Annotated in this window: 66 protein-coding genes (2 of these 66 only partly in view); 35 read left to right on the top strand and 31 right to left on the bottom strand. The window is 54.2% G+C overall.

Annotated elements, in window-relative coordinates:
* The 5 genes from SH573x_RS02890 to SH573x_RS02870 all read right to left on the bottom strand — a co-directional run.
* On the bottom strand, window positions 1–386 hold the 5' portion of the coding sequence (locus tag SH573x_RS02890; RefSeq protein WP_479352809.1) for a DUF2752 domain-containing protein. The gene continues 187 nt to the left of window position 1, outside the view; 386 of the gene's 573 nt are visible here — the first part of the coding sequence; its start codon is at window positions 384–386; its stop codon lies beyond the left edge, outside the window.
* Between the two features lie 30 nt (window positions 387–416).
* The gene (locus SH573x_RS02885; protein ID WP_479352808.1) at window positions 417–2,435 is read right to left on the bottom strand and encodes a tetratricopeptide repeat protein; all 2,019 of its coding nucleotides are present in this window, start codon (window positions 2,433–2,435) and stop codon (window positions 417–419) included.
* Between the two features lie 122 nt (window positions 2,436–2,557).
* The gene (locus SH573x_RS02880) at window positions 2,558–3,067 is read right to left on the bottom strand and encodes a glutathione peroxidase (RefSeq protein WP_479352807.1); all 510 of its coding nucleotides are present in this window, start codon (window positions 3,065–3,067) and stop codon (window positions 2,558–2,560) included.
* 1,355 nt (window positions 3,068–4,422) lie between these two features.
* Entirely contained in the window at window positions 4,423–8,289 is a 3,867-nt protein-coding gene (locus SH573x_RS02875; protein WP_479352806.1) for a HEAT repeat domain-containing protein, read from the bottom strand.
* Between the two features lie 344 nt (window positions 8,290–8,633).
* Window positions 8,634–10,709: a ferredoxin gene (locus SH573x_RS02870; protein WP_479352804.1), complete on the bottom strand. Its 2,076-nt coding sequence runs from the start codon at window positions 10,707–10,709 to the stop codon at window positions 8,634–8,636.
* A gap of 190 nt (window positions 10,710–10,899) precedes the next feature.
* Here SH573x_RS02870 and dusB point away from each other — a divergent pair, with 190 nt between their 5' ends.
* Window positions 10,900–11,919, top strand: a complete 1,020-nt coding sequence (dusB, locus tag SH573x_RS02865) for a tRNA dihydrouridine synthase DusB (protein WP_479352803.1) — start codon at window positions 10,900–10,902, stop codon at window positions 11,917–11,919.
* Window positions 11,920–12,055: 136 nt separating this feature from the next.
* Here the strand turns inward: dusB and SH573x_RS02860 are convergent, their stop codons facing one another.
* A complete protein-coding gene (locus tag SH573x_RS02860; protein WP_479352801.1) occupies window positions 12,056–12,973 on the bottom strand; it encodes a ThuA domain-containing protein in 918 nt (305 codons plus the stop codon).
* A 362-nt stretch (window positions 12,974–13,335) separates the two neighbouring features.
* On the opposite strand from SH573x_RS02860, the gene SH573x_RS02855 reads away from it, so the two are divergent.
* Window positions 13,336–13,959, top strand: a complete 624-nt coding sequence (locus SH573x_RS02855) for a DUF937 domain-containing protein (RefSeq protein ID WP_479352800.1) — start codon at window positions 13,336–13,338, stop codon at window positions 13,957–13,959.
* A gap of 181 nt (window positions 13,960–14,140) precedes the next feature.
* On the opposite strand, the gene fae is transcribed toward SH573x_RS02855, so the two are convergent.
* On the bottom strand, window positions 14,141–14,689 hold the full coding sequence (gene fae / locus SH573x_RS02850; protein ID WP_479352799.1) for a formaldehyde-activating enzyme: 549 nt from the start codon (window positions 14,687–14,689) through the stop codon (window positions 14,141–14,143).
* Window positions 14,690–14,917: 228 nt separating this feature from the next.
* On the opposite strand from fae, the gene SH573x_RS02845 reads away from it, so the two are divergent.
* The 11 genes from SH573x_RS02845 (at window position 14,918) to SH573x_RS02795 (ending at window position 34,299) form a co-directional block, all read left to right on the top strand.
* Window positions 14,918–15,679 (top strand): ABC transporter ATP-binding protein, encoded by a 762-nt coding sequence (locus SH573x_RS02845; RefSeq protein WP_479352797.1) that lies wholly within the window; start codon window positions 14,918–14,920, stop codon window positions 15,677–15,679.
* The gene (locus SH573x_RS02840) at window positions 15,676–18,042 is read left to right on the top strand and encodes a CPBP family glutamic-type intramembrane protease (RefSeq protein WP_479352796.1); all 2,367 of its coding nucleotides are present in this window, start codon (window positions 15,676–15,678) and stop codon (window positions 18,040–18,042) included. The genes SH573x_RS02845 and SH573x_RS02840 overlap by 4 nt, the downstream gene beginning before the upstream one ends.
* Before the next feature lie 150 nt (window positions 18,043–18,192).
* Window positions 18,193–20,337 carry an AI-2E family transporter gene (locus SH573x_RS02835; RefSeq protein WP_479352795.1) on the top strand — a complete coding sequence of 715 codons (2,145 nt, stop codon included), beginning with the start codon at window positions 18,193–18,195 and terminating at the stop codon, window positions 20,335–20,337.
* Between the two features lie 231 nt (window positions 20,338–20,568).
* The gene (locus SH573x_RS02830) at window positions 20,569–20,943 is read left to right on the top strand and encodes a response regulator (RefSeq protein WP_479352793.1); all 375 of its coding nucleotides are present in this window, start codon (window positions 20,569–20,571) and stop codon (window positions 20,941–20,943) included.
* Between the two features lie 372 nt (window positions 20,944–21,315).
* Window positions 21,316–22,986: a hypothetical protein gene (locus tag SH573x_RS02825; protein WP_479352792.1), complete on the top strand. Its 1,671-nt coding sequence runs from the start codon at window positions 21,316–21,318 to the stop codon at window positions 22,984–22,986.
* Window positions 22,987–23,085: 99 nt separating this feature from the next.
* A complete protein-coding gene (locus tag SH573x_RS02820) occupies window positions 23,086–24,348 on the top strand; it encodes a tetratricopeptide repeat protein (protein ID WP_479352790.1) in 1,263 nt (420 codons plus the stop codon).
* A 5-nt stretch (window positions 24,349–24,353) separates the two neighbouring features.
* Window positions 24,354–26,198, top strand: coding sequence for a CRTAC1 family protein (locus SH573x_RS02815; RefSeq protein ID WP_479352789.1), 1,845 nt, complete (start codon window positions 24,354–24,356; stop codon window positions 26,196–26,198).
* A 131-nt stretch (window positions 26,199–26,329) separates the two neighbouring features.
* Window positions 26,330–27,385 carry a DUF1559 family PulG-like putative transporter gene (locus tag SH573x_RS02810; protein WP_479352788.1) on the top strand — a complete coding sequence of 352 codons (1,056 nt, stop codon included), beginning with the start codon at window positions 26,330–26,332 and terminating at the stop codon, window positions 27,383–27,385.
* 118 nt (window positions 27,386–27,503) lie between these two features.
* On the top strand, window positions 27,504–27,992 hold the full coding sequence (locus SH573x_RS02805; protein WP_479352787.1) for a hypothetical protein: 489 nt from the start codon (window positions 27,504–27,506) through the stop codon (window positions 27,990–27,992).
* 110 nt (window positions 27,993–28,102) lie between these two features.
* Complete coding sequence (locus SH573x_RS02800) at window positions 28,103–31,198, top strand: CRTAC1 family protein (protein ID WP_479352786.1); 3,096 nt, start codon at window positions 28,103–28,105, stop codon at window positions 31,196–31,198.
* Window positions 31,195–34,299, top strand: coding sequence for a CRTAC1 family protein (locus SH573x_RS02795; RefSeq protein WP_479352785.1), 3,105 nt, complete (start codon window positions 31,195–31,197; stop codon window positions 34,297–34,299). Before SH573x_RS02800 ends, SH573x_RS02795 begins: the two co-directional genes overlap by 4 nt.
* 28 nt (window positions 34,300–34,327) lie before the next feature.
* Here SH573x_RS02795 and SH573x_RS02790 read toward each other — a convergent pair whose 3' ends face one another.
* From SH573x_RS02790 to SH573x_RS02765, 6 genes are read right to left on the bottom strand one after another with little or no spacing between them, the layout of a single operon-like run.
* A complete protein-coding gene (locus tag SH573x_RS02790; RefSeq protein WP_479352784.1) occupies window positions 34,328–35,410 on the bottom strand; it encodes a c-type cytochrome in 1,083 nt (360 codons plus the stop codon).
* A gap of 46 nt (window positions 35,411–35,456) precedes the next feature.
* Window positions 35,457–36,128 carry a cytochrome c oxidase assembly protein gene (locus tag SH573x_RS02785; RefSeq protein WP_479352783.1) on the bottom strand — a complete coding sequence of 224 codons (672 nt, stop codon included), beginning with the start codon at window positions 36,126–36,128 and terminating at the stop codon, window positions 35,457–35,459.
* The gene (locus SH573x_RS02780) at window positions 36,125–36,505 is read right to left on the bottom strand and encodes a transmembrane prediction (RefSeq protein WP_479352782.1); all 381 of its coding nucleotides are present in this window, start codon (window positions 36,503–36,505) and stop codon (window positions 36,125–36,127) included. Before SH573x_RS02780 ends, SH573x_RS02785 begins: the two co-directional genes overlap by 4 nt.
* A gap of 10 nt (window positions 36,506–36,515) precedes the next feature.
* The gene (gene ctaD / locus SH573x_RS02775; protein ID WP_479356860.1) at window positions 36,516–39,002 is read right to left on the bottom strand and encodes a cytochrome c oxidase subunit I; all 2,487 of its coding nucleotides are present in this window, start codon (window positions 39,000–39,002) and stop codon (window positions 36,516–36,518) included.
* Between the two features lie 38 nt (window positions 39,003–39,040).
* Window positions 39,041–39,916, bottom strand: a complete 876-nt coding sequence (gene coxB, locus SH573x_RS02770; protein ID WP_479356858.1) for a cytochrome c oxidase subunit II — start codon at window positions 39,914–39,916, stop codon at window positions 39,041–39,043.
* On the bottom strand, window positions 39,883–40,065 hold the full coding sequence (locus SH573x_RS02765; protein WP_479356881.1) for a hypothetical protein: 183 nt from the start codon (window positions 40,063–40,065) through the stop codon (window positions 39,883–39,885). The genes coxB and SH573x_RS02765 overlap by 34 nt, the downstream gene beginning before the upstream one ends.
* A 411-nt stretch (window positions 40,066–40,476) precedes the next feature.
* Between SH573x_RS02765 and SH573x_RS02760 the strand changes: the two genes are divergently transcribed.
* From SH573x_RS02760 to SH573x_RS02750, 3 genes are all read left to right on the top strand, one after another.
* The gene (locus tag SH573x_RS02760) at window positions 40,477–41,628 is read left to right on the top strand and encodes a fatty acid desaturase family protein (protein ID WP_479352780.1); all 1,152 of its coding nucleotides are present in this window, start codon (window positions 40,477–40,479) and stop codon (window positions 41,626–41,628) included.
* Between the two features lie 603 nt (window positions 41,629–42,231).
* On the top strand, window positions 42,232–43,377 hold the full coding sequence (locus SH573x_RS02755) for a hypothetical protein (RefSeq protein ID WP_479352779.1): 1,146 nt from the start codon (window positions 42,232–42,234) through the stop codon (window positions 43,375–43,377).
* A gap of 83 nt (window positions 43,378–43,460) precedes the next feature.
* Window positions 43,461–45,593 carry a CRTAC1 family protein gene (locus tag SH573x_RS02750; protein ID WP_479352778.1) on the top strand — a complete coding sequence of 711 codons (2,133 nt, stop codon included), beginning with the start codon at window positions 43,461–43,463 and terminating at the stop codon, window positions 45,591–45,593.
* A gap of 565 nt (window positions 45,594–46,158) precedes the next feature.
* Here the strand turns inward: SH573x_RS02750 and SH573x_RS02745 are convergent.
* The 4 genes from SH573x_RS02745 to SH573x_RS02730 all read right to left on the bottom strand — a co-directional run bounded on the left by SH573x_RS02745 (window position 46,159) and on the right by SH573x_RS02730 (window position 53,534).
* Window positions 46,159–47,370: a serine/threonine protein kinase gene (locus tag SH573x_RS02745; RefSeq protein WP_479352777.1), complete on the bottom strand. Its 1,212-nt coding sequence runs from the start codon at window positions 47,368–47,370 to the stop codon at window positions 46,159–46,161.
* 251 nt (window positions 47,371–47,621) lie between these two features.
* Window positions 47,622–49,274, bottom strand: a complete 1,653-nt coding sequence (locus SH573x_RS02740) for a CocE/NonD family hydrolase (protein ID WP_479352776.1) — start codon at window positions 49,272–49,274, stop codon at window positions 47,622–47,624.
* 46 nt (window positions 49,275–49,320) lie between these two features.
* The gene (locus tag SH573x_RS02735; RefSeq protein WP_479352775.1) at window positions 49,321–51,147 is read right to left on the bottom strand and encodes a M61 family metallopeptidase; all 1,827 of its coding nucleotides are present in this window, start codon (window positions 51,145–51,147) and stop codon (window positions 49,321–49,323) included.
* 1,154 nt (window positions 51,148–52,301) lie between these two features.
* Window positions 52,302–53,534, bottom strand: a complete 1,233-nt coding sequence (locus SH573x_RS02730; protein WP_479352774.1) for a DUF3472 domain-containing protein — start codon at window positions 53,532–53,534, stop codon at window positions 52,302–52,304.
* A gap of 180 nt (window positions 53,535–53,714) precedes the next feature.
* Between SH573x_RS02730 and SH573x_RS02725 the strand changes: the two genes are divergently transcribed.
* The gene (locus SH573x_RS02725) at window positions 53,715–55,115 is read left to right on the top strand and encodes a DUF1501 domain-containing protein (protein ID WP_479352773.1); all 1,401 of its coding nucleotides are present in this window, start codon (window positions 53,715–53,717) and stop codon (window positions 55,113–55,115) included.
* 154 nt (window positions 55,116–55,269) lie between these two features.
* Here SH573x_RS02725 and SH573x_RS02720 read toward each other — a convergent pair whose 3' ends face one another.
* The 7 genes from SH573x_RS02720 to SH573x_RS02690 all read right to left on the bottom strand — a co-directional run bounded on the left by SH573x_RS02720 (window position 55,270) and on the right by SH573x_RS02690 (window position 67,390).
* Entirely contained in the window at window positions 55,270–58,365 is a 3,096-nt protein-coding gene (locus SH573x_RS02720) for a multidrug efflux RND transporter permease subunit (protein ID WP_479352772.1), read from the bottom strand.
* Window positions 58,362–61,475, bottom strand: coding sequence for a multidrug efflux RND transporter permease subunit (locus SH573x_RS02715; protein WP_479352771.1), 3,114 nt, complete (start codon window positions 61,473–61,475; stop codon window positions 58,362–58,364). Before SH573x_RS02715 ends, SH573x_RS02720 begins: the two co-directional genes overlap by 4 nt.
* Window positions 61,472–62,701, bottom strand: coding sequence for an efflux RND transporter periplasmic adaptor subunit (locus SH573x_RS02710; RefSeq protein WP_479352769.1), 1,230 nt, complete (start codon window positions 62,699–62,701; stop codon window positions 61,472–61,474). Before SH573x_RS02710 ends, SH573x_RS02715 begins: the two co-directional genes overlap by 4 nt.
* Before the next feature lie 402 nt (window positions 62,702–63,103).
* Window positions 63,104–64,012 (bottom strand): alpha/beta hydrolase, encoded by a 909-nt coding sequence (locus tag SH573x_RS02705; RefSeq protein ID WP_479352768.1) that lies wholly within the window; start codon window positions 64,010–64,012, stop codon window positions 63,104–63,106.
* Between the two features lie 39 nt (window positions 64,013–64,051).
* The gene (locus SH573x_RS02700) at window positions 64,052–65,230 is read right to left on the bottom strand and encodes an MFS transporter (RefSeq protein WP_479352767.1); all 1,179 of its coding nucleotides are present in this window, start codon (window positions 65,228–65,230) and stop codon (window positions 64,052–64,054) included.
* Entirely contained in the window at window positions 65,227–66,444 is a 1,218-nt protein-coding gene (locus SH573x_RS02695; RefSeq protein WP_479352766.1) for a PQQ-binding-like beta-propeller repeat protein, read from the bottom strand. The genes SH573x_RS02700 and SH573x_RS02695 overlap by 4 nt, the downstream gene beginning before the upstream one ends.
* A 76-nt stretch (window positions 66,445–66,520) precedes the next feature.
* Entirely contained in the window at window positions 66,521–67,390 is an 870-nt protein-coding gene (locus SH573x_RS02690) for a sugar phosphate isomerase/epimerase family protein (RefSeq protein WP_479352765.1), read from the bottom strand.
* 222 nt (window positions 67,391–67,612) lie between these two features.
* Here SH573x_RS02690 and SH573x_RS02685 point away from each other — a divergent pair, with 222 nt between their 5' ends.
* Entirely contained in the window at window positions 67,613–68,143 is a 531-nt protein-coding gene (locus SH573x_RS02685; RefSeq protein ID WP_479352764.1) for a hypothetical protein, read from the top strand.
* An 82-nt stretch (window positions 68,144–68,225) separates the two neighbouring features.
* Here the strand turns inward: SH573x_RS02685 and SH573x_RS02680 are convergent, their stop codons facing one another.
* Together SH573x_RS02680 and SH573x_RS02675 are read right to left on the bottom strand one after the other, a co-directional pair.
* Window positions 68,226–69,719 (bottom strand): sigma-54-dependent transcriptional regulator, encoded by a 1,494-nt coding sequence (locus SH573x_RS02680; protein ID WP_479352762.1) that lies wholly within the window; start codon window positions 69,717–69,719, stop codon window positions 68,226–68,228.
* Window positions 69,720–69,724: 5 nt separating this feature from the next.
* Complete coding sequence (locus SH573x_RS02675) at window positions 69,725–72,163, bottom strand: CHASE3 domain-containing protein (RefSeq protein WP_479352761.1); 2,439 nt, start codon at window positions 72,161–72,163, stop codon at window positions 69,725–69,727.
* Between the two features lie 290 nt (window positions 72,164–72,453).
* Here SH573x_RS02675 and SH573x_RS02670 point away from each other — a divergent pair, with 290 nt between their 5' ends.
* From SH573x_RS02670 to SH573x_RS02645, 6 genes are all read left to right on the top strand, one after another.
* Window positions 72,454–72,963, top strand: a complete 510-nt coding sequence (locus SH573x_RS02670; RefSeq protein WP_479352760.1) for a HEAT repeat domain-containing protein — start codon at window positions 72,454–72,456, stop codon at window positions 72,961–72,963.
* A gap of 279 nt (window positions 72,964–73,242) precedes the next feature.
* On the top strand, window positions 73,243–74,430 hold the full coding sequence (locus SH573x_RS02665) for an efflux RND transporter periplasmic adaptor subunit (RefSeq protein ID WP_479352759.1): 1,188 nt from the start codon (window positions 73,243–73,245) through the stop codon (window positions 74,428–74,430).
* 10 nt (window positions 74,431–74,440) lie between these two features.
* Window positions 74,441–77,620, top strand: a complete 3,180-nt coding sequence (locus tag SH573x_RS02660; RefSeq protein WP_479352757.1) for an efflux RND transporter permease subunit — start codon at window positions 74,441–74,443, stop codon at window positions 77,618–77,620.
* Between the two features lie 307 nt (window positions 77,621–77,927).
* Entirely contained in the window at window positions 77,928–79,868 is a 1,941-nt protein-coding gene (locus tag SH573x_RS02655; protein WP_479352756.1) for a TolC family protein, read from the top strand.
* 154 nt (window positions 79,869–80,022) lie between these two features.
* Complete coding sequence (locus SH573x_RS02650; RefSeq protein ID WP_479352755.1) at window positions 80,023–80,688, top strand: CDP-alcohol phosphatidyltransferase family protein; 666 nt, start codon at window positions 80,023–80,025, stop codon at window positions 80,686–80,688.
* Window positions 80,685–81,689 carry a phosphatidate cytidylyltransferase gene (locus SH573x_RS02645; RefSeq protein ID WP_479352754.1) on the top strand — a complete coding sequence of 335 codons (1,005 nt, stop codon included), beginning with the start codon at window positions 80,685–80,687 and terminating at the stop codon, window positions 81,687–81,689. The genes SH573x_RS02650 and SH573x_RS02645 overlap by 4 nt, the downstream gene beginning before the upstream one ends.
* A gap of 50 nt (window positions 81,690–81,739) precedes the next feature.
* On the opposite strand, the gene SH573x_RS02640 is transcribed toward SH573x_RS02645, so the two are convergent.
* Complete coding sequence (locus SH573x_RS02640; RefSeq protein ID WP_479352752.1) at window positions 81,740–82,117, bottom strand: hypothetical protein; 378 nt, start codon at window positions 82,115–82,117, stop codon at window positions 81,740–81,742.
* Window positions 82,118–82,264: 147 nt separating this feature from the next.
* On the bottom strand, window positions 82,265–83,296 hold the full coding sequence (locus tag SH573x_RS02635; RefSeq protein ID WP_479352751.1) for a DUF1559 family PulG-like putative transporter: 1,032 nt from the start codon (window positions 83,294–83,296) through the stop codon (window positions 82,265–82,267).
* A gap of 328 nt (window positions 83,297–83,624) precedes the next feature.
* On the opposite strand from SH573x_RS02635, the gene SH573x_RS02630 reads away from it, so the two are divergent.
* Window positions 83,625–85,028 carry a GntP family permease gene (locus SH573x_RS02630; RefSeq protein ID WP_479352750.1) on the top strand — a complete coding sequence of 468 codons (1,404 nt, stop codon included), beginning with the start codon at window positions 83,625–83,627 and terminating at the stop codon, window positions 85,026–85,028.
* A gap of 18 nt (window positions 85,029–85,046) precedes the next feature.
* On the opposite strand, the gene SH573x_RS02625 is transcribed toward SH573x_RS02630, so the two are convergent.
* Window positions 85,047–85,670: an ECF-type sigma factor gene (locus SH573x_RS02625; protein WP_479352749.1), complete on the bottom strand. Its 624-nt coding sequence runs from the start codon at window positions 85,668–85,670 to the stop codon at window positions 85,047–85,049.
* 435 nt (window positions 85,671–86,105) lie between these two features.
* Here SH573x_RS02625 and SH573x_RS02620 point away from each other — a divergent pair, with 435 nt between their 5' ends.
* The 5 genes from SH573x_RS02620 (at window position 86,106) to SH573x_RS02600 (ending at window position 104,250) form a co-directional block, all read left to right on the top strand.
* Complete coding sequence (locus tag SH573x_RS02620) at window positions 86,106–90,374, top strand: dockerin type I domain-containing protein (protein WP_479352747.1); 4,269 nt, start codon at window positions 86,106–86,108, stop codon at window positions 90,372–90,374.
* 87 nt (window positions 90,375–90,461) lie between these two features.
* Window positions 90,462–91,154 carry a hypothetical protein gene (locus SH573x_RS02615; RefSeq protein ID WP_479352746.1) on the top strand — a complete coding sequence of 231 codons (693 nt, stop codon included), beginning with the start codon at window positions 90,462–90,464 and terminating at the stop codon, window positions 91,152–91,154.
* 167 nt (window positions 91,155–91,321) lie between these two features.
* Window positions 91,322–95,047 carry a WD40 repeat domain-containing serine/threonine protein kinase gene (locus SH573x_RS02610; protein WP_479352744.1) on the top strand — a complete coding sequence of 1,242 codons (3,726 nt, stop codon included), beginning with the start codon at window positions 91,322–91,324 and terminating at the stop codon, window positions 95,045–95,047.
* A 128-nt stretch (window positions 95,048–95,175) separates the two neighbouring features.
* On the top strand, window positions 95,176–96,456 hold the full coding sequence (locus tag SH573x_RS02605) for a DUF4832 domain-containing protein (protein ID WP_479352742.1): 1,281 nt from the start codon (window positions 95,176–95,178) through the stop codon (window positions 96,454–96,456).
* Between the two features lie 150 nt (window positions 96,457–96,606).
* Window positions 96,607–104,250, top strand: coding sequence for a Calx-beta domain-containing protein (locus tag SH573x_RS02600; RefSeq protein WP_479352741.1), 7,644 nt, complete (start codon window positions 96,607–96,609; stop codon window positions 104,248–104,250).
* Window positions 104,251–104,268: 18 nt separating this feature from the next.
* Here the strand turns inward: SH573x_RS02600 and SH573x_RS02595 are convergent, their stop codons facing one another.
* Together SH573x_RS02595 and SH573x_RS02590 are read right to left on the bottom strand one after the other, a co-directional pair.
* On the bottom strand, window positions 104,269–105,192 hold the full coding sequence (locus tag SH573x_RS02595) for a hypothetical protein (RefSeq protein ID WP_479352740.1): 924 nt from the start codon (window positions 105,190–105,192) through the stop codon (window positions 104,269–104,271).
* Window positions 105,193–105,541: 349 nt separating this feature from the next.
* A complete protein-coding gene (locus SH573x_RS02590) occupies window positions 105,542–106,537 on the bottom strand; it encodes a DUF1559 domain-containing protein (RefSeq protein ID WP_479352738.1) in 996 nt (331 codons plus the stop codon).
* A 329-nt stretch (window positions 106,538–106,866) separates the two neighbouring features.
* Between SH573x_RS02590 and SH573x_RS02585 the strand changes: the two genes are divergently transcribed.
* The 5 genes from SH573x_RS02585 to SH573x_RS02565 all read left to right on the top strand — a co-directional run.
* Window positions 106,867–110,538, top strand: coding sequence for a S8 family serine peptidase (locus SH573x_RS02585; protein ID WP_479352736.1), 3,672 nt, complete (start codon window positions 106,867–106,869; stop codon window positions 110,536–110,538).
* A gap of 440 nt (window positions 110,539–110,978) precedes the next feature.
* Window positions 110,979–111,470 (top strand): RNA polymerase sigma factor, encoded by a 492-nt coding sequence (locus tag SH573x_RS02580; protein ID WP_479352735.1) that lies wholly within the window; start codon window positions 110,979–110,981, stop codon window positions 111,468–111,470.
* Window positions 111,471–111,501: 31 nt separating this feature from the next.
* Window positions 111,502–112,212 carry a hypothetical protein gene (locus SH573x_RS02575; RefSeq protein ID WP_479352734.1) on the top strand — a complete coding sequence of 237 codons (711 nt, stop codon included), beginning with the start codon at window positions 111,502–111,504 and terminating at the stop codon, window positions 112,210–112,212.
* A 54-nt stretch (window positions 112,213–112,266) separates the two neighbouring features.
* A complete protein-coding gene (locus SH573x_RS02570; RefSeq protein WP_479352732.1) occupies window positions 112,267–113,820 on the top strand; it encodes a hypothetical protein in 1,554 nt (517 codons plus the stop codon).
* Window positions 113,821–113,852: 32 nt separating this feature from the next.
* A protein-coding gene (locus tag SH573x_RS02565) for a DUF1559 family PulG-like putative transporter (RefSeq protein ID WP_479352730.1) crosses the window boundary here: on the top strand, window positions 113,853–115,343 show its 5' portion. 90 nt of this gene lie beyond the right edge of the window; only the first 1,491 of its 1,581 coding nucleotides appear in the window; it begins with the start codon at window positions 113,853–113,855; the stop codon falls past the right edge of the window.

Here is a 115,343-nt window from a genome sequence, read left to right as displayed (position 1 = left end):
AGAGCTGCACCTGGGCGCCCATGCGCCATATGAATGAAAGTGCGTGTTAGCCCGCAACCTGGACAATCGACTCGCAAATTCTTGTACATCCAGCAGAGTTCCGGGAGCGGCTCTGCCAGGCCAGGCAAGTAAACACGCCGATCATCGCCGATACTCATCGTGCCAGCCAGTGCTAGACAAGCCAAGCTGCCGGCTAGCCAGATCGCAGCAATTAGATCAGAGTTACCCATCCACATGCGGCGTAGTACCGGCGGTTCAGCACTGGGGCATCCACGGCCGGCAAGCGTGCTATCGCTAACGGATTGCCCCGAGGCTGCGTTGGCGTCTATTGCTTGGGTGTCGGTTGCTCGGGTATCTGGCAGAACCTGCGCAGTGATTAGTTGCATGGGTGGGATGCGCAGAGAGGGTACGGAATACTATTGTGGCGATTGAAAGGCTTGAAATTCGCGCAACTGGCGTTGCATTGAACGTTCGTAGGGCATCATTTCAATGGCGCGTTGCTGCAACTGAATTGCTCGATCGAGTTGTTTATCGGAAAAATAGCAACGAGCCAGAGTGTCCAAGTATATGGGTTCGTCAGGCTGCAGCACTAATGAGCGCTGGCTCATCAGAATTGCTTCGCTCGACTTACGTTCTGTACCGGCCAACAGCCAAGCCAGTTGATTGAGCTGTTGGGCTAGCAGACGTTCATGATCCTGACGAATGTTACGCGAGACCGATTGAGCAACATCGCTTTCGCCTCTGGCAATTTCGTCGCGATAAACAGTCTCCAAGCGTTCGACAGCTTCGCTGACAACTTGCTTGAACTCCTCATCGCCCTGCACTGCTCGATGCATCGCAATGATGATATCTGGGTTGCTGCTATCCAACTGCAGAGCCTTCGTTAAATACTTGCGTGCATTGGGCAATTCTTTGGCGTGGATGGCGGCCAACCCGAGATAGTAATAGTATCGACTTGGCGCTTCAACGATGTACTGGGCGTCTCCACCTCCGCGCAGGTTCATTTCGCTCAGCAAGTCTTTATCGGGAGCGGCTGGTTTAGCTTCTTCCAGCAGTCCGGCGCGTTGAAGCAAGGGATACCAAATCTGAGCGGCCTTTCCAGGCTCTCCCCCATCCCAATAAAAGCGGCTGAGTTTGTCGCGTGTCCGTAATTCCGCCACCGCTGAGTATTCACCTTTGCGAACATCTTTTTCGAGCACTCGCAACAATTCGGCTTCTGCCCAATCGAACAAGCTGCGTTCGACTAGAAAATCGAAATTTTCGTCTCTGAATCGAGCTTCGGAATCGCCCGAACTGATGGCAGCCGCTCCGTTGTTACCTATGCGGACGACCGACAATTCACTCGCCTCTTGGGCCACTCGATCGGCTTCTTGCTTTTGGCCAACGCGCAAGTAACTCTCGGCTAATAGATAGCGATTGCGCGAACGGTCTTTCAGCAAATCGGGACGCTGCGCATCGAGCGACAGCACGGCTTCGGGTAGCCCGGCTTCGAGCATCCACTGAATATCATTGAAGGCGGACGACTTGTCTTTGGCAACTAACTCCAAGCAAGGTTCGAAGAAGGCGAGAGCTTCGCTGCGCTGCCCCTCGCTGACCAACAACTGCGCAATCAGACGATACAGTTGCTTGACAATTTGATCATCAGTTTGAGATTGGCTGTTTTTGGACTTCGCATTGCTCTCGAGCAACATGCGTTCGTGGATTACGTGTTGCTGCCATGCCTCCAGTTCGACCCCTGCCGACTGCAGTTCCGTGCTGAGCGTGAGCAACCACTTGGCACCACTGCGATTGCTATCGCCCAGGCCACTGGAGATTAACTGCGGCCAGTCAATATTTTTGGAAGTACGTTTACGAGTATCGCTCGAGTTGGCCTCTAATGTTTTGGAAGCATCCGAATTCTTGTTGGCATTGACGGCAGCATCCATAACGTACAGAGCCGCGTTTTTCGAGACCCGTTCGTCTTTTTCGTAGCGCACCAAACGCAACAGAGCCAAATAACCATCGGAGCGGCCCAACTTGGCCAAGCGTTGCAACGCATCGTTCTTGTTGCGGCCCGAGTAGTCGTTGTAGCCTTTCAACAAGCGTTGCACATCGAAGGAATCGGTCGGCAAGGTCCAGACGACTTTCATACTTTGCAGTAGATAAGTCGCAGTATGAGCGATCTCGACGTTGGGATGCATTTCAGCAGCGCTCAAGCTTTCGAAAGCTAGTAGCCCATAAGATTCAAGTTCCACCTTGGCTGCTTCGCGTTTAATGAAACTTCGGTCACCGAGTTGCTCGATTAGCTCATTGATCTGTGCTTGGGTGGATGCTGCAGGGGAATCGGAGTTGGCGGCTAAGTTGCCCGCCAGCTGGCTGGCTTGAACCGCAACGATAATCGCAGTCATCTGCCAGGCAAACGCCAAGCTGAACATGATGGGCCGAAGATAACTCATCGATCGATCCTTCCCAACGCATGGCGCGATGCAAACCAGACAGGCCCAGCCATTGGACCTGCCTGGTTTCTAAAGGGCGTGGTAGTTACCGGTGGGCAGTAACTTCAACGTACTGGTACTACCTATTGGGCAGCCAACGCTTTTTCAATCGCGGCGACTACGTCTTTGTCATCTGGCTCGGTGCGAGGAGAAAAACGTGCGAGGACTTTTCCATCGCGACCAATCAAGAATTTCTCGAAATTCCACGAGATCTTGCCCTTCTCGGCCGGTTTGGTTTCCAGGCTGGTCAGGTATTTGTAGAGGTCGCAAGCTTGGTCACCATTAACGTCCACTTTCTGGAACATATCAAAGGTCACACCGTAGTTCTTGGTGCAGAATTCGGAGATTTCTTGGCTGGAGCCTGGCTCTTGCTTGCCAAACTGATTGCACGGGAATCCGAGCACGACCAAGCCCTTTTCCTTGTACGTCTCGTAGATCTTCTGCAGATCGGTGTATTGCGGAGTCAGGCCGCATTCGCTCGCGACGTTGACGACCAGCACAACTTTGCCAGCATATTTCTTTAGCTCGACCGGCTTGCCATCGAGCGATTCCATTTTGAACGCTAATGCCGGAGGCACTTTATCTTCAGCCATTGCAGAACTCGCCCATGCAAACGCACAAACACCCAGGACCAACCCCAAGTTGAAAACGCCAACAGCCCATCTGGCTAAGTTACTTGCCATGGATTTGCTACCTCTAAAGTGAAAGAAAAAGTGGTTGAGACAATCACTTTATTATACAGCGGCCGGCAAGTGCCGTGGCCCGTAGAGCGGCTGTCCCCAGCCGCTCAGCACCCGGCAAGTCGCTGGCCTGTACCGCTTGTCGAATGGAACTTTGGTTAGAGGGTGCTATTTTTAAACGCAGAGAGACGGAGGATCGCAGAGAAGACAGCATTTACTCCGCGGGCTCTGCGAACTCAGCGTTTCAAAGGAAAGGGTTGTAGAGCGGCTGTCCCCAGCCGCTCAGCACCCGGCAAGTCGCTGGCCTGTACCGCTGGTCGGAAGTCACTCTGGCTAGAGGGTGCCTTTTTTTAAACGCAGAGAGACGGAGGATCGCAGAGAAGACAGCCTTTTCTCCGCGGGCTCTGCGAACTCTGCGTTTCAAAGGAACGGGTTGTAGAGCGGCTGTCCCCAGCCGCTCGGCACCCGGCAAGTCGCTGGCCTGTACCGCTTGTCGAATGGAACTTTGGTTAGAGGGTGCCTTTTTTTAAACGCAGAGAGACGGAGGATCGCAGAGAAGACAGCCTTTTCTCCGCGGGCTCTGCGAACTCTGCGTTTCAAAGGAACGGGTTGCAGAGCGGCTGTCCCCAGCCGCTCAGCACCCGGCAAGTCGCTTACCTGTACCGCTGGTCGGAAGTAACTCTGGTTAGAGGGTGCCATTTTTGAACGCAGAGAAACGGAGGATCGCAGAGAAGACAGCCTTTACTCCGCGGGCTCTGCGAACTCTGCGTTTCAAAGGAACGGGTTGTAGAGCGGCTGTCCCCAGCCGCTCAGCACCCGGCAAGTCGCTTACCTGTACCGCTGGTCGGAAGTAACTCTGGTTAGAGGGTGCCATTTTTGAACGCAGAGAAACGGAGGATCGCAGAGAAGACAGCCTTTACTCCGCGGGCTCTGCGAACTCTGCGTTTCAAAGGAACGGGTTGTAGAGCGGCTGTCCCCAGCCGCTCAGCACCCGGCAAGTCGCTTACCTGTACCGCTGGTCGGAAGTAACTCTGGTTAGAGGGTGCCATTTTTGAACGCAGAGAAACGGAGGATCGCAGAGAAGACAGCCTTTACTCCGCGGGCTCTGCGAACTCTGCGTTTCAAAGGAAAGGGTTGTAGAGCGGCTGTCCCCAGCCGCTCGGCACCCGGCAAGTCGCTGGCCTGTACCGCTGGTTATTGGTCGGAAGAGACTGCCATTAGAGGGTTCTGAGCAGCTGGGGCAGCTGCTCTACGGTCAGGCTCGTTGGCTAACGCACGGTGGCTTTGCCGGGTTTTTCGGCGACTTGATGGTTGGGTACGAAGCCCATATAGGCGAACATGTCGCGGATTTCTTCAGCCGACAATGTGTCAAACAATCCGGAAGGCATCATAGAAATCTTGCTGGGCACAATCTCTTCGATATCTTCTTCGGACACGACATGTTCGACCAGGTCGCTATCGCGGACAATCAGACTGCCATCACTCTTGCGCGTTACCAGGCCGTTGTACACGCTGCCGGAGGCGGTCAGCACGCGCCGCGCCGCGTATTGATCACTGATCACATGCGACGGGAACAGGACCGATTCGAGAACCTCTTTACGCGTGAAGCGTTTGGCCACAGCACTCAAATCCGGACCGACTTGTTTGCCGGTCGATCCGTATTTATGACAATTGACGCAGCGTGCCTTTTCGAAAGCTACGCGGCCGTTGTCGCTGTTACCAGCTTTTCCTTCATTGGAATTGAAGTACTCAACGAGCGTCTCTAAATTCCAACGGGCCCCGGAGGGGACGCTTGGTAAAACCGCTTCCAGTTTGTTGGGATAGGTTTGCGTGAACCACTTTTGCCAAGCTGCCATGGGACTGACGCTCTTGTCCTTAGGAGCGGGGAACTCGTTGCCTGTCCAGTGCTCCAACAACTTCAGCGCCGGCTGGGGACTGCCCCCCTCTTGTTCCATGCGCAGACCATGCAAAATGACTTCGCGAAAAGCTTCCGGATCATCAGCGGCCACATCCACCGAACGCAGAGCATTCATGACTTCGCTAGTCGCATAGGTCTCGAGCGTCGGTAGGCTGCGGATGAGATAATCCCAGTTTTCACCGGCCGGCTGTTGCGCCAGGCCCAGTGCAATAGCTTGGCGTCGATCTGGACTGCGCAGCCAGGCGGAACGCAAGTACTGCATCGACTGTTCATCGGCACTTTGCGAGAGCAAGGCCACGATGCCCGTTCGCAGGCGCTTGTATTGATCACCCTCGAACCCCTCGCCTTCTAGCTTTTGATCGAGTTGACGCAACAACTGCAGATCGCTTTCGGTCAACTTGTCTGGGAATCGATAAAGCGATACCAAGGCAGCATTCGGCCACTTGTCACCTTCCGAGACAAAGATACGAGCTTCGTCTAGCGGCAAATCCTGACATACATCGCGAGCAGCGTGCATGATGTACAGCGGATAGCTGCTGCCACCTTCAGCTAGCTGCGATTCTTCGTAGAACTTCACCAGCGCGAAGCGCTCGGCTGCATTCCATTGATGTTTGAAGAATTTCAAGTGCATGCCAACGTGAACGCGTTCGGCCAGGTCAGCATCACTTTGCAGAAACGCAATGGCCTCGTCAATCACTTGCTCAGCATTGAGGTAAGTCAGCAGTCGGAACAGTTCGCGATTGAGCAGTGGTTCACCGATGGGAAACTCGTGAATGAGTTGATCGGTAAATTCGGGCAGATCTTCAGCGGTTAGACCAGTTCGATGTAAGGCAACTTGTGAAACACGCATTAGATCATTCAGATTGCGATCACTAACAAAACCTTTCAAGACTTTGCTGACGGCCTCGATCACCAGTCGCCCGTTTTCAGGCGTAGGTTCGGCGATCATCAACGCCAACCCGCCTTGAGCAACTAAGCGTTGATTGTCGTCTTGGAGAAGACGTTCTTTCCAACTGGCCGCAGGAATACGTTCCAGCAAGCGTCTGGCAGCCCAAACCAGATAGCGATCATCGCTGCCCAGTAGTGGTACCAGCGCGTCTACTTCGGGCGGCGCATCTAACCGCAGCAGCGCTTCGCAGGCGGTGCGTTGAACTCGCGGGTCGCTGTCGCTGACCATCTCTTGGATACGTGGCACGACGCTTTGCGTATCTTTGTGCGCGGCCATCAGTTCGATGGCTCTGGCGCGCACCAGTTCGTTTTTCGACTTCGCCAATTCTAATAGCATGTCGGTGGTCAGTGACGGACCGAACAGCTGCATCAGGTCCATCGCTCGTAAGCGATACTTGGCTGGATTCTCGCTGCTATAAGCCACGCCAGCAATCAGCTGACTCCAACTACTACCCAGTTCTTCTTTAAGCGTGGCCAGTTCCTGGCGCGCCCAAGGTGCTGAGGGTTGAGGTTGACGCACGGCCCGAGCGATGCCTGTACCCAGATCTTTCATCGATGCTGGAATATTACCCTTCCACTGCACGCGATAGATACCGCCGGCGGTGCCACGACCACCCGTGCAGAAGTACAAGCTGCCATCTTTGGCCACAGCCATGTCAGTCACGTTCAAAGGCTGACCCTGCAGGAAGACCTCGGCTTGGGCTTGATGACCCGCGCCGTTGTTTTGCAGTTTGACTGAGAGAATGCGGCCTTCGGACCAATCAGCCAGAAACAAGCATCCGTGATAACGCTGCGGGAAGGCGAAGTGATCGTAACAAACCGCTCCGGTCGGTGATCCACGTCCCGTTTCCAACAACGTCGGTAAACGATCTGTGTAATAGCTGGGCCACTGTGCCCAACCACTGCGCCAACCGTATTCGCCACCTTCGACAATTTCAAACAAACTGGTGGGACGATACCAAGTGGTACCGATGTCGGCTTCCATGTCGCTGTCGTGCACCAGCAGCGAGCCGCTGGTGTGGAAAACGAGATCGTAGGCATTGCGCAGACCGCCCGCCACGATTTCAACTTTCTTGCCTTCCAGATCGGAACGGATAATCGCACCGCCCGGAGTCTTGATGCCAGCAGCATGTCCGCCTGGATCTTCCATGCGCGGACCGACCAGATCGCCTTCATACTGATACCGATACGGACTGGAGCTTGCATATTGACCAGCGTACTGTGTATGGTTACCCAGCACACAATAGATCATCCCTTCGGGTCCAAGCGCCAGGCCATGGGCTGCATGTTCGCCACTTTGGCCTTTGAAGGCCACCACGCGATCAGCTCGTTCGAGCGAACCATTGCGATCTTCATCGCGCAAGCGATAGATACCTGCTCCTTGTTCGCCTTCGCCGGTGACATACACATCACCGTTCAGTGGCAGGATACCTTGAACATTCTTCACCAGGTCGCAGTAATTGCGAACCTTATCAATCTTGTCGTCTTTGTCAGTGTCATAGATCAGCAGCAGTGGGCCACCTTCCTGAGCAGCGATGATGTGGCCGAATTCATTAAAGGCCATCGTTGTTAGCGAGCCGGTCTGTTCATTGCCTAGCACTTCTTGAACGGCAAACTCAGCACCGACGCGGAAGCGTTCGTTTTCGCTGGTTTCTTCGCGAGCCACTTCTTCACGACGATCCCAAGGAGCAGTTTCGCCCAGCGTGCCGAACTCTTGCGCCGTCTTCCAACGACTATCGTTGAAGTTAACCGTCTGCCACTGGGGCACGGCGTCTAAAGCCGTTTTCCAACTTTTGTCAGTGGAGTAGCTCAGCCAGCTACCGCCTTTGGGTTTGATCAGCACGCGGGCGGCCAGAGCAGCTGGTCCATCCGCCACATTGGTAACCTTGACGGCAATCACGTTGCGTCCCACAACCAACAAACGCGAAACGTCGTAATTTTCCATCTGCTTGATCGATTGACCATTGCCGATGCGACGACCATTGACCCACAGTTCATATCGATCATCGCTGGTGATCGTAATGGAAGCTTGTTCAATCTCGGGGGTCTGGATCAGCTTGCGAAAAAAGCAATCGCCGGCCGGAGCTGCACCACGGGGATGCTCCGGCGACCAGATCCATTGCGATTCGCGAGCCTGCAAGGTTGCAGCGGCCGAACCGCACAGGATGGCCAGCACGAACCAGGCAAGCAGATTAGCTGGTTGGATCAATCTGCCTGAGTGGCATCTGCCAAAGGGACAGAGGGCAGCGCGTTCCGCGTCAAAATCCATTTCAACAACCTCGGTAAGCATCCATCGGAGGGGACGAGCGATCTAGATCCTTCCACACCCCTGGCTACCTACCAAAATCATTTGACCCAGGTCAAGCCCTGTAGTCGGATTCTAAAAACGCAGAGACGCAGAGAGTCGCAGAGAAGACACCAGTCCTACTCCTACTCCTACTCCTACTCCTACTCGTACTCCTACTCGGATGTAAGCGTGATGCTCGAGTAGGAGTAGGAGTAGGAGTAGGAGTAGGAGTAGGATGGAGAGCGAGTATTTCGTTGACGCACGGACGCAGAGCGACTTGCCGGGTGCGGAGCGGCTGAGGACAGCCGCTCTGCACAGCGTTCAACTTAGCGACAGCTTGGGCAACCGACGCTGACGCCGCAATTGCTGCAGCCGCCGATGACGACGCCACCACTGCAATTGCTGCAGCCGGATGATCCGCCGTAACCCGAGCCGTAACCAGCTGGCATTGAGCCACCGCAGCTACCGCAACCGCTACCAACACTCGGAGCAGGGACGCTCAAGTTCACTTGGTAAGCAACCAGCTTGGGAACCATGCGGGTTACTTGCACTTGAACTTCTTTGCACACAGGAATCGCCACTCGCTCGGTGTACTGTTCGGTGACTACGTCGTCGACCGTTTCGTAACGCGTGGCAGTGAACGGCTCAACTTGCGTCTCGGGAACATTGACGGTGTAAGTCACATCCTTGGTACGCTTCTCTGTGGTATACGAAACTACAGGAATCGTCTCCGAGCGCGTGCGCTGTTCGTAGCTGGCTTGACGCAGGGTTCGGGTACGTGTTTCGTCTTGATAGCTGACAACCTTGCGAGTACGTGTACGTTTCTCAGCCACGTAGTCAACAACTTTGCGAGTTCCAGTGCGAGGTTCAGGCCGATAGGTCACAACCGTGGTCTCATAAGGAACTTGCTCGCTGCGTTGTTCGTACACGGTGTACGAAATCTCTTGAGGCTGCGAAACGTTTTCGACAACCGAGACTTCTTCGGTCACCACGTTGGGCACCCACACTTGCCGAGCAACCATTTGCGTGGTCGGTGCAGCTTGAATGACCTGAGCAGAGCTGATGCCGTAGCCCGCATCAACACCGCAACCGCCCATACCAACTTGGCCAGCATCGATATAACCACCACCGCCACATGAATTGCAGCCGCCGCCAGTCGATCCACAACCGGATCCACAACCGGATCCACAACCGGATCCACAAGACGAGCAACCAGCATGACGGCCATGATGCAACACGCGACCGATCACACCACAGTGATGGCGACCACCACCGATACCTGAGGAACAACCGCCAACCGCGTAGCTAACCGGAGCTGCAGAAACTCCACAACCTCCAACAGCGACGCCACCACCGTAGCCACCGCCCACATAGCTAACGCTCGACTGAACATTAACTTCTTCCATGCGTGTTTCCCAGTGGCCGTAGTCCTTCGTCACCATCTTGGTGCGCGACACAGGTACGCATACCGATACGGTTCGCGTCTTGGTCACTGGAATCGCATTGGTCACCGTCTGCACGCGAGTCTGCGTTTCAGCATGGGGGACGTAAGCGGTATAAGTGAACTCTTGATCAACCAACTTGGGTACGCGAACTTCATACTCTTCTTGCACATCGCTCAGTACGGGCACTTTAACCGTATAGCTTTGCTCAACTTCTTTCCACACGGGCACCGATTCAACGACTTCCACCGTTTTCTCGCTGGTGTTTGGGACTAGTACCGAATACTCGATCGTCTTGGTTTCAGTCTTGGGAACAATCACTGTGCGCGAACGGTAGTCTTCGAACTGCACAGCTTGAGTGCGTTGCACTACACGCGTTCGCGTGCGAGCTTCGTCTCGATACTCAGTCGAGCTGACCAGTCGCGTTTCCGTATAAGCTTGTGGCTCTAACACGACCTTGTACATCGTCTGTGGCCCCAAATCGATCGATGCCATTTGCGCAGGGGCTGCGTATGAAGGTGCTGCATACGAGGGTGTTGCATACGAGGGTGCTGCATATGAGGGTGCTGCAAAAGCGTAAGATGGAGCTGCACAAGCAGGTGCTCCGTAACCATACGCAGGTGCCGCATACCCTGGCGCTGCATAACCATAGCTGGCCGAAGCCGCCGGCGCGCAGACTGCTCCACCATAACTTGCCGCACCATAACCTGCGCCTGAACCGGCCATCGCTGATCCATAAGCCATCGACGTTGTGCCAGCACCATGGGGCGCGCCTGCATAGCAAGCTGAGCTATAGCTCACTCCACCCCAAGCACTAGCGGTCTGACATGGATCACTGCATCCACCCTGTCGCAACCTATGATGATGGTGATGATGACGGAACCCTGCATCCACTTGTCCACCAGCCCATACCAGGCCCCCAAGTGCAAGCAGAATTCGGCCTACAAATTGAAGTCGCATTAATACCCCCTGGGTGCTTACACCCGTCTACAAACTAACAGCTTTTCTAAATTGCCTAAACCGCCACGATTGTAATAGCCCCATGGGGGAGGGTCAAAGGCTATGATGGCATTTTGATAGATCGAATATCCCCCGGGGTCCGGACCGGCGACTTCTCGACGCCAATACGAAGCTTGCGTAGATTAGAGAGATGACTCAAACCCAACCCTTGATCAAGCCGCTGATGATCGGCAACCTGGTGATCGATCCGCCGATCCTGCAAGCCCCGATGGCCGGCTACACCAATTACGCTTTCCGCCAAATAGTCCGCGAATATGGCGGCGCGGGCCTCCAGGCGACCGAAATGGTCAACGCCAGCGGCTTTGTTTGGCTCGATGAACACGATTGCCAGCATCCCGACCGGCTGTGGGGAGTCCGCGACGAACCCCGTCCACTGGCGGTGCAGATATGGGACAACGATCCAGAAATCATGGCTAAAGTCGGGCGGCGGCTGGTCGAAGACTACCAAGTCAGTGTGGTCGACATCAATTTTGGATGTCCGGTCAAGCAAGTCACGGAGAAGGCTCACAGCGGTTCCTACTTGCTGGATCATCCACAACGGATGGCAGCGATCATCACCCGATTGGTGGAAGCCTGCGCGCCGACGCCGGTGACCGCCAAAATTCGTTTGGGATGCACGCGAAAAACTCAAAACGCTTGCGGCATCGCGCGCGTGGTTGAAGACTCGGGAGCGGCTGCCTTGACGGTGCATGGCCGAGTCGCGGCAGATTTTTTCCGCGGCCAGGCTGATTGGGAGCGCATTTCCGAGATCAAACAACACTTGCATCACATACCACTGATTGGCAACGGGGACCTCGATAGCCCCGAGAAGGTAGTGCATGCGTTAACTAATTACCAAGTCGATGGAGTGATGATCGCGCGGGCTTCGCTGGGTCGACCCTGGCTGTTCGCTCAAGCTGCCGCTGCGTTGCGCGGGCAGCCGGTACCATCCGATCCTAGTCTTGATGAGCAGCGTCAATGTGTGCTGCGACATTACGAGTTAGTCGTCCAACGTTTCGGACCACAAAAGGGCACCATGTTGATGCGCAAGTTCGCATGCTGCTACGCGCAAGCCAAATATGGCGCTCGCATCTTTCGTACGCACATGGCGCACGTCGAATCACCCGAAGAGTTTTATCGCGTGGTAGAAGAACATTTTCCACGAGATTGATATAGCTGGCGTGAACGTGGTTTAACCCGTAGCCGCAGAGGCAAGGCGCACGCAGAACTAGTCCCAGCCAGCAGGCGTGGGTTAGAGGGTTCGCCTCGCCTGCAGCTACGGGTTAAACGAGAGAGCCATGCACCGATTACACCTTAGGCAGTGTGGTGGCTTCAGGGGTGACTTGTTTCATGTTAGGAGTCAAGTCGGCTTCGGTCTGGCCGGTACTCCACTTCAATGCACCGACGATCAAGGCTTGAAAGTTGGCGTTGGTCCAAACATCTTCGCGGTGGCCCATCGAGGTGTAGAAGACGCGACCCTTTTGATGCATGCGTGCCCAAGTGGCCGGATACGGAGGACGATCATAGTCCTTGTCTTTCATGCCCATCGTCTCTTGAACCAGAATGACATGCATGTCGGTGGCGAAGTTTTTGAGCGAGTACCATTCTTCATTCAGATCGAAGCCCTCACCAATCTTTTCTGCGCCCGGGAACTTGGCATCCACCACGCGCATGCGCGCCGGTTGTTGGCGTCCATGGCGAATAAATTCACCGCCGACCATGGCAATATAGGGATCGATGTCGGTTTGATTTTCAAAGGCTTTGCCTTGCAGGTGACCGGCAGAATGGTAAGTGTCACTGGCGCAGTGATTGCCCACAAAACCTTTGCCAGCCGCGACCGCTTCCAGCAACCGTTGTTTGCCTTTGGCCGAAACCGGCGGTTGCTTGTCCAAACCGAGTTTGGATAGATCACCTTGCGTGAAGAAATAAAAGCCGTCGAACTGATCAAGGTCGCCTTCGAAAACGGTGCCATCTTTCGTGGCGACGAAATCAAATCCCGCTGGTCCGGCGAATTCGTTCAGCATCCGCTCGGCATACGTCGGCGCTCCAGCTTTACTTTCGACCACCGAATGCTGAAACCCTTCTGACTTGTTATAGAACAGAATCTTCTTGCGCTTGCCATCTTGCGCCTCGGCCGGCGCAGCCAACCAGCTGGTAACGAGTGGTGCTGAAACCAAAGCAGCCGCGCTGCTGCCAAGCCAGGTACGTCGCGAAATCTGATTCATGAGTAGTAGGATCCTTGAAGTGAGTAGATGCTTTGGGGGAGGCGGGAAGCGACTCGATTATAGCTGGGCTTGGCCGCTGGTGAATCGTCCCGCGAGACTGCAAGTTCTGTTACCTAATTGGACAGCACCACTTTTCATACTGAATAGCCACTGTCGCCTGACGGTGGACTCGGCTGGCGGCGAAACCCACCGCTTGGAAGTTTTGAAGCGGTGGCTACCTAAAATCGCCGACAAAACTGCCTATCCTAATGGCGCTGTCTAACTAAGTATTGCACGCCTGCACTGGCAGCCCCACAATGACGCTTGTTTGGAAAGCTAATCGTTCGTTCTTCTCATCTAAAACTAACGCGGAGTTTACGCCCATGTCCAGCCTTATGGAATTGCTTGCCCAGAGCGTCGGTCCTGAACAAGTTCAACAAATTGCTCAGCGCATCGGAGCCTCGCCCGAGCAAACCGAACAAGCCATCGGCCTGGCCCTGCCCACGCTGTTAGGAGCTATGGCTAAACATGCCGACGATGATGAAAATGCCCAGCAACTGCATGCCGCCGTAGGTCAGCATGATGACAGCGCACTTGATAATCTGGGCAGTATGTTTTCAGCTGCGGGAACGGGCAGCGGCGCGGGCAGCACTGCTCAGGGCTTTCTGCCCGGTGGCTTAGGAAACATCCTCGGATCGATCCTCGGCGGCAGACAAGGTCGCGTCGAATCAGGAATTGGGAAAGCATCTGGATTAAGCGCCGGACAGGTTACTTCGTTGCTGGCGATGCTGGCGCCCATCATTCTCAGCGTGCTCAGTCGTCGACAACGGCAAAACCCCGGCGGAGCCAAGGAACTGCAGGACACATTGCGCAAAGAGCGTACTCAAATGCAAAACCAGGCCGGCGGCGGACTCCTAGCCGGGCTGCTCGATCAGGACGGCGACGGCGATTTCGACATGCAAGATTTGCTCAAGTTTGGCATGAGCAAAATCTTCGGTCGCAAATAGTCCCCACTATCCGAAGTTCCTTCGTAGCCGAAGTCGCCAGACTTTGGTGCGTTTCTATTTTCCAATCTCTGGCGAGATCGGCTACGAATAGGTTTTCCAATCTCAGGCGAGATCGGCTACGAATAGGTTTTCCAATCTCTGGCGAGATCGGCGACGGCCAGATCGGCTACGGCCAGGTTGGCTAGAGTTGACCGTCGACGCCTAGTTTATGGAAAAAGTGTTCGATGCTGTCTTGATGTTCCAGCAACCAATCGATCGACGGTTCGTTGGCCAAGGCTTTGCGGATGACTTTGACAGTGGCTTCGCGGTTGACGTTGAAGAGGGCTTGGTAATCAACCTGCGCAACATCCAGGACGCTGGGATCGAGCCAGATGGAATAAATAATGCCCAGCTCGTTGGCTTTTTCCTTGGGAATAATTCCTTGGCGGACTGCGTCTAGGACGCCATTGGCGATACCTGCCTGAACCGAACCCATGAGGATATTCGTATACTTGGCATCGCTGACGGTTACTTTACTGACCATCAGCGTAGCTGGTTTAACTTGGTAATCGCTGTTCAGGATGGCAAAGACGCGGGTGTGGCCTTTGACTTGGTCGCCTAGCAGTGTGGCCATAGCCTGGCCGACTGGGCCGTCGAGTTCACCGATAACAATTTCTGGTTCCGCGCAAATGTAACCGATGTCGCCTTCGACCAATGCCTCACCTGTACGCATACCAATTCGACCAGCCATGTTGTCGGTATCCTTGACGGAATAAAGTTATTGCTTGGGAAAATTCGAGCCTGAGGCCGCGATTATGATCGACTTGGTCCAAACTGGACAAGTAGCCATTGCCGGTCGATTGGGTTACACTCCACAGCGGGCTTGGGCGACAGAGGACCGCATATTAATGTTGCCTCTGAAGGCTGGCGATTTGGCCAGGAACGTAGAAAAGCCCGCGACAAACCAAAGGCTCTCGTCTTGATCGTTGCTCATGAACTTCAGAAACAGTTTCGCTGGGCCGGCAAAGAACTGACCGCAGTCGATCACGTTTCTTTTCAAGTTGGTGCTGGTGAAGTCTTTGGATTGCTGGGCCCTAATGGTGCTGGCAAGACGACTAGCTTGCGGATGGTAATGGGCTTGCTGGCTCCTGACGGTGGTTATGCCGAGATCGATGGTGTGCGCACAGGTCCCAACTCCGCGGCGGTGAGGGCCAAGATCGGTATGGTCTCGACCAATGACGGCGTATATCCGTGGTTGACGGTCCGCGAGATGCTCATGTACTTCGCCGATCTCTACTCGATTGATCCAGCCATTGCTGGTCAACGTATCGAAGAGCTTTCGGCGGCGCTGACCCTGGATGGTTTTTTGCATCAGCGCTGCAGCACGCTCAGCACTGGCCAGCGCCAGCGAGTCATACTGGCTCGCGGACTGATGCATGATCCACCGGTCATGTTGTTGGACGAACCGACTCGCGGTTTGGATGTCGTGGGTAGTCAGACCGTCTTTGAATTTATTGCGCATTTGAAACGATCGGGCAAAGCCGTGCTCCTGTCGACCCATCGTCTTGACGAAGCGGAACGCGTTTGCGATCGCTTTGGCCTGCTCCATCAAGGCAGATTGCTACACGCGGGCACGCTGCTTGACTTGCGAGCGGCCATTGGTGAGGAGCACTTGACCGATATGTTCTTGAAGATCATGCGCGACAATCACCGCCCGCAACATGAGACGTCCGCGCTATGAGTAACTCAACCAGTGGACGTATCTATCGACTGTGCCAGAAGGAACTGCGTGAATCACTGCGAGATCGGCGCACCATTATTACCCTGGTCCTGATGCCGCTGCTGGTCTATCCGTTGCTGAGCATGATTCTGCAACGCTTGCTGGTGACGACCGCGGTGAGAAACGAAGTCGATGTCCTGCGAGTGGGAATCGAGCATACGAATCTAAAAGGACCGCTGGAAGAGACCATTGCCTTTGGCAAACATATCCTGGCGGTGCGCGGCAGTCAGACTCTCTCGATCGAACGTAGCGATGCTCCGCCTTCGCTGCTGACCGGTGAGAAAGCCAGTCAGCAGATCGCAGTCCAGCAGATCCTGTCGCAAAACATCGAGATGTTTTTGATCGAACGCGATGGGCGAGCTGCGCTGCAGTCGGGTGCCATCGATATTTTGATCCGAGGTGAAGCCACAGGGCAATTCGGTGCGCTTGACAAACCTTCCAACGGCGAGGCAGATAGCGCAGGCGAGCCCCGGTTAGAGGAGGCAGGGTCGACTGCGACCACGACGCCAAAGGCTGAAAGTGGCGATGTCGCCGAGCCGGGCCCACCTCGACGTCGTGCGGATGTCATTCGCGAAGTCTTGCGGAACATCACTGAGGATCGTTATGTGATGGAATACGTCCCGAACGATCGACATAGCGAATGGGCGATCCATTTGTTTCGCAACATCTTTGCAGCGGTCAACGAAGAGGTAGCCGCCAGTCTGATTCAGATCGCTGGTGCAGATTATCATCCTACGATCTCCATGTCGGCTGCGCCGATCAAGATCACTAACACGACACAGACGACGCTGGCCTCGCTGGTGCCGCTAGTACTAGTCTTGATGACTATTGCCGGCGCGGTGTACCCGGCTATCGATTTAACCGCAGGGGAACGTGAACGCGGTACGCTGGAAGCGATGATCGTATCGCCGACCCCTCGCTATATTCTGCTGCTGGCCAAGTATGTGGCGGTGGTGACCGTGGCTCTACTGACTGCGATTGCTAATTTGACAGCCATGTCGATAACGTTGTGGGCCAGTGGGCTGGGCAGAATCTTCTTTGGTGGCGGTGGACTGTCGATACTGACCGTATTGCAGATCCTCTGCTTGCTGGTGCTTTTTGCTATGTTCTTTTCCGCCGTCTTACTCTCGATCACCAGTTTTGCCAAGAGTTTTAAAGAGGCTCAAGCCTATCTGATTCCCGTCATGCTAGTTTCGTTAGCCCCGGGAGTGCTGAGCCTCTTGCCTCAAGTTCGCTTGACTAATGTTCTTTCCGCGGTGCCGCTGGCCAATATCGTGTTGTTATCGCGCGACGTATTAGTTGGTGGAGCGACGCGCGAAGCGGCAGTCATTTCAATCGTATGTACAGTGGTTTATGCGATCGCAGCCATCGCAGTAGCTAGCCGTTTGTTCGGCAGTGACGCATCGCTGCAAGGTAGTCAAGGCAGTTGGAAAGACATGTTCCGTCGACCGGATCACGTAGCTGACCATCCTACCGTCGATCAGATGGCACTGACCATGGCGTGCCTGTTTCCGCTGTATTTTGTAGCGTCGACGACGCTGCCAAACTTGGGTGGACTACTTGAATTTCGTTTGATCATGGCCTCGGTGGTATCGTGGGTGTTGATTTTTGGTTTGCCAACCATTGTGGCGAACTATCGTCGACTGAATTTCCGCACCACCTTTTTGCTGGACTTCGGCCGCGCCAGTACGTGGCTGCTAGCCCTGCCTGCGGTGCTGCTGCTAGCCAGTTCGCTATGGATGTTCAGCCATGAATTGATGATCTTCAGCAAGCAACTGGGAATGGCGACCTTCACTGACGAGCAACTCAAGCAGGCGCAAGCTTTTGCTGAGAAGCTACCCGAAATTCCGCTGGCCTTGCTACTGTTCTGTTTTGCAGTGACTCCGGCGATTTGCGAAGAGTGGTTCTTTCGTGGCTTTGTGATGTCTTCGCTACGTCGCATGGGCATGTGGACTGCCGTGCTAGGCTCGGCCACCTTGTTCGCTTTGATGCACGTACTGACATCGAACATGCTATCGCTCGAGCGATTCTTGCCCAGCATGTTTATGGGAATCGCCTTGGGGTGGGTAGCGTGGCGCACCGGTTTACTCTGGCCCGGGATTGTGTTGCATGCATGCCACAATGGATTGCTGTTATCAGTCGGTCATTTCAAAGACCAACTGAAAGATCTGGGCATTGGACTGCAAGAAGGCGAGCACCTGCCCGCACTCTGGTTGGGCGCAGCCGTGCTGGCTACCGCCATCGGTTGCATTCTGATTTCCCTGGTACGTCGCCCCACTAAGCCGAGGGCGTTAGCCCCGGTTCCTCCAACCAATGGTCGCTAACGTTCAGTAACCAAGGCCACTAAGCCGAGGGCGTTAGTTAGCCCCGGTTATTGGCATCTAATGTCCTGAACGTTCAAGAACCGGGGCTAACGCCCTCGGTTTAGTAACCGAGGGTAACGCCTGCGGTACGGCGTTTGCTAGTCGCGACTGGTGAGTTTTGTTTCTGTACGCGTATGCAATGTCGATGTAACCATGGGTCGATCCAAAGCCAGTCCAATGCGCATGGTAGCGCTTGCCGCTAATGTTATGGTAGTTGTTACCATCGTGGCGGTCCTGTACCTGGCGCAGGATGTTTTTATTCCAATCACGCTTTCGACGTTGCTCGCTTTTCTGCTAGCTCCTATCGCTGACCGTTTAGAGACCTGGGGCTTGGGCCGCGTGCCTGCGGTCTTAGTCTTGGTTGCGGTCGCCTTTACATTGATCAGTGTGTTTCTGGGTGTCATCGGGCGCGAGGCCACCAAACTGGCGGCGGACATTCCCCAGTATCAAGCCGAAATCGTATCGAAGGTCGAGAACTTTTCATCGATGGGCGATGGTACTTCCAAACGCATGACCCAGTTCGTGACAGCTATCTCCGATGCGCTTCGCGGCAACAAGCAACCAAAACGCACTTCACCAGCAACCTCCTTCGATGATCTCGATAGCGAGAGCGCAAAAGCGGTGCAACAAGAGGCGGAGCCCGAAGCCGCACCTGGCTCACCGACCAATCCAATTCACACCGTCGCAGAGAGCAGCGGACAAACGCCTGTAGGTACAGCCTTTGGCGCGGTTACCGCAGTCCTCAATCCGCTTACCAATGTCGGTCTGGTGGTCGTCTTTACAATCTTCATCCTGCTTTCCAGAGATGACTTGCGAGATCGCATCATTCGTCTGTTGAGCGGGGGTCGCTACATTGTGACCACCAAGGCGATCGACGAAGCCTCGCGCCGGATCAGCAGCTATATCCTAGCTCAGACTATCGTGAACTCGTTGTATGGTTTGTGCATTGGCCTGGGGCTTTGGTTGATTGGCGTCATGCTCGGCGATGGAAAGGGCTTTCCAAACTTCGCGTTGTGGGGATTGTTATGTACTATCCTGCGTTTCATTCCTTACCTGGGGCCCATCATTGCAGGTGCGTTTCCAGTTATCTTGTCGCTGATCGTTTATCCAGGCTTCAGCGTATTTCTGGCCACGGCCGTGCTGTTTACGGTGATCGAGTTGACCAGCAACAACGTTATCGAGCCCTGGTTGTATGGGTCCAGTACAGGCATGTCGGCGATGGCTGTAATTGTTGCCGCCGTATTCTGGACGTGGATGTGGGGGCCAGTGGGACTACTGATGGCGGTACCACTAACGGCATCGCTGGTGGTGATGGGGAAACATGTTCCGCAGCTGCGTCCCCTGACCGTAATGCTAGGGGATCGAGCTGCCTTGCCGCCCAGCGTCAGCTTCTATCAACGCTTGCTGGCCGATGATCATCAGCGAGCTGAAAAAATTCTAGAAAGCGCCATAAGCGATACCGATCTGGAAACGGCCGCCGACGAAATCGTACTGCCCACTATCCGCCGCGTGCGCCGCGATCGCGCCAGTGAGGAACTGAGCGCACCACGCGAACATCGTTTGATGCAACTCATCACCGGTATGCTCGACGATGTCCTGAACAAAATGTGCCCAGAGGATCTCGAATCCAACAAAAAGTCGAATGACAAGTCGACCAATCCATCATCCACGACTGACTCGACGCCTGAATCAACGCCGGTCAAACCTGATGGCTCCGGTTCGGCGTTTCAGTCCAGCGCTACCGAAGCAGAGGCTTCTCCAAGCAACTGCGCCCAGCGTGTCGCCAGGGCTGTCAAAAACATCGACCTCTCGGAACAACTCCAGTTCGATCAAACTATAGAAAACTGTAGCGTCTTTGGTTGTACCGCTCATCATGAGAGCGAGGAACCTGTCTTGAAACTGCTGACCTGGTGTCTCAGTCAAGAAGAGATCCACATGCGCTGGACCGGCACGAAAGCTTTGCCCAGCGATGTCGAAGCCTGGGTAGCAGTTCAACAACCACCGGTAATTGTCGTCGCCATTGTTCCTCCCGATGGCATTATTCAAGCGCGTTATCTGTGCCAGCGATTGCACAAGTCTTCACCGCACTCGGAAATTGTGATTGCCTACTACGGCAGACTTCGCTCGTATGATTCGATGTTCGTCAAGTTTCGCACGGTCGGTGCCAGTTACTTTTCAACCTCGTTGACACAAACTCGAACCCAAATTGCCAATGCCCTGGCCCGTTCCAAACGCCTACAGTCTCGAACTGCCTGATGAACACCTTTGGTAGCGGAATGCGTCAAGCATTTCGAGCGATGACAACCTCGTAGCGGAATGCGTCAAGCATTTCGTGCAATGACAACCTGGTAGCGGAATGCGTCAAGCATTTCGTGCAATGACAAGCGACTGCCGAAAGCCTTGACGGCTTCCGCTACAAAAAACCTGTGAATGCCGAAAGCCTTGACGGCTTCCGCTACAAAAACTTGCCTACGGAGAACCTGAGTTATGCCTAAGATACTGGTAGTCGATGACAACCATGACATGCGTCAATTGTTAGTGCAACACCTGCAACGTCACGGCTTTGCCGTAGTCTCAGCCGATGACGGAGTCGATGGCGTTAAAGTGGCTGCCGCAGAAAGACCCGACCTGGTGCTGATGGATGTGAACATGCCCGAATTGGATGGCTGGGAAGCCACGCGTCAGATTCACTCGTCGGTTGGCCTGGAGCAATTGCCAGTGATCGCCTTGTCCGCCCACGCGCTTAGCGGTGATCGGCGACTGGCCCAAGAAGCCGGCTGTGTTGACTACCACACCAAACCCGTCGAATTCCCAAAATTGCTCCAGCAAATTGAGCAAGCCCTAAGAGGCAGTGTGGAGTAGCGGTCCACGTAGCAGCGTCTCTCCGAGACGCTGATCGAGCACGTCGACGCGTCCCAGTCTTAGCCCCGAGTCTCGGAGAGACTCGGCTACGTGGACACGCAGCAGCCCTCTCTCAGAGACGCTGGTCGAACTGCTGGCAGAGTCTAGTGGCGGTGAAGCGAGTCTCGGAGAGACTCGGCTACGCGACTCGCCTAGGTGGCTTAGCCTATGCTGCCGACTGGTACGCTGGCTAGAATGAAGGGAATAACCCATCGTTATTCTCCTCTTTCTCTACCCCTTCTCCAGCGCAGCCGATTAATGAAATGCCGGTCAACGTGCAGTCGAACCGATCTAGCGGCATTCGCATTATATTCGGCGCTGATTTTGTTTCTGATGTGGCCCTTATGCCAACAGGCCACCACACGCTTGCCGCTGGGCACCGAAGATGTGTGCACGGTACCGCTGTTCAATCAGTGGACCATCTGGTGGAACGCAGACCGCTTGAGTCACGCTCTGGCGGGCTACTGGCACGCCCCGATCTTCTTTCCGGACGTTAACGCCTTTGCATACTCCGAGCCACAACCACTGACGATGCTGGCGGCTCCCTTGGTATGGTGGGGCTCGGCCACGTTGGCTTACAACATTTATCTGTTAGCGTCGTTGCTGCTCAATGGATGGTTCACGCACCTGCTGCTGCGCTGGCTGGGTCATGGTTGGCTAGCTGCCGCGTCCGGCGGCATGTTCATCATCGCTTTGCCCATCGTTCATTGGCAGTTGGGAGTCGTTCAACTGGTTCCGTTGTGGGGCATACTCTGGACGATCTGGGCGCTGGCCAAGTTGCAGTCGCTGACAACTGCTGGTGCTCAGCCCAGCCTCATTCAGCCCAGCCTCATTCAGTCGAAGAGCGCCGCTTACTGGCATGGAGCTGAACTTGGCGTGGCCTTGGCCATCACGAGTTGGATGGCCATTTATCATGCGCTCTTTTTGACGACACTCTTGATTCCAGCCGTCTTGATGATTGGGACCAGGTTGCTGCAGCGCCACATGCTAGGTGGACTGGCGCTTGCAGGCGGAGTGTGTTTGCTGCTGACCAGTCCGATGATACCGCCAATGTTGAAACTCGCAGCCAACGCAGAGTTCGTCAGGCCGAGCGATATCATCGAGAAGTTATCACTAGAACCTCGCGACTACCTGGCGATTTTTGGCGAAACACCTTTGCGTAGTTTGTACGTACAATCCGATCGCTATTGGTGTGTGAGCCCTGGCTGGTTGAAGATGGCGCTGGCCTTGATTGGCCTGTGCGGGGGACTCTACTGGCGGAACAAGCGCGGCTGGGCTGGGTTGCTGCTGGTCATGGGGCTAACAGCTTTTGTATTCTCACTTGGTTCGAATCTGCGTTTGGGTTCCGTGCAACTTTGGGAATGGATGTCGACTACCGTTCCTGGCTTCAAGCAAGTGCGCAGTCCTTTTCGGTATGCCTACTTTGTGCATATCGCGATTGCTCTGGGTGCGGCTGGTGGCATTCAGGTTCTGTGGAGTGGCACCGAGAGGCTTGCCAAGCCTCGCGTTCGACTGGTCTCTCAGTCGATGATCGCCTTGGTGGCTCTAGCCGCCTTGTTTGACCCGTTGCCTGGCAAACTGAAAGTCTGCGTCGTACCCGATTTGACCGCTGCCCGCGACTGGTGCGATGCCCTGCGCAGCCAACACGACTTGCTCCCAGGGGCTGCTCTCTGTTTACCTATGGCCGGCGGCGATACGGCCCGCGACTTTGAGCAAACCTGCGTCTGGATGATATATGGTACTCAGCATGGTGTCCCACTGGTAAATGGTTACTCCGGTTTCTGTCCGCAGCGGGTGCTGGATTTGGGCAGCGAGACTTGGGAAGAATCCCTTAGTGCTGACCGGCTTACCCAGCTCTACGATCAAGGTGTGCGCTACTTGATCGTCCATCGCGGCTTGTATCATCTGCCATGGTCCGCCGGTCATCAGGTGGCTAACTTGGAACTGCCCTTGGTGATAGCAAGTCCGTCGGGAATCGATGTCTATCAGCTGAAGCCCAAATGAGTTTTGCGGTATGATCTAAGCTTGCACCTGTGTGCTCGCCATACAATCTCGAGCGCGGGCACGTCGAGCTCCTCCCTTGGGTCATGTTGGGAAAATGGCATGCAGCCAGTTACGACAAGCTTAACAAAGTTGATCGCTTCGATCGCCATCCTGCAGCTGTTGGCAACCATGCCCGGCTGCACCTCTGCGGTCACCAAAGAGACGCCCAAAGAGACGCCCGCAGTTGCAGCTCAACCCGACGATCAACGATCGGTTGACTTGCCCGCTGGCTTATCGCTCGCTGCTTACCGTGCTGCCGAGCAGCAATTTAAACTTCGCTTTCCGCAGCTGGATGTGGGTCATCAGGATACGCTGCTGATGGCCGCCGACTTGGCTGTGGGCGAGCGCAAGATCGATGTCGCTTTGGCCTGCTATGGTGCGATACCCACCAATACGCCTGAACTGGGTTTAATAGCGAGATTGCAAGAAGGATTGCTGTTGGTCGAAAACAATCGAGCTGCAGAAGCCGAAGCTGCGCTGCATGCTTACTTGGATGCGGCCCGCGTGGCCACCAAGCTAAATCCTCAGGATGTAGTCACCGCCTTCAAATGGTTGACCTTTATTCTCTCGGTGGAGATACGTCTAGAAGAACGTAAACCCTTGCTTCAGGAATTGCACAAAATTGGACTGGCCGATCCACTGGATTCCAAGCAGTTGTACTTTCCGCATCTGCTGATACTTAATTCGCCAGCAGGCCGCAGTCGCATTGAACAGTTCTTGAAGAACGATCCACAAAATGTGCGGCTGCGCTTGGCGCAAGCGCGCTACAAAACGCTGGAGGGCCAATTCGACGTTGCCATTGAATTGTTGGAACAGCTGCGCCAAGAATATTCAGCTGACAAAGGTATTGCATCGGCGCTGTTGGAGGCTTACTTCGAAAGCGGTCAAACGGAAAAGCTGGCCAGCATGTTGCAGTCGTTGCCGGAACTGGATGAGCAAGAGCCTTGGCTACTGACTCGTATGCGTGGTGAAGCGGCCTTGGCTGCCCAAGATTATGCCGCCGCCCAACAGTATTTTACTGCAGGGCTGAAACAGGACCCCACTTACGCGCCGTGTCAAATTGGTCTCTCGCGTGTGTATGCTGCCCAAGGCAATCAAGCAGACCAGGAGCTAGCGCTGCGGCGCTCGACCACAATGGCGGACATTCGTGTCAATTTGACCAAGGTCCAACCCGATGCCGCAGCAGCCGCTGCAGAATTATCTGCCAAATGCGCGGAACTGGGACTAGCCGATGCGGCCCAAACGTTTCAAGCTCATGCGCAAAATATTTCGCGCTCTCAAGCCGCGGCACCTCAGCCCTCCACCGCGCCACAAAAACCATGACTTCCATGAATGCAAGCCGCTTCGCACGACGATCACTACTTGGTTTGGCTTTGTTGGCAGTTGGCCTGTCGGCTTGCCAGCCCACCAAGCCTGTTGCTCCTGCTAGCGAGGCGTCGACGCCCTCAACACAGGCATCTACACCTGCGCCAACTGCGCCCCCGCCCACAACTTCCTCGCCGTCGACATCCTTGCCGCCGAGTGCCTTGGAGCCCAGCGGAGGTCTCAAGTCGCCTTTGCCGCCGCCTGGTGTACTGCCGAAGTTCACCAAGATAGGCGCAGAGAGTGGTCTGAACTTTCAACGCGAGGATGACATTCGCGGCCAGCGCCGCATCTTTGAATCTACCGGCGGTGGCGTGGCCATGGTGGATTTTGACAACGATGGTTGGTTGGACTTGCTGTACACCGGCGGCTGTCGCTTGCCTCTAGATCCAACCCATCACGATCCAACATGCGGATTGTTTCGCAATTTGCACGATGCGAAATTCGCGATGTCAACTTTGCCGGCGCGCTTGCTGCAGAGCGGATATTGCCAGGGCGTGACGGTGGGCGACTTTGATAACGATGGTTTTGATGACGTATTCATCACGGCCTTCGGCATATGCGGCTTGTGGCACAATCTGGGAGATGGAACTTTTGCAGATGTGTCAGCGGCGATGGGGATCACGCTGGATACTTGGGGCAGCAGTTGTGCGTTTGCGGATTTGAATCTGGACGGTGCGCTCGACCTGTATGTCGTTACGTACTTGAAGGAGTCGCCTGATTCGCCGCTGCGCTGCCCCAACAGTCGCTCGCCCGATGGCTATGAACAATGCCCACCTTCGAAATTCGATGGCCTGGTCGATGTTTTGTACTTGAATGATGGTCAAGGGCGGATGCAGGATGTGACCAGTCGGACGACCATCGCTCAACTGCCCAATAAGGGCTTGGGCATTGTCATCAGCGATTTTGATCGCGATGGCAGGCCCGATATCTACATCGGCAATGACGGCCAACCCAACCAACTGTTCAAGAACGAAGCCCACTCCGATGACTCACTTGTCCTCCGCGAGTGCGCAATGTTAAGCGGAGCCGCGTTGACCGAGTCGGGCTTTGCGCAGGCCAGCATGGGAATTGCTGCGGGCGATTACGACAATAGTGGCACGGTCGACTTGTTCATCAGCAATTACTCGGGCGACTCGGATACTTTTTACAAGAACGTGGGCAACTTGCAGTTTGAAGATGTTACGCGACGCACCGGTGTGGCAGGTCCCAGCCGACCGATGCTGGGCTGGGGCGCAGTGATGGCGGACTTTAATCACGACGATCGTTTGGATCTGGCTGTAGTTAATGGTCATGTCGATGATCGAGGCTGGCTGGGGCAAGGCGAGCGATACCGGATGCCGGCCCAAATCTACATCCAGCAAGACAGTGGCCGCTTCAGCGATGTGTCGCGCTGGGCTGGTGAGTTCTTTCAGACGGATTGGATGGCCAGAGGATTGGCCTGCGGCGATTTGAATCACGACGGCAGGCTCGATTTAGCAATCAGCCATCAGTTGGATCCTTCGAGCTGTTTGCTCAACACCACGGAAGTCGATCTAAAGCTGACTAGGCTCAAGTTGGTTGGCAGCCTTAGCAACCGCAATGCTATCAATGCGAAAGTCGAAGTGTTTACTGGAGATGGAGCAAGGCTTGGCTTCCGGGAAATTTGTGGGGGAACTACGTATCAGTCCTGTAGTTCCTACGAAATTCACTTACTGAATCGTCCGGATGTGGCTGAGACATTACGAATAACTTGGCCTAGCGGTCGAGTATGGGAAGGCGTTATTCCTAGCGACGACACAGTTCTGGTCGAAGACGGTTGCGAAATTTAGCCGAAAGCGTGATTTAAAGGGTCGCATACCCCCAAAAATGCCTTGACACGATTGCACCGTCTATTTCTACTAAAGTCTCAGATATTTCTCTATTTTGTTGTTCTTCTCGTCTGGTTGAAAGGAACTTTATTTTGAGTCGTCGGTTTAATCCGCAGCGACGAGGTTTCACCTTGGTGGAACTGCTCGTTGTGATTGCCATCATTGGCATCCTGGTAGGCTTGTTACTGCCTGCCGTACAAGCAGCTCGCGAAGCTGCACGCAGAATGCAGTGCTCCAATAATATGAAGCAGTTGGGACTGGCATTGCACAACTATCATGATTCCCAGCGCAGCAAGCTGCCATATGGTGAATTTTTTGATGCTGGTGGTGCTGGACAACGTCACAGTGGCTTCGTAGGCATGCTGCCCTACATCGAACAAGGTCCCCTGTGGAATCAAATTTCGGCTGTTGGTTTTGCTCGCGTTCCGTGGGACGGTGGCTTCGCGCCGTTCACCCAGCAGATTCCAACGTATCTGTGTCCATCGGACGTGTCTCGCGCCAAAGCCAACAATGAAATTGGTCACGCCAACTACATGTTCTCGCGCGGCGACAGCTCGTGGGATCATAATCAGTGGGCCGGTAACGGCGGCCGTGGTCTGCGTGGCATGTTCACCGGTCAGGCGATTTGCAAAGGCTTCCGCGACGTAACCGACGGCTTGAGCAACACGATTGCTATGTCCGAACGCACCAAGGGTCAATCGGGTGCTTTGGTTTTGGATGGCGGTACCGTCATCAACATCGGCGATAACTTCCGTAACAACAATCCATCGGATTGCTTGAGCCGCGTAGGTGCTGGCAAGCGTTACACCGGTGTAGACGTGGCTCACTGGGCCGGTCTGCGTTGGCCCGATGGTGCTCCAGCTTTCACTGGCTGTACCACGGTTCTTGGTCCTAACAAGGCTAGCTGCACCCAAGGTGGTTGGGACGGTGAAGACGGTATCTACGAACCAATGAGCCGTCACACCGGTGGTGTTACTTGCTTGTTTGGTGACGGTAGCGTCCGCTTCATGTCCGACTCAATCGACACCGGCAACATCACGGCTCCACCACCAGATGCTCCTGGCCAACCTAATGCTCAGAGCCCATATGGGGTTTGGGGCGCACTGGGTTCGGCTCGCGGTGGTGACCAATCCGCCGTCGAGAACTAATTTCAAAACTTGCCCGCATCATCTATCATTAGGTGGTGCTCTACAAATCGAGCAAGAGCCGTGGCAACATGGCTCTTGCTTTTTTTTCCAATCATTCGATTCCAACTCCATCGAGGTCATGATGCAAAAAGTCGGCGTGTGCTGTGCGCTAGTTCTAGGATTAGTCGCACTGGGATGTAACAAGACAGGTGGCAAGTACGAAACGTACAAAGTAACTGGCAAGGTCCTGATGAACGGAAACCCAGTGCCCGGCGCTTCGGTAGCGTTTTCTCCAGTGACAACAGGTAAGCCAGCTGCACTGGGACAAACTGATACGCAGGGCGTCTACACTCTGACCACCTATGACGCAGGTGATGGTGCGGTCGAAGGCGAGTATAAGGTCATGGTTACCAAGTCCACGCCATCGGCCACGGCCGCTTCTAATACGCCTACTCACGATCCTACGGGCAAGAACAAAGTTGCGGTCCCAACCCACGGTGGTGGTGGTAAAGGTAAAGCGGTTGCCAGCGGTCACTTGCTGCCCGAAAAGTATGCTAAGGCTGCTACCACGCCAATCACCAAGACCGTGGCACCTAGTGACAACACAATCGACATTGCCTTGGAATAGTACTCGCACCCCATGATGTTCCATAGCTGGACCTGCCCAGGTTCAGTCCATTGTAGAAATGCCAAGCACTTACTGAGCCCTGGCGGGTCCAGCTACGGACACTTTTGGTCGTGAAGTCGAATAAGAGAAAAAGACAATCGACGGCCTCACCAGCGACTGACAATCGACTTCGTGGCCCATCTTCCCAGCCACGCTCAGGCATCCGCTGGCAATCCATTCTGGTCACGGCCGGACTGGCATCTCTCATTATCATCGTGGCCTTGGTTTGGTTCATGCCGGGCTACGATGAAAACTCGGATCCGGTTGTATTGGCCGCGCGCATTGCCCAGGCCAAACAATTACTTGAGAGCAAAAACTACTCGGCAGCAGAGCAACTGGCTGCGACCCTTCCGGCCGAGAGTCCGCTGTTTGAAGAGAGCCGCTTGTTAGCCGGCGAAGCGGCCACGCGCAATGGACGTTTGGTTGAAGCCTTGACGTATTACGGCCAGATCGCAGAAGGCACCTCCAAGGACGCCCTACTCGCGTCGTATGCCTCCGGCGAGATCTATCGCTCCCAAGCCCTGATGGCACCGTCGATCAAGGCTTACAGTTATGTTCTCGAACATGATCCTGATAATGCTCCCGCGCATGAACGCCTGGCTTTTCTGCTAGGTGTTACGCGACAACATTGGCAGGCGGCCCAGCATCATTTGGCCCTGGTGCGACTGCAAGCCTGGACACTCGATTCACTGGTGGTTCTCTCGGACATCGAACGCTCGATCGAACAACCAGCCTTCATTCAGCAGTGCGTGCAGCGCGCACCGAATGAACCGCTAACTTTGCTGGCCCAGGCCGCCGAGTATCTCTACGACGGAAAACGTGAGGAAGCTCGACCGCTGCTCGAGAAAGCGGTCTCGCTCGAATCCACGCTGCTCACCGCCCAAGCTTTACTCGGCGAGATCTTGCTCAAAGAAGACGACGCGGTGACGACGAAATGGAACGCTCAACTTCCGACCAGTGCTGAGAAACATCCAGACGTCTGGTACGTGCGCGGCATGCAGGCCCGGAGCGCTCAAGACCTCAAACTCGCCGCTGGTTGCTTTGCTCGAGCCGTACGCCTGGCTCCCGAACATCGCCGCGCATCTTATCAACTAGGTCAGTTGCTCACCCAGATTGGATTCGCACAGAGTCAACCATTCGTCGAACGCGCCAAACTACAAGCAGAACTCGGTCTCTTGCTGGACCAGGTACTGGCTTCGCGGGGACAGAACGAAGCTGCTGTTCAGCGCGTCACCGAGATTTGCGAGCAACTGGGCCGCGTGTGGGAAGCTTGGGCCTGGGCAACGACGGGTTCCAGGCTCTTTCCTACCGCAGCCTGGCCCATGCCAATCGTCCGGCGTCTGGCGCCGCAACTAACCCTAAACTTGCCACGCACCGCACCTCAAGCAGTGCTGGCTACTGCGGTCGATCTGAACGCGCTGGTCATAAGTGCTGAAGCCCACAACTGGTCAGGACGTTCCAGCAGTGCTACGCCACCGCCAACCGATGTCGTCACCAATACAAATACTCCAGTCGCTGCTCAAACCAAGCTTAGCTACCATCTGGAAGAAAGTGTGGGCATTGACTTCGTTTACCACAATGGTCCCGACCCGCAAACTCCCGGCGCTCGCATGTTCGAGCAAACCGGTGGCGGCGTTGGCGTGGTCGACTTTGATAACGATGCCTGGCCCGACTTGTACTTCACCCAAGGTTCAACCTGGAAGACGGGCGAAACGCAACCTACACCTGGTCCCGAGTTTCACGACACCGTTTATCACAACGTTGATGGTGTGCGATTTCAGCCCGTCACGGAACTAGTGCGCATCAGCGAGTTGAACTTCTCACAAGGTGTAGCCGTTGGTGATTACGACGCGGATGGATTTGATGACATCCTGGTAGGTAACATCGGCCCGTGCACGTTGTGGCATAACAATGGCGACGGCACGTTCAGCGAGGCGACTTCGCAACTTGGACCACAGCCCGATGCCTGGACCACCAGCGTGCTGCTAGCCGATCTGAATGGTGACACGATTTGCGATATCTTCAAAGTCACCTATCTCAAAGGCGCCGATGTTTATACGGCGATCTGCAATGGTAAGGGCTGTTCACCCAAAGGCTTCGAAGGAGAGGTCGATCAGTTGTTGCTTGGACGCGACGATGGCTCGTTTGAATTGCAAGACAATGCTTGCCCCACGGTGGATTCGAAAGGCATGGGTGTCGTCGCCTTGAAACTGGGGGACACGCCAGACCTGAGCCTATTTGTATCCAATGACCAGGTTGCCAATTTTCTACTGGTATCACAACGTAGCCTTGAGGGCAAAATACACTTCGATGACGAAGCGCTCGTCCGAGGAGTCGCGCTCAACGCCGATGGCTTGCCCATGGCAGGCATGGGCATTGCCGCTGACGACATCGACAGCAACGGTTTGCTCGATCTGCTGGTTACCAACTTTGCCAACGAAGCGAATACGTTGTATATGCAAGACAGTCCAGGATTGTTTGTCGATACTTCGCAAGTCTCAGGCATGCAGTCAGCCAGCTATGCCTATGTGGGTTGGGGGGCACAACTGATCGATGTCGATCTGGACGGCGATTCAGACTTGGTAATAGTCAATGGTCACGTCGATGACTATCGCGGTGAAGGTGGCATGTATGAAATGCCACCTCAACTCTTCAAGAACACCGGACGTGGTCGCTTTGTGTTAGTGCCTCAAGAGGAAAGCGGTAATTTCTTTGTCGGCAAGTTCTCGGCTCGCGGGATGGCCAAGCTCGATTGGAATCGCGACGGTCGAGTGGACCTGGTCGTCTCCAACATCGGCCAGCCGGCTGCGTTGGTTACCAATACGACTCAAACCTCAGGACATTTTCTAAACGTTCAGCTAGTCGGTACACAGTCTCCGCGGCAGCCACTGGGCGCTCAAATTAAAATTCGTTCCGCCAAGACTAGTTGGAGCAAGCAATTAACCGGCGGCAATGGATATCAAGCCAGCAACGAAAATCAACTGCAATTCGGTCTGGGCGATTCCCAAGTGGTTGATGAATTGACAGTCACCTGGCCAACAGGTGCAACACAAACCTTCGGCCCGTTGCCCGCAGATACGAACATTCAAATCGTCGAAGGCAGCGCTCACTTCGATTCAACTGCCATCCATTCTTCCTCTATTTCCACATCGGCCCCTGCATTGTGAACCCGCGTCGAAGCAAATCGCGATCGACTGCAACCGAAACTCCCGCACCAGTGCCTCCACCCAGACGCACATCCCGGCGAGCGATAGGCTTGATTCTTATTGGTGGACTGGTGGTGGTCGCAGGGCTTATTGGACGAAGTTACCTGAATCGTTTCTATTCAGCCCCGCTTAAACTGCAGTCGGCTTATGCCAACTGGGCGCAGGGTCAACATGCCGCGGCCGAAGAAGATGCCTGGCAAGCCTATCAACTCAATCCACAATTGACCGAAGCTGCCTTGTTTGCGGCTGAAGTCGCCGCCAACAATCAGCGTTTTGAACAAGCCATAACCTACGCTAGCCAAGTAACCAACGCGGATAATGCCGCGCGTTTGAAAGCGTATCAACTATTAGCCCACATCGCGCATCATCGCACCTACCAGCTGAGCCAGGCAGAAACCTACTACCGACTCGCATTAAGCGTGGATGCCAACGATGCCGAAGCTCAAACTGGGCTGGCAAATTTATTGGGTCTATGTGGCCGCAGGCCCGAAGCCGTACCGTTGGTCCTGAATCTAATCCGCACGGGTTCAGCCTCCGAGTTGCTGATGCTCCTCTCTCGCGAAGATACGGTGATCAACGATCAAGCATTGATCGAAAAGGCTCGAGAGGCCTCGCCCCAAGATCCGCTACCTCTCCTGGCCGAAGCGTGGCACTTAGCCGATGAAGGTCAACATGCACCAGCCATTGCCAAGTTGCGGGAGGCACACCAATTCAATCCTCAATTAGATGCCACCCAATTGCTGATCCTCAAGTACCTGGCAGCCAGCGGCCAGTTTGACGAATTGCGGGCTGAGTTAACCGGCCAAGTGTCAAACAGTCAACAGTTAGAAACCTGGGCGGAGTATTGGTTAGCTTGCGGACAGTTAGCCGAGTACGAGAGTCGCTGGCCAGAGGCGATTCGTTGTTACGGAGAAGCTGCGCTACGGGCGCCCGATTCCAAGTTGGCCATCGCCCGCCTGGCGGCGTTGTTGCATCAGCACGGCGAGGATCATCCAAAGTCTGGCGACTTCGGCTACGAGGCAACACGTCCAAAGTCTGGCGACTTCGGCTACGATGCGCGGGAAGCCGCCAAAGTCTTTGAAACTTATTCGCAAGATTTACAGCGACTGCGCGATGCGCAGGAGCAAGTCTTCTTTGCGGCCACGCCACCGGACTTTACGCGCATCGATAACATGCTGAGCGCCTATGTGAAGGTTGGGCGCATCTGGGAAGCTCTGGGTTGGTGCCGAACCGCCGGTGGATCCAATCCAAATTTGCAATCGCAATTGCGAGCCCGGCAAGGCGAACTGGAGAAACTTGCAACGACTCTCCCACTTACTCTCGTACCGACGGAACTTTCGCCCAGTCGCTATCTGAATCTATCGAAGTATCCTACCCCCACTTGGTCCCGGCAATTGTCACCTGTCGACCAACCATTGGCTGAAAACAATCTTGCCCCAGATACTGCTAAAGAATCCGGCGTGGCACTTGCCTTTCGCCTCGATTCAGCCAGTGTCGGCTTTGACTTCCGTTACCACAACGGTGTCAGCGGTACAGCTCAGCGACGCATGTACGAATTTCCGGGGGGTGGTATGGCCGTGTTAGATTTTGATCAAGACGGTCGGCCGGATGTGGCCTTTTCTCAAGGCACGCCCTGGCCACCTCCCACCGAACCATCCAAAGATCGTGACCAACTCTTGCGAAATATCGATGGCCAGCAGTTTCATGCTGTCTCTTCTGAAGCGATGGGTTATCAGCCGACTGACGGTTTCGGTCAGGGCATCGCAACTGGGGATCTCAACTCGGATGGATTCGCAGATCTGTATATCGCTCAGATTGGACAGAATCGCTTGCTCATCAACAATGGAGATGGCACGTTTCACGAGACGACTACCACGTCCAACATTGCCGACCACCAGTGGACCACCAGCTGCCTGGTAGCCGATTTGACGGCCGACGGTTTACCCGACGTCTACGATGTCAACTATGTTCAGGGCAGTGATGTCTTCGATCGAGTCTGCCTGGACCACACCGGTCAACCGGCGATGTGCATGCCCGGAGATTTCGAAGCTGCAACGGATAGGCTCTGGATCAATCAAGGCGATGGCACCTTTGTTAACGGTATTTCGCGACTGTCGACGCCACCCGGTGGTAAAGGCCTCGGATGTCTGGCATTCATGCAGCCTGGCTCGAGCGCTCTCAGCTTGCTAATTGCCAACGATACGACTCCCAACTTCTTGTATGTGCCCAGTCGTCACGAAGATGGGCAGTTGCAATGGACGGAATCAGGTGTGGCGGCCGGGCTGGCCTTTAGTGGCACTGGCAAGGCACAAGGTTGTATGGGTATTGCCACCGACGACATCAACGCTGACGGCCAGCTAGATTTTGTGATCACAAATTTCCTGAACGAGTCCAGTACGTTTTACAGTGGCCAGGCCGATGGCGTTTATCGAGACGAATCGCTGGCAGCCAGTTTGATCCAGCCTACCCGTTCTGTATTAGGCTTCGGCACGCAGTTTATCGATGTCGACAATGACGGGACCAGCGAATTGTTCATGGCCAATGGCCACATCGATGACCTGCGTCGGCGCAATGTTCCCTATCAGATGCCGCCGCACCTTTACCGTTACCAGCGCGGCAAATTTCAGTTGGTCTCACCTACGTTGCTCGACGACTATTTTCGGCAGCAGTGGCTTGGTCGGAGCGTGGTGCGCTTGGATTGGAATGCCGATGGTCGACTCGATTTGGCCATAGGTCATCTTGAGTCACCTTACACGCTGCTGACGAATACTACACCCTCGATGGGCCATTGGCTCAATATCCAGCTAGTCGGTACCAGCTCCAGTCGCGATGCCATTGGAACGCAGGTAACACTCACCGCTAAGGGCCTTCGCCAAACTCTGCAATTGACTGCAGGCGATGGATATATGAGCAGTAATCAGCGACAACTGCATTTCGGTTTAGGTACCGTCAATGAAATTCAACACATCGACATCCTTTGGCCCTCTGGGCAAACCCAACGCATTGAACAGACCAGCACCAACACTGACTTGCTAGTCGTTGAGCCCCCCGCGCTACCGTAGCGGAACGCGTCAAGCGTTTCGGGCACTGCTACTGCGTGGCATAGAACCTGGCGACGGACCGAATTTGCTCGTCGGTTAACTCCTCGGCTATGTTGTGCATGATGTGATGGCGTGGGCCGCCACCGCGGAGCTTTTCTCGAAAGAGATGAAGCTGACCAACCAGGTAGTCTGCCCGCTGGCCAACGAGCGATGGGTACGCTGCCGCCACATCGCTAACCGCTCCACTTGTGCTCAACGGATGACATGCATAACAGGCTCCAACTCGCTTTTTTGTATCGCCCGTTGTGATGAGCGATTCACCTATCTTGGTTTCGTCGGCGGCCAATTCGATGGATTGCTGCCGCGCCGGCTGAGATGCGAAGTAGGCAACTAGTTCTGTTATCTGTTCATCGGTTAGTTCTGCTGCGATGGGTCCCATGGTGCCGCTTGGCCGTTGCCCCGACCGATAACTCTGAAGCGTCTGTTCCAGATAGGCAGCTTTCTGTCCAGCCAGACTAGGAAAAGCGTGGCGACCTTGACCATCGCTGGCGTGGCACGACACACATCTATCGATAGCCACTTCTGGAATCGATAGGCCTTGCAACTGTTGTTGACGGGCCAGGCGTTGTTGGTCGATGCCAGCCAGGCGCTCGTAAGCCTCCGGACTAAGCGATGTATAGCTTTTTAAGAAGGCAACCACTGCCCATACTTCGTCATCGCGCTTGGCCGCGGGCCAAGCTGGCATGCCGGTGAACTTCACGCCATGCCGCACGATATAGAAGAGTTCTTCAGCCGTCCACTTGTTGAGTTCTTCGTCGAGCACCGAAGGATGGGGCGTCATCTGCAAGACGAAGCGACTAGGTGATGCACCAGGTATTCCGTGGCACCATGCACATCCAATATTAAAATGCCCAGCCCCACGCATCACCAAGGCTTCGTCGTCCAAGGGTGGAGCTTTGATGTTCAAACTGCCAGTGGCCACGGACCGCTCCATCGCAAACTCGAGCCCCCAAGCGGTCAGCGGCCAATGCCCAGAGCTCGCTTTAGCTGGCACCAATCCGCTCGAGACCACCACGCCAGCTAACACTGCGACGACGACGACGGCGGCTAAGAACCATTTGATGATTTTCATGTTTGTCATTTTCATCGTAACGCCGCCGTATAAGTTTCGATCGCACTCACGCTTTCGAAGATGATCGGCTACGACTCAGTGGTTCGCTACTGCGAGGTAAGCGGTGAGTGTTGTCGACAATTTGGCTAATCAATACTAACCCGCCGCTCAAATAGGCTATGCCACCCACGACCAACATGACTGCCCCGCCGAGATGTTGATCAGCCAGTAGTAGCAGGTCATCATCATCGTGAGAGTGGCGAAACAAAATTCGCGGCGACAGGGCGATCAGTGCTCCCAACAATGTCATATGCATCGAGGTCAGCAGCAGCGCCAATACGCCCGAACTGCGCCGTTCCACACGTGTATTGTCATCGCATCCACCGAAGGCAGCTTGCCACAGCCACCACCCCACCAGCGCAAACGACAATTGTTCAAACATGAACCCGGCCGTTGTGTGTCGTGCCCAATGGTGAAAATAGGGCGCATGCCACAACCATACCAAAATCATCTCGGCGACCGAGGCCAGCACCGGCGGAAACAAACCTGGTTTGAAACGCACGGGATCGACGCGTGTGCCCGCCAGGCCAATGCCAATCAGCGGTGCTGCGACCGCTACGACCAACATGTGCAAAGTCATGTGCGCTGTAAACGAACTGTGAGCCGCCTGGGGTAGTGGACCCAGCCAACTTGTCAGCAAGATTACGGCACCGATGACGGCCAGAGCAACCTTGCTCATTGACATCTCCCTACAAACACGGCAACCAATCCTACGAATATAGTGGCGATCGCACTCAGGCCCGACAAGAGCAGCATGGCGAATCCCAGGAAGCTGTGCCGATCTTCGTGCGTGTCTTGGTCATGCGGACCATGTGGAATCAAGCGGGCGCGATATCGACGAAATCCAACTACGCCCGTGGCGGCGATAGCCAGCAGCGCCATCACGGTGTAGATCAACATGGCCCACCGAACCCAGCCCAGAGACGCGCCACCACCACTGTACTTGGCACACCAAATCGCAGCGGTTAGATAACAAGCCAGGAAATGAGCCGCCCACACACTCGGCGCAATGGCCAGGACCCACACACTTTCAGCGATTTCCGGTTTGTGGTTCATGGCTGCACCTTCAGCTGACTTGAGGAAAACCGGCCACGACTGCGACTGTGACGACGACCGTTAGCAGAAGAAAGTGCCAATACAAAGTTACATTCACGATGTCCGCATCGTAGTTGGCTGTCATCTTTCCCCATGCGCGACGTGCCAGGCAATACATATTCATCAGCAAGGCCAGTGCCAAGTGAATTACGGTCCATCCGACTAACACCCACACGATGGCATCGTAGACATGGCGCTCCGGATCGAGGCCTTCGCGCAGCGGTCCACTGATAAGAGCGACACTCGCAGCTAACGTGAGACCAATCGTCAATGTGCATAAGACATAGAACAACAGCGCGCGATCAACTCGATTGGACCAGCGACTGCCTAAATTGGTCAGCCAGGCCAAAACGCTCAAGCCTGCAGCCCACAAGTACCATGCGACACCGGTATGCACTGTTTGTGGAGGTGGAAAATCATCGTGAATCGTCCAGTAGAAGAAGTACGCAAACACGAGCGACAAGTAGGCGGTCATGTCCCCGAGCATCGTAATGAACATGGCCCACCAACCAACCGCTTGCGGACCCGATACGTAGAGCGGTGCGATGTGGCCCAATCCCACGTGTTTGCTGGGCTTCTCTGGAATGCGAGCTGTGCCAGTCCACAGCCATGCCAGCATCGTACCAATGGCCAGGATGCCGCTGATCGATGTGATCCACCACCAATGGTAAGTGGCTGCAATGAATACTCCGCCGGTAAATATGGCGGACCAAAATGTCAACCAACTGGGGCCAGGCACGCGCAAACAGTAAACGATGTTGGCATCAACGGTCGAGGTAACCAACGTCTCACGCTGACCCTCTTCGGCGTCTGGTAGATAAAACTTTCCTTCATCGACATCTCGCACAAAATCTGGCTGTTCCCACAACGGGTAACGGCTATCGATCTCTGGGATCGAGCGTACGCCCCAATTTCGGCCGGGCATTTCAGTCAACCACTCCAGCGTACCTGCATTCCACGGATTGCGATCAGACCATTTGGCACGCTTGCGCGGGCGCAAAAAATCGAACAAGCAGAGAAACAAACCTGCGGCCAGAACGAAGGCCCCGATCGTCGAAATCAAATTCAAGGTTTCAAAACCCAGACCGGCCGGATACGTGAATACTCGGCGTGGCATCCCCAGCAGTCCCGTCCAATGCATCGGCATAAACGTGACATTGAAGCCCACAAAGGACAACCAGAAGGCTACGGTACCAATCCTCGTCGACAACTGGCGACCAGTGATACATGGATAAAAGTAATAGATACCCGCCAGGATTGGAAAAATGGTTCCACCCACCAGCACATAGTGCAAATGGCCCACAACGAAGTAGGTATCGTGCGCTTGAAAATCAAACGGCGCCACCGCCACCATCACTCCGGTCAGTCCCCCCAAGATAAACGTGGCCATGCCGCCAAAGATGAACAACATAGGCACAGAGGCTTGCACGCGGCCGACCAAGAGCGTCGCCAGAAAGCAAAACAGTTGAACTCCGGTCGGAATAGCCACGGCCAGCGAGGCGGCTGAAAAGATCCCGATCGATATGCCGGGCAAGCCTGTGGTGAACATATGATGCACCCACAATCCAAAACTTAAGAAGCCCGTGCCCACTGCCGCTAATACGATCCAGGTATAACCCACGATCGGCGTGCGCGCAAAGGTCGGGACGATCATGGCCACCAGCGCAATCGATGGCAGAAAAACAATGTAGACTTCCGGATGACCGAAGATCCAAAACAAATGCTGCCACAACAACGGATCGCCACCACGTGCTGGATCAAAGAAAGGCCAATTAAACGCGCGTTCCAGCTCCAGTAGTATGTCGCCGGCAATTAAAGGCGGAAAGGCAAACAAGATCATCGCGGCCACCACCAAGATGTACCACGCGTAGAGCGGTATCAGGTTGACACGCATGCCAGGTGGACGACATTTTAGAACGCCTACAATTAGCTCTACCGCAGCGGCCAGTGACGATATTTCGATGAACGACAAACCCAGCAGCCAAATGTCGGCCCCCAACCCTGGCTGATAACTGGACGTCAGGGGCGGATACATAAACCAGCCGCCGCGCGGCGCCGCGCCAAAGAACAGCGATCCGCAAACAAACACTCCGCCAATCAAGTAACACCAGAAGCTGTAGGCTGACAGTCGCGGGAAGGGAAGATCACGCGCGCCCAACATTTGCGGCAGCAACAATATGGAGATGGCTTCGAAGATGGGCACGGCGAACAGAAACATCATCACCGAACCATGCATGGTGAAGATTTGATTGTACTGATCGGCGGATAAGAATCGATTGTTGGGCACTGCCAGTTGAATTCGCATCAAGAGGGCGAGTATGCCCGCAAAGAAGAAGAACCCAAAGGCGGCTAACGTGTACCACAATCCTACCTGGCTATTGTTAACCGCTGACCAATATCGCCAACCGCGAGGTACGGCCCATACGGCGCTTAGTCGACCCGCTTGTTCTTCGGCCAATGCGGCTCCACTGACGTCAGGTTCGGAGACTGGAGCGCTCATTGCAATTGCTCCAGGTACGCAGCCAGATCCGCCAGCTCAGCCTCGCCCAGCGCCTTGAAGTTCGGCATATGAACTCCCGGCTTGAGATGCTCGGTCGAACGCAACCAAGCGGCAATGGATCGATGATCGTTCGGAAAAAGGCCCGCACCGAGAGTCAGGCGACTGCCGAAGTGCGTTAGATCAGGACCAACTCTGCCTGTGGCACTCGTGCCGCGAACGGTATGACAAGCCCCACATCCGTTGGCTTGAAAGAGTAATTGCCCACGCTGCCCAGCCTGGTCGCTCGGCGCATGCGCATTAGATACTTGATGCATCAACCATTTTTCGAAGTCGGCCGCCTCCAGGATCTGCACATCAAAATTCATCAAGGCATGCGAGTCACCGCAGTATTCGGCACATGCGCCCCGAAACCGACCCGTGCGAAACGGGTGCACTGTCAGGTGAGTCACACGACCAGGGATCATATCGACTTTGCCAGCCAGAGCTGGGATCCAGAATGCATGGATAACGTCGTGAGAACGCAAGCGAAATTCGACTGGCCGATCAACTGGAATACAGATCTCGTTCGCAGTCTCGAACTCCTGACTATCCGAGGGCTGGTTTTCGCCAGCCAGGTAGTTAACACGCCACCACCACTGCACACCTTCGACTTCAATCACCATCGAACCGGCTGCCGGTCGGGCCAGCAGCGGCGGCAACATCGCGAGCCCAAAACAGAGGAGCACAGTCAGTATGATGGTAGGAAAGAGTACACCCCCGCCGATCACTACCCACGCGGTAATGTTCTGATAATGCCGTCCGCGTTTGGCAAAGATGGCATAGTAGCTCAGGCCAATCATCACCAACCAGACGACAATGGCCCCCCCGAACATCCACCACCACAGCCTTGCGATTTCTCGGGCATGATACCCAGCGGGATCCAGCGCCGACTGCGGGCCAGCGCAGCTGCAAAGTTGACACAGTAGTACGGCAAGCAGACAACGACCTGCCCACTGGCCAACCAAGCTGAATGGCGGCACATCGTCTCCACTTCCACGGCCCTCGAGAAATCACCCGTGGCGGCCTACAGGCAAGTTATGTACCACTGCTCTCAGGGATACCTTACATCTTCAAGGCTCTGTGCTGGGATTCTCCTACATTCCGAAAGGCAACGATGCAGAGAAAACTTGCGATTGCTCAGAACTGCCTTCATGCAGGATTATGGGGTGAAATTTACTTTGGAGTAAATTCTGCGGGTCATCTTAGTCTGGCACTATATAAGCATTGGCGACCGCAGCCGAATTCGCGATATGCGCATAGCGGCTGCATGCTATAGCCACCGCCTTCCTGTGTTCGCGAATCAATGGCCCTCGGGGAGCGCTCGATATCCGACCATGGGATTTTTGACGACCCCCTAGTTGCAAAATGCTCAATTTCGATCATCCAGGATAAATTGCGACCGAAGCCCGATTCGATCTATGCGTACAGACGCCCCAAAGCCACTCAGCCAGCCTTTGGAAATCAATCTACGATCGCCATGCAGTCCGAACTCAGTCCTCCATCAACCATTGGTTTGATCGACCAGGCACCGCGGGGCAGTGCGCGGCTGTCGATGAAGCAGGTCCATCAGATTGTCAGCGACTATTACAAACCGCAGCCCTGGATCTATTGGACCGACTTTCTGACTTCATTTTTTGTGGCTGTGGCCGCATACTTTCTCACGCCCAGACTGCCGCTGCTCTCAGCTGCGCAAATCCTGAGCTATGGCGTGAGCGTAATCCTCTTTTATCGCTCGGCTCTTTTCATTCACGAGATCGTTCACTTTCCGCGCGGCACCATGCGCGGCTTTCGCATAACTTGGAATCTGCTGTGCGGCATTCCGTTTTTGATCCCGACGTTTACCTACTACACGCATCTTGATCATCACGTGCGCCGGCACTTCGCTACCCATCATGACGGCGAGTACCTCCCGTTGGCTTCACGCAATCCTTGGCTGTGGTTGTACTACTTTTCACAGCCGCTGTTTATGCCTGGGATGGCGATCACTCGCTTTATGTTCTTATCACCCTTGGCATGGATGAACTCGCTGGCATATCGCTTGACGGTTTCGCGAGCCAGTTCGATGGTGATCGATCTGAGTTACCGCCGACAGTTGCCCAACCAGCGAGACCGACGCATCCTGCGCCTCCAGGAAGTCGCTTGCTTCGCCTTATGTTGGTCGGTAGCTCTGTGGCTGCTATTGGTCAATCAAGAACCGTTGACCTACTGGAACATTGTGCAGATTTATTTCACTTCGGTGGGCGTGCTGACTTTGAACCACTTGCGGACCCTTGGTGCCCATCGCTACACGAATCTCGATCGACACGAAGTCAGCTTTGAAGAGCAACTACTTGACAGCGTGAATTACCCGGATTCATGGTTGGCGGAAATTGCAATGCCGGTGGGCTTGCGGTACCACGCCCTTCATCATCTTTGCCCTGCCCTGCCCTATCACAATCTCGGCCGAGCCCATCGCCAGTTGATGCGCGAGCTGCCGGCAGATTCGATCTACCGGCAAACCAACAGCCCCAGTCTCTGGGCATCCGTCAAGCGACTCTGCAGTTAAGAGAGCGTATCGTTGTTAACTCTCCGAGCCACCGGCTCTTTGGAGCTGGCATTAGCTGAACAGGAGACGGCAGAGTTGGGCGCGGCGCTCCATGCCTTCCAGGGCGCGTTGGCAGCGTTCTGCCTCGCTCCAGCTAGCACGGATCTCGCGGAGCTGTCGCAGAATCGCACCGCGTTCTCGTTTTGATACGGATCGAGCGGACGATTCCATCGTCAGCGTATCGACCGGGATTCTTTTAGTTTGTCGAGAACGTGTTGTCGTTTTCATGGCTTTCTCCTCAGCTCAAAAAAAGCTCTCCCGTGTCAGACTGAAAGGTTTGGCTGCTTGCATTGCACGAAGCAACTGATGCGGTCCACCCAATGCAACGCGCGTACCAAAAACTTCTCGCATGCTGGTAGATGGAGCGATAGAATGTCTCCTTTCTGCTCCGCACTGGGAATTGGACTATCGCGGAGCGGCACTTGCTTATCAGCTTGGCGTACGCTGACTGACTGCTGGCCTTTCGCAGAGCGAAAGGAGACTATGGCTGTCGTGGACCGATACTAGTTTCGCGGACCGAAGGGAGACGCTGCCTTTCGCGGAGCGAAAGGAGACAATGCCAAGATGAAACGTCTTGGGTTTGCTAACTTATTCGCTTGTGGCTTGGTCGGTTATGCGGTGGCTTGGTGCTGCTTGCAGTATCCTGGCGGCTACGATGCCTTGCTGGTCCTGGTGCGAGCTCTATTGATAGCTATGGGCATGGCGCTCGCGGCTACGTTTGTGTGGTGGCTGCTGTTCCACCGCCGCTTGCGTGTAAAGACATTGGTGATCAGCGCCCCATTGGTAGTTGGCGTACTAGCTGTACCACTACCGTATTATTCGCTAAGCCATTCAGTTCAGCAAACTCTCAAACAGGTTGGTGTCCGGTATCGTGTAGAACCGGTCGGCTTCGCGCAGACCCTGCATCGATTTGCCTGTGAGCTGTTGTGTTTGGATTCCTCCGAGCTCTTTGCATCGGAGCCCACCTGGATCGAAGTTGACCTGGCCACGGTTCGCCAAGATCAGTTGGATCGCATCGACGATCTGGATCACTTGAAAACCGTCGTAGTTCAGAAGCGGCGATTCGGTGCTGTGCTGCAAACTAACTTGATACGCTGGCTCGATCGGTTGCCATCGGCGACGCGTTTGGCAGTAGCGATAGAGGATTCAGAAACTGCCGACCTGCTGCAGCTGCAAACATTGACTCACCCCATCACATCGCTGAGCCTGAGTCGCCACCAGATGACGCCCGATAACGTCTGTCGCGCGACATCACTACCGCTGGATATACTACTGTTCTATGAGATTAATTTTCCTAAAGAATTCACTTGGAGGTCGCATGCTCGACCGGCCTCTGAGTCAGCTTTGTCGCTGCATGTAAACCACTCGAAACTCACTGGCAGTCAACTAATAGCGCTGGTTCAGATGTCCGCATGCCAATCGCTGTCATGCGATTGGTTACCGACGGATTTAACGGTGGACGAATGCGTGAGGCTGTCGCAAGTATCGCATTTATCCAGTATTACGTTGGGCGATATGCCATTGACCATTGAGCACTTGATGCCTTTGGTAGCCAGCCATCAGCTGAAAACATTTATGATTAGCGGGACAAACTTGACCAATGACCAGCTGCTGGAGTTGCAAGCTGTGTTTCCTGAAGGCAGCAATCGTCGCATTCGAAATCAGCAGGGCCGCAGCGTTCAATTGGGTGATGTCGGTCGCCGACGCTAATTGGCGGGTGACTTGGCCAATGGAGAACAGGTTATAGTAGCCGCAAGCCGTTCTCACTCGCTTAAGGTTCGCCTGAGGTACTCGTGACGTCGCGGCTGGCTATTCTGCTATCACTAATGGCTGGCATGTTGGCCGCAGCCATTTACTTCCGAAGTTCCCGAGTGGACTCGCATATGGCCATGCTCGAGTTGCTCGACGCAGTTCAAGTGCGAACGCCGCTTGAGAACAAGTTTCTCGGCAGTGTCGATCTAGAAAAAGTAAACGCGCAGCTCGCCAGCGCCAGTTCGGCTGCCGAACGTTTGAACCTGCTGTGGGAACGCCCGCCCATCTTGCTTCGGCTAGGCAAGACGGATGAAGCCCTGTCCGATTTGCAGGAAATTGCTCAATTAAGCCAATCTTTCCGCGGTCAACTCACACCGGCTGAGATGAGCAGTTTTGAGATCGACCTGTTCTATAATTTGGCGATTGCCAATCTACGGAAAGGTGAGACGGAGAACTGTGTTTTCTGTCGTACTGGCGAAAGCTGCATTCTGCCTATTCAGGGAGAAGGCGTTCATAAAAAGCGTAAAGGTTCCGAAGCCGCCCTGCCTCATTTGCTGGAAGTACTGAAACGCAGACCAGATCACCTCTCGGCACGTTGGCTGTTGAACGTCGCCCATATGACTCTGGGAACTTATCCCGCAGGTGTCCCCAAAGAGTTTTTGATCGATCCCCAGCGATTCTCTTCTGAGATAGAGTTTCCACGTTTTCCCAACGTGGCCGGACACGTGGGACTCGATACCTTCGGCCTGGCTGGGGGAGTGGCCATCGATGACTTTGACGGTGACCAGTTGATGGATGTCATCGTTTCCGACTGGAACACGTCCGCCGCATTGAAGTTCTTTAAGAATACTGGCGATGGCAAGTTCCAAGATCGCAGTCGCGAAGCGGGATTGGCCGGCATGTATGGTGGATTGAACTTACGACACGTCGATTATGACAACGATGGAGACTACGACCTGTTCGTACTCCGAGGCGGCTGGATGGATCCGGAGACCCTGTGCGTAAACTCGCTCTTGGCCAATGACGGTAAAGGTGTTTTTCGAGATGTTACTTTCGATGCTGGCCTGGCTTCATTAAACCATCAGACGCAAACTGCTGAATGGGCCGACTTCGACAACGATGGTTGGTTGGACGTGTATGTCGGTAACGAGAACCATGCCAACCAGCTCTTTCGTAACAATGGCAGAGGGTCCTTCGAAGACGTAGCGGCCCAAGCAGGTGTAGAGAATGGACTCTACACCAAGGGAGTCAGCTGGGGTGATTACGATAACGATAATTATCCTGACCTATACGTTTCGAATCTCGGCGATGTAAACCGATTGTACCACAACAATCGCGATGGCACATTTACCGATGTAGCCAATCAATGCCAAGTTGATCAACCTCTGCAGAGTTTTCCGGTTTGGTTTTGGGATTACAACAACGACGGCGCGCAGGACATCTTTGTGGCCGGTTATGACTTGCGCCAAGGCGTTGAGAGTTTCGCCGCAGACTTCCTGGACCTGCCGCATACTGCTGATCGCGACTATCTGTATCAGGGTGATGGCCAAGGCCACTTTGTCGAAGTGGCTAAAGAGAAAGGGATAGGTAAGGTAACGTTGCCGATGGGTTCCAACTTTGGCGACATCGATGGCGATGGTTACTTGGACTACTACCTGGGCACCGGTTATGTGTCCTACGATGCGCTGGTTCCAAATCGCGCATTTCTCAATCAAGCTGGCCAGAGGTTTGTGGATGTCTCGATGGCGGCCGGCCTGAGCCATCTTCAGAAAGGTCACGGAGTTTCTATCGCCGATCTTGACGCCGACGGCGACAATGACATTTTTATCGTGATGGGCGGCGCGTACCCGGGCGATGGGTTTACCAATGCTCTCTTTCGCAATCCAGGTTTCGGCAATCGCTTTCTGAACGTCAAACTGGTTGGCGCCAAGACCAATCGATGTGCCATCGGAGCCAAGATCCATGTGACGATCCGCGAGCATGGCCAATCGCGCTCGATCTATCGCTGGATCAACACGGGCGGCAGCTTTGGCGGCAACCCGTTTCAACAACAGCTTGGCTTAGGCAAAGCCGATCAGGTCGAATCGCTGGAAGTCACCTGGCCCACTTCAGGTATCGTTCAAAAAGTGAGTGACATCAAGCTCGATAGCACCATAGAGATTATCGAGAAGTGATGTGTGGTGCCTTCGCTGCCCAACACCTTCGCTTGGGTACCGCCGCCCATGCGTGCGGGTTGCGTGCGGGGGACAGACCCGCTACTCGCCAAGTGTCTGCCCCCGGCCGAGCCGTCCCGCTTGCTCAAGTCTCTCACACCGGACGTCTGTCCCCCGATCTTGAGCGCGCGAGCCCGGGGACACACCACCGGTCTTTTTGCTAGCGTTACCCATGCGTGCAGGGACAGACCCGATGCTCGCCAAATGTCTGTCCCTCGCCGAGCCGTCCGGCTTGCTCAAATCTCTCACACCCGACGTCTGTCCCCCGATCTTGAGCGCGCGAGCCCGGGGACACACCACCGGTCTTTTTGCTAGCGTTACCCACGCGCGTGCGGGGACAGACCGGACAGACCCGGTGCGCGTCAAGTGTCTGTCCCCCGCCGAGCCGCCAGGTGTCTGTCCCCCAGCCAATCCGCTCCGCCAGCTCAAGTCTCTCACACCCGACGTCTGTCCCTCGATTCTGAGCGAGTGAACGCGGGGACACACCACGATCGTTGCGCATGGAGTAGGTGACTGTGGGCTGGCGCTAGTTTTCGAAGATCATCGTTTGGTCGATAGCTGGTTCATCGTGCTTCGTACTTTGCGCGAGTGAACCGGCTGTTAGATTCACGACCGATGTCGTAGTAGCATTTCCGCTGGTTGGACGTTGGCGGCGATCGTGATTGGTCCACCAGGCTTCGGCATCGAGCAGAGTCCAGGAGTCTTGTGGCTGGCATCTGAACAGCATTTGTGCTAGATCGCGGGCTGTTTGTGGTCGACGAGCTCGCGACTTTTCCAAGCAACTCAGCAACACATCTTCGAAAGCGGGTGATACCGCGACGTGGGCTCGTTGACTGGGTGGAATGGGCGATTCGGTTACATGCTTCTGCAATAGGTCGACTACGTTGGCGGCGTCGAACACACTCTTGCCGGTTATCAAAAAGTAGCCGACAGCACCCACCGCGTATAGATCGCTACATGCGTCAACCAAAGTAGGCGATTGGATGGCTTCAGGTGACATATACAGCGGCGTACCCGCCAGACCGATTTCGTTTTGATTAGTATCGACATGCTTGACCAAGCCAAAGTCCAAAACCTTGACGACATCGGGCTGTCCGCCACGACGATTAATCATGATGTTGGCGGGCTTAATATCGCGATGCACCAGTCCTTGAGCATGAGCTTCAAAGAGTGAACCGCAGATTTGTCCCAGGATCTGGATGACCCGTGCCTCTGGCTGCGGCCCATACTGATCGACGAGTGTTTGTAGATCGATGCCATCCAAATACTCCATGGCATAGTAGAAGACACCCTCAGGAGTGCGGCCAAAATCATAAATGGCAATGGTGTTGGGGTGGTTCAACTGACTGGTGATTTGTACTTCGTGTTCGAATCGGGCAATCGCCGAATCGTTCATGACTTCAATGTTCAGGAGCTTGATGGCCGTGGGTCGGCGCATCATCGCGTGGTAACCTTTGTAGACAACGCCCATGGCACCGGCGCCCAGCTTGTGTTCGAGCTTGTACTGCCCAAGTTCTTGCGCCTCGATCGCGGCCTTGCGTGCTTCGCGTTGCATTCGATTCACCACCAACGTAAAGACGAAGATCGCGATGGAAGCGGTGACTAACATCACATACAACGACCAAAAGACACGCGATAGAATCGTCAACGGCCGATAGGCTTCGTCCATATCGATCTCGGTTGCAATTCCGATCTGATACTCATTCAGCCAAGTCCAAGCCGAAACTCGTTCGGGCAAACGTCATATGCGCACCGGGCCTACGGGAACTTGAGGAGGTATCCTTCCCCCTGCGCCAAAACTTCGGATTCATAATGGGTCCAACGAGCCGATCGGGCAGCAGCCGTTACACAAAATTCCAACACCTTCCACTTTAATTCAAGTGGTGCACAAGGTGTAGGGAATCCCCATTGTTTAATGTTTAGTCAGTCAAGCGAGGGAGTGGAGTTCGGGCAAATCGCCGGTCTCAGAAGGTGGACGCGTCCAGGCGCTTATCGGCGGACTGGGGCAATGATCTTAGATGACCGGTCAGCCTGCAAATACAGTGTATTGACCGCGGTCACGGCATTGGACGGAAAGTCGATCGTCAAAGCTTCACCAGTATTTGGGTTGGGTTCATAAAACGGCGCTCCGGTAGCCGCTACGGTGACGCGAATCCGATGGCCGCGATTGAAGATCTGACTGATCCACCCCACATCAAAGGCGACTTTCGCAGTCTGGCCTGGCTGCATGAAGACTTCTTTCTCAAAGCCGTCGCGGTATCGCAAGCGGCGAACGTAATCGACTAGCAAGATCGATCGACCGTCGGGATACACATCGCACACGCGCACGATGACGTCTGTGTCTTTGGCCGTCGAGGCCAGAAAGAGTTCCGTTTTGACTTTGCCAGTCCACTCCACGGGGGACTCGAGCACTGCCGATGTAAAGGTAAGTACTTGAGATTGCTTTTCAAAGTCACGCGCGTCCTGGGCGCCTGGAAAGGCGCGACCGGGTATTTCACAGGGATGATACGGATCGGCTTGAAACTCGCGACTACCCGATTTCTCCTTGGGCGCTTCTAGAGTCAAACTGCCGTCAGCATGCAAATGGTAATCCGTGGCTGTCGCGGATACTGGCCAGTCGTCAACGTTACGCCAGATGTTTCCCGGCGCATCGACTTCACCGGTGGCTCCCATCACATAGTAACGCACGGTGGGATCATGCTGCGCGCCGGTGTCGATACCTTTCAAGTGGTAATCAAACCACCGTACCAAGCTCTGCTGGCGATCTAAAATGGCGTTCTCAGGGAAGACTAAATCGTTGATGCGATTGTCTTTATTGCCGCCATGTAGCCATGGACCTATCAGCAACTGTTGCCGACCTCGCGACTTTTCGCCTGCGTGATGCTGGCGTCCAATGAAACTCTCGACAGAACCTTGGCACATGAAATCGAACCAACTGCCAAGCGTAAAGCAGGGGACGTTCATCTTGTCGAAGTGCAGACTGCAATCTTCTTCTCGCCAATAGTCGTCATACGTGGGATGAGCGAACCAATCTTTCATCAGCAACCGATTGTGTTCGGGTACCCGACAGACAGCATCCATCTGTTTGAATCTTTCAGGCCGCGTCGTACCACCAATGCGATAACCTTCCTGATACAAACTCAAACCTGTATCGGTCATGTATTGGGCAACCAAATGCGGTGGTTGCGTGACGGCTAGAAAGTTCTGCGCATAGCCGGCCTGTGAGCCACCCATCGTACCGACCTTACCCGTTGACCACGCTTGCGCGGCCAACCACTCGACCGAATCATAACCATCCTTCAATTCGCCCCAGCCGAGTGCTCGATAGCCAACCCAGGTTCCTTCCGAGAGATGCGTACCGCGAAAGTTCTGAGCGGCCACCACATATCCAGCCTCAGCCAATTGAGCAAAGGCTTTGCGGGAACCGGCACCGCGAATATCCGCATAGCGCTGCTCGTAGATAACCGGCCACGGCCCATCGCCCGGCGGAAAATAGAGATACGTCGACAGCCGATTGCCATCGCGCATCGGAATCATTTCGTGCTTTTCAGTTACAGTGCCCAGGTCCACCGCAACTTCCTGGCCCGGCGCCGATGTCAGCAATAACCAGCCTGCCATCCACCAACCTATCCAGCGGACCATCGTTTTCTCCTTTGGTCTAAGTCCATAACAGCCAGAACCCAAAATCTTACTGGTGTAACCAACTTGAAAAGCTCTGCTTTTGTTCTGGACGCGGTTCCTTAACGATCTGAATTTCCCAATTGGCAGCTGGTTTGGCGTCAATGGTGACCGAAAGGGTCATCAGTTTTCCGCGCCGGGCGATCAGCAGTTCAAGCGTTTCGCCGATCTTATAGAATTTCAAGCGTTCGTCGAGCGGCTCGCTTAGGCGAAAGCCTGCCAGTCCGAGCAATTCGTCGCCCACATTCACGCCAGCCACAAATGCTGGCGAACCTTCGATAATCCGACTGACATTGGTGCGACCGTCTTTGCTCTCAGTAGTAAGACCAATCCACGGCGCGTTCTTAGGCGTTTCGCTGCCGGTGTCAGCCTTGGGATCAGGAGCACTCGGCGCGTTTGCCTTGAATTCCAGGCCAAGCCATTCAAGTGCTTCGCTGTAATCCAGTTCTTCCGATGAATGAATCGCGCGTTGAAACCAGGGCTGCATATCGCTACCAGCCACCTCGCTGGCAACCTGTACGATGTCTTGATTGGTGAAGCCCTGTGCGCCAGCGAATCGCTGATAGAGCGTGCGCATGACATCGTCGAGTGATTTCTGATTGTTGGTTCGTTTGCGGATCGCAATGTCTAGCAAGAATCCAACGATAGCGCCTTTGTTGTAGTAGCTGATAGACGTATTGGTAGAGTTTTCATCCGGGCGATAATATTTGATCCATGCATCGTGCGAAGATTCGATGAGTGATTGCTTGTGCCGCCCCTGCATGGCCTGCAGTGTCTCGATCTGCTTCGACAAGACGGTTAGATACTGCTTGGGCTTATTCAGCTTGGCACGGGCCAGCGCCAGTTCGTCATAGTAGCTGGTGATTCCTTCGGCCATCCACAGTTCATCAAAATAGACTTCGGATTCGTAGTCGTACTTAACCAACGCTTTGGGCCGCAGTCGTCTGACGTTCCAAGCGTGGAAGAACTCATGGCTGATCAGCCCCAGCCACTTTTTGTAGTTCTTGTCGTGGCTGAAACTCCAACGATTGGTGATCACCACCGTCGAGTTATCATGTTCCAAACCACCGCCGCTCTCGGCGATGAGATTTATGAAGTAGTAACGCTTGTACGGAACCGATCCCCACATCGCTTGATGTTCGGCGACAATCTTCCCGGCATCAGCGGCCGCCGCTTCCACATTCCAAAATGGTTCTCCACCTTGATTGACTAAAAAGTGTTCGACTTCGCCCACGCGAAACGGATAGATTTTGGGATTACCCATCAAAATCGGTGAATCGACTAGTTCGTCGTAGTTATTAGCCACGTAAGTATGCGCCGGCGCGCTGGTGGGATGTTCCAGCGGCGTAACCGATTGCTGCCAAGTACCGGGAAGGCCAATTTGCACCATATGCTGACCGCCAGCTAGTTGTGGTGAAGTCAGAAACGTCGCGGCGCCGGCCAAAATGCCAAACTCGGCATCGATAAAGTTGGTGCGAACCGACAGTTCATTGCAGTAGACACGATAACGAACCGTGACACCTTCGAGTGAGACACCGCTGATCTTCCATCTGTTCTTGCTGATCTTCTCCCAGGCCAGCGCCTTCTTCTCTTTGTCGAACGCTTCAAACGAATCGACGTTACGCGCGTACTCACGTACCAGGTACGAGCCTGGAGTCCAAACAGGCAAGAACAATTCCAAGTCACCTGCCACTGTCGGAGTGAATTTGGCTTCGACATGCAGATAATGCGTCTGCGGCGCATTGACAGTCAAGTGATATTGAACCGGCGCCTCCGCCCCACTGGTTCTCGCCGCGGCCAGGAAAACTGAAAGTGTAAAAATTAGATATCGATACATGGCCAACCCAATTAGCGAAAACAACGATGGAACTTCGTTTTACCCGTAGCCGCCAGGCGAGGTGCACCCTCTAACCCAACTCTGCGTTTACCTGACTGTCTCGTTTAACCCGTAGCCGTCAGGCGAGGTGCACCCTCTAACCAACTCTGCGTTTACCTGACTGTCTTCTTGCTTAAAGGAGTGACCTCTCACTGCCCCATCAACTCCTGCGTTCGCCTAGCCTGCGGCTACGGGTTAAACGATGGAGCCGTCAGGCGAGGTGCACCCTCTAACCAATCCTGCGTTTACCTGACTGTCTTCTTGCTTAAAGGAGTGACCTCTCACTGCCCCATCAACTCCTGCGTTCGCCTCGCCTGCGGCTACGGGTTAAACGATGGAGCCGCCAGGCGAGGTGCACCCTCTAACCAACTCTGCGTTTATCTGACTGTCTTCTTGCTTAAAGGAGTGACCTCTCACTGCCCCATCAACTCCTGCGTTCGCCTCGCCTGCGGCTACGGGTTAAACGATGGAGCCGCCAGGCGAGGTGCACCCTCTAACCCAACTCTGCGTTTACCTGACTGTCTTCTTGCTTAAAGGAGTGACCTCTCACTGCCCCATCAACTCCTGCGTTCGCCTAGCCTGCGGCTTACGGGTTAAACGATGGAGCCGCCAGGCGAGGTGCACCCTCTAACCAACTCTGCGTTTATCTGACTGTCTTCTTGCTTAAAGGAGTGACCTCTCACTGCCCCATCAACTCCTGCGTTCGCCTAGCCTGCGGCTACGGGTTAAACGATGGAGCCGTCAGGCGAGGTGCACCCTCTAACCAACTCTGCGTTTACCTGACTGTCTTCTTGCTTAAAGGAGTGACCTCTCACTGCCCCATCAACTCCTGCGTTCGCCTCGCCTGCGGCTACGGGTTAAACGATGGAGCCGCCAGGCGAGGTGCACCCTCTAACCCAACTCTGCGTTTACCTGACTGTCTTCTTGCTTAAAGGAGTGACCTCTCACTGCCCCATCAACTCCTGCGTTCGCCTAGCCTGCGGCTACGGGTTAAACGATGGAGCCGCCAGGCGAGGTGCACCCTCTAACCAACTCTGCGTTTACCTGACTGTCTTCTTGCTTAAAGGAGTGACCTCTCACTGCACCATCAACTCCTGCGTTCGCCTCGCCTGCGGCTACGGGTTAAACGAAAAATCCGGAGGTGTGCCCGCGGCTGCGCGGGTAAACGACTGTCCATACTCAGTGAACGCATCCAGGAAACCACCGTGACTGAGATAGAACTGCCCATTTTCCACGCCCATCGATCGATCGAAGCGATCGGCCTTACCGGTTTCATCGTGACTAAACTTGGCCGTGGTGAGTTCTAACCAGTTGCCTTGACTGGTTCGTACCCATTGATTGCCAAAGAGTGCCTTGCGATGCAGATAGCCTGTGTCGCCACCAAAGTTTTCACTGAAGCTGTGCAGGCCGCGCAAGTAACCACCTTCCTTAGGTGCTTTCCAACTCGCAATCAACAACCACTTCTGTTGGTCGTTCACGTACCAGTAGCCGGAGTAAATGGTAAACGTTTCGTCGACAGGTTTGGCAGTCACCACAAAACGCTGTGGTTGGCCAGTCTTCCACATCACTTTCAAGTGGCTATGTCCGCCCGTGCCTTCGTTACCAAAATCGCCTGTGTAAACGCCTGGGCCTTTGTCGATCAATTGGACGCGATTTTCGTTGTCCACTTTGTCACGACTAATCTCTTCATCACCGCTATCCCAAACACTGAAGATGATGCGTCGCTCGGTCTGGCTGTTGACTTGCATACCAAAGTAACCACGATGCCAGCCACAAGCCATGTAGAAGCTGTTCACGGGATCTTCCACCGCAGTCACTTCACAGGCAAAGGCTTCAACCTCTGTTCCCTTGGGCACTGGATACATCATGTGTACCGAAGCCGCGTTGCGCCGCTCTTTTAAGTTGAAGTGCACATCCTTGGTGGCAGTGCCTTCGAGCACCAGTGCCGTCACACTGGCCCGCAACTTTTCGGCTGCGTCGAGCGACTTGAGCGTAATGCGATGATGGCCGGGCGAAGCAATGGTGAATGTTCCAAATTCAGCCAGGCCATTGGCACTGGTAAGCAAAACATCTCGCACCTGCTGGCCAATAGTCAGCTGAAAATGTTGCGTATCGGCACCGCCGGTCTGCATCTCGACCTTGACGGAAATCTGTCCAGCTTGAGCGAACTTACCGTACCAGTTGATTGAACTTGCAGGATTCGTCCAGTCGGTGATCCCCTGCTCTTCCGAGACATCGGCCCCGCGCTCATGCGGTTGGATGTAAGCCGTAAACGCCGGTACGCGCACTTCGGCTATGCAGATCACCGGAAACCATAGCACGACGATAGATGTTAGCAAGTGTTTCATGACTGGCATTATAGTTAATGCATGTTGGTGGCATAGGCTTGCGACCTAGGTGAAATTTGGTCTGGGCCTCGGTTCGATGCAACTTAAAAGTACTAACACCGACTAGAAGGCAGGGCCCCAACAGGTACAATAGAGGACCCGCCTCCCCCTTCCTGCCGCTTACTCCCGCCTTGGTCATCCATGCGTACATCGAAGTTTAACTCTGCCGATGGATGCCGCGAGTTTCGTGGCTTGGAGAATGTCTCACGCCGACAAGCCCTTCAAATTGGTTCGATCTCGGCACTGGGATTGGGGCTTTCGCAGCTTCATCCGAGCCTGGCTACGGCTACTCAGACCCATCCAGCCCCGAGGGCCAAAGCCTGCATCTTTCTGTTCATGTGGGGTGGGCCAAGTCAACTCGATACACTTGACCTCAAGCCTGATGCGCCGGCAGAGATTCGCGGTGAATTCAAACCTATCGCGACCAAAGTTCCCGGGGTGCAGATATGCGAGCACTTCACGCGACTGGCGCAACTGACGGATAAACTAACCATTATTCGTTCGCTCTGCCACAACGATCCAGCTCATCTCTCCAGTGGCCACGCGACGGTCACTGGCCAATTAGCTCCCGTCATTAAAAGCGACGACGTGCCCCCCAGTTCCAAAGACTCACCGCACTTGGGAGCGTTGCTGGCCAAACTGCGGCCACAAACCAGTGGTCTGCCTTCGTTCGTGGCCATGCCCTGGAAAGCCTATCATCCAGCGGCACCTGGTGGCGAGGCTCCCGGACAACATGGTGGTTGGTTGGGTGCTGCCTATGATGGGCTGTTGCTGACTGGCGACTTGAATCAACCAGAATGGAAGCCGCCCGGATTTGCGCTGCCTGCGGACATCTCGCTCGATCGACTTTCCTCTCGCGTGGAATTGCTGCGCATGCTCGATAGTCAACGCGTCAGCTTTGAACGCTCGCAGCGTGCTAATTCCTATCACGATCATCGCACCAATGCGCTGCAATTAGTTTCATCGGACAAAGTTCGCCAAGCCTTTGATCTGTCGCGCGAAAGCGATGCCACGCGCGATCGCTATGGACGTAACGTCCATGGTCAGTGTGTATTGATGGCGCGTCGACTGGTCGAACAAGGTGTACCGCTAGTGGCCGTCAACTGGCACAACGATGGTCGTTCGTTCTGGGACACGCATGGCGATAACTTTAATCGACTCAAGAACGATCTCATTCCGCCAGCCGATATGGCGCTGTCAGCACTGCTGGAAGACTTAAAGCAGCGTGGGATGCTCGATGAAACCATCGTGGCTTGGGTCGGCGAGTTTGGACGGCGACCGCAAATCACCACCAGCAACGCCGGTCGCGAGCATTGGCCGTATTGCTACAGCGGCATCTTGGCCGGAGGTGGCATCGCCCAAGGCGCAGTTTATGGTGCCAGCGATGCTCGCGGCGCCTATCCGGTAAGCGATCCGGTCAGTCCCCAAGACTTCGCCACCACCATCGTTGACGCGCTGGGGATCCCCATCGATACCGTCTTGAATGACCGCGAAATGCGGCCCCATAAAATCTGCTCGGGCAAAGTTATCCCCATCAGCTAGTGGGTAGCCGATCTCGCCAGAGATTGAAGCATTAACGTAGCCGATCTCGCCAGAGATTGGAGGTTTTATCGTAACGCCTCCAAAGTCTGGCGACTTCGGCTACGTCTTCTCGGCGATCCTCTGCGTCTCTCTGCGTTGTCAAAACAGGAACTTTCTAACCATTCGGCCTTTGCGCGGAACGCGAGACGAAGCGATCGAGATAGATATAGATGACCGGTGTGGTGTACAGAGTTAGCATCTGACTAAAAATCAGCCCGCCGACGATCGTGATGCCTAAAGGCTGGCGAAGCTCCGACCCGACTCCCATGCCAATCGCTAGTGGCAATCCACCCAGTAGCGCTGCGCAGGTGGTCATCATAATCGGCCGGAATCGCAAAAGGCACGCTTCGTAAATAGCTTTCCGCGCGGTCCAGCCATGGGCTCGTTCTGCTTCGATGGCAAAATCGATCATCATGATTGCGTTCTTCTTGACGATGCCCACCAGCAGCAAGATACCGATCAAAGCCACGACGTTGAACTCGCTCTTGCAGATAATCAATGCCAAGAACGCTCCGACACCGGCTGACGGCAAAGTCGACAGAATCGTAAGTGGGTGGATGTAGCTTTCATACAATATGCCCAGCACGATGTAGACCGCAATGATGGCGGCCAAGATCAACATGGGCTGCGTCTGCAGTGAATCTTGAAAAGCTTGCGCTGTACCTTGGAATTGGCCTTGGATATTCTGTGGCATGCCCATCGACCTGACCGTATCCTGAACCAGCGGAACAATGTCGCTGAGCGAAGTGCCGGGTGTCAGGTTGAACGAGATCGTTACCGACGGAAACAGGCCCGAATGAGAAACCGATAGCGAGGTATTTCGCAATTCATAGCGGTACATATCGGTTAGCGGCATGTTCGAGCCACCAGCCGTTTGCATGTTAATATACTTCAGAGCGTCTGGACCTTGACTGAACTCTGAATCGAGTTGCATGACGACGCGATATTGATTCATCGATCGATACATGGTCGAAACGGGTCGCTGACCAAAGGCATCGTACAGAGTGTTGTCAATCGATTGAAACGAGATGCCCAACCGGGCCGCCGTATCGCGATCGACCGTCAAACGTGCTTGTAAACCCTTGTTCTGCTGATCCGAGTTTACATCGACCATACCAGGCACTTTGCGCAGGGCTACGGCCAGCTTCGAAGCCCATTCGTTCAGCTCCTGCAAGTTGCTCCCGCGCAGCGTGTATTGATACTGTGAGTTACTGGAGCGACCACCAATGCGCAAATCTTGAGTCGCCTGCAAGAACAGACTGGCACCTGCCACCGAGCTGGTTTTGCTGCGTAGCCGAGCGATCACCTGGTCTACGGTATCAGCACGTTCGTCCGGCGACTTGAGCGTCACGAACATTCGCGCGGTATTGGAACTGCCAGGACCAGGGCCACTGCCGGCAAAGGCAACCACTCTTAGAACATCGGGGTCCTGGCTGAGTAGATCGGCATACTGCTGGGCGGTCTGGGTAATGGACGTAAAAGATGTACTCTGGTCCGCCTGCACGTTGCCCATCAAACGTCCCGTATCTTGCTGCGGAAAGAAGCCTTTGGGCACAAGCAAATACAAGTAGACGGTCAAACCAATCGTGCTAAAGTTGACCAACATCGTCAGCACCGGATGTCGCAGAACCCATCGCAGTGACCAACCATAGAAGCTCTGAAGACTGTTCAGAAACCAACCCCACACGGACAGTCGTTTCTTACGATGGATATTGTGTGGCTTGAGTAGTACAGCACATAACATGGGCGTCGTGACCAGCGACACGACCAGCGAGATACCAATCGCCGTTGTCAGCACGATGGCAAACTCACGGAACAACATGCCGACGACTCCACCCATCAACAAGATTGGGATGAATACGGCTACCAGTGACACACTGATCGACAGCACCGTAAAACCAATTTCGCGTGAACCCAACAGTGCCGCTTCCAGAGGAGAAAGCCCGCGCTCGATATGACGACTAATGTTCTCAGTTACTACGATTGCATCATCAACGACAAAGCCGGTGGCAATGGTCAGCGCCATCAGTGACAAGTTGTCCAAACTGTATCCCAGTAGATACATCACTCCGAAGGTACCGATCAACGAAACTGGCACCGCTACGCTGGGAATAAACGTGGCTCGCACGTCGCGCAGAAACAGGAACACGACCAGAATCACCAGGACCACGCTCAAGACCAGCGTGAATTGCACATCGTGCAACGAGGCTCGTATCGTTCCCGTGCGATCCATGCCAACCTGCATATCGATTTCAGCTGGTATCTGCGCGTCGAGCTGAGGTAGCAGTGCATAGATGCGATCGACCGTGGCGATCATGTTGGCATCGGGCTGGCGGAACATCAGCACGTTTACTGCAGGTTTGCCATTGGCGATGCCGAAGGTGCGAATGTTCTCGACCGAGTCCGTAACCTTGGCTACATCCATCAAGCGGACAGGTGCGCCGTTTCGATAGGTGATAACCAGTCGTTGGTACTCTTCTGCGGTGAACAGTTGATCGGTGGCAGAGATGTACCAGGTGCGTAGACCGTCGGAGACTTGGCCTTTGGGCCGATTGGCATTGGCGGTACCCAGCACCGCTCGCACATCTTCCAGGCTGATCCTGAGTTGATTGAGAATCGTGGGATTCAAATCGACCCGCACTGCCGGCGCCGCGCCGCCACCAATAAAGACTTGCCCGACGCCTTGCACCTGGGCTAGTTTCTGCTGCAAGATAGTCGAAGCGTAATCGTAGACCTGCTGGCGGGTATACAATTCCGAAGTCAGCGTGAGCATCATGATCGGCGAATCGGCCGGATTGACTTTCCGATACGATGGATTGTTCGGCAGATTGGCTGGCAACTGACTGCGAGCAGCATTGATCGCCGCTTGCACATCGCGCGCAGCCGCGTTGACGTCGCGATTCAATTCAAATTGCAAGGTGATCGACGTCGAGCCAAGCGAACTGCTCGAGGTCATCTCCGTTACGCCGGCGATTCGACTGAACATGCGCTCCAGCGGAGTGGCTACCGAAGTGGCCATCGTCTCAGGACTGGCGCCAGGCAAACTCGCACTTACCGAAATCGTCGGAAATTCAACTTGAGGAAGCGGCGCTACAGGCAAGATGTTGTAGGCCAACATCCCGGCGAGCGTCACGGCAATTGTCAGCAACGTCGTCGCTACAGGCCGGCGAATGAAGGGAGCCGATAAACTGCTGGCAGGCAGAAGATTCATGGTTCTTCTCCTGGCTCGCTATTGGCCGCAGCACGCTCCCGACGCTTGCCGATGATCAGCAGCTTTTCAAACCACAGATAAATCACCGGCGTGGTATAGAGCGTCAGCATCTGGCTGACAATCAAACCGCCAATGATGGTGATCCCCAGCGGCTGACGCAACTCCGAACCCACACCTCCACCCATCGCCAGCGGTACACCGCCCAGTAGAGCCGCCATGGTGGTCATCATGATCGGACGAAAACGCAGCAAGCCAGCTTGATAGATCGCGTTAGTCGGATTCAGCCCTTCGTTGCGCTGCGCGTCGAGAGCAAAGTCGATCATCATGATCGCGTTCTTCTTGACGATACCGATCAGCAGAATGATACCGATCAACGCAATCACATTCAAATCGATGTCGGTCAACAGCAGAGCCACCAGCGCACCAACACCTGCCGAAGGTAGTGTTGATAGGATCGTGATCGGATGCACAAAGCTCTCGTACAGGATCCCCAATACGATATAGACCGTCACAATCGCAGCCAGAATCAACAGTGGCGTGTTGACGAGCGATTTCTGGAAGGCTTCAGCGGTGCCCTGGAATCCGCAGATGATGCTCGCGGGTAACTCGACAGCCTGCTGGGCTTTCTCGATCGATTTTACTGCCTGGCCCAGGGAAACCCCAGGTGCCAGATTAAACGAGATGGTCGAGACGGGAAATTGACCTTGATGGTTTATTGTCAGCGCAGTGGGACGTTCTTCGATGCGCGTGAGCGCAGCCAGCGGAGTGACTTGCTGGCCTTCGCCAGTGCGCACATACAGCTTGCCAAGATCACTTGGCGTCTGACGAAAGTCGGGATGCACTTCCAAGATAACTCGGTATTGGTTCAACTGGGTGAACATAGTCGTTACTTGGCGCTGGCCAAAGGCGTTGTACAGCGCATCATCGATGACTTGCGGCGTGACTCCCAGTCGCGAGGCAGAATCGCGATCGATGACCACGTTGGCCTGGAGTCCGCGCGATTGTTGATCGCTGGCCACATCGCGCAGTTCAGGTAAATCCTGCAGTTTGGCAACCAAACGTTCGGTCCACTCGTTCAGTTCGACGGTATCTGGCGTTTCGAGCGTGTATTGGAACTGTGTGCGACTGACGCGAGTTTCCACAGATAAATCTTGCACCGGTTGCATAAACAAACGAATACCGGCTAGCTGATCGACGTGGGACTGGAGGCGGCGAATCACTTCCAGCGCAGACTCATGTCGCTCTTCGTGCGGCTTGAGATTGATCTGGATGCGACCACTGTTGATCGTTAAATTCGTGCCGTCAATTCCAATAAAACTCGACAGGCTCGCCACAGCCGGATCTTCGAGGATCAACTTATTCAGTTGGGCCTGCTTCTGGCGCATCATTTCAAACGAACCATCTTGAGGTCCTTCGCTGATCCCCAAAATGACTCCGGTATCCTGAATCGGAAAGAAACCCTTGGGAATCAGCACATAGAGATACGCGGTCAAGCCCAGTGTGCCCACGGCGACTATCAACGTCGCGAATTGATGCTTCAGCACAAATCGCAGCGTAGTACCATAGGCGGCAATCACCGAATCGAAGGCCCACTCGGACCAACGAAAAATGACTCCTGCGTGCCTATCATGTTTCGACTTAAGCAGTTTTGCACACATCATCGGCGTAAGTGTCAGCGAGACCACCGCTGAAACTACGATAGTCACGCTGAGTGTGACGGCGAACTCGCGAAACAGCCGACCCACAATATCGCTCATGAACAACAGCGGAATCAGCACCGCCACCAGCGACACGCTCAGCGACAGGATCGTGAAAGCAATCTCTTTGGAACCCTTCAGCGAGGCTTCCATAGGTGAGTCACCTTCTTCAATGTAACGCATGATGTTCTCAATCATGACAATCGCATCGTCGACGACAAACCCTGTCGAGATGGTCAGGGCCATCAAGGTGAGATTGTTCAGACTGTATCCGAGTAAATACATCACTCCAAAAGTGCCGATCAACGAAAGCGGCACCGCCACGCTGGGAATAACCGTGGCCCGCAGATCACGCAAGAACAGAAAGATTACCAGCACCACCAAACCGATGGTGAGCATCAACTCAAACTGTACGTCTTTGATCGAGGCTCGAATATTGGTTGTGCGGTCGGTCAAAATCTGTACATCAATCGCCGCGGGCAATGAATCGCGCAGTTGAGGCAACAGGGACTTTACGCGATCGACGACTTCGATAATGTTCGCGTTGGGTTGCCTCTGGATATTTAACAGCACGGCGGGATCTTCGTTCATCCACGCGGCTTGTCGCACGTTTTCCACATCGTCGATGACGTTGGCGACTTCTTTCAAGGTGACAGGAGCCCGATTGCGATAGGTGACAATCAGGTCTTTGTACTCTTGGCTAGTTAACATCTGATCATTGGCGCTGAGCACCACCGCTTGATCGGCACCGTCGAAACTACCTTTGGCCTGATTGACGTTAGCGGCCACCAACGCCAAACGCACCTCGTCCATGGTCAACCCCAACGCGGACAATGCATTGGGATTGATTTGCACGCGGACCGCAGGTTTCTGACCGCCGCTGACTGAGACCTGGCCCACGCCCGAAACCTGCGAAATGCGCTGTGCCAAACGTGTATCGGCCAAGTCTTGAATGCGTGCCAGCGGCAGAGTATCAGATGTTAATGCCAAGGTCAGAATCGGGGCATCCGCCGGATTGGTCTTGGTATAGATCGGCGGGTTGGGCAAATCACGCGGCAGAAAGCTGCCAGCTACGTTGATAGCGGCTTGAACCTGTTGCACGGCGATATCGATATTCAGTTCGAGTGCAAATCGCAACGTGATTACCGAGCAACCATCCGAACTACTGGAGGTCATCTGCGTCAGGCCAGGTATTTGACCAAACTGGCGCTCCAGCGGCGCGGTTACCGACGAGGTCATCACCTCTGGTCCGGCGCCTGGGTAGAAGGTCGAAACCTGAATCGTCGGATAGTCGACTTGAGGCAACGCCGAGATAGGCAGATTTCGATAGGCGAGCAAGCCGGAAATGACGATCGCGACCATGAACAACACGGTGGCGACTGGCCTGATGATAAAGATCCGCGAGATATTCATTCAGACTTCGGCAGAATTACTTTGGCACCCGGTTGTAGTTTATCCAGTCCTTCTGTGACGACGATTTCTCCTGCTTGTAAACCTGAGTTGATCACCGTTCGCATGCCTTCGGTTGGACCGGCTACGACAGTGCGCACATCAACGGTAGCTTCCTTCTCTTCTTTGTTGACGACATAGACATAGCGATCCTTCGGACCACGCTGTACAGCGATCGATGGCACCGTGATGGCGCCGGTCAGTGTTTCCACCTTTAGTCGCACATTGACGAACTCATTGGGGAACAAGATGTTATCTTTGTTTTCGAAAGTGGCTTTTAGCCTCAGCGTCCCCGTCGTGGCATCAACTTGATTGTCGATAGCCGTCAGAGTCCCCTCGGCCAGCTTGGTGGTGAAGTCGCGATTGAATGCTTCTACCTTTAACTGGCCGCTCTGGTTCAGCTGAGTTTGCACGCGCAGGATCTCATCTTGAGGAATAGCAAACAGCAGCGAAATCGGTTGCAGTTGGGTTATGACCATGATGCCGGTGGGATCATTGGCTTTAACGATATTCCCTTGGTCAACAATTCGCAGACCGATGCGCCCGGATATGGGAGCCGTGATGCGTGTATAGTCGACTTGCAATTGGGCATTGGCCAGGTTGGCTTTGTCGACACTGACTACCGACTGGGCTTGCTTGAACAGTGCCAGTTGCTCATCATATTCTTGTTGCGAATTGGCATCTCGTGACCGCAGGATCTTGGAGCGTTCCAAGTTAACGCGCATCAGGTCCAGTTGGGCCTCGTCGCGTTGCATTTGTCCTTTGGCCTGGTCACGCATAGCTTCGTAGGGTCTCGCGTCCAGTTCGACCAGCAGGTCGCCCTGCGCGACCGATTGCCCTTCTTGGAATGAGACCTTTTTCAGCTCACCATCGACGCGGCTTTTCACGGTGACCGTATTAAAAGCCGTGACGGTACCCAGGGCATTAATGTACAGATCGATATCTTGCGTCTGGGCAGCGGCAATAACGACCGGTGTCGGCCGCGCCGGAGGGCGGGCCGCCGGAGTGGCCGGAGCAGGTATCCATTTGGCTACCACCGGTTGCCACTGTTTATAAGTCGCCGCAGCTGCCGCCAGCAAAGCCAAGAAAATGATGCCTTTAGTCCATCGCCACCAGAGTGACGATGGGCGCATCTCTACCTCGGAATCGATACTCGACTCCAGTTCCTCGGTCCGTTCGGGTTTCAGCATGGCCGCATCCAGGGAGGAGCGTAGGGTGGGAAAAGCGGCACTAAAGCCGGGAGATTGCGATTAGGAGTGCAGTGTTCTACTGACACAGTATAGTAAACACACCACCAGACCTATAGTGTCGCCCATGGGGAGAATTCTCAGAATTCGTCTCGTATGCCTTAGGGTGGCGAAATCGTTTAACCCGTAGCCACAGGCGAGGCAAACGAAGTAGTGTACGTGCAAGGGTGAATCTCTGTGTTGAGCACGCAGATGCTCAGGCGAACGCAGACTTGGGTTAGAGGGTGCGCCTCGCCTGGCGGCTACGGGTTAAACGAGACGCTCAGGGGAACGCAGCGATTGGTTAGAGGGTGCACCTCGCCTGGCGGCTACGGGTTAAACGAGATGCTCAGGTAAACGCAGCGGCTACGGGTTAAACGAGTTATCACTTAGCCAGTCGACTAGGCGCTGATGCCAGGTGTCAACGGGATGTCCGCTTGGTCGAATACCATAGCCGTGGCCTCCACGGGCGTAGATGTGCAGTTCGGCGGGGACGCTCGCGCGTTTCAATTCAATAAACAACGAAGCCGCTTGCACGCCGCGGTAAGCATCATCGGCGGTGACCGATAGAAAACAGGGCGGCATACCCGCTGCAATCTTAACGGCAGATCCCAATTCAACCTGGTCGGTATCGTTGTACTTCTCACCCAAGTAAGCTGCATAGATGGGACACAGGAAGTCGGGCCGGCAACTCTGTTGATCAATCTCATCGACTGCCGGATAAGTTGCGGCTTCACCTTGCACGCCAGCCATAACCGTCAAATGCCCTCCGGCAGAAAAACCGAGCATGCCGAGATGTGCTGGGTTCAATTGCCACTTTTGACTATTAGCGCGCAGTACACGCATGGCTCGCTGAGCATCTTGCAACGGTTCGCGATGAGGTTCGTCCGGGTCGCGTCGCGGTACGCGATACTGCAACACACCGACGGTGATGCCTTTGGTTACCAAATACTCGGCCAGCTCAACACCTTCCTTTTGCCAGGCCAAGCGAGCATATGCGCCGCCAGGACAAACCACGATACCGCAGCCATTGCCGGGGCCTTGTTCAGGACGATAAACGACTAGCTTGGGCGATTCCACTAGATGGATGCGCTCTGGGTCGACGATCGATCGAGCTTTACTGAGCTCAGCCGGGCTGAGTGACTTGGCGCCAGCCGGCAGACCAGTGGGCCACAAGTCGATCACGATCGGTTCGACGGCGACCAAGCAACTTTGCGTCCCGGCAAGAATCATCCAGAGTGTGACCCTAGTAACGAACTGCTTGATGCAACTCATAGCCGCCTGTCCCTCCTCAACTCATAACTAGTGTGTGTTTCATTCCGCAGGCTGCAAAGGACGCAGGTACCACAATCCAATTAACGGTCCTACGGCCAACGTTATAAACAGATAACGCGGATGCAACTGCGCTACGATGAAGTCTAACCAAAACAGGCTGACCACGGTAATGCTAAAGCCCAAACAAGTCGTCGCTGTCAGCGCCGATCCAACCACAGCGCGCGGAGCTGTGAGTGCGTTGAGGCTGGATAACTGAGGTGAATCGCCTACGACTGCCAGGCCCCATAGAATCAAGAACGGCAACATCACCACATTACTTGATCCATAAACTAATGGTGATAGCAAACAGCATAGACCTGAAATCGTCAAGTAAAACCTGGCTACCGCGCGACTACTGGAGCGCTCGGCGACCAGTCCACCAGCTACACATCCCACCGTGCCAATACCAATCACTGCGAAGCTGGCCAGCGAAGTTCGCGCAGGCCCCATTTCTAACGATTGGATCCACCGCGGCATAAAAGCCCAGAACGCATACAACTCCCACATGTGCCCAAAGTAGCCGAACGCGGCTGCACGAAAGTGGCGATCTTCTAGTGCGCTGATAACCTGCTGGATGCGAAATACCTGCGAGGCTCCGCGACGCAAGTGCGGGCCATCGGGCACCAGGCAGACCAACCCTCCTCCCAACGCCGCGGCCAGCGTCGAGAGCATAATCACCACTTGCCAATTCGATCCAACCTGCAGCCCGCGCAACAAATGGGTCGAGGAAGTTCCGAACACCAGAGCGCCAACCAGGTAACCCAGCGCGCGACCCAAGCCCTGAGAATACCAACTGGCCGCAATCTTCATACCCACAGGATACACGCCCGCCAGTGTAAGGCCAGTTAGAAAACGACAGGCCATTACATAACTTAGATCGGCTGGCCACCAGAGGATCGCCAGATTGGTCAGTGCAGCGCACTGGGCTGACCAGAAGAACACACGTCGACCACTCGCACAATCGCTAATGCCCGTCAGTGCAAAGAGCAACGTGCCGGCAATGAATCCCAACTGCACAGCCAACGTCACCTGGCCGGTGCTTTCGCGCTGCGGCCAGAGTTGGCCCATTTCAGCGACAACTGCGTTGGCTGCAAACCATGTCGATGTGACCAAAACCTGGCCTAGCACAATCGTCGGCAGTATCCAACGCGGTCGATCTGATTTATGTTCAATGTTCACTGAGCCGGTGGCTGCGCAAACTTGTACAGCATCTCATCGGTGCGCAAATACATCGCACCATCGACAAAAGCCGGAGTAGCGAAGGTGCGTCCAGGCACTTCGTTGGTGCCTAACACCTCGAACTGCTTACCTGCCTTGAGCCAGGTGGCCTTACCCGTTTCATTCATGATCAAAACGCGGCCGTTGGCATACACTGGCGACGATGAAAAGTTGCCGCCAATACGTTCCATCCAATGCGTCGCACCGGTCTTGGCGTCAATGCACGAAGCAATTCCATTGTCGGAGACAAAATATAATTCATCGCCCACTAACAGTGGCGAAGGCGTACTGGGCGCACCGCGTTTTACTCGCCAGGCAATGTGCGTCTGGGTGACATCGCCCTGCCCACCCAGCTTGACCGCAATCAATTCCGGATTGTCATAATCGTGGTTATAGATAACCATGCCATGACCGATAGTGGGTTGTGGTACCACCGACCAACCTGGCGCTACTACTTTCCAGAGTTCCTCACCTGTGGCCGGATCATAAGCCGCGAGGTGATCGGGTCCTGGGGCAATCAACTGTACCTGACCATCGACTTGTGCGATTGTGGCGGTGCCAAATGAGTGGCTGATACGCGCGGCGACCGAGCGCGGTTTCTTCCACGCAACTTTGCCACTACGGGCATCAACCGCAGCCACAAAAGGGTTCTGGCTGCCATCGCAGGCGATGAACAATTTATTATCGTGCAGCACGGGCGAACCGCCGCTCCCGTGCATGGGCGGATACTCGAGATCCTGGCACAGCCACTGCAGCTGGCCATCGGCTGCCGACAAGCGGGCCATGCCCAGTACACCAAAGTGCACGAATACCGCGCCAGCGCTAACGATCGGCGTGGGACTGGCGTGACTGTTCTTGGAGTGGATGCTCGGCGCTTTAGCAACCGATCGAACTTCTTGATTCCAAATCGTTTGGCCAGTCTGCGTATCAATGGCCAGCGCCCGCAACGATAATCCATCACCTTGGGACACGGCCGTCGTTAGGTACAAGCGATTATCGACGACCACTGGTGACGACCAACCCAAGCCCTCAATAGGCACTTTCCAAGCAACGTTTTGTGTGTCCGACCATTCCAATGGTGATGGCTCATTGGGTGCATGCGCATCGGCGCTAGGTCCACGAAACTGCGGCCAATCTCCCGTCAGCAATAACAGACTCATCAATAGCAGTGTCATCGTTGGAACGACTTTCTTAAACCAAAATCCGACGTGTTAGCGAGTATGATACGTGATTAGTTATGTTGTGCTGTGCCTACGAGGGAATCGCGGTCAGCAAGCCCTTGATATAACCAACCGATTCAGCCAGGCCAGGTATTGGATCTTTACCGTCTTTTTCGTATTCAAAGCCCACCAGGCCTTTATATTCTATCTTCAACAGCGCGGCCAGGATTGACTTGCAATCAAGGATGCCTCGTCCAGCTTCCACTGGCGTGTTCTTCTCACCGAGTGCGGAAATGTCTTTCATGTGTAGATCGTATAGCCGATCGCTGAACTTCAGGATGGCTTCGGCAGGGTCCACCCCGGCTCGCGCGGTATGACCGACATCGATGCACAGTCCAATGCGCCTGTCATAACCTTCGACCGCCCGCATCACATCGTAGGGCGATGGAAAGAAGCCCTTGTCTTCGGGGCCATGGTTATGGATAGCCAGTTTGATATCGAACTCCTTTACGAGTTTATCGAGCACTGGGATGGCATCGTGGCTGGGAGCGCACACAATCGTCCGTACACCCACGTCGCGTGCGAACTCAAACGCTCTACGAATATCCGCTTCGCCCGTGCGCATGCTGACATTGCCTACGCTCAGCGGTTCCAGACCAGCAGCTCGCATTTGTTGGGCGCGAGCCTGGCGCTGTTCGGTCGAATGCGAAAGATCGATATGGTTCTTGACATTTTTGACTGAGACATACTTCAAGCCCACGCGTTGAACGCCCTGGATGGCCTCTTCGAGCGGCAATTCACGCAGCGTGTAGGTGGCGACTCCGAACTTGAGACCTCGCCAAGGGTCGACAGGCTCTGCGGCCTGCAAGGCTGAGTCGCGGGCCAGCGTCCAGTGCAAGGTTGACAATGTTGTCGCCACCGCAGCCGCCTTGAACAATTCTCGCCGTGAAACAGAGCTCATGTCACTTGCCTTCGAGTTGGGGTTGGATCCATCAGGGTTGTAGGCCAACATCATAACATCGCCGCATTACACACTTCACCTTCCAGAAACTCGCGGCTCGAAAAATGCGTCCGCTTGAGCGGGTCTCGATGGCATGCGTGTTGCTCCCGCCAATCAGCCTTGCGGAAACGCTCAAAGTTGGGCGTTCATCTTCCAGGCAATTCCGTTCGAAGGAAACATTTGATGTCATTGCAACGTCGCTTTTCGCTCATCGTCGCACTTAGTGCGGCCGTCATGTTCATGGTAGCTACAGACGCCTCAGCCGGCCCGCGGCACCGTCGAGCGAAAGCCCAAAATGATTGCTGCTGCGGCAGCGCAGCCCCGATGGTCTCCAGCGCTTATTCCGATGGCTGTTCCAGCGGTTGCGGGGGCGGCTATTCCGGTGGTTACTCGGGCGGCTACTCAAGCCCAGGTTCTTACTCGTCTAGCCCCGGGTATTATCCATCGGTCTCCAATGGTTACAACAACGGCAACACTTCGCGTTACGCCATGCCTTACCGCAGCAACACCGGCTACTATGGCAACACCGGTTACGGCAACAATCTCTCCTACGGCAACAGCGTTGGCAACGCAGGATATCGTAGTGGCTATGGCAACTACGGCTCGGGCTATAGCACCGGTGCCAACGTGGGCGCAGCTCTGGGACAAGCCGTTGGTGGAAACACCGGAGCCAATGTCGGCGCAGTTATCGGTGCGGCATCAGGAGTGCGATAATGCGTCCTTGGCGACGTATCGAAGTGCAATTTACAGTAACCGTCGGCATCGACATATTTGTCGGTGCCTTCGGCCCTATGAATTATTCTGATTGAATCATCTTGGACGATCGCTCCAAGGCTAAACCAAGACTAGCCAGCTTGGATCGCAACGTGCTTCGGGTGATACCCAAACGTCGGGCTGCCTCGCTCACATTGCCTTGCGTATGCCGGAGTACGGTTTGCAAGATTGGTTTTTCTGCCAGATTGATCATCTCTCGATAGATGTCTTCTGATGAAGAAGATAACGCAGTTCTCGTCAGTTCTACAAAATCAATGGGGCATTCTGCGTTTGTATTTTCAACGAAATTCGACATTCCATGACATGCCGCCACGGTTGGACTGCTGCTGAATATATGAGGGTGCGATTCATCATTGACTAGTTCAACGAGGCAGCCTGGCACAATTACCGGCCCGCTGGCTTGCAGGAGCGCGCGCTTTACCACGCTCTGCAATTCTCGAACGTTTCCTGGCCAAACGTAGCTCCGCAGGACATCCAATGCGGAATCAGAAAAAGCAGTAAACTCCTTGCTTAGTTCTTTGGCAAACTTCTTTGCAAAGTAATTGGCCAATAGTGGAATGTCCTCGCCTCTCTGTCTTAGCGGAGGCAACTGAATTTTGTAGACGTTCAACCGGTAGTAGAGATCGCTGCGAAATTCTTTATTTTTTATCGCCTCGTCCAAATTTCGGTTAGTGGCAGCGATGATGCGGGCGTTCGTCGTGATAGTTTGATTACCTCCGACGCGTTCAAAAGTCTGATCCTGCAGGACTCGCATCAGTTTGGATTGCATCAGCGGTGTCATTTCGCCGATTTCATCCAGGAAGAGGGTGCCATCGTCGCACAACTCGAATTTACCGATACGTTTTGTGTCGGCGCCGGTGTAAGCCCCTTTCTCGTGACCGAACAGCTCACTCTCCAGTAACTGCTCTGGAATGGCCGCGCAGTTGATCGCCAAGAATCGACCGTGGGGTCGTGAACCGTATTGATATAATGCGCGAGCGATAACCTCTTTGCCAGTGCCGCTTTCGCCGAGAATTAAAACGGTAACATTCTGCTTGGCAACACGGCCGATGGAGCGATAGACCTCTTGCATGGCGGGACAACGACCGACAATAGCATCGACACCTCCGTCGATTGTCTGATTATCATTAGGGTCTGACATGACAGCTGGCGTGCGCATCATTCTCCCGGCCTCGGCTGCATTTTCGATAACTGATATAAGCTGATCTACATCCAGCGGTTTGAGAACGTATTGGAACGCGCCACGCCGCATGGCTTCGATTGCAGTTCCCGATGTACCAAATCCGGTCATGATGATAACGGGCACGCGCGGTTCCATACTATGAAGCTTGTCAAAGGCTTCCATGCCTGACATGTCTGGCAAGCGGACATCGCACAATACGACATCCGGAGTCCGCCTGCGAAATTGCTCGATACCTGCTTCCGCAGTCCCGCATCCGAATACTTCATCCTCCGGAAAGGCGGCACGGATGGCTTCTAAGATAAGTGGTTCATCATCGATGGCAAGCAAATACATGGGTATCAATCTTTCCGGGCAGCCGCGTCGAGCGTCTGTCGTACGAGCTGAAGCAATTCTTGATTGGTGTAGGGCTTAGCCAGAAAACCATCGAGGTCGTCCAGGCCTGCATCTAGTTTTGGTCGACGCAAGCCGCTGCTACCGATAATTTTAATCGTTGGCTTTTTCGCACGCAGCCGGCTTTTCGTCTCGATGCCGTCCATGTCGGGCATCATCATGTCCAACAGGACCAAATTTATAGTGTCCGCAGCGTCGGCGAACTTTTCTACAGCTTCGCCACCTGTCAGCGCGCAAATCACACGGTAACCAGTCCGATCAAGCAATTCGCGAGCAGATTCAACTATGTTGGGTTCATCGTCAACTAATAAAATAGTTTCACCATGACCGTATGTCTTCTCTTCTTGAATTGGGGTTACAGTTAGCGATTCCGTCAAGTCTGCAGCTGGCAGGTAGACAGAGAAGAGAGAGCCTTGCCCAAGCCTGCTGTGGACCGTGATATCTCCACCATAAGCGCGAACAATACCAAGTGACGTGGCCAATCCCAGCCCAGTTCCTTTGCCTTGTGCCTTGGTGGTGAAGAAGGGGTCGAATATACGTTCTTGGATCTCCGCAGCAATACCCTGCCCCTGATCAGCCACCGTTAGCAGGACAAAGTCACCTTCCGCGAATTGGACACCTGATCGATCGGATGATTCTCCGATGCGAATATTCTGGGCTTGGATTTCCAGTCGTCCGCCATCGGGCATGGCATCCCGCGCATTGACGGACAAATTGACGATGACTTGCGATAACTCTGTAGGATCGGCATGGACATGGCGAAGATCCTTCGCCAACTCGGTCTTCAGTGTTATTGTTTTGGGCAAGGAGTGACTGAGGATCTCCTGAACTTCGCAAACGACAACGCGTACATCTACCAGTTCCAGAGATGCCCGTTCTCCATCGGCAAACGCTAGTAGCTTCTTGATCATTTTGCCACCTCGCTCGGCGCTGGTGACGATTATTTCCAATAGACGTTGCTGATTGGTCGTGGATCGCTGCGCTAGTTTCGCATTCATGAGGATCGGAGTCAAAATATTGTTCAGGTCATGCGCCACACCACCAGCCAGTGTACCAATGCTCTCCAAGCGTTGACTGCGTCGCTGATTGGCTTCTTCTCTGCGGCGTTCCGTGATGTCGATGTGCATGACCAGTTGTCCGATTGGCACACCGTGGGCATCGCGGATCAAACTCCGTCGATGTTCGATCCATTGCCTCTGCCTTTCGGGGCCTGGGATTTCGAATTCCGTCGAAAAAACCGCATGGTCCAAAATATGGGCTGAGCCTTCCTTCCAGATATATGGTGTACCAGCGCACAGCAACTCCATTGCTTGGCGGCCGACTGCTTGCTGGTGTGGCACGCCGTGCAGTGTTTCTGCGCCACGGTTCCACGAGACGATCTGTTCTTGCATATCACAGACAACGATTGCGTCAGTAACCTGCTCTAAAATGGCGGCCAACTCCCGACGACTGGACTCAGCACGTAAGATCTCGGTCAAATCTTGGAATACGAGTATGTTGTAACGCTTGCCATCGGAATAGACTTTGGCAATCCTACCGACGCTGGGAAAACGTTGACCATCAGTTCGCTTGCCAAAGCCCTGAAATTGGCAGGACTTCTTATCCGAGCTTATAAAATTTTGCACCGCATCTTCAGGTCTGCTGCCTTCAATCACGGACTTAAGCGAAGTTCCTGTTGCACTGTTGGATTGTTCGAAGCCAAGCAACTGTCGGGCTGATGGATTGATCAAGCGTATACGAAGTTGATCATCGAATGACAGGATTGCGTCGGAAGTAGAATTGAAGATTGCAGCCAGTTCAGATTCTTTCGCTGTCAGGTTTGCTTCCGATTGGTCGCGTCGTTGCCGATCGAGGTAGGAAATGCCACCGGTGATCAAGATAATTCCCAAGGCAATGAGGTTTCCAAGTAAAATCGCTCGGTAGGATGTAGAGCTCAATACTCGACTGTGTTGCTCGTTGCTACGCAAGCGTTCAGCTTGACTATCCAAAATGGACGACGTTGCCTCGCGAACGGCCTCCATTAGTCTTTCGCCCCCCTCTGAGCTGACCGTCGCAACAATCTCGTCGCTCGGCCGGGAGGATGAATCGCGGGCTCGTAGAGCCACGGCCTGATCCAAATAGTCGATTTTCTGATTGAGTAGTTCTTTGAGCGCATTGACTTTGTTGTTCAGCTCTGGCTCGCGGGCAGTTAATTCGCTGAGCTTCTTCCAGCTATCAACAAGTTCGAGCTTGCCACGCTCAAAGGGTTCAAGGAATACTGGCTTACCGGTCATCAAGTATCCGCGCTCACCGGTTTGCATGTCCTTTAGAGCAGATAGCAGACGATGAGTCGCTTCACCGATGGCAAGCGACTTTGAGACCTGACGTTCCCCTTCGCGAAGCGCCACAGTGTTTCTGAATGTGATCACAGCCAGCATTGCGACCGCAACGAATGCGACGACGATAGAAACGGGTAGTCCAAATCGGGTCCAGTAAATCTGCACTCGAGGCATGGTTCGACAATCCTGATCGGCCCTGTGAAGTAACTCTAGTATCAGGCTTGAGCTTGACTGCACGTTGGCACAGCAAATGCGGAGCAGACAGGCATCAGCTTATTCGCCGGTCCGCTACGAAGTCAATCTTTGATTGTACTGGCAATCGCCCTACAGTGTGCTCATTCTCTATTTGCCAAAATTGTATGCGCGAAACACGAGTTCCAGCCAGCTTTGCGCAGATGATTAGCGAATTGGCGACTTCCAGATCCGATGGCAAGTTGCTGACGCCCAATGATCTGAAAAACTCGGGACCAGACGAGGCTTTGATTCGGATGGTCCAGCAGTGTCAGAACCGTCTCGACGAGAGTCAAGTTCGACACGAACTCGTTGGCTGGCTGATTGAAGCTACAGACTCTGATGTGGTGCCGGCATTAATCAGCGCCTTGGACGACGAATGCGCCGATATTCGACTGATGGCAGCCAGAGGCCTGGCACGTCGAGGCTATCACGCTTTGAAAGCACTGTTGCGTACGATCGCGTTGGAACGTCACGCCGATGGCTTTTATCAGGCGGCGCATCACGCGTTATATCTCCTTCAGTTTCATGCGCCACTTCGCGACAGGGATGCTATCTCGCAACTCCTAGTTGTAGTAGTAGGCCCTGAACCGGCTGTTCATTCACCCGCGGTAGCCAGCGAAGCCATGCAAAGTTGAGAAAATGACTTGATCAGTTTTTGGCCAACTGGACAACAAATGGCCAGAAATCGCTTCGAACTTTGTGCAGTTGGGCAATTTCTTCCGTTCGGCATGAAGATTTTGAACGCAATCAGCGCTGGCCCACTGATTGCATATGGGCCTGACAGCTTGAGACACCAAGGCCTATAGCCGCTTCGTTCTGCAGGTTTTGGCCGCTACCCACGCGAGCTTCGTTAGCGACAACCGCTCTTTCGAACAGATACTTCCTAGGTTCACTGCAGAATTGATAGGCCATCGATGAAAATAACAACGCGCCATCTCCGCATATTTGCTGGTGTATGCTTGGCCGTCTCGCTGGGAATGGGCCTACCCAGAGCCTACTCATGGGTTCAAGAAACGGCAGCAGCCAACGCGGGTAAGGAACACGCTGAAGAAAGCCAACCTGCAGAGCAACACGAGCATACTGAGGGCCCGCACGAGTCGCATCCGCATCACAAAGTCATCGCTACACATCCGGTCGTATTAGGCTTGACGATATCCCGACCCTATGTCTGTCAGATTCACTCCTGCAAACATATAGAGGTTCGCGCTCTCAACAGCGGATACCTGGAAGACATTCCAGTTAAAGAGGGGCAATCTGTTCGCGGTGGTGAACCCATGTTCAAGATCCTGCCGACTCTCTACAAAGCCAGACTAAACTTTGAGGTCGCCGAAGCTCAGACCGCTCAACTCGAATACAACAACACAGAACGGCTAGTTCGCGGCAATGTCGTCTCCGTCCAGGAACTGGCTCTATCCGGCGCCAAGAAAGCCAAGGCAGACGCCAAAGTCGAACTAGCCAGAGCCGAGCTGAACTTTACCGAAGTCAAAGCTCCTTTCGATGGCATCATCGACCGACTCCATGAACAGAAAGGTAGCCTGGTAGCCGAAGGCGACGTGCTGACGACTCTGTCGGACAATAGCCTGATGTGGGTGTACTTCAATGTTCCAGAATCGCGTTATCTGGAATACAAGCTGGATCCAAAACGTGATGAAATTCATGTCGAATTAATGCTGGCCAATGGCGAAAAGTTTAATCAACCCGGCCACATTGGCGCTATCGAAGCGGACTTCAATAACGAGACCGGCAACATTGCGTTCCGGGCCGACTTTCCAAATCCTGAAGGCCTACTTCGGCATGGTCAAACTGGCACAATTGTGCTCAGTCGTCAACTTACAGGAGCCGTGGTTATTCCACAGCGCGCCACCTTTGAGATCCTAGCCAAGAAGTACGTCTTCGTCATCGACGATGAGCAGGTGGTGCACCAGCGCGAGATTGAAATCCAAAATGAAATGGATGACATCTATGTGATCAAGAGCGGCTTGGATATTCACGAAAGCATCGTGTTTGAAGGCGTACAACAAGTTCGTGATGGCGAGAAGATAGAGTTCGACTATCTGAGTGCCGCCGAAATCTTGGGCAATCTCAAATTCAGGGCGGAGTAAGCACTGCCCTATGTTCGCTAGAATACTCCACCGGCCAGCTTTGGCCATCGTCGTCTCACTGCTAATCCTGTTCATGGGTGGGCTGTCGATCAGCATGCTGCCCACATCGCAGTTTCCTGCGGTCGCTCCTCCGAGCGTGGTCGTGACCGTGTCGTTCCCAGGTGCCAGCGCTAAAGTCTTGGTCGACTCGGTGCTGATCATTCTGGAGCAATCCATCAATGGCGTTCAAGACATGCGATACATGATCTCGGACGCCACCAGCGCGGGCGAAGCGACGATCCAAGTGGTCTTTGAACCTGGGACCGATCCCAACGTCGCTGTAATGAACGTCAACAATCGTGTTCAGGCGGTGAAGAACAATCTACCAGACATCGTTGACCGCGAAGGCATCGTGGTCATGCAGAACGTCTCCAGCATGCTGATGTACGTCAACGTCTTCAGCACGGACGAAAAGGTTGACCAGAACTTCCTGTACAACTACGCCAACGTAAATATCCTGCCAGAGATCAAACGGATTCAGGGTGTAGGGCGCGCCAACATTCTAGGTAACAGGGCATACGCCATGCGCGTCGAGTTGAATCTCGACCGCCTGCGGGCTTACAACCTGTCGGCGGAAGATGTTATGAAAGCCATCGCAGACCAAAGTATGATTGGCTCTCCCGGTCGACTAGGCCAGGCCACCGGTCGAACATCGCAGACAATCGAGTACGTACTGACCTGGGTTGGGCGTTACGACAAACCAGAACAGTATGAAAATATTATTCTGCGAGCCAACTCGGAAGGCGAGAACATCCGTATCAAAGATGTGGCCAAGATCAGCCTGGGATCTTCCTTCTACGACCTCTATTCGGATATCGATGGTAATCCCTCTGCAGCTATCGTGCTCAAACAGACACCAGGCTCCAATGCTTCGGCGGTCATCGAAAGAGTCAAAGAGAAGCTGGAGGAAACCAAGGAAGCAAACTTTCCGCCAGGAATGAACTACGAAATCAGTTATGACGTGTCTCACTTCCTGGATGCTTCCATCGAAAAAGTACTACACACCCTGCTGGAAGCCTTCGTGCTGGTGTCGCTGGTGGTCTACCTGTTTCTAGGCGACTTTCGATCGACGCTGATCCCGACCTTAGCGGTGCCGGTCTCTCTGATCGGAGCGTTCTTCTTCATGTTCATCTTCGGCATGTCGATTAACCTCATCACCTTGTTTGCGTTGGTGTTAGCTATCGGCGTGGTGGTCGACGATGCGATTGTGGTCGTCGAGGCCGTGCACGAGAAAATGCACTCCAAGCATTTGTCGCCTTACCTGGCGACCCAAGAGGTCATGCATGAAATTAGCGGCGCGATCATTGCGATCACCTTGGTAATGACCGCAGTGTTTGTGCCGGTCACCTTCATTCCAGGGCCGGTTGGTGTCTTTTACCGTCAATTCGGTTTGACGATGGCGATGTCGATCGTGCTTTCGGGGATCGTGGCTCTGACACTGACTCCAGTGCTGTGCGCAATGATTCTCAAGCCGCTTAATCCTGGTAAGAGGAGTCTAAACCCGCTGACGTTGTTTCTGCGTTTTGCCGATCGCTGCATCATTAAGGTAACTGGAGGTTATGCATGGATCATTCGCGGTCTGGTTACCAGGCGCTTATTTACGTTATTGACAGTCGTGGGTTTTGGACTGGGTATCATCTTCATCAATGGAGTCTTGCCTTCGGGTTTTATACCGCTTGAGGATCAAGGCATCATCTACGGGATCATTCAAACACCCCCTGGCTCCACTCTTGAATACACCAATGCCAAATCTCGCGAGCTACAAAAGATTTGTAAGGGACTTGAAGACGTCGCATCTGTCTCGTCTTTGGCGGGCTATGAAGTTTTGACGGAAGGACGAGGTTCCAACGCTGGTACATGCATTATCAATTTGAAACCCTGGGACGAGCGTCAGCATACCTCCAAGCAAATCATCGAGATCATGGAGGAACGTGGGCGCGACATTGCCAACGTCAAGCTCGAATTCTATGAACCCCCGGCTGTACCTGGCTTCGGGGCGGCCGGAGGCTTCTCGTTAAATCTGCTCGACAAAACTAATAGCGGAGACTACGAACGACTAGGCAAAGTAAAAGATACGTTCATGGATGCCTTGTCGAAACGCCCAGAACTCAAAGGACTCTTCACGTTCTTTGCCAACAACTATCCCCAATACGAACTGGTCATCAACAACGATGTCGCCATGCAAAAGGGCGTGTCGATCGCCGACGCGATGAACAACCTGTCCATCGTGATCGGTAGTACGTGGGAGCAAGGCTTCGTCCGTTTCGGACAGTTCTACAAAGTTTACGTGCAAGCCGCGCCGGAGTTCCGTCGCCTACCTTCGGACTTCGACAACCTCTTTGTCAAGAATGACCATGGCCAGATGGTGCCTTACTCGGCCTTTATGACCCTCAAAAAACAACAGGGGCTGAACGAAATCAGCCGTTACAACTTGTATCCCACGGCAGCTATTCAAGGTGCTCCCGCAACCGGCTTCAGCACGGGCCAGGCCATCGCTGCAATTCGCGAAGTCGCCAAACAAACACTACCGAAGGGTTATGACATTGGTTGGCAGGGCTTGTCCTACGACGAAGCCAACAAGGGCAACACGGCTACCTATATCTTCTTGATCGTCGTGTTGTTTGTCTATCTCGTGCTCGTAGGCCAGTACGAGAGTTTTATCCTGCCGCTGGCAGTCATTGTGTCGTTGCCGATTGGCTTGTTTGGTTCATTTGCATTCCTGAAAGCGATGGGACTATCCAACGATGTGTACTGCCAGATAGGCTTGGTCATGCTGGTCGGATTGCTGGGCAAGAATGCGATCTTGATTATCGAGTTTGCCGTGCAACGTCGTCAGCAAGGACTTTCACTAAAAGATGCAGGCCTCGAAGGAGGCAAGCTGCGCTTCCGTCCGATTCTGATGACTTCTTTTGCGTTTATTGTGGGCATGATTCCCCTGGTACGGGCTACCGGCCCAGGGGCAATTGGCAACAGAACGATTGGTACCACCGCCGCCGGCGGAATGCTGGCAGGTACCTTGATCGGCGTCTTGGTCATACCGGGACTCTACTACCTGTTCGCCAAAATGTCCGACGGTCGCAAGCTCATTCGCGATGAAAGTGAAACGCCGCTAAGCGAACGCTTGGATGGCTCACCGGAACCCGGTCATTGAACTCAGGGTAGGTAGATGATTTAGCATTGCTCGGCAGCAGATTATGGTAGGGAACAAGCCATGCCCGGAATGTTCAGGTCTTGAAGATAAGCCCATGCCCACTTGGGAGAGATAGCCAAACCATATCGCAGCTAACCCCTATGCACCGTTACTTAGGATTTCTGATGCAAAGACTCCGTAAAAAGTCATGTGCAATTTACCTAAGCAGCACTGCAATGAATTTGATCACTCCAATTTGCACTACGCGTCGAAATTGAAATAGTAGGACACACTCGGCCGCCAATCGTGGCTCACAGGAATGGAATCCATGTCACGTGAAATTCAGATGGCTTCAAAATGCTCCGGCAAGCGTGTAATCAAGCTAGCATTACTCGCGACTATCGCCTCTTCGATCAGTGGCTGTGGGATACCGCAGTTGCGTTCGCCGGTGCCAGGTGCGGCGATGCCACCAAGCTTCCAGGCTGCCACAAACTGGAATCGTGATCCAGCCGTAGACGCTGGAATGCATGTGATGCCTCCGACGGATATCGCAAATCCCAATATGAGTCAGAGCGATGCAGCTGCAGAAGAGGTGCAAAAGTCACCTGAAGTAGATAACCAGAATGCAGAGGATAAAGACAAGGGCGCCAAGTCGAGCGAACTAAAAGATGAGTCGTCAGACAAAAGCACCCGGCGTCACTGGTATAGTCCTGCTGTCAAGTTGGTGAGCTTCGTTAAACCGAGTTCCAAGATTCAGCTCGACGACGAACCACCAAAGCAGGTCTCCGCTGCCCAAGATCCATCGATGTCCGCGACTAACTCGGCCAACCCCGATGCGGCGAAACCCGCTGCCAACGATTCGAATTCAAAGACATCTGCACAGGCACCTTCAGCCCAGAATCCGCCGGACGATCAAGTCTTCAACCCCATATTGTTGTCCGGTGGCGGCTGGCAAGCAGATCCCGTGGGTTTGCCCAGTTCGGGCGTAGTCGGTCGGTTCGAGATGTTTCACGACCCAGTGCTCGTCGGCTTGATTGAGCAAGCCATCGTTGGCAATCAAGAGCTGAAGATCTTGGCCGAGGAAGTTCAAATCGCTTGTTATGAAGTCCAGGCTCGTAGCGGTGCATACCTACCGTTTGTCGACTACAACGCACGCGTGGGTGCCGACAAGTCGGGACGATTCACTCGCGAAGGTGCTGTGGACGAACAACTAGAGGGCCGACCCGGGCGTGCGTTCCCAGATCCGGTTCCGGATTTCATGGTCGGCACGACGGTATCATGGGAAATCGATATTTGGAAACGTTTGCGAAATGCTCAACGCGCCGCCGCCATGCGTTATTTAGGCACTCGCGAGGGTCGAAACTATGTTGTAACTCGCTTAGTTGCGGAGGTCGCCGAGAGCTATTATGCCCTGATGGCGTTGGACAATCGCCTGCTCGTGCTGAATCAAATGATCGAGATCCAGCAGAAGAGTTTGGAGATAGCACAGGCCAAGAAGGCCGCTGCCCGCGAAACTGAATTGGCCGTTCAGCGATTCCAGGCCGAGCTGCGCAAGAACGAAAGCCAACGCTTGATCGTTCAGCAGGAGATCATCGAAGTTGAGAACGTCATCAATAGCTTGCTGGGCCGCTATCCACAACCTATCCCGCGCCCCTCGGTAGACTTCGTCGCCATGCAATTGAATTCCATGCGCATGGGATTACCCTCTGAACTGCTGCGTAATCGCGCGGACATCAAACAAGCCGAGCGTGACATCCAAGCCGCTGGACTGGACATTCAAGTTGCCAAGGCACGTTTCTATCCTTCGCTAGGAATTAGCGCCGGAGTTGGATATCGCGCTTTCGATGCTCGTTATCTCTTCTCGACCCCAGATTCGTTGATCTACAACGTGGCTGGCGATTTGGTGGGCCCGTTGATCAATAAACGCGCCATTCAAGCCGAGTATCGCACCGCAAATGCTCGTCAGTTGCAAAGCGTTTACAACTACCAGCAAACCGTCATCGATGCCTTTACCGAAGTGGTCAATTTCTTAACAAGGGTAGAGAACTACGGCCAGAGTATCGAAGTCAAGAAGCAGCAACTCGATGCGCTGGAGAAGTCCGTCAACGTAGCCACCCAACTTTTCCAAAACGCCCGGGCCGAGTATATGGAAGTACTGCTAGCGCAGCGCGACCTCATGGAAGTTCGTATGACGCTGATCGAAACCCGGCAGGAGCAGTTGGGAGCCTTGGTGAATGCCTATCGCTCCCTAGGCGGCGGCGGCTTCTAATTTGCCTCCGTAGCCAAAGTCGCCAGACTTTGGATGCCCTACCATAATCTTGTCCAATCTCTGGCGAGATCGGCTACCATAATCTTGCGCCACTTTAATCTCGTCCAATCTCTGGCGAGATCGGCTACGAAATTACCAAGAATCTCATTACGCCATGAACGAATCCTACTACGAGCCCACAGAGCGCCGTCCGATCAAGAGTCGTAACACGCGATGGGCCGAAGCGGTGACATCATGGTTGGTTAAAATCGGCGCGACGCCCAACTCGATTTCGATCTTTGGAATGCTGGCCGCGATCGTGGCGGGCTGTTTGTTGGGCTATACCTCTCTGACGACCGGAATGGCACAGCGTGGTCTGTGGCTGAGCGGGGCTGTGTTGTGTCAAGTTCGACTGCTCTGCAACTTGTTTGACGGCATGGTCGCGGTCAAACGCGGCACCGCTTCGCGCAAAGGCGAACTGTACAACGAAGTACCCGATCGCATCTCGGACGCTGCAGTCTTTATTGGACTGGGTTACGCTGCGGGCAGTCAAATAACGCTGGGATACACGGCTGCATTGGTGTCTGTATTTGTCGCTTATGTGCGGGCCACTGGAAAATCGATCGGCGCGCCGAACGATTTCTGTGGACCGATGGCCAAGCCGCAGCGCATGGCGCTGGCTACAGCATTGTCTGTGTACCTGGCGTGTCTACCTGGCGGCTTGGGCTTGCCCTGGCACGAAACGCAAATCATTCTGCTAGTTGTGATCGTCGGTGGGATCATCACAGCCCTGCGTCGACTCTCGCGCGCGGCCAGGTACTTGGAAGGACAGAACCAGTGAGCGCCTGGGAACGATTGTTCGATGCGACGCAAGCCTTTGGCCACGGCGTGACTATTGGCATCGTCACGGCTATGGCCCTCGGCTTGATTACCGCTTCGATTCTAGTGCGCGTGCTGAAACGCACTCAGCGCATCAACGACAAAACTTATACAGAGCTGCTGGCGCGAACAAGGTCTTGGTATGTACTATCGGCGGCCATGGTCGTACCAATTCTTTTAGGAGCAGCTTGGGTCGGCGGCTTCTTCCTATTGCTCAGCTTGTTTTGCTTTCGAGAATACGCTCGGGCCACTCGGCTCAGCGACGCACCCTCTGAGATGTGGTCGGTCATCGTGGCCATCTTGGTCTTGTATTTCGCGGTCCTCGACAACTGGATGGAGCTCTTTACAACATCCTGGGCGCTAGGCATGTGCTTGATCGCCGTCATTGGATTGGTGCCCGATCAGCCCAAGGGATACATCCAACGTGTCTCGCTAGCTATCGTCGGCTTTGCGCTTTTCGGAGTCAGCCTGGGGCACCTGGCCTTTATATCCAACGACGAGCTGTTTCGCCCGCTTCTTTTATGGCTACTACTGTGCACAGAGTTGAATGATGTCTTCGCGTATATCAGTGGCAAGTCCTTTGGCAAACTCAAGCTCCTGCCCAACACCAGCCCCAATAAAACTCAAGCCGGAGCGATTGGAGCTGTAGTCTTGACTACAACTTTGGTCGCCTTTATCGGCCACTATGTGTTCCTAGGCACCACCCTCGATCGTGTACATCATTTAATAATCTTGGGCTTGCTGATCAGCATCCTGGGTCAATGCGGGGACTTGGTCATCTCCTCGATGAAACGAGATCTGGGTATCAAGGACATGGCAGACCTCATACCAGGGCACGGCGGCTTACTGGACCGCTTTGATAGTTTGCTGATCGTGGCCCCGGCGGTGTTTCATTACATCAACTACTTTAAAGCCGATGGTCTGGGTGGCTCGCAAGCCGTGCGCATCATTTCAGGTGGCTAAGACGCTAAGGCAGTCCGGTAGTTTATTGTTTGGCAGTGCCTAAGGCACGCTTACTTAGAAGTCATTTCAATGTTGATCGTATTTTCACCGGACTTGACTGGGTAGCTCAGGCCACTGGTAGTCGTACGCAAATACTTTGGCGGAATCACTGATTTGCCGGACGACTTTTTGGGGCCGCCTGCCAACATCTCGTCAGGACTCATTTCATCCACATCGACGGCGTTGGCGGGAACCAGCATGACACCGTAAGTGTCCGCTGGCATTCCGTCGTAGGTTGAGCCCGAACGACGCCATTCGACTCGATAGGCGCCTGCGTCACCGACGATGCCAAAGCCTGTGTAGCCTTTGGCACCTTGCATGAAGATGACCTTGGTGCCAACTTCGACCGGTTTACCGTCGAGCGTGACGATCCCAGAGATACTACCCATCGGACCAAATTCATTACTGTTGCACCCGCTTAAACAGAACAGGGCCACTGCCGAGAGACAAAGAACTGAAGTGCTGCGTTGCATAACCTTGAATGTCCAATTTGCCGAAGTTGTCGTAGAGTCTCTGAGAAAAACTATCGCGGTGCGTTAGAAGCCAGCGTCCACGGTACGACCGTCATCACGCGTCGACAACTTTTTGAGCGTCTCCAGTTCGATGTTTTCTGTCAGAAACTGCACCGAGCCATCGCATAGACCAACCATAACTCCGCCGGGATGGCTCGAATTAAGTGGATTGTTCGCACCAATGTTGCTACCCATGCCTGGGAACAATTGATTGGCAAATGGTTCTTGATTGGGGCTATAGCGAATGGACACTGTATTGAAGACTCGTTCATCGCCAGACGCAGCTGGATCCAGAGCTGGAGCAATGCCATTGACGCGTGTACCCATCAACCAGCCGTGATCGGTTCCGGACGCGGCTACGAATGAGTAAGTGCCAGCTACCAGTCGCTCCAAGCGGCCGGACATTTCACCAATCAACAGCGTATTGGTCGTGCCGTCGGTGCAATTGCCAAAGGTGTTCGCCTGGTTAGCGGTCATCATGCCACCAGCAGAAATGAAACCCAACACTCCGTCGTTGAAGAGACGACTCTCTGTAAAGGTAGTGGGATCGACGCAGCCGGCGATGCCCGCGTAATGTGAGAACGGCTCATAGCCATTGGAGATCGGGCCCGCAGAACTTGGACAACGCATCATGGGCAACGGACCTGCAGCTAATACAGGAATGCGATTGGCCCGTCCAGCATTGTCTGGGCCGACCCCGCCCTCATTGACGTACCCAGGTGACCTGCCCACCCATACCAATTGATTGGCCAGCGAAGTTTGCTCCAAGAACTGCAATATCAAGCCATTGAAGCTGGGTCCAAAACTATTGCCACTTCCACCTGCAGCTCGCGGACTCTTGGCATGTACAGCACCCGGCGGAAACTTTTTGAACGCCGACTCATAGTTCAGCATGGCTAGCGAAATCTGCTTGACATTGTTGCTGCACTGCATGCGTCGAGCAGCTTCGCGGGCAGCTTGAACGGCAGGCAATAGCAAGCCAACCAGAATGCCGATGATCGCGATGACCACCAGCAATTCGACCAATGTGAATCCGCGATTCAAGTGAGACTTCATCAACAAACTCCAAAACTAAAGCGACGAATGAGTCCCTAAAAATTCAAGGGCTAAAATTGCGAAGCGTTCATGTTAGCTTAAGTATGAACCGTAACAAGCGACAATTGCACATTGCACTACCTAATCTGTGCAGCTAGGGGACAGACCCCCACCCACCAACACTCGAATATCACTATGATTACCCTGCGCGATCTGTATAACTTTCGCATAATAAGTACGTGGATGTGTCCACGTACTTAGTGTGCGGTTGGCGCAATAGAACGCTCGCACTTGCTCCACGAAGCTCATTTCGTTCTTCCTCCAAAATATTCGACTGACAACCACTATCGTGATAAGCCTTGCCGGTATCGTCCTTTCGCTGTGTCTGCTCATGTACTTGGCCTACCGAGACGTCAGCGTGTTGGTACTAGCGCCCCTGTGTGCACTGTGCGCAGTGGCCGTAGATGGCAATTTGCCGATGCTGGCGGTGTATACACAGATCTTTATGAGCAGTGTTGGTCAATTTGTTCGCGACTTTTTTCCGCTCTTTCTGCTCGGAGCGGTGTTTGGCAAATTGATGGAAGACTCGGGTGCGGCGGCCAAGATCGCAGACCAAATTGTGAACTTGCTTGGCATTCGTCGAACTGTGTTGGCAGTGGTCCTCAGTTGTAGCATCTTGACCTACGGTGGCGTCTCGCTGTTTGTGGTTGTCTTTGCTGTCTTCCCGATGACGCGCAGCCTGTTTCAAAAAGCCAATATTCCTCGGCGACTGATCCCCGGCACGATCGCCCTGGGTTCGTTCACGTACACGATGACCGCTCTGCCTGGCTCGTTGCAAATCCACAACCTGATTCCGATGCAGTTCTTCAAAACCAATTCGTTTGCCGCCCCAGGACTGGGATGTCTGGCCGCGTTGATCATGTTTTCACTGGGCATGCTGTGGCTGAACTGGCGAGTAGCTGCCGCCAGAAACATGGATGAACCGTTTGGCGAACTTCAGTCCGCTGATGAAGTTGACCAGCCGCAGCGCGTGCTGCCTGCGGCTTGGAGCGCCTATCTACCCATCTTCACCGCGCTTAGTTTGAGTCTGATCTTATCCCAGTGGGTGATACCGAACTGGCAAGCCGACTATCTGTCGACTCCGCAGTTTGGTCAAACGGAGCTGAGCAAAGTTGCGGGCACCTGGTCTACCATCCTGGCGATGGTGATCACCATCCTCGTCACCATTGGGCTTCATTACCGCCTGCTGGTGCCCGGCTGCTTAGAGCGTTTGAAGGCGGCTATCTCCGAGGGCGCGCGTTCTTCCTTGTTGCCCTTGTTCAACACCGCCTCCGAATATGGATACGGGAACACCATCAAGGCCTTAGCCGGATTTACGTTAGTTGAAAAGTTTGTCACCGGCATCTCACCGGGCAATCCGTTGATATCCGAAGCCGTGGCCGTCAACAGCCTGGCGGCCATCACGGGTTCAGCCTCAGGTGGTCTAAGCATCGCGCTGAAAACATTGGGGCAACACTACTATGAGAGTGCGTTAGCTAGTGGTATCGATCCTCAACTGTTGCATCGAGTGGCCTCGATGTCCTGTGGAGGCTTGGATAGCCTACCGCATAATGGGGCGGTGATCACTCTCCTACTGATCTGTGGGGTCACGCATCGGCAAGGCTACTTGGACATCGCCGTTATTACGATCTTGTGCCCGTTAGCTGGCCTGGTGTCGGTGTTGGCATTAGGCACTTATGTTGGAGCGTTTTGAGCTCCAAGGTCGAATGCTTTATTGATCAAGCAACTTCGACCAGATTTCCCGAACCAAGCTCAGCCGGCTTTCGACCGTGCGTACCGTGCGCTCGATAGCTGCGGCAATTTCTGCATTGGAGTAGCCAGCCATACGGAGCAGTGCGACGCGCCGCGTCTGCTCGTTGGGCAGAGCGTCCAGCAAGCGTTGCGAGAGTTCTCGCAGTAGATAAGCATCCTCAGGCCCCAAGTCGCGCTGCACAAAATCGACCAGGCTATTGATGCCAGAACTGCCAAAGGCCGACTCGCCACGAACTCGACCAGCTCCATGTTTGGGTCGCGCCGCCTTCAGCTGCGCATTGATCGTGCGCCGCGAGGCAATGAGGGTCAACATCTGCCACAGCTCGTCACGATTACGCACTTTTTCAAAACGGTTCTTTTGAACACCCTCCAGCAAAGCCATGAAGGCGTCGCAGGCTATTTCATCTGCAGAAGTGTGATGACGGTTTTGTGCATAGATCTGACCTTCCACGAAACCGCACAGCTTCTGGAAATACCGATCCCATAAGAGCTGAGCGGCCTGGTTCTCCATGCCCTGATTTCGCAAAGCGTCAATCGCATTGGTAACTGAGCCATGGGACTGGGGCTGCAACTCGTCAAGCATCGGGTGTATCGACAATCCAATTCACGTTGCACTTGGGGATGAACAGATTTTGTGCCGGTGACTCCTTAAATAGTACCTGACGGTTGCCTGGCGGCAAATGGTTGGGAACCGTCTCATTGAAGAAACTCGTGAAGCCTGAAGAAAGAATTTTCTAAAAAGTTCTTCGGGTCAAGGCCCATTTTCTTGACATAACCCTTAGACCCTTTTTGCAGCTGGCGATTCAGACCTGGGTTGGTTGATTGCCGGACCCGCACCTCCTCTTGCTTCCTATCCCCTCAGCTCGTCTCACAGGACTCTCCTTCGATGGCCTACCCTGCCCTGCCTCAGTTGTTTCGTCGACTGGTTTCCACAACCAAGCAGCAGCCGCGTCAGGCTGCCAGGCAGCATAGGCTGCGTAGAAGGTTCGCTGAGCAAATTGAGGTGTTGGAGCCGCGGATGGTCATGGCCACCTTTGCAGTCACTTCTCTCAATGACGCCGGAGCCGGTTCGCTCAGGCAAGCCATCATCAGCGCCAATGCAACTGCCGAAGCCGATCGTATCGAGTTCAACTTGCAGGACGACGGCGTGCAAACGATCAACCTGGCCTCGCCGCTACCCACGATCACCGCACCGCTAGTCATCGATGGCACGACTCAGCCGGGTTATACCTCACATCCTTTGGTGGAACTCAATGGAAGTGCGGTTGTGGGCGACGGCCTGACACTGGCTGCGCCAGAGAGTGAAATTCGCGGCCTGGCTATCAATCGCTTTCAAGGCCATGGCATCTTCATCGTGGGCGAATCGGCCACCGGCAACAGAATCGTCGGCAATGCCATCGGCACCAACGCTTTGGGCACCGTGGATTTAGGAAACACTGGCAACGGTATCTATGTAGCCCATGCCCCCCACAACACCATTGGTGGCTTAACCGCCGCCGATCGCAACATTATTAGCGGCAACAACGAACGCGGCATACTTATCGAAGCCAATTCGACGTTGGTAATCGGTAACTTCATTGGTACCGATGCGACTGGCACGCAAGATCTGGGTAACACCGGCATCGGTGTCAACGTGCTGCAGGGTGTCGGCAATACCATTGGCGGCTCCACGGCTGCACAGCGCAACTTGATCTCGGGCAATGATGCCGATGGCGTACGTATCGAGGGGATATTGTCGAGCGACAATGAAGTGCGCGGCAACTATGTGGGCACGGATGTAACTGGTATGCAGGCCATTGCCAATCTGGGAATCGGAGTGGCATCGTATTGGGACTCGGTGCGCAACTGGATTGGCGGTCCAACCGCCGCCGATGGCAACCTGATTTCAGGTAATGGAACGGACGGAATCGGCCTGGGAGCCAGCTCCGCCAATTCCATCTTGAATAACATAATTGGCCTGGCAGCAGACGGTGATACGCTCTTGCCAAACGCATTCAACGGCATCTCGATGTTCCGCGGGCGCGACAATCGCATTGGCGATATCGCTGCAGGTAACGTGATATCCGGCAATGGTGGACACGGAGTGCTCATCTATTTTGAATCGCTTGAAAACCAAGTTCGCGGCAACATCATCGGCCTTAATGCCCAGGGAACTCAAGATCGTGGTAATGGCTTTCACGGAGTCGACTTGGACAACGTCCATGCCAACGAGGTCGGTGGAACTTTATTCGGACAGGCGAACACAATTTCGGGTAACCAAGGCAATGGAATTACCATCCAAGGCAGAAATGGAAGATCCAATTTTATTCGGCAAAATCGCATCGGTACCGATGCGGCCGGCCTGGTAGGCATTGGCAATTCGCAAGCTGGAATTCATATCCACTCGGGCGCTAACGGCAACTACGTCATGGAAGGCGATGTAGCCAGTGGTGCGCTCCATAGCGTCATCTCCGGTAACGGCTGGGACGGAGTTCGCGTGGAAGGCTTTGGGACGCAGGGCAATGTCATTCAGGGCCAATACATTGGTACCGACATCAACGGCACAGGCGCCATTCCCAATGCCCTGGCCGGAGTGTCGCTGCGACCCGAGAGCGCTTTAACGTTTGTGGGATCTGCAACCTCTTCGGCGACTGGCAACGTGATCTCGGGCAACCTGCGGTCCGGCATCGAGATCCTCTCGAGCCACGACAACATTCTTTACAACAATACCATCGGCTTACAATCCGACGGTAACTCGCCGCTGGCCAACCAAGGCCACGGCATCCAAGTTGGCGATAGTTTGCGAACACAAATCGGCGACTACCTGCCGAACTATTCGAATGTAATCTCTGCCAACGCAGCCGCAGGGATTTATGTCTACGGCTCATCCCAAGGAACCAACGTTTTTAGCAACTATATAGGGCTCGATCGCACAGGAGAATTGGCGCGTGGCAATCAGTTCATTGGGATCCGCATCCAGGACGCCAGCCACAATCGCGTGGGCGGTCCAATCGCTGGACAAGGCAACGTTATCTCCAGCAATCAATTGGCGGCCGTCTGGATTACAGGCACCAGCGCGTCATTCAATCGCGTCCAAAACAACTTCATCGGTACCAATGCCGCTGGTACCAGTGCATTGAGCAACGCGCCCACAGGCGTGATCATCACCGATGCAACCTACAACACAATCGGCACCGATGGCGATGGAAACTTAGATAGTTCGGAGGGCAATCTGATTTCAGGCCATGGCAACTCTGGTGGCGTGCGACTGGCGGGAGCGCAGTATAACATCGTGGCCGGCAACCGCTTGGGAACCGACGTTACTGGTACTCTTGCGTTACCCAATACCGGCCCGGGAGTGTCGATTGAGATCGGAGCCGACTTCAACTTGATCGGCACCAACGGTGATGGTGTTTCTGACCATTTCGAGTCGAACTTGATTGCAGGGCAAGCCACCAATGGAATTCAAATCGATACAGCCCACAACAACTATGTCCAAGGCAATCACATCGGAACCGATGTCAGTGGCCAGTCACCGCTACCCAACGGAGGCTATGGAGTTCTAATAAAAAGCGGACAATCCAATGTCATCGGCGTCATCACCGGCGCTCTGTTAGGCGCCACCACCGGGAACACCATTGCCTGGAACAACCGGGAGGGCGTCTTTGTGCAATCGGGATCGGGCAATTCCGTTCGTGGTAACTCCATTCACAGCAACCATGGCTTGGGGATCGAACTGAGTCCCATCGGCAATAACGCTAACGATTCACTAGATGCCGACTCGGGTGCAAACGGGCGCTTGAACTATCCCGAAATACATACCGTATTGTCGGGTAGTACCACGACTGTTTCTGGTCTCTTTCACAGTTCGCCGTCGGCCACCTTCACCTTGGACTTCTATGCCAATGCTCAGCCCAACGCCAATGGTGTAAGCGGTGGCCAGCGTTGGTTAGGCTGGCAGCAGGTTACCACCGATGCTGCGGGCAACGCCAGCTTCAGTCTGCAACTAGCCGAAACCGTGGCCAGCGAATATATAACCAGTACCGCAACCGATGCGTTCTTAAGCACCTCTGAGTTTTCGCGGGCCATGCGACGTGACGTGATCGCGCCGACTAGCCGCGTTTCCCCTCTGAGCAGTCCAGCTGATTCGACTTCGATTCCGATTCACGTCACCGGCGCGGACCCCGATACAGTTGAACAGCCGGGCTCTGGAGTGAGAGAGTTTCGCATCTTCGTTTCCGTCGATGGCGCCGCGTTTGTGCCATGGATGACACTAGCGGCCAGTTCGCCCACTGCCAATTTCACGGCTCAAAGCAATCGCACCTATGCGTTTCGTTCGCTGGCTGTGGACTGGGCTGGCAATCTCGAGCGTAAACGCGTCTCGGCAGAAGCCAGCGTCTATGTGCCAGATGTCGAGCCACCGACAACTCAAGTGGTGTCCGTTGATAGCGGTCAGCCACTTTTCGAAATTGAACTGGCGGGCATCGATGCCGGCGGGTCGGCGCTACGAGAATTCATCTTGGAAGTGCAAGTTGATAACGGCCCTTCCAATCAGATCGCGGTGCTTAACGCCCAGTTAGATCCTTCTGGAACCTTCTACCGAGCCTCAACTACCTACCAGGCGATTGCCGACGGCCAGCAGCACACCTATCTCTTCCGTTCAATCGGGGTCGACCGTAGAGGCAACGAAGAGCCATATCCGGAAGAGGCGGACGTATTTGTCACGGCTGTCTTCGATCCGCCTGCAGCCCTCGCGATCTCCGGGTTTGATGTTCAAAACGGTGCAGCACAACGATCCTTCATCCGGCACCTTAATGTAACCTTCAACACCGCCACCGGTGTCCAAGAGATCGTGGACTCATTGAACGATGGAGACGTGCAGAATGATCGAATTCGCCTGCGGCGCTTCAATCTTGATGGTAGCGGCAGTGGTGACACGATCTTACTCAATGGACTGCTGGATTTCAGTAACGTCGATAACATCATGCGGCTTGACTTTGGGGCTGGCGGATTAACGGGTGAACCGCTGACAGTGCAAGGTAACGGCTACTATGCATTGGAAATGGACTTGGATGGCAATGGATCACTGGAGAGCGTCAAGCACTTCTATCGATTACTGGGAGATGCCAATGGCGATCGCGCGACCAATGCACTGGATAACACTCAAGTCAGCCGCCGCGTGGGTACTTCCGGCAGCAATTTGGACGAGGATCTCAATGGTGATGGAACCGTCAACATCATCGATGTGCTGGCGGTACGACGCGGTATTGGCAGAGCATTATCGTCAGCTCTGACCATCGATGACTAAGGAACTGTCGACTCGACTGCGGTTCTCACCCTAGAGAACTCCTGTGCGCTGCATCCTTGTTTTACTTCAAACATTTGGAAACACTTCATGATTCGCTTACTTGCTACGTGGTTCTCGTGCTGCTTACTTGCACTGGTACTGCAATGTCCCAAGGTCGCCGAGGCAGGTCTGATTATCACCATTGCTGATACAGAGCTATCCGGTTTGGGATTTGGGTCTGTGGATGTACTGATTCGCAGCGATGCCAACGACACACTTTCCAATTTTGGGTTTACATTTCGCATTGAGCAGTTGGGAGCCACGACCACCCAACTGCGATTTGCGGTGTCCCAGAGTGATTCGCAATTGAGCGATAGCGACTACGTGTTTAGCGCTGGTAGTCTCAAACGCGATGGCGACCCATTGCTGAGCATTGATCCCGAAGCCGTGGGAAGCGTGCAAACCGATCTATATCCCGACGATACATATGTGGGGCTGGACAGCTATACGTTGCTGGCTCCTCCATCGGTAACCCTTACCAACAGCGATCTGCTGCTGGCACGTTTGGACTTGGTACCTGGCCCGGGGTTTCTGGCACCCACGGCGGGCGATGAATTTGAAGTATCGCTAGTGCCTGGTCCGTTTACTTCGTTTCTGGATGAGAACCTGGCCGAACTGGCCTATACCGTTAGCATCGGCACGATCACGGTCGCTTCGGTACCCGAGCCTGGTGCACTGTATTCTACTTTTGTGGGCTTACTGGTTGGCTACCGACGCCTGCGACGGAAGGGGTTGTCGTAATGCGTCCAAAGTCTGGCGACTTCGGCTACGAAGAGTCGTAATGCATCCAAAGTCTGGTGACTTCGGCTACGGAGAGTCGCCAGAGACACCACGCTGCTGATATACTTAGTGCCAAATGAGTTTGCGAAGGACTCAGCTTCTGAATCTCTACCAGCCGCAGATCGCCCATGCTCGCTGTTAAATTGTTGATGGATAGTGCGTTCGAACAGTTTGAACAGCACGCGCGGGAGTATGGCACATGTCCGAACTTGACTGCGTTTCTAGACAAGCTAAAAAGCCAGTTTGATCTGCCGCCGCAACAATGGTTGGAGCCAGTGATCCAGGGCCTGGTATCGATTCAATTCGAACTTGAACAGCAATCGGGCCAGGCACTCAACAAACAACAGCTCTTGCTCGACAATCCCCTGTACGCCACGGTGATTGAATCGGCCATTGAGGCGACTGAACCAGCCCATGGGCATAGTACAGGCCTTAACGCTGATCAAAATACAGGCCAGTTCTTGTTTGCTGACGCCATCGAAAGACAATGGTCGACGCAACTGCAGCCCGTACCCGGTACTGCCATTGGTGCGTACGTTCTGGAGCAGCATTTAGGTGATGGTGGTATGGGCACGGTATGGAAAGCTCGCCAAGAGTATCCCGTGCGCCGAAGTGTGGCCATCAAACTGATCAAGCCTGGTATCGATTGTGGTCGAGTCATCGCGCGTTTTGAGATGGAACGTCAATCGTTGGCGATCATGGATCATCCACATATCGCCAAGGTGCTGGAGGCTGGTGCCACACCAGCAGGCCAGCCTTACTTTGTGATGGAGTTGGTCGATGGGGCGCGAGTCAACCGTTATTGCGATGCCAATCGATTGACCATACGCCAGCGACTCGAACTGTTCACTTTGATTTGCCAGGCCGTGCATCATGCTCATCAAAAGGGCATCATTCATCGAGATCTTAAACCATCGAATATTCTTGTCACTCACTGCGATGGGCAGGTTGTACCGAAGGTGATCGACTTTGGACTGGCCAAAGCCCTTGGCGATACCGATGGCCTTACGCTCGCGACTAGTTTTACCGAAGCGGGACAAGTCGTCGGTACGTTCCAGTACATGAGTCCAGAACAGGCGCAGAGCAATGTCGTGGACATCGATATCCGCAGCGACATTTACTCACTGGGAGTTGTCTTATTTGAGTTACTAACCGGTTCTACGCCAATCGAGCAACCAGCCTGGCGCGACCATACGGTGCTGCATGCGCTGGAGATGGTCCGTGACTACGAGCCTCCGCGTCCCAGTGTCCGACTGCGCGAGCAAACTGCTGAGCACCTGGCACACATCGCTGCTCAGAGGCAGATCGAGGCCGTGAAACTTCTGTCCATTTTGAATGGCGAACTCGACTGGATCGTCATGAAGAGCTTGGACAAGAATCGCGCTCGGCGTTATGAATCGGCTAGCATCCTGGCGCTTGATGTTCAGAACTACTTGAATGGCGAATGCGTGCTGGCGCGTCCACCAAGTTTCGCCTATCAACTTGGCAAGCTCTGGCACAAACGCAAGTTGGCCATCACGGCGGGACTCTCGATACTCTTGATACTGTTCGTCAGCCTGCTGATTACAACTCGCCTGATGCTCAATGCACAAGCGGCGCGCCAACTCGCCGACGAGGCTCTGGAAGAGAGCCGGCACAAGACACAACAGCTGTTAGTGGAGAAAGAACGAACCGAACGCGCGTTGCTGCGTTCGCTAATCTCCGAAGCTGACTCACTAGCGCGCGAGCAGGCTACGCCTGGCTGGAGTTGGCAAGCGACTGAACGCGTGGCAGACGCACTGGCCCTGTCATCCGACGCTCAGCAGCGGGCGACCTTGCGTTCGCTGCAGTTAAAATGCGAGACCGGCCTCGATGCGCGTTTGGTTCAATCGCTCAGCGGTCCGTTTTGGAGCTGTATTGCCTTTAGTGCTGATGGCAATTACCTGGCCGCTGGCCAAGCCAAGGATAACTATACAGTCGAGATTCGCGTTTATAACGCCCAAACATGGCAGATTCATAAAGCCCTTAAGATCGTCGACAACCCCTTAGAAAGAGTCTCGCGCTTGTGGGAGGGCAAGAAGTCGCAAGAAGGCGCGATGACAGTCGTATTCAGTCCCGACGGTCGCTGGTTGCTGGCCGGTACGCGCCAGGGGCGCATACACCTCTGGAATGTTCAACAAGATTTCGCGGTGAGTCAAACATGGGTGGCTTTCGATCCGGGTCGAGTCACTGCAGCTGCCTTTAGCACAGACGGCAATAAAATCGTCGCCAGCAGCAATGAAGATGGAAACTTCGCCTGCCGCGCGTGGCAACTGGAAGGTGACCGTTGGCAACTCTACCCAGCGATGCTACCCGAACAAGCTCTCAGCATCTCAACGTCACACCCAGGGTACATTTCTCTTGGGTCTTCCGACAAACATCACTGGCTGGATGCTCAATCCCTGGAGCCAATCGCTGCACCATTTGGTAGTGACTGGATGCCGAGCGTCCGCGGTAACTCCGAACGCTTGATTGCCCATCTGACGGGCTCCAGTCAGATTCAATTTCATGCTTGGGGGAGTAAGGCCGAGCATACACTCAGCTGCACCGCTCTGGACAAGCATCGCATACGACCCGCTCTCAGGTACAGTCCCAACGATCAGCAACTGTTATTGGAATCGCATGCGTCACTATTGACGTTGATGCAACCCTTTCGTGGGTCCGATGCAAGCCTGGACATTCCGCTGGTAGGTCGTCGAGGGCCCATCGCTGAATTCCATCCACAAGCATCTGAGTTGGCGGCTACTGCCTTGGAAGGATTAGAAGTCTATGAGGTGCGCCAACTGCCGCGGCACGTGCATCGAACGATTATAGAAGGGCTGCAAGATGTGCAGGATGTGGCGATGCGGGCTGAGTCGCTGTGGCTGGTGGGTCTGCTGAATCACACCTCCAGCCCAACGTATCAAATTCGACAATACGACATGCAGGGTTTAAAGTTAACACGCATAGTGAATGTTCAGGTTATTAAGAAAAGTGTCTCTACCGCCCGATTTGTTGCGGCACCCAGCGATTGTCCCGTCGAGTTACTCATCCCCGATTTGGCTTGGTTGCAATTCAATGGAACCACCAGCGATTGCATCTGGCCGTCGGATCAGATCGCTAGTCACGATGTCCTAAAAACCACCAGCGAGTCGGTTCCGACAACCAACTACCGGCTCAACACGTCGAAGTCATCTTTTCCAAAATCTTTGATGGGCACGAAACAGATCGCGCGGCCCGTCGATGCTAGCCAATACCTGGCATTTGTTGGCGAAACTCCCGCTCATGATTGCGAAGTCATTCGCTGCTTTCAATCGCACAGCCTGGAGCCGACTCGCAGTTGGGACAATTCTGTTGTCGACCGCTTTACGGGCAATGCCATTCTAATGACCGCGGTTAATGCCAATGGAAACGTGGTGTGTGGTGGTGGCGATGGCATACTCAGAGTCTTTAACTCCCAAGCTGAACTGATCAAAACGCAAGCCATCGATCAAGGCATACATGCTGCCGTGGCGGTTCGCGATGGAACCTTTGCCGTGGGCACCGAGCACGGCACGATTAACGTTGGCTTGTTGGCTGATTTGAATACTCCCCTGCGCTGGGCGGCTCACCAAGAACGCATTCGAGACTTGGTGCTCTTGGATAATGACCGTTGCCTCAGTAGTAGTGAAAACGCGGTTCACGTGTGGTCCACCGCGCCGTCTCCTGAGCTTTACTGCACCCTGCCTCTGCATGGCGCGCGGGTAAATCACGTCTATGCGAATGCGCCAGGTACCCGCATAGTGATCACCTTTCAAGGTTCACCCGAGATCGAAATATGGGACGCCGACCTCCCCATGCTGCGCATCGAGAAGTGACATCACCTCCGGCGGTTCAGCCATGTAGCCGATCTCGCCAGAGATTGGAAATCGATCGGTACGCGTCCAAAGTCTGGCGACTTCGGTTACATTACGACTTGGCGACCAGTTCACACTCGGGAACGATCATGCAGCTGACCACTTCCTATTCCTTGCGTATCTACGTTGTGCTACTGGCTCTGCTCTGTTGGATGCAGAGCCCGGCAATTCTCTGCGGGCAAACAGAAAACTCGACCAGCCAGCCGCCAGGTACAGCGGCAATTACCAATACCCAACCGATGACGGGCATCGTGCTCTGGACAACCAACCCTGTGGTGGCCACAGCTCCTATTCAACTTGAATTCTCCTACATGCGTTATGATCAAGTCGTAAAGGGAAAAGGCAACTATGATTGGACAGCTCTGGAACAACTGCTAACGGAAGTGGCCGGACGACGTCATCAATTGATCTTGCGTTGGCACGATACCTACGTAGGTAAACCCAATGGGCTGCCGAAATACCTGCAACAAGCGCCCGGTTATAAAGGCGTGATTGCCAAGAGCGAAGGCAAGTCCACGGGCTTTCCCGATTGGTCTCATCCTGAAGCTCAAGCGTTTGCTCTGGAGTTCTTCACCAAGTTCGCCGAGCGTTACGACCGCGATCCTAGACTGGCGTTTGTACAAGTCGGCTTCGGTTTATGGTCGGAGTATCACATCTACGATGGCCCATTCCAGCTGGGCAAGACCTTTCCATCTAAAGAGTATCAGGCACGTTTCGCCGAGCATGTGGCCCAAGTACTTCAGACCACGCCTTGGATGATCTCAGTGGATGCTGCCGATGATAGTCGCGCACCTTATGTCGACGACAAACAACTATTGGCATTGCCCTTCGGAGTGTTCGATGACTCCTTTAATCATGCCCGCCACGCCCAAGAGAACGAACCCAATTGGCGAGCGCTCGGATTAAATCGCTGGCAACGCGCACCCACTGGCGGCGAGTTTGCATTCTTTGACGACGCCGATCAAAAGCAGGCCCTCGATCCCCAAGGGGCCCACGGAATCCCGTTCGAAGAGCATGCACGCAAGTTTCATATCTCATTCATGATTGGCGATGCCCAACCCGAACACCAGAGTTTCGAACGGATTCGGCAAGCATCCATGGCTTGCGGCTATCGCTTCAAAGTCACCAAGCTTTCCAGTACGGCCAACAACACGCAAGTCACCATTACCAACCAAGGCATTGCCCCGATCTACTACGACGCGTTCCCCGCGATCAGTGGCGTGCGGTCCAAAGAATCGCTCAAGCACTTGTTACCTGGAAAATCCAAGACCTTCAATATTGAGCGTCCCATGCAGCCCGGCGCATTCAGCCTTGAATGCGATCGCCTCGTCCCCGGCCAACGCATCGAGTTCGAAATGCCCCCCAAATGAACGCTTCCCATCCGAAATAAGTCTCGGGGGTAGGTCACCCTTGTGTAAACTACTCCTCTTGCGCTTTATCTGCGCGACCACCGCGTGTGGTGATGTCATTTATAATGCACAACACTTAGTTACGCTCTCTTTACCCCTCGAGCCTTTTCCATGGCCCCGTTATCACGCCCAAGTTTGCCCTCGACCGCACTGAATTCAACAGCCCGCCGCAGTTGCCTTCGCCGCCTTCGCCGGCTGCAGATCGAGCCCCTGGAGACGCGACGATTACTAGTGGGCGAAATTGAGCCCAACAATACCTTTGCGACAGGTACGCCTTTCACCGGTACAGATGCTCTCACTGGCCGCATACAGAATTTCGCTGACATCGATCACTTTGCCATTGCAGCCACTGCGGGTGATACGCTGCAATTTCGCATCAGCGCCAACAGTGAAAGCATGCCATCGTTCGATACAACGCTCGAGTTGATCAATGCTGCAGGCGATGTACTGGCGTCAGCCTTTGATTCGCATTCTATTTCTTTTCAGATTGCCGTCGGCGGCACCTATGCGTTGCGTCTGACTTCGAACAATGTGCTCGGCCCCTTCGTGGGCAGTTACAGCATCCAAGCTACGGTAACTGCATTTGCGGGAATTACTGAGACCGAGAGCAATGATAATCTTGCAACCGCTAACGCCTTGAGCGGACAAACCAATATCCGGGGCAGCGTGTCGACGGCCACCGACATCGATATGTTTTCTATTTCGTTGCAAAGCGGTCAAGGTATCGCCGCTAAGTTCACTCAGCAGCCGATCAACAATCCATCCATTCGGCTGTTGAATTCCGCAGGTACTATTGTGGCAACTGGCCTGGATGGCAACGGCTTGACCGCGACGGTCCCTGCAGCCGGCACTTATTTTATCTCGGTAGCAGCTGATAATTCGCTGCGCACCGCGATGGGTGCCTATCTCGCTCAGTTGTTAGTCGCCAACAATCCCATCGTGGACGCCGAAACTGGAGACGGCTTTCAAGCCGCCAGCTTCGTGGATATGGGCCCACATGTTATCCCCAGTCAATACCTGTCGACCACTAGCGCCTTTACGACGCAAGGTCTGACCGGCAGTTACATTAATTCGAACTTGCGTGGCACCGCTGCTCAGACGGATTGGCGTTCCACCCAAACCGTTGCCGGCACGCGCACGGATACTCGCATTCACTTTCCGCAAGGCAGTTGGGGCACGCGTTCGACCGTCGGCATCACCGGCGGCAATGACAACGATTGGGACAACTACTCCGTCCAGTGGGACGGATTTGTGCGCATCGTCAACCCAGGAACCCAGCTATACCTGGCCAGCGACGATGGCAGCCGACTGTGGATCGACATTAATGGCGACGGCGTCTTTGATTCCAGCGGCGCCGAACTGGTCAATAACAATTGGGGCGCAGGTCAAGGCAATACGCTCAGCAATGCTTCAGTGGCGCTGCCGGTGGGCGACTACCGCGTTCGTATTCAATACGAAGAAGGCGGCGGCGGTAATCTCGCGTATTTGCTGTGGAGTGATCGATTGAATTCAGGCGGAGGTGCAGTCTCGCTGAACCTTGCCCCCGCAGCCATTGGTTCCTTGGCTTCGCTGACCGATGTCGATGTCTTTGCAGTCGATTTGGCTGGCACCGGTTTTTATGAATTTCGATTGGAATCTACGACCGGGGCAATGGGTTCGCAGAGTCGCTTGCTGACCCTGTACAACGAATACGGCCAACCGCTCGACTATGCGCATAACGGCTTCCTGTCGACGACAGGCTGGAATACGCGTGTTGAACGCAGCGCTCGTTATTTCTTGACTGTGCAGGCTACAGCCGCCACTGGTTTGGGGGCTTACAAATTCGTGCCGCGGGTGGCGGGTGAGTTTCCTAGTTATCGCGATGTACCGCTCTATTACCAAGACTACAGCGGTTACAGCAAGTCGGCGCATGTACCGGCTTTCATGGCGTTCTTCGAATCTCGCTATGACATGTATCAAGTCGATCTTACACAAGTGCAGCCACCGAGCACCACGGAATTCGTAGGTTGGAAATTTACCGACACAGCCGGCCAAGGTTGTGGAGGCTCGCAGGGTGGATATTTTGGAAATCGTCGGCCCAGCGGCAACGGCTCGGGTAATTGTGATGCCAACTGGACGCGCTTGTCGGATGTTTGGTTTGGACTGTTTTATCACGAGAACGGTCATGGAGTCGGCCTGTTTCATGCGCGCCACCCACTCAATACGATGAGTTACGGTGGGCAATACGATTTCTTACCCATCGGTTCGTTCAACTGGATGGGACTAAACGGTAACGGCGATGCCCGTGTCTCCAATCCACGCCTGTTCAATATGCGAGATTATTTGGACTGGTCCTTGGAATCTGGACGCATCGTCTTAGAAAGTGAAAGCAACAATACGCCCGCCACGGCTCAGTTCGTCACGCCCTACATCACTGAAATGATGTCCGATTCTGAAGCTCGCAATGATCAAGCGGTAATCGTGGGCAGCATTTCGGCGATCAACGATGTGGATCACTATCGCCTTACGGTGACAGCGGGCGAACTTTATTCACTGGATATCGATTCTGCAGAATTTCAAACTGCGCTCGATGCGACGCTCGAGATCTTAGACGCCGCTGGCAACGTCTTGGCCACTAGCACTAGTGGGCTGGATCGCAATACGGGTATCACTTCGGCTGACCCTAATCTGGATTTTCGCTTCGCAACCGCCGGCGAATACATCATTCGCATTCGTCCAGAGACGTTGACCACCGGCTACTACCGTTTCAAGGTGTCTCCAGAACGCACGCTCGACTTAACTGGACCGCGCATTGCTGGCGCCTGGCCCGATGGCGGCCAGACGATCGATTCCACGCGCCAACTCACGTGGTGGATCAATGATCAACTGGATCCTGCCACGTTGACTTCCAACAACATTCAAGTGCGCGGAGCTAACAGCGGTGTGCGCAGTGGGATCGCGACCTTTGATTCATTTACTTCGGTACTCACGTGGGTTGCCGACGCGGACTTACCGACCGATACGTATACAGTAACCCTGCGCAGCGGTCTCACCGATTTGCAAGGTAATGCGCTGGATGGTGAAACCGATGGTGTGCTCAGCTTCCCAGAGATTTCGGGCAATGGCACGCGAGGTGGCGACTTTGTGTCCACCTTCATCGTCAACGCGACCGATACCCGCGCTGCCACGGTTACGGGACTGAACTACTATCGCCAGAACCATGAGCGAGATTTGTTGGACATCTTCTTTGATGACGAGCTAGATGTCACGCAAGTCAATCGCGCTAACTATACGCTGCGAGGAGCCGGCGCGGACCGAGCGCTGGGCACCGCCGATGATACCTTCGCGCCCGTCGATGTCATGTACGACCCAATGATGAATTTGGGTGGGCGACTATTGCGTGTCTACACGCGAGCCCTGTTGACACCCGATAATTATCGAGTCGAAGCTACTCTCCGTGATGCCAGCGGTCTGGCGGTCAATTTGTCACAAACATTTATGGTCGCTTCTGCGGTGCCTCCGGTAGCTTTATTTACCACGGTCGAGGGTACCACACGTGGCTTGACTGGATCGTATATCAATCGCAGCCTACGTTCTTACGCCACGCAAGACGACTGGCGAACGTCGCAGAGCGTGGCCGGTACGCGGGTTGACGAGGTTGTCGACTTCAATACCGACAGTTTTGGCACGCGTGCCGACGTCAACATTACGGGCGGAACCGATGCCAACTGGGATGAGTTTTCAGTTCAATGGGATGGATTTATCGATATTCCTGCCGATGGTGTGCGGTTGTTTACGCGCAGCGATGATGGCTCGCGCATGTGGATCGACATCAATAAAGATGGTGCCTTTGCAACTAGCGGCAATGAGTTTGTCAACAACAACTGGGGCAATGGCCAAGGTGTAACTACTGGCCCGGCCAGCGTGCCATTGGCAGCTGGCCGTTATCGTGTTCGCATGCAATACGAAGAGGGTGGTGGTGGCAATCGCATGAGCCTGCTGTGGGATTATGCCCACGCCCGCAACACGAACGACGGGATGTATAACAATCTCAAAATTGTCGATACCAGCATCCAACCCAACACCGTCATCGATCGCTCTCCAACCACCATCGATGTATTCTTCAATGAACCCGTGGCACCCGAGAGCCTGACAACGAACTCATTTCGCTTGCTCTATTCTCCTGATGCCGACTTCTACGATGGCAATGATATCTTCATTCCCGAAGCCAACGGACAGATTCAGTGGAATGCAAGTCTGCGCCGCGCCTCGTTCGAGCCGCAGGCGCCGTTGGCAACTGGCTACTACACCATCGAACTCGATGGCGATATCGGAGGCATCAGAACCGTGGGTGGTCGCCTGCTCGATGGCGAGTATCGCGACAGCTACATTGTAGGTGGTCCAGCCGAACAAGCCTGGAGCGATATCCCTTCAGGCGATGGTTTGCCCGGTGGTGACTACCGCGCAATCTTTATTGTCTCTCAGCCGTATGTGTCATTACATGTCAATGGCAATGCTTCAATCAACGAAGCCGGCGGCGTTACGACGATCGAAGCTCGACTGTCCTTTGCTTCGATCTACCCGGTCACTGTCGAGCTGGAACTCGCTGGCCAGGCCCAGGCAGGCACCGATTACCAGATTAATCGAACGCAAATTTCCATTGCCGCTGGGGCGCTCAGTGGCTCGGCCCAGATCACGGCCCTGCCAGATACCATCGATGAATTCAATGAGTCCATTGTGGTGGGCATCAAGAGCTCCAACAACGCCACGGAAGATGGCGTCCAGACTGCCACCGTGACCATTACTGATGATGATCCGGAACCGCAGGTCCGCTTGAGCCTGGATGGAAGTACGCTCGGCGAAGCCGCCGGCACACGTACCCTCACAGCCACCTTATCCGAGCGATCAGAAAAGCCGGTCGAGGTAACACTCACTTTCGGTGGTCAAGCCAAAAAGGACATCGACTACTCAGTCACAAGCGAGACAATACTCATTCCAGCAGGTTCGCTAACCGCCACCGTCCAGGTTCGAGCGATTCAAGACACGTTGGATGAATCAGACGAGATATTGACGATCGATATTCTCTCAGCCACCAACGCACGCAATCCTGGCGCGCAAATCAGGTCAGCAACTCTCATCGACGACGATGAGCCACCCAGCTATACACTCGCAATTAATAACTCTTCTCTGGCAGAGGCGTCGGGCACCGCGACGGTTGTGGCCACACTATCCAGCATCTCTGGTCGAAACATCACTATCCCGCTGATCTACTCCGGCACAGCTAGTAACGCCGACTATACAGGCGGAGTTACTCAGCTAGTAATCGCCGCCGGTTCCATTTCGGCGCAGCTGCAACTCACCGCCACTCAAGACCTGCTGGATGAAGTCAACGAGACCATCATCGTCGAAGCTGGTGCCGCTATCAACGCCACTAGCGATGGTCCTCAAGTTGTTACTGCGACCATCATGGACGATGATTTACCACCCGTCTTAACTCTCTCGAGCAGTGGTAGCCCCTTGAACGAAACCAGCGGTCAGGGCACAGCCATCGTTACTCTCTCGAGTCCATCGAGTCTGCCAGTCACCGTGCTTTTCACCTTCGAGGGCGGCACCGCCACCTTGAATACCGATTACACGAGTTCAAGTTCGCAAGTCATCATCGAACCTGGCCAAACGACCGGCAACCTGACCTTCAGCGCAATTGATGATGCGATCTATGAAAGACCGGAGACGATCCTGGCTACCATTGCGCAGCTAACCAACGCAACTCAGCTGACCTCGCAACAAGTCGCTCTGCTGATTGCCAACGATGATTTGCCACCCAAGGTCGACTTTAGCATCGAGAATCTGACGCCAGCAGAAGCGAATTCCGATGTACAAATCGTGGCCACGTTGGCGGAGCCTTCGGCAGTTAACGTCACTCTCGAATTATCGAGCCAAGGAACCGCCACGTTATCGAGCGACTACCAATTTCCTAATCGCCTGATCGAGATACCGGCTGGCCAGTTGAGTGGTTCAACGATCATTCGCTTGCTGCAAGACAACTTGGATGAAGCTGACGAGTCGATCCAACTGAGTATCATCAACAGTCAAGACGTCGACATTAGCGACGTGCTATTTCCCACGATTACCATTGTCGATGACGACGCGACTGCTGCCTTATCCTTGTCCGTGGAAAGCGCAACTTTGGCGGAAACGGGTGGCACTACTTTTCTCGTGGCGCGCTTGAACCAGATTAGCGGTTTAGAGATTTCTGTCCAACTGGATTGGAGTGGCACAGCGACGCCAGGCAGCGACTACCGTCAAGGGCCTGACACGATAGTCATTCCTGCCGGTACACAGGAAGTTAAGGTAGCGATCGAGTCATTGCCCGATGCACTATACGAAGGCGACGAAACGATCAGCTTGTCGGTCGCTTCGATCACCAATGCAGAGTTGACCAGTTCCAGTCCGTTGACCGTGGGCCTTAGCGACGACGATTCGATTCCTGGCTTGTCGATGACCATCGACAGAAATCGAGTCGACGAAGGCAACATCCTGATCTTGGTAAGCTTGGAACTGTCAGCCGCGGCGGGAGTACCGGTGACAGTTGACTTGCTACTGGATGGTGACGCAACTCTGGGCGCTGATTTCCAAGTACCTCTTCAAGTGACCCTGCCTCCATTGACTACGCGGACTGATTTGCGACTAGACATTCTGGGCGATGCGATTGATGAACTCGATGAGACATTGGTATTGAGCATTGGGCAGTTAACCAATGCGTTATCAAGCTCTGGTCCATTAACCGTGGTCATCGTCGACGATGAATCTCTCACGCTCTCGATTGACACCAGCTCAATGAGCGAATCGGGTGGCAAGGCCACGGTTACGCTGGAGCGACGCGGGTCGGACCTTTTGAGCCCACTGAGCGTTCTGTTGACATCATCCGATACGAGCGAGCTGACGGCTCCAGCCAACGTCGTCTTTCCCAGTAACGTTTCGCGGGTGACGTTTGAGATTCTGGCGATCGACGATTCACTGCTGGACGGCACACAAACGGTGTCCGTTTCCGCCCGCGCCAACAACTTTATTGACGCAACCGCGCAGGTCGATGTGTTGGATGCAGAGTTATTGACGCTCACGATTGCGGCTGCGGAGTTGTTAGAAAGTGGTCCCAGTGTGACTGCAGTACTTGCGCGCAGCAATACAGATTTGAACTCGCCGCTAACGGTCCGTTTGCTAGGCAACTGGGCCGGACAGTTGCAACTGCCTGACTCTGTCACGCTCCCCGCTGGCCAAGCCTCCATCGAAATTGACCTGGCAGCCATTGATGATTTCTTTGCCAGCGGGAATCGGACAGTCAACGTGCAGGCGGAAGCCAGCGGTTATGAATCGGTCAGCGACGACATCGAAATCCTGGATGACGAGCTACTGCGGCCGCATCGCAATCCACGTAACAGTTTGGATGTCAACAACAACGGCAGTGTGACACCGATCGATGCTTTATTGGTGATTAATCATCTTAACACTGTCGGACCGGGCCTACTGCCGGAGCCTCCTCAATTGCCCTTTGAGCCCGAAGTATACCTGGACACCAGCGGTGACAACTTCGCCACCGCTCTGGATGCATTATTGGTCATCAATTATTTGAACACTAATCCCGGTGGCGAAGGCGAACTCAATGTCACACGTCGATCGCTAGCCGCCGATGCCGTAGTTGACGCATGGTTCACTTTAGCAGCACCGGATCCACGGGAAGAAGTAAGCACAAAAACGCGTCGGCGCGTGTGGGAATGATGGAGTTTCTTGGTCGACTTAGTCGAGGGCTCGCACAGTTGTTAGCGATGTGACGAAGCTGTGATCAGTCCACTTCCAGACGATTTTTTTATCGCGTGTCACTTCATAAGCATGTGCGCCTTTGCCCTCTTGGCCACGTAGAAAATTGCCGACCAAGAGATTGCCGTTTTTGAGTTGCTGGATACTGGAGACCCAGGTAACGTTCAATTCAGGGGCATCGTCGGCGGTGAATTCCCAGACGATCTGCTTGTCAGGCGTTACTTCAATAATGCGTTTCTGCGTGCCACATGCAATCAAGGTGTTACCGTTTTTCAGACGCTGAGCGTCGCCGGTATTGGTGACACCCGTGTATTCCCACACGACCTGGCCACTGCGATCGACTTCACGTACCGCACCTTCACCTTCGTGAGCCGCCAGGATGTTGCCGTTAGCAAGTTGATGAACATTGCGAACTTCCAGGTGATAACCTTCGACCTTGGTATGCAAGGGTGTGACATGCACGATCTCCCCTTTGGGACTGACTTCCACTGCCTGGCATGGCCCCTGCTCCGCTACCAGCGTATTTCCGTTAGCTAGTCGTTCGCAACCAAATACTTGGCTCGACTTACTCACGTAATCAAAAACGGTTTCTCCGCGCGCGGTAATCTCTCGCACGCCCGTCGGCTGGCCGCCATATCCAAACAGAATGTTGCCACTGGGCAAAACGTGGAATATGACTGTTATGCTCGGCGGTTGAAACTCCCACACTAGTTTGCCATCGGCATCCAGTTCAACAAACCGGTTCGGACCTTTGCCATACTCTGTAAACAGCAGGCGGTGCTTGATCGGTTCAGCAGCAACCAGCGCCGGCAGGCTCATGCCTATCAATACCAGAGCCAAAGCGCATGCGCGCAGAAAATTCTTTGAAGCATCAACAGACACATCGCTCAGTAAGACTCTCATGATTGTTCCCAGGGGTTGGTGGTGGGTGGGTTTGTCGCGGTGCGCACAACATTGCAGTGGAGGCAGAAGTAAGCACATCGACGCATTCAGCTCGGGATAAGCGGCTTCACTCTAACGACCTCCCGGCCCAAATAGCAACTACTTTTTGCGTTCGGTTGCGTTTTCTAACCTGTTGTTGGCTGTTCTAGCCTCTCATATCAGCGCGCGGGCACAGAGTGAATATCGGAGGGCTCGCATCGTGGGCCAATAATACGCTACGCACGTTTAATGTCCAACTCGGGATTAGGACACAACCTGGAACCATCCCTGGAATCATCCGCTCGTTCGCAGTGCAAGCGCGACGCAGGACTTACGGTGACCGTTGCAGCCCCTGCAACGAAACCTTCTCGCCTTGGCGCACGAAATCTCGCGTGGCCAAGGCTTGATAAGTCGCTAAGTTCGTTGCCTGAGCCAAAAAGCTAACGCTCCCATCGGCAAATGCAAAGTTAGCGCCTCCGGGATGTTGACTGCCCATGGGCATGTTGCTGAAGGGCTTCAAGACGGAACCGCCTGTGTGCGAATTGATCGCTTGGGCGATGTTGCGGCAACCAGCCACATACGAACCGTCGGTACTGCCGTGCAACCAGGATCGATAGCGCGTACCAAACTTGGCCGATGCCCAACTCATTTCACCGAAGAGCAAAGTATTCGAGAGGCCATCTCCTATCGACTGAAACGTCACCTTGGTATTCCATTGAAAGACGCCATTACCAGCCACGGACGCACCTTCGAAGCTTAACGGAGAGGCTGCTGGATACTCGCCGCTGCCGTCGGGCAATCGACCACTCGCTCCACTAATACCGTAGTAATGAATCGTAAACGGCGCGATACCAGAGTTGGCTGGTACCAAATCCAACAAGCTCACATCGCTGGGAGGTTGCACATCCATTTTGGTAGTCACTGCAGAAGGACAATGGTAAACAGGTAGATTTTCCAACCCATGAGGATCGTTTTTGCCAAACGCATAGTAGGGACCTGGGGTCTTTGAGATGCGCGAGTATAGCGATGAATGTTCCACGTAAGGATGTAGGATGACTGTCCAGCTTAGCTGGGTCAGCGTATCAAACGAATGCGGTAACCGCTTGTAAGTGGCCTCATGGTTATGCACCGCCAGCGCTAGTTGCTTCAAGTTATTGGTACATTGCATGCGCCGAGCTGCTTCGCGCGCACCCAGTACAGCGGGCACCACTAATCCTAGAATGGCAGCGATACAAGTAATGACCACAAACAGACTGCGCAGTGTAAACGTGGGGTGCTCTAACACCAGGGGCCGAGCAGGCTGATTCAAAAACGGCTCTTCTTGCATTTCAATTGCCTCATAGGTAGGCGCCCTGAGTTGACTGATGCATTCAATAATTGTATGCCGACTGAGTTAATTTCCCATGATAAAAATCATCTATGCTGCGCTGAACTAAAATCTTGATCGAATTCCTGGTCGCCGGTTGACTTGAGATGTGAAACGTAGCATAAAGGGATGCTGAAAACGAATAGCGTTAAGCCCCTATCTAATCGTACCCGCCACTCCTAACCAAATTCTATTGGATCCGGTTCCAAATCATTGCAGTGACAGTTAACCTCACTTCATTGATTTTGGGGTCATGGGTCGATTCTCCTTTCTTGATTAATGGTGTTGTTATGACCAAACCCTCCCTGCGCCGCACAAATCCTTCTGATCGCTTTACAACTCTTAAGAAGCGTCGCTTTCTCCTCGAGCTCTTGGAAAGCCGACAGATGATGGCTGCGGACTTGGAGTGCAACCCACTGGTCTCGGCCTCCAGCCTCGTTGCCGAAGGCGAAAGCGGTGCTGCACAAATCAGCCTCGCCAAGACGAAGGTTGCACCGGTGTTATCGCAACTTGTTAACCCTGTGCCGCAATCAACCGAGCTGGGCGATAATTCGATGCTCGATTTGCTGATGTGGGACGATCAAGGGCGTTTGGATGTTCACTTCTCAGGTGAAGATGTCGGTGTTTTGCTCGAGCGTGTCAGCGCAATTGATTTTGAGCCGCTATACGTCAATCTCGAGCACAATTCGATCGATGGTTTTCTACCGATCAGCGAAATCCCCAAGCTGGATAACTTGTTGCAGGGATTGAGTGTGGGCATCGCGCCGAACCTTCGTCCGCAAACGGGGGTTGGTTTGGTAACCAGCCAGGCCGACATAGTTTTGCAGACGCAGCGAGTTCGTGAGTCGTTGCCCACAGGTTACGACGGTGCAGGCATTCGCATCGGTGTGCTCAGCGACAGCTTCAATAACTTGGGTGGAGCCGCAGGGGACTCTGCCGCGGGCGACTTGCCTGCCGAAGGTGTCACGGTGATCCAAGATCTAGGCGGGGGTGGCATTGACGAAGGTCGGGCCATGTTGCAATTGGTGCACGATTTAGCTCCGGCAGCCACACTCGGGTTTGCCAGCGCCTTCATCGGCGGCCAAGCGGGTTTCGCAGCCAACATTACCGCACTAGCCAATACCTTCAACGCAGACGTGATCACCGATGACGTGTTCTACTTTGCCGAGCCCATGTTTCAGGACGGGCTGATTGCCCAGGCCATCGATGACGTAGTGCAAAATTCCGATGTGGCCTATTTCTCGCTGGCCGGCAACTTGGCTGATCAGGCCTATGAAGCAGTCGGGCCATTTGCGACGGCATCCACCACCTTCGGCATCGCCAACTTCGGCGGCGGTAACTTTACGGCCAGTAGTGCTATGGACTTAGACCCGGGCCCGGGAACCGACGTTCGGCAATCGATTTCGATCGGCTCTGGACAGACCGTCATCCTCACATTGCAATGGGATTCGCCATTTTTCTCCAGCGTGCCCAATGACTTGGATTGGTACTTGGTCGATCAGGCAACAAATCAACTGGTAACTTTCTCAAACGCGGATAATACCGCCACCGATGAGCCATTTGAGATTTTTGGATTCACCAACACGACGGGAGCTACGCGCACGTACGAGCTCATTGCTGACGCCTTCTCAGGCCCGATACCAACGCGACTGAAATGGGTGAACTATGGCGCGAACAATTCCGGCCCAATCAACCCCATTGAATACGACACCAACAGCCCCACCGTGATTCCTCACTCGGCAGCAGTCAATTCGATGTCGGTTGGAGCCGCCCCTTACTTCCAACAAGATGTTCCTGAAAGCTACACCTCTGCCGGTCCAGCTACGATTCTGTTTGATACCAGCGGCAGCCCGATAGCGGCGAGCATTCGCGCGAAACCCGACATGGCTGCGCTGGATGGCACCAACACCACCTTCTTCGGCGGCGATTTTGAAGGCGATGGATTCCCGAACTTCTTCGGAACATCTGCGGCTGCACCACACGCTGCTGCAGTAGGCGCATTGGTCCGTCAAGCGAACCCGAGCTTCACACCCGCCCAAGTCTACGAGCGCATGATGCAAACGGCTGTCGATATCGGACCAGTTGGTTTTGATAACGTTTCGGGCGTGGGCCTGGTCAATGCGTTCCGCGCTGTGTTCCCCACCATCACGCCACAGACGCTGCCGCAGGCCGATGATTTTGAGTCCGCTCTCGATCAACGCTGGGAAGTAAAGAGCACCGGCAACGGTCGCGTTCAGTTGTTTTCGGCAACCGGTGTTGGTACTCAAATGGTCATGGATACGTTCCTCAACGGCTTCCAGAACAGCCTGAACGAGGCCATCCTGCACTTTGATGCGACTGGCGTTCCCGATATCCAGCTCGACTTTGAACAAGCGGAAACTGGCGATGAAGACAATCCAATGCCCGCCACGTTCACCGGCACCAGCTTCACCGACGGTGTAGCCTTGAGCGTTGACGGTACGAACTGGTTTCGTCTGTTTAGTTTAACCGGCACCGAATCGACCGGCACCCTGACCAATCATCAGATCAACCTGAGTCAATTTGCACTAACGGCCGGTATTACTTTAGGCACGGATGTACGCATCAAGTTCCAGCAGTTCGACAACTTTGCACTCGGATCAGATGGATTCATCTTTGACAACATCTCGATTGCTAAAGCACCCAACGTAGTACCTGCCTTTGATCAGGCAAGTTATTCGTTCTCTCTGGCCGAATCCGCGGACAGTGGTGCAGCCGTTGGCACAGTTACGGCCACCGATCCGAATCTGGGCGATGTGCTCACCTACAGCCTCAGCGGTACTGGTAGCGATAACTTTATTATCAATCCAACCACCGGTGCGGTAACTGTTTCGCCGACGGCCAATTTCAACGCAGTGCTGACTCCAACATATAACTTGACGGCCAGTGTCAGTGATGGAACGCTATCGGCTGATGTGCCACTGACCATCACCATGACAGCGGTGGTCGAAGTGGCTGATACCAATGTATTCTACAAGGGCACGCCCTTCGCCGCCCTCGGAGTTGGCTCTGCCTTGGATTCTTCCAAGGACCTGGCTCATTCTGGAGCTACTGCACAAACGCTGAGTTATACAAATCTGCTCAATACCACCTTCGGTATCAATGGCTTGGTGCTGGATATTGCTCGCATGCCCGGTAGCACGCTGACGGCAGGTGACTTCGTGTTTCGCATGAGCCCGCAGGGTTTATTCGATACCGCGACCAATCCACCGAGCAGTTGGGCGACCGCGCCAGCACCTACAGGCATCTTTGTAACGCCAGCCACGCCGACCACGCCCGCGCGCGTACGTTTGGAATGGGCCAACAATGCCATTTCCAATCGCTGGCTGCAGGTACAAGTGCTCAATTCGAGCAACACCGGCTTGGCCGAAACACAAGTCTATTACCTTGGTCACCTGCAGGGCGAACTGGATGGCTCCACAACCGTAGCCAACTCGTTCTTTGTCAGTAACGCAGATCTGGCCCTGGTCAACCCGATCGGTGGTCTGGCCGCAGTTGATAATCCACGCGATGTCGACAAGAACCGCTTCGTGTTGAACTCCGATGGCGTCGCCATTCGCGCCAGCGTCAATGCTGGGCTCAGCTTGAGAAACATCACCATTCCCGTGGCAGGCTCGGCCGATGAAGGCCGAGTTGCTCTGCGTCCGGCACTGATCACGCGAGCCAAGTCCGCGCTAGCTACGCCTTTCATCGGCTTGAGCAATAGTGACTTTAGCAGTGGGGGTGCATCAACGCGTCAAGACGCGGCTGTCCAGCAGCCTATAGTCGTGACGACCACCGCCCGATCGCTGGTTAGCCGTTCGGCTGCAACCGGCGCAGCCAACAACCTGGCGAACTCCTCCAGTAGCACCAACCTGCCATCTACGAAGTCAACGCCTAAGGACATTGATGCCGTGTTCTCCGAGTTTGCCAAGCTCAGCGGCAAGGTAAATTGGATGGAGTAGTTCTCGATGGAGTAAAAAAAGGAGACAGGGCGCATGAATTCGCCATGCGTTCTGTCCCAATCTCTTCTTTGGAGACCTCGACGTACTTAAATGTCCGTCCATATGGACGTCAGTGTCCGCACAAATCCGGGCAATGTCTCATCCGGTCGGCCTTGGCGGTTTATTTGGCAGGCAGAACAGCGTCGAGGAAGGTGCGCTGGGCGATTTTGGATGCCAACTAAGCGGTCGGCGTTAGCCCCGGTTCCTACTCAAGCGTTGTGCAACCGCGGCTAACGCCGTCGGCTTAGTGGGCAACCGCGGCTAACGCCGTCGGCTTAGATTGAAGCATTCTCAGAAATTCTTCCGGCTATCATGGGATGAACTTCTTCGAGCGGTGACTCAATAGCAGAGCATCGCCACTTTCGACGTATTTTCGCCCCAGTGCCAGAGCACATAACAGCGTGAACTCTCTTGCTGCACGACAACTACAGGATTTGGTCGAGTCGCATGGCTCGGCCTTGGTGCTGTACGCTCGGCAATGGTGCTTGTGTCCTGATGATGCGTTACAGGAAGCGCTCATTGATCTGTCACAATTGGGGGTGGCTCCGCCCGACCCAGTGGGGTGGCTGTTCCAAGCCGTGCGTTACAAGGCGATCAACTTAGCCAGGTCCCAACGACGGCGCGAACGGTATCAACGACTCGCCTCCGAATTGCGCGATGCCTGGTTCCAGTGCGATCCGGTTGACTCGGTGCAGTCCAGCGAAATAGAAGTGCTGCTGGACGAACTCGAGCCCCTCGATCGCGAGATTGTCGTTGCCAGAATCTGGGGCGGCTTGACGTTTGAGCAGATCGCCGAGCTTGTCGAAAGCTCGACCAGTACGGTACATCGACGCTACCAACAAACACTCAAGCAACTGGAACTGAGATTGAACGGCCTGGCCAAGAAGCGCTGACTAGTCAAGAAACGTTAACTCGAGTTACAAAATGAAAGAGTCATTAGATCCATCGGAACATGATCAGCCGCTCGACGACCGTCAACAAACTGACATCGAAGCGCTGCTGCGGTCTTTTCGTCCCAGAACGCCTGAGTTGAACTGGGATCAGATTATGGCTCAAGGTGTAGATCGGCCGACAGTGCACTTGGCACCAGCCCTAACGCGTTCGGGATTTACTGCCAAGCAAATGACCCTAGCCGTAGCTGCTTCTTGGCTGCTGGGCGCATTGGTTGGTGGGGGTGGCATCTTGTGGTCAATGTCATCAAGCGACATCGCGAGCATCCCAAGTGATCCTCCCAACCCTAGCGTCCAGCCATCTACGCAGCCCGTAGCCACGGAAACAACGCAGGACTCAGTAGCCCACGATCCAACGATCGCTGATCTGATGCAACTTGAAGACGACAGGCTAGCGATTGCACCGCTTGATTTGAACGTATCTCCCTGGCAGTTCGAAGAGCCGTTCGGCGTGCGCAGTCTGCCGCCTGCCACTTCAACCGTACGTTTGACAACGATTCGAACCTCGCCAGCCCAAGCACTTGGTAGTAGCGTGCCTCACCCAGCGTCCACCAGTCACCATGACCAGTCCACGAGTTCATCCGCGCAGGCAACTTCTGGCGCGCCACATCCCGCGACTTCGATCAGTAATCGCCAGCAGCTTATGCAGCAGTACTTGAAGGAAACAGATATGGAAGTTTACTGAGCCTCCGCTCGTTACTCCAATTTTCTCGCCACGATCGGCATCCAGGTTACTACCATGAAATTCAATCTCAAACGTTTTGTACTTTCACTATCGGCAACGACCATCGCAGTTCTCCTGCCACACGTTTTGGCCCATGGCGACGAACCGGAGCGCGAAGGTCCTTGGAAACTCCAACGCACGGCAACGACGCTGATGTTTACAGCGGAGATGACATTGCAGGGGGCTGCCGAGCCCAAGCCTGCGCTGAAACACCGTTTGATACCCGATGCTTTTGATCTACAACCGGGCAACTCGGCCATCTACTACTTGAAAGCGATGGCATTTCTCGAGCAGACATCATCAACCAAGAAGCTGCAAGAGTACCGCGATAAGAATCGAGAACTGGCCAATGCACAAGGCACCACAGTTGACAAACAGCCTCCCTACTCTTGGGAAGACATGACTCCCCAGGAATTGCCGCTGGCCGAAGTGAAGGAGTATTTGAGCTATACCGCGTTTCAAACGCCACTACTTGCCGAAGCCACATTACGAACTGAATTCTCACTCGATCGCAATATCCGCCAAGTTGAAAGCCCGATCGCTTATCTGTTGCCCGAAATTCAAGCCATCCGCGAACTGGCTCGCCTGCAAAGCATGCGTTACCGCGTGGCTATAGCCGAACATCGGATCGCCGACGCTGTCACTATATTGCAACAACAATTCACCATGGCTCGGCATTTGGGGGCCGATGAATTCGTCGTTTCCAATTTGGTGGGAGCAGCAGTGTCCCAAATCGCGTCGCGAGACATGCTTTACTTGCTACAAGAACCAGACGCACCCAATCTATATTGGGCACTGGCATCTTTGCCAGCACCCTTGATTGACATGAGTCGCGCGCTGCCAATGGAGCGCAATTTTTTGGTCATGCAACTCAAAGCCTTGCAGGACGTAGATGAGACACTGCGCCCAGCAGGTTATTGGCAAGACTTCGTCGATCGCATCTGGCCACAGATAAAAACTCTGGATCTCCAGAGAGGGCTGCAATCCAAATGGATCGGCAATGATCCTCAAGCCGAGCGAGCTGCTTTTGTCACCTCGATTGCCGCTGCTTATCCAGGAGCCAAACGCTTTCTGATCGAAGAGTGTCAAATCGATCAGGCTAAGGTTGATGCCTATCCGACTGCACAAGTTGTGTTCCTGGCGATGAAGCTGTTCAATCAACAATTAGTCGACGATACGTTCAAGTGGTTCAACTTGCCCTTCGACCAGATCCTACAGAATCCCGAGTACAAGCGCCTGAGTGAGACGCAGGCTGCCAGGAGCCAACGAGTGGGCTGGGTCACTTTGCCGTCCACGGAACTTCTGTCGAGCATCCAGAGTATTCACGCTGCCCAAATGCGCGTTCAACAGTTGAGCGGCTTGATACAAACGATCGAAGCCATTCGCATGTATGGAGCCCTGAACGCTGGCAAGCTGCCACCTACTTTGGCTGATCTGCCCTATCCGGTACCCAACGATCCTTACACCGGTAAGCCCTTCCAATACGAACTGAGCGGCGACCAGGCTCTGCTGAGCGGTCAACCCTTGCCTTACATCCAATACCGCTTCCAACTGCGCTTCGCCAAGTAGCCACCACTCCACTTCGATACAGGTCCTTCATCATGTCCTTTGCCATGCTCCAGCCCGTTCGCCATCTACTGGCGCTGTGCGTACTCTTTGTAACTGGCCCGAGCGTCAGTTCGGTAATGGCCCAAGTCACCACCAGTGCGACGGAGGGCAACGAAGCTATCACCCTCTTCTCCAATCCGACTACGTTAGTAGTCGCCCAGGTTGATATGCAGCGTATGAATTTGCCTGCGAATATCCAAGCTGCCATCGCGGAAGACGAAGCTTCGCGGCCGCTGGTCAATTGGCTATCTACCCTGAAAGCTACCTTGGCGCCGCTTGCCAATGAGCGACTGACGCTGATGGTCGACGTTCCCTTCACCGCCGCCCAGGTACCGCTCCGGTTCATCGCCAAGAAACCAGAGTCGCTCGACCTGGCCACGTTGAATGAGAACCTGGCGGCATATCGGTTTAGTCCCGTGGAAGTCCAGGGCAAGTATATTGCGACGGCTGCCGCCGGCGTGTTATCCGAATCCAACAAGCTGCTGGTCAGTCGCGAGCTATTGGCCAGTAGTCCAGAATCGTGGGAACCGGCTATGGACACGGTGAAGGATGCTCCGCTGCGAATACTGCTGGTTCCGCCCGCGTATCTTCGATCGACCTATGAAGAATTGATGCCACGCTTGCCGGATCGTTGGGGTGGCACTCCTATGACTACGATTACAGAAGGCATTCAGTGGTCCGCCCTTGGATTTGACCCAGCCAGTATGAGCTTAAAAATTGTCATTCAGTCAAAATCGTCCGAAGCCGCGCAACGTTTGATGGCTGAGCTGCCCAAGCTGATCAAGGTTGCCAAAGAGAGCGAGTTGCTACAGCGGTACAAGGCAGCCTTGGAATCTTTTCAAGTTGATCCACCAGTCATCAACCAAGACCGTATTGAAGTTAAATTTTCGAATTCGCGACAGCTCGATGTTTCAACGAGCGTAGTTATGGGTCTGCTCAGTTCTATCCTTGACCCATTGAACTCGCGCGAAAAGCAGAAGAACTTCAGACAGTTGGCGCTCGCGCTACACAACTACGAAAGTGCCAATAAGGTACTGCCGCCCAATAAAGCTGCGCGGCGACAAGATGGTACGAGCAACTTCAGTTGGCGTGTTCATATTTTGCCTTACCTTGATGAAGGGAAGCTTTATTCGGAATTCAAATTGGACGAGCCGTGGAACAGCGAGCACAACTTGAAACTGCTCGAGAAGATGCCCGATATTTACGCTGGTTTTCCGTTGCCCACCCTGGCCCCTGCGGCTCGTCGAGGCTTTACGACCATTGTAGCGCCCACTGGTGAGGGTACGATCTTTGGTGGTAATAAGGTCGTCGAGTTTGGCAATGTCCAGGATGGACTTAGCAACACCGTCTTCTTCGTGGAAGTCAAAGCCGAGCGAGCGGTACCTTGGACAGCCCCCTTGGACTATGACTTTCCCGTCGCCAACCCAGCCGACGGTTTGGCCATCGGCCCTGACGGTCAATTTTTATGCGCGATGGGCGATGGC

The sequence above is a fragment of the Rania fehmarnensis genome (assembly GCF_056494185.1).
This window is presented reverse-complemented; position numbering and strand designations above follow the sequence as displayed.

Coding starts and splice junctions, on each gene's coding strand:
- SH573x_RS02885 (WP_479352808.1), bottom strand. CDS start 2,435: ATGAGTTATCTTCGGCCCATCATGTTCAGCTTGGCGTTTGCCTGGCAG.
- SH573x_RS02880 (WP_479352807.1), bottom strand. CDS start 3,067: ATGGCTGAAGATAAAGTGCCTCCGGCATTAGCGTTCAAAATGGAATCG.
- SH573x_RS02875 (WP_479352806.1), bottom strand. CDS start 8,289: ATGGATTTTGACGCGGAACGCGCTGCCCTCTGTCCCTTTGGCAGATGC.
- SH573x_RS02870 (WP_479352804.1), bottom strand. CDS start 10,709: ATGCGACTTCAATTTGTAGGCCGAATTCTGCTTGCACTTGGGGGCCTG.
- dusB (WP_479352803.1), top strand. CDS start 10,900: ATGACTCAAACCCAACCCTTGATCAAGCCGCTGATGATCGGCAACCTG.
- SH573x_RS02860 (WP_479352801.1), bottom strand. CDS start 12,973: ATGAATCAGATTTCGCGACGTACCTGGCTTGGCAGCAGCGCGGCTGCT.
- SH573x_RS02855 (WP_479352800.1), top strand. CDS start 13,336: ATGTCCAGCCTTATGGAATTGCTTGCCCAGAGCGTCGGTCCTGAACAA.
- fae (WP_479352799.1), bottom strand. CDS start 14,689: ATGGCTGGTCGAATTGGTATGCGTACAGGTGAGGCATTGGTCGAAGGC.
- SH573x_RS02840 (WP_479352796.1), top strand. CDS start 15,676: ATGAGTAACTCAACCAGTGGACGTATCTATCGACTGTGCCAGAAGGAA.
- SH573x_RS02830 (WP_479352793.1), top strand. CDS start 20,569: ATGCCTAAGATACTGGTAGTCGATGACAACCATGACATGCGTCAATTG.
- SH573x_RS02825 (WP_479352792.1), top strand. CDS start 21,316: ATGTGGCCCTTATGCCAACAGGCCACCACACGCTTGCCGCTGGGCACC.
- SH573x_RS02820 (WP_479352790.1), top strand. CDS start 23,086: ATGCAGCCAGTTACGACAAGCTTAACAAAGTTGATCGCTTCGATCGCC.
- SH573x_RS02815 (WP_479352789.1), top strand. CDS start 24,354: ATGAATGCAAGCCGCTTCGCACGACGATCACTACTTGGTTTGGCTTTG.
- SH573x_RS02805 (WP_479352787.1), top strand. CDS start 27,504: ATGATGCAAAAAGTCGGCGTGTGCTGTGCGCTAGTTCTAGGATTAGTC.
- SH573x_RS02790 (WP_479352784.1), bottom strand. CDS start 35,410: ATGAAAATCATCAAATGGTTCTTAGCCGCCGTCGTCGTCGTCGCAGTG.
- SH573x_RS02785 (WP_479352783.1), bottom strand. CDS start 36,128: ATGAGCAAGGTTGCTCTGGCCGTCATCGGTGCCGTAATCTTGCTGACA.
- SH573x_RS02780 (WP_479352782.1), bottom strand. CDS start 36,505: ATGAACCACAAACCGGAAATCGCTGAAAGTGTGTGGGTCCTGGCCATT.
- coxB (WP_479356858.1), bottom strand. CDS start 39,916: ATGTTCGGGGGGGCCATTGTCGTCTGGTTGGTGATGATTGGCCTGAGC.
- SH573x_RS02765 (WP_479356881.1), bottom strand. CDS start 40,065: ATGTGCCGCCATTCAGCTTGGTTGGCCAGTGGGCAGGTCGTTGTCTGC.
- SH573x_RS02755 (WP_479352779.1), top strand. CDS start 42,232: ATGAAACGTCTTGGGTTTGCTAACTTATTCGCTTGTGGCTTGGTCGGT.
- SH573x_RS02740 (WP_479352776.1), bottom strand. CDS start 49,274: ATGGTCCGCTGGATAGGTTGGTGGATGGCAGGCTGGTTATTGCTGACA.
- SH573x_RS02735 (WP_479352775.1), bottom strand. CDS start 51,147: ATGTATCGATATCTAATTTTTACACTTTCAGTTTTCCTGGCCGCGGCG.
- SH573x_RS02730 (WP_479352774.1), bottom strand. CDS start 53,534: ATGAAACACTTGCTAACATCTATCGTCGTGCTATGGTTTCCGGTGATC.
- SH573x_RS02725 (WP_479352773.1), top strand. CDS start 53,715: ATGCGTACATCGAAGTTTAACTCTGCCGATGGATGCCGCGAGTTTCGT.
- SH573x_RS02720 (WP_479352772.1), bottom strand. CDS start 58,365: ATGAATCTTCTGCCTGCCAGCAGTTTATCGGCTCCCTTCATTCGCCGG.
- SH573x_RS02715 (WP_479352771.1), bottom strand. CDS start 61,475: ATGAATATCTCGCGGATCTTTATCATCAGGCCAGTCGCCACCGTGTTG.
- SH573x_RS02710 (WP_479352769.1), bottom strand. CDS start 62,701: ATGCTGAAACCCGAACGGACCGAGGAACTGGAGTCGAGTATCGATTCC.
- SH573x_RS02705 (WP_479352768.1), bottom strand. CDS start 64,012: ATGAGTTGCATCAAGCAGTTCGTTACTAGGGTCACACTCTGGATGATT.
- SH573x_RS02695 (WP_479352766.1), bottom strand. CDS start 66,444: ATGACACTGCTATTGATGAGTCTGTTATTGCTGACGGGAGATTGGCCG.
- SH573x_RS02690 (WP_479352765.1), bottom strand. CDS start 67,390: ATGAGCTCTGTTTCACGGCGAGAATTGTTCAAGGCGGCTGCGGTGGCG.
- SH573x_RS02685 (WP_479352764.1), top strand. CDS start 67,613: ATGTCATTGCAACGTCGCTTTTCGCTCATCGTCGCACTTAGTGCGGCC.
- SH573x_RS02680 (WP_479352762.1), bottom strand. CDS start 69,719: ATGTATTTGCTTGCCATCGATGATGAACCACTTATCTTAGAAGCCATC.
- SH573x_RS02670 (WP_479352760.1), top strand. CDS start 72,454: ATGCGCGAAACACGAGTTCCAGCCAGCTTTGCGCAGATGATTAGCGAA.
- SH573x_RS02665 (WP_479352759.1), top strand. CDS start 73,243: ATGAAAATAACAACGCGCCATCTCCGCATATTTGCTGGTGTATGCTTG.
- SH573x_RS02660 (WP_479352757.1), top strand. CDS start 74,441: ATGTTCGCTAGAATACTCCACCGGCCAGCTTTGGCCATCGTCGTCTCA.
- SH573x_RS02655 (WP_479352756.1), top strand. CDS start 77,928: ATGTCACGTGAAATTCAGATGGCTTCAAAATGCTCCGGCAAGCGTGTA.
- SH573x_RS02650 (WP_479352755.1), top strand. CDS start 80,023: ATGAACGAATCCTACTACGAGCCCACAGAGCGCCGTCCGATCAAGAGT.
- SH573x_RS02640 (WP_479352752.1), bottom strand. CDS start 82,117: ATGGGTAGTATCTCTGGGATCGTCACGCTCGACGGTAAACCGGTCGAA.
- SH573x_RS02635 (WP_479352751.1), bottom strand. CDS start 83,296: ATGAAGTCTCACTTGAATCGCGGATTCACATTGGTCGAATTGCTGGTG.
- SH573x_RS02625 (WP_479352749.1), bottom strand. CDS start 85,670: ATGCTTGACGAGTTGCAGCCCCAGTCCCATGGCTCAGTTACCAATGCG.
- SH573x_RS02620 (WP_479352747.1), top strand. CDS start 86,106: ATGGTCATGGCCACCTTTGCAGTCACTTCTCTCAATGACGCCGGAGCC.
- SH573x_RS02615 (WP_479352746.1), top strand. CDS start 90,462: ATGATTCGCTTACTTGCTACGTGGTTCTCGTGCTGCTTACTTGCACTG.
- SH573x_RS02610 (WP_479352744.1), top strand. CDS start 91,322: ATGCTCGCTGTTAAATTGTTGATGGATAGTGCGTTCGAACAGTTTGAA.
- SH573x_RS02605 (WP_479352742.1), top strand. CDS start 95,176: ATGCAGCTGACCACTTCCTATTCCTTGCGTATCTACGTTGTGCTACTG.
- SH573x_RS02600 (WP_479352741.1), top strand. CDS start 96,607: ATGGCCCCGTTATCACGCCCAAGTTTGCCCTCGACCGCACTGAATTCA.
- SH573x_RS02595 (WP_479352740.1), bottom strand. CDS start 105,192: ATGAGAGTCTTACTGAGCGATGTGTCTGTTGATGCTTCAAAGAATTTT.
- SH573x_RS02590 (WP_479352738.1), bottom strand. CDS start 106,537: ATGCAAGAAGAGCCGTTTTTGAATCAGCCTGCTCGGCCCCTGGTGTTA.
- SH573x_RS02585 (WP_479352736.1), top strand. CDS start 106,867: ATGACCAAACCCTCCCTGCGCCGCACAAATCCTTCTGATCGCTTTACA.
- SH573x_RS02575 (WP_479352734.1), top strand. CDS start 111,502: ATGAAAGAGTCATTAGATCCATCGGAACATGATCAGCCGCTCGACGAC.
- SH573x_RS02570 (WP_479352732.1), top strand. CDS start 112,267: ATGAAATTCAATCTCAAACGTTTTGTACTTTCACTATCGGCAACGACC.